We start from the raw sequence: 113,032 nt of genomic DNA, 5'->3' as shown, positions 1-113,032 counted from the left end.
CCTGCATGACATGGGCGACGACAACCTGGCCGAAACCTTCACCTACGTGGCACGTGAACTGGGCAAGCGCGGTATCGCGTTCATCTGCTCGCGGGAAAAAGAAGCCGGCGACAGCCTCGGGCCACAGCTCAAGGCCGCCTTCGGTGGCCCGTACATCGTCAACGAGCGTTTCACCAAGGACAGCGCCAACGCCTGGCTGGCCAGCGGCAAGGCCGATGCAGTAGCGTTCGGCGTGCCGTTCATTGCCAACCCAGACCTGCCTGCTCGCCTGAAAGCCGATGCACCGCTCAACGAGGCACGTCCAGAGCTGTTCTACGCCAAGGGTCCGGTCGGCTACATCGACTACCCAACGCTATAAGCCGTCAGCCAGAATGAAAAAGCCCCGGTTCGAACCGGGGTTTTTTCATTCTGGGGTTTCTTCAGCGTTTGCGCTGGCCAAAGGCGACCGCCAGGCCGCTCAGGCAAATGACCGCGATCCCGACGATGGCGTAGCTGTCCGGGGTATGGTCAAAGATCAGGTAGCCGTACATCCCGGCGAACAGAATCTGCCCATAGCTGAACGGCGCCAGCATTGCCGGCGCCGCATGCCGGAAGGCCTGGGTCAGCAGCATGTGGCCCAGCATGCCGCAGGTGCCCAGGCCAATCATGAACACAGCATGCGGCCAGCTCGGCGTGCTCCAGAAAAACGGCAGCAACGCGCTCATGATCAGGCTGTTGATGATGCCGGTGAGAAAGTTGCTGGTGGTCGGACTGTCGATGCCGGTGAGCTTGCGGGTCAGTAACTGGTAAAAGCCGAAACACAGCGCCGAGCACAGCGGCAGGACGATGGTCGGGGTAAACAGTGCCCCGCCCGGGCGGATCACGATCAGCACCCCGGCAAAACCGCCGAGCACCGCCAGCCACTGGCGGCGGGTCACGTGCTCGCCCAACAACGGTACCGACAGCGCGGTCACCAGCAACGGTGCGAGGAAGTTCACGGCAGTGGCTTCGGCCAACGGGATGTAGCGCAACCCGGTGGTGAAAAACAGACTGGTGCCGATCAGACACATCGCCCGCAAAAACTGCAGCCCGGGACGCTTGGTGCGCACCACCGCGGAAAAACCGCTGCGCGGGACAAACACCACCAGCATCAACAGGGTGTGCACCACGTAGCGCGCCCACACCACCATGACTATTGGATAAAAACCGGAGAGGTACTTGGACAGGGTGTCATGGCTGGCGAACAACAGCACAGCCAGGCAAATCAGGAGAATGCCCTTGACGGGTTGTTCGGCGGTCTTGAACAACGGGTGGCTCGCACTCATTCACACACTCGACACAATTTCCCTACAAAATACGTAGCCCGCTATGTATCAAGCAGGCGAATGTCCGTATATAAAAGCACCCCATCGCCAAAAGGCGAATGCAGTCGGGACAGTGTTCACCTTAAGTGTTGACACAGGCAGACTCAATTACGCATGTTGTCCGGCAGTCGCAGGCTGGGACTCAGGCGGAGCATTTCCAGCCCGGTGTCGACCCAGCGTTCGGCTTCCAGGTGCAGCTCAAAGCTTTCGGGGGCCAGCAGCCATTGATAAAGCATGCCATCGATGTAGGCATGGATGCTCACCGCCGCACGCTCGGTATCGAGGTTTTCCGGCAACTGTCCACGATTCACTGCATTACGCAATGCCAGCGCGATACGCATGTTGCAATCCAGACTGACCGTGCGACGTTGTTGGCGCAGATCACACATTTCATCTGTGAACTCACACTTGTGAAACAGAATCTCATTGATGCGGCGGGTCTTCGGATCCAAGGCAACTTGATGAAACAAATGAATCAGCAGCTTGCGCATGCAGCCCAGCGGATCTTCTTCGTCTGCACTTTCGCTCGCCCGCGCCATCTCATCCAACGGCTCGCGCAGACTGTCGAGCATGGCCTGGACCAGGTCGGCCTTGTTGCTGAAATGCCAATAGATAGCACCACGAGTCACCCCGGCCAGGGTGGCGATGTCCGCCAGCGTAGTGCGCGCCACGCCCCGCTCGTAAAAGGCTTGCTCAGCGGCTTCGAGTATCTGGTTGCGGGTTTCTTGCGCTTCCTCTTTAGTGCGACGAACCATGGCAGTAAAACCTCAATCAGGAATGCTTCAGCGATGCCTGAACATCTTCTGAACAAATGTGGGGATCACCTCTTACGGGCTTGGTCCCCGGCCTACAATTCACACCTTGAAACAGCTCTGGTAACCGGGTGTGTACGCGGTCAAAGGTGTTTACAAACAACCATGAACGTAAGTATATTCCTTAGCAAGCTACTTATCCACTCACCGCGACTTTTTCATCTTTCCACTTTTCTAGTGCGCATTGTGCGCGCCTGACCCGAGGATCTTCATGCAATTCAAGCCAGCTGTTACCGCTCTGGTCACTGCCGTCGCCCTGGCATCGCTGCTCAGCGGATGTAAAAAGGAAGAGGCGGCCCCTGCTGCACACGCCCCTCAGGTCGGCGTCGTTACCCTGCAAACCCAAGCCTTTACCCTGACCTCCGAACTGCCGGGCCGCACCACGGCCTACCGCATCGCGGAAGTTCGCCCACAGGTCAACGGCATCATCCTCAAGCGCCTGTTCAAAGAAGGTGCCGAGGTCAAGGAAGGCCAGCAGCTCTACCAGATCGATCCGTCGGTCTACCAGGCCACCTTGAAAAGCGCCGAAGCCAATCTGCAATCGACCAAATCGATTTCCGATCGCTACAAACAACTGGTCACCGAACAAGCCGTAAGCCGCCAGGAATACGACACTGCCCTGGCCAACCGCCTGCAATCGGAAGCCTCGCTGCAGACCGCCCAGATCAATGTGCGCTACACCAAGGTACTGGCGCCGCTGACCGGTCGTATCGGGCGCTCCAACGTCACCGAAGGTGCCCTGGTAAACAATGGCCAGGTCGACGCCATGGCCGTGATCCAGCAACTGGACCCGATCTACGTCGATGTGACGCAATCCTCGGTGGAACTGCTGGAATTGCGCCGTGAGCTGGAAAGCGGTCGCCTGCAGAAAGCCGGTGACAACGCCGCGATGGTCAAGCTGACCCTCGAGGACGGCAGTGAGTACAAGCGACAGGGCAAGCTGGAGTTCTCCGAAGTCTCGGTCGATGAAGCCACCGGTTCCGTGACCTTGCGCGCAGTATTCCCCAACCCTGATCACACCCTGCTGCCAGGCATGTTCGTTCACGCCCAACTGCAAGCCGGGGTCAACGCCGCCGCCATCCTGGCGCCGCAACAAGGCGTGACCCGTGACCTCAAGGGATCGCCAACAGCGCTGGTCGTAGGCCCTGACAACAAGGTCGAACTGCGCCAGCTCAAGGCCAGCCGCACCGTGGGCAGCCAATGGCTGATCGAAGACGGCCTCAAGGCTGGCGATCGCCTGATCACCGAAGGCCTGCAGTACGTCAAGCCCGGCGTTGAAGTCCAAGTCAGCGAAGCGACCAACGTAGCCGCGAAAAACCCGGCCCCTGCACAGGCAACAGACAAAGCTGCAGGCGGCAAAGGGGAGTAAACCATGTCGAAATTTTTTATCGACCGTCCGATTTTCGCCTGGGTAATTGCCCTGGTGATCATGCTGGTCGGGGCTCTATCGATCCTCAAGCTGCCCATCAACCAATACCCGAGCATCGCCCCACCGGCGATCGCCATCTCTGTGACCTACCCAGGTGCTTCTGCACAGACCGTGCAGGACACCGTGGTCCAGGTGATCGAGCAACAGCTCAACGGTATCGACAACCTGCGTTATGTGTCCTCGGAAAGTAACTCCGACGGCACCATGACCATTACCGCGACCTTCGAGCAAGGCACCAACTCCGACACCGCCCAGGTCCAGGTGCAGAACAAGCTGAACCTGGCCACCCCGCTGCTGCCCCAAGAAGTGCAGCAACAGGGGATCCGCGTCACCAAGGCCGTGAAGAACTTCCTGCTGGTGATCGGTGTGGTGTCGCGTGACGGCAGCATGACCAAGGACGACCTGTCCAACTACATCGTGTCCAACATGCAGGACCCGATTTCCCGGACCGCCGGCGTCGGCGACTTCCAGGTGTTCGGTGCCCAGTACGCCATGCGCATCTGGCTGGACCCGGCCAAGTTGAACAACTTCAACCTGACTCCGGTGGACGTCAAGGCCGCCGTTGCGGCACAAAACGTCCAGGTCTCGTCCGGTCAGCTCGGCGGTTTGCCTGCCCTGCCCGGCACCCAGCTGAACGCCACGATCATCGGCAAGACCCGCCTGCAGACTGCCGAGCAGTTCAAGGAAATCCTGCTCAAGGTCAACAAGGACGGCTCCCAGGTTCGCCTCAAGGATGTCGCCGATGTCGCCCTGGGTGGTGAGAACTACAGTATCAACGCCCAGTTCAACGGCGCACCGGCCTCCGGCCTTGCGGTGAAACTGGCTACCGGCGCCAACGCGCTGGATACTGCCAAAGCCTTGCGCACCACCATCGAAAGCCTCAAGCCGTTCTTCCCTGAAGGCATGGAAGTAGTCTTCCCGTACGACACCACCCCGGTGGTGACCGAATCGATCAAGGGCGTAGTACACACCCTGGTCGAAGCGATCGTGCTGGTGTTCCTGGTGATGTTCCTGTTCCTGCAAAACTTCCGCGCCACCGTCATCACCACCATGACCGTGCCGGTGGTATTGCTGGGTACATTCGGCATCCTCGCGGCGTTCGGCTTCAGCATCAACACCCTGACCATGTTCGGTATGGTCCTGGCCATCGGCTTGCTGGTGGACGATGCCATCGTCGTGGTGGAAAACGTCGAACGGGTGATGAGCGAAGAAGGCCTGTCGCCCAAGGAAGCCACCAAGAAGTCCATGGGCCAGATCCAGGGCGCACTGGTGGGTATTGCCCTGGTACTGTCGGCGGTACTGCTGCCGATGGCGTTCTTCAGCGGCTCTACCGGGGTGATCTACAAGCAGTTCTCGATCACCATCGTCTCGGCCATGGCCCTCTCGGTACTGGTCGCCCTGATCTTTACCCCGGCGCTCTGCGCCACCATGCTCAAGGCCATTCCCAAGGGCGAGCACGGCACGCCCAAGCGTGGTTTCTTTGGCTGGTTCAACCGCAATTTCGATCGCGGCGTACGCAGCTACGAGCGTGGCGTGGGCAACATCCTCACGCACAAGGCGCCGTACCTGCTGGCCTACCTGATCATCATCGTTGGCATGATCTGGCTGTTCACCCGCATCCCGACCGCATTCCTCCCGGAAGAAGACCAGGGCGTACTGTTCGCCCAGGTCCAGACCCCGGCGGGTTCCAGTGCCCAGCGCACCCAGGTGGTGGTCGATGAAATGCGTGAATACCTCCTGCGCTCCGGTAAGGATGGCGGTGAAGGTGATGCGGTTGCCTCGGTGTTCACGGTCAACGGCTTCAACTTTGCCGGCCGTGGCCAGAGCTCGGGTATGGCATTCATCATGCTCAAGCCGTGGGACGAGCGTAACGCCGACAACAGCGTGTTCAAGGTCGCAGAACGGGCCCAGCAGCACTTCTTCACGTTCCGTGATGCCATGGTGTTCGCCTTCGCCCCGCCAGCGGTACTGGAGTTGGGTAACGCCACTGGTTTCGACGTGTTCCTGCAGGACCGCGCCGGTATCGGCCACGAGAAGCTGATGGAGGCCCGCAACCAGTTCCTCGGCATGGCCGCACAGAGCAAGGTGCTGTCCCAGGTGCGTCCTAACGGCCTGAACGACGAACCGCAGTTCCAACTGGAACTCGATGACGAGAAAGCCAGTGCCTTGGGCGTAACGCTGACCGACATCAACAACACCCTGTCGATTGCCCTGGGCAGTAGCTACGTCAACGACTTCATCGACCGCGGTCGAGTGAAGAAGGTCTACATTCAGGGCGTGCCGGGTTCGCGGATGACCCCTGAAGACCTGAAGAAGTGGTACGTGCGCAACAGCCAGGGAACCATGGTGCCATTCTCGGCCTTCGCCAAGGGCACCTGGATCTACGGCTCGCCGAAGCTGGCGCGTTACAACGGCGTGGAAGCCATGGAAATCCTCGGTGCTCCGGCCCCGGGCTATTCCACCGGTGAAGCCATGGCTGAAGTCGAAGCCCTGGCCAAGAAGCTGCCGGCGGGGGTGGGTATCTCCTGGACTGGCCTGTCCTATGAGGAACGCCTGTCGGGTTCCCAGGCGCCTGCCCTGTACGCCCTGTCGTTGCTGATGGTGTTCCTGTGTCTTGCGGCGTTGTACGAAAGCTGGTCGATTCCGATCGCGGTGATGTTGGTGGTGCCGCTGGGGATCATCGGTGCCCTGCTCGCCACCAGCCTGCGCGGCCTGTCCAACGACGTGTACTTCCAGGTAGGCCTGTTGACGACCATCGGTCTGGCGGCGAAAAACGCCATTCTGATTGTCGAATTCGCCAAGGAATTGCATGAACAGGGACGCACCCTGCGCGACGCCGCGATCGAGGCCTGCCGGATGCGTCTGCGACCGATCATCATGACCTCGCTCGCGTTCGTCCTGGGTGTGGTGCCACTGGCCATTTCCACCGGCGCCGGTTCGGGCAGCCAGCACGCCATCGGTACCGGGGTGATCGGCGGTATGATCACCGCTACCGTACTGGCCGTGTTCTGGGTACCCCTGTTCTTTGTCACTGTGTCGTCCATGGGGCAGCGCAAGAATGCCAAGCCGGATGACGCCACCGAAACTCCTAAAGAGGCTGGCCAATGAGCAAGTCGCTACTCTCCCTAGCCGTCGCCGCGTTCGTGCTCGGTGGCTGCTCGCTGATACCCGATTATCAGCAGCCCGAGGCCCCTGTGGCCGGGCAGTACCCGCAAGGGCCGGCTTACTCGCCGGCCCAGGCGCCGAACCAGGCCGCCGCCGAGCAAGGCTGGAAGCAGTTTTTCCATGACCCGGCCCTGCAGCAACTGATCCAGACCGCGCTGGAAAACAACCGTGACCTGCGCGTCGCGGCGCTGAACATCGACGCCTATGCGGCCCAGTACCGCATTTCCCGCGCCGACCTGTTCCCCGCCGTTTCGGCCAATGGCAGCGGCAGCCGCCAACGCCTGCCGGCAGACGCCTCGCAGACCGGCGAATCCTCGATCAGCAGCTCCTACTCGGCGACCCTGGGCGTCAGCGCCTATGAGCTCGACCTGTTCGGGCGTATTCGCAGCCTCAACGAGCAAGCGCTGCAGAACTACTTCGCCACCGAAGAAGCGCGGCGCAGCACCCAGCTCAGCCTGGTGGCCAACGTGGCCAACGCCTACCTGACCTGGCAGGCCGACAAGGAACTGCTGAAGCTGACGCAGGACACCCTCGCCACCTTCGAAGAAAGCTACCGCCTCACCGCGCGCAGCAACGAAGTCGGCGTGGCCTCGGCGTTGGACCTGAGCCAGTCGCGTACCTCGGTGGAAAACGCCAAGGTGCAACTGGCCAAGTACACCCGCCTGGTCGCCCAGGACGAGAACAGCCTGACCCTGCTGCTGGGTACTGGCTTGCCTGCCAACCTGACCGCCGCCAAGCCATTGGCTGACGACCTGCTCAGCGAAGTGCCGGCCGGCCTGCCTTCGGACCTGCTGCAACGACGTCCGGACATCCTGGCCGCCGAGCACAACCTCAAGGCTGCCAACGCCAATATCGGCGCGGCGCGGGCTGCGTTCTTCCCGAGCATCAGCCTGACGGCCAATGCCGGCACGCTCAGCCCGGACCTGTCCGGCCTGTTCAAGGGCGGTTCGGGGACCTGGTTGTTCCAGCCCCAGATCAACCTGCCGATCTTCAACGCCGGCGCCCTGAGTGCCAGCCTGGATTACTCGAAAATCCAGAAAGACATCACCGTTGCGCAGTATGAGAAGTCGATCCAGACCGCCTTCCAGGAAGTCTCCGACGGCCTCGCCGCACGCCAGACCTTCAACCAGCAGTTGCAGGCCCAGAGTGACTTCGTCCAGGCCAACCAGGATTACTACCGCCTGGCCGAGCGTCGCTACCGCATTGGTGTCGACAGCAACCTGACCTTCCTCGACGCCCAACGTCAGTTGTTCAGCGCGCAGCAATCGCTGATCACCGATCGCCTGTCGCAACTGGTCAGCGAAGTGAACCTGTACAAGGCCCTGGGTGGCGGCTGGAACGCCCAGACCGCGAAGAATGAGCCCGTGCCAGAAGTCGCACCGAAGCTGAAGATGTTCTGATCAGCCCGATGCGCACCAGGCTGATCCCTGGGCCTCACGAAAATCCGCAATCCCCTCAAGGATTGCGGATTTTTTTATGCCTGTTGCACGGCTGGCCTCAGATCCGTGCCAGCGCCTGGGCCAGGTCGGCGCGCAGGTCTTCGACCGCTTCCACCCCAACCGACAAACGCACCAGCCCGTCGCCTATCCCCAGTTCTGCCCGAGTCGCAGGTGGAATGGTGGCGTGGGTCATGATTGCCGGATGCTCGATCAGGCTTTCCACTCCTCCCAGGCTCTCGGCCAGGGCAAAGATCTGCACCGCCTCGAGAAACCGCCGGGCACCGGCCAGGTCGCTGTTCAAGTCCAGGGCAATCATCCCGCCGAAGCCGCGCATCTGGCGCTGCGCCAATTCGTGCTGGGGGTGTGACGGCAGGCCGGGATAATAGACCCGCGCCACCTGCGGCTGGCGCTCCAGCCACTGGGCAAGGTCCAGCGCGTTGCTGCAGTGGCGCTCCATACGCAAGGCCAGGGTCTTGACCCCGCGCAAGGTGAGAAAGGCGTCGAACGGCCCGGCAATCGCGCCCACCGCGTTTTGCAGGAAACCCAGGCGCTCGGCCAGCTCAGCGTTGTGCCCAACCACCGCTATGCCGCCGATCACATCGGAATGGCCGTTGAGGTACTTGGTGGTGGAGTGCAGCACGATATCGAACCCCAGCTCCAGCGGGCGCTGCGTCCACGGGCTGGCAAAGGTGTTGTCGGCGACACTGATGATCCCCCGCGCACGGCAGATCCGCGCGATGGCGCTGAGGTCGGTCAGGCGCAGCAAGGGATTGCTCGGCGTCTCGACCATGACCATCCGCGTGTCGTCTTGCAGCGCCGCTTCGAAGGCTGCCAGATCGGTCAGGTCGACGAAACTGAAACGATGCCCGGCGCTGCGTTGGCGCACTTTGTCGAACAGGCGGAAGGTGCCCCCGTACAGGTCGTTGCCGGAGACAATGTGCGCACCGGCATCCAGCAGCTCGAGCACCGTGGAGATAGTTGCCAGCCCGGAGGCGAAGGCAAATGCCTGGGTACCGCCCTCCAGGTCGGCCACGCAGCGCTCCAGGGCAAACCGGGTGGGATTGTGCGAACGGCCGTAGTCGAAACCCTTGTGCACGCCGGGACTCTGCTGCAAATACGTGGAGTTGGCGTAGATCGGCGGCATCAGCGCTCCGGTCGTCGGGTCCGGCACTTGCCCGGCATGGATCACCCGGGTGGCGAAATCCTGGGGCGCGGCGGTTTTATCCTGATGACTCATGCAAGGGATCTCCGTAGATGATTGAGCAGGTCGACGCGGGTAATCAGGCCATGGAAGCCTGAAGCGTCGGCGATGATCGCCACCAACCCGCGGTCGAGCTCGGCCTGCAGCTCGGCCAGGCTGGCAGCGGCCGGCAAGGTATGCAGTTGCTTGGTCATGGCCGAGGCCACCGTCATGCGCAAGTGCGCAGCATCCTGATGCACCCCCAGCAACACATCCGATTCGTCGAGTACGCCCACCAGGCGCTGGCCATCGACCAGTACCGGCAACTGCGACACATCCGCCAGGCGCATGCGCTGGAAAGCGGTCAGCAGCGTGTCGTCGGGGCCGACGCTGATCACCCGGCCGTCCTCGAAACGCCTGGCGATCAGGTCCCGCAGGTCGCCGTAGCGCTTGCGCTGCAACAAGCCCTGATCGGTCATCCACTGGTCGTTGTAGACCTTGGACAAGTAGCGGGTGCCGGTATCGCAGACAAAACTGACCACTCGCTTGGGTTCGGTCTGCTCGCGGCAGTAGCGCAAGGCCGCCGCCAGCAGCGTGCCGGTGGAGGATCCGCCGAGAATGCCTTCGACGCGCAGTAACTGGCGGGCATGTTCGAAGCTTTCTTCATCGCTGATCGAATAGGCCTGGCGCACGCTGGACAGGTCGGCGATGGACGGGATGAAGTCCTCGCCGATGCCCTCCACCGCCCACGAGCCGGGGGTGCCAAGGGTACCGCTGCGGCTGTATTCGGCCATCACCGAACCAACAGGATCGGCCAGCACCATGGCCAGGTCCGGCTGTACTCGGCGGAAGAAACGGGTCAGCCCGGTCAGGGTACCGGCCGAGCCGACGCCGACGACGATGGCGTCCAGGTCATGCTGGGTCTGCGCCCAAATCTCTGGCGCGGTGCTGCACTCATGGGCCAGCGGGTTGGCGGGGTTGTTGAACTGGTCGGCAAAAAACGCCTCGGGGATTTCCTGCGCCAGCCGCGCGGCGACGTCCTGGTAATACTCCGGATGCCCCTTGCCGACATCGGAGCGGGTGATGTGCACCTCGGCCCCCATGGCCTTGAGGTGCAGCACCTTCTCGGTGGACATCTTGTCCGGCACCACCAGCACCACCCGATAACCCTTGGCGCGGCCCACCAGGGCCAGGCCCAGGCCCGTATTGCCAGCCGTGGCCTCGACGATGGTGCCACCCGGACGCAGGCGGCCATCGCGCTCGGCGGCGTCGATCATCGCCAGGCCGATGCGGTCCTTGATCGAACCACCGGGGTTCTGTGACTCAAGCTTGAGGAACAGGGTGCAGGGGCCGGTATCAAAGCGGCTGATCTGCACCAGCGGGGTATTACCAATCAGTTCAAGTACGGCAGGACGGGAGTTGTCTGGCATGTCTTCACCTCGTGGCGCGAATCCGCACTGGATGGACAACCGCTGCGACCAGGCCTGGCCCTCATGGGCAGGCCTGCCTCGCATGGACCATAGGCCCGGATCGCTGCCATCGCAAGCCTGCGCAGCTGACCGGCACCTCACACGCTTGCCCCGCCTCTTTCAACCCACCTTGGTGCGGTACAATTGCCCGGCCTGCTGAACCCTTGGAAGCGCTGGCACTCTTAGACAGGCTGCCCCTAAAGCAGTGAACGTTAAGGCGCCAACCGCAGCTCCTCCCCCGACCCCGTCCCGGCCACCTCGCCCCCATGAAAATCTTCTTCACCTTTGTCGCTGTACTCGCGCTGGCACTCGGCCTTGGCGGCTGTATCGGCCCGCCGATCGCCCTGACACCCCAGACCGAGCAACGCTTGGCAGCCTCCCCGCCGATCCGCTTCCTGCTCACTTTCGACGATGGCCCCAGCGCCTCCGGCTGGGCCAATCCGAGCCGGGCGGTACTTGAGGTGCTGGCCAACAACCCGATTCAGCCAGGCATCAAGGCGGTGTTTTTTGTCCAGACTCGCGCGCCACGGGCCGGCGGCAGTGAACGGGGGCGCAAAACCATGCTGCGTGAACACGCGGCTGGCCACATCCTGGGCTTCCACACCGCCACGCCGTGGCACAGCAATCATCGCTCTCTTGATCCGCAAGTACTCGAACAGTCGCTCACCTGGGGCACCGACGACATCACCGTGATCACCGGCGCAGCACCAAGCCTGGTGCGCCCGCCGTTCTGGAGCTACGACGCGCGCACCTTCGCCGCCTATCAACGGCATGGCCTGCAGGTGTTGTTGACTGACTTGAGCGCCAATGACGGCAAGGTGTGGGGGATCACCGCCAGTCCACGTCGACGCGCCAACCTGCTCAGGCAGCTGTCAGAAACCCGCGAGCGGATCGCCAAGGGCGAGTTGCCGACCGTTGATGGCGTGATTCCGGTGGTGGTGACGTTTCACGACCTCAATCGCTATACCGCCCGGCACATGCAGGAGTACCTGCAGATTCTGCTCGACAGTGCACGCGAGACCCACGTGCCCTTGGCGGCCAAACCGTTCTATGAAGACTCGGCCGCCTTGCAGCGCGCAGCCATGGCCCGCACCCTGCGCGATGCCAATGACCCCGCGCGATTGCCCGGGGCGTGGAACTGGATCTGGGGCCGCGACAAGCACTGAATGCGCCGCAGGTTCCAGCGCCTCAGATGGCCCGCAGGAAGTTCAGCACACAGTGGCTGAACGCATCGCCTGCCTGCACGTTGGACAGGTGCGCAGCATAGAACTCGGCATAGTGCGCACCTGCCACCCGCTGCTCGATGAAGTGTCCACCGGCCGGCGGCGTGACCGCATCTTCAGTGCCGGCGATCACCAGCGTCGGCACCTGGATCGCCGTCAGTTGCTCACGCAAATCCGCATCCCGTACCGCTGCGCAATTGGCCGCATAACCTTGTGGCGAAGTCGCGGCCAGCATGTCAGTGATCCGCTTGGTCGCCGCCGGATTGGTCGCGGCGAAATCCGCGGTGAACCAGCGCGCAATGGAGGCATCGCCCAGGGCCACCATCGCCGCCGCGCCATCGCGCAGGACCATTTCAATGCGCGGGTCCCAGATGGCCGGCTCGCCAATCTTCGCCGCGGTGTTGCACACCACCAGTGACAACAGACGCTCGCTGGCATTGATCGCCAGCCACTGGCCGATCAAGCCGCCCATCGACAAACCGCAGAAATGCGCGCGCTCGATATGCAAGGCGTCCAGCAGGGCCAGTACGTCACGGCCCAGTTGCTCGATGCTGTAAGGCCCAGGCGTCACCAGCGAACGACCATGACCACGGGTGTCGAAACGTAATACCCGAAAATGCTCGGCAAATAACGGGATCTGCCCATCCCACATGTGCAGGTCAGTGCCCAGTGAGTTGGACAGCACCAGCACCGGGGCGTGTTCGGGTCCGTCGAGTTGGTAGTGCAGTTCGCCGTCGGCCAGTTGTACAAATGCCACAGTTTTCTCCTTGAGACCGCCAGGGCCAGGTGTGCGGACAGCGCGCGCCCGATTCAGACGCGCGCTGGCCGGTCAAAGGTCGTGATGCAGATACGCTGCCTGCTTGGGCAAGCGCAGGCTGAACAGGAACGCGATGGCCATCATCACCGTCACGTACCAGTAGAACGAGTTTTCCATCCCCACCGACTTCAAGCTCAGGGCCACGTACTCCGCCGAACCACCGAAGATCGCGTTGGCCACCGCGTAGGCCAGGCCCACACCCAGGGCGCGCACTTGTGGCGGGAACATTTCGGCTTTCACCAGACCGCTGATGGAGGTGTAGAAACTCACGATCGCCAGCGCCAGGGTAATCAGCACGAAGGCCAGGAACGGGCTTGTGACTGACTTCAGGCTCAGCAGGATCGGCACTGTGCACAGCGTGCCCAGGGCACCGAACCAGAGCATCGAACTACGTCGACCGATCTTGTCGGCCAGCATGCCGAAAAGCGGTTGCATGCACATATAAAGGAACAGCGCCCCAGTCATGATGTAGCTGGCGGTCTTGGCGTGCATCCCGGCGGTGTTCACCAGGTACTTCTGCATATAGGTGGTAAAGGTGTAGAAAATCAGCGAGCCGCCGGCGGTGTAGCCCAGCACGGTGATGAAGGCGGCCTTGTGATCGCGGAACAACGCACGGATGCTCCCGGCGTCCTTGTCTTCGCGCATTTCCTTGCTGGTGGTTTCCTTGAGCGAGCGACGCAGCAGCAACGAAATCACCGCGGCAACCGCCCCCACGACAAATGGAATCCGCCAGCCCCAGGCGCGCAATTCATCCTCGGACAGGAACTGCTGCAGGATCACCACCAGCAACACCGCCAGCAGTTGCCCGCCAATCAGGGTCACGTACTGGAACGAGGCAAAGAAACCGCGCTGGCCCTTGAGCGCCACTTCACTCATATAGGTCGCGGTGGTGCCGTACTCACCACCCACCGACAGACCCTGGAACAGCCGGGCGACCAGCAGCAGGATCGGCGCCCAGACGCCAATGTCCTTGTAGGTCGGCAGACAGGCGATCAGCAGAGACCCGGCGCACATCATCAGCACCGAGATCATCATCGAATTCTTGCGTCCGTGCTTGTCGGCTACCCGGCCGAACAACCAACCACCGATGGGGCGCATCAGGAACCCGGCAGCGAACACGCCGGCGGTGTTGACCAGTTGCACCGTGGGATTGTCGGAGGGGAAGAAGGCTGGCGCGAAGTAGATCGCGCAAAACGCATACACGTAGAAGTCGAACCATTCGACCAGGTTGCCGGAGGAAGCCCCGACAATCGCAAATATTCTTTTACCCCGCTCTTCAGCGGTGTAGTGGCTTGTCATAGATGTCATGGTTTTACACTCGATGGGGACAGTGAGAGTCTAGACACACTTTGCAACACTCCTGTTCCCTGGAATCACTCATTCAGGCAATTGCGCGTCTGTGATGACGCCTTCGCGGGCAAGCCTTGCTCCTACGGGAGCAGGGCTTGCCCACGGGGTGGTCAGACCCGTTCGATCGCCAGCGCCAGGCCTTGGCCGACACCCACACACATGGTCGCCAAGGCTTTTTTACCGCCGGTTTTTTCCAGTTGATGCAGGGCCGTCAACACCAGTCGCGCCCCGCTCATGCCCAATGGATGTCCCAAGGCAATGGCGCCGCCGTTGGGGTTGACCTGCGCCGCGTCGTCAGCCAGGCCCAGTTCACGCAGCACCGCCAGGCCCTGGCTGGCGAAGGCTTCATTGAGTTCGATCACGTCGAAATCGCTGATCGCCACACCCAGACGCTCGATCAGCTTGCGCACCGCTGGCACCGGGCCGATGCCCATGACTCGAGGAGCTACGCCGGCACTGGCCATGCCGAGCACTTTGGCCCGCGCAGTCAGGCCGTGTTTCTTCACCGCTTCGGCGGACGCCAGGATCATCGCCGCCGCACCATCGTTGACGCCCGACGCGTTGCCGGCGGTGACAGTTTTGTCCGGGCCATTGACTGGCTTGAGCTTGCCCAGGGTTTCCAGGGTAGTGTCGGCCCGGGGATGCTCGTCCTGCTCTACCAGGCTTTCGCCTTTCTTGTGGGCAATACGCACCGGGACGATTTCTTCGGCGAAAAAGCCTACTGCCTGCGCCGCCGCAGTACGTTGCTGGCTGCGCAGGGCAAAGGCGTCCTGATCCGCGCGCGAAACCCCGTAGTCGTCCGCAACGTTGTCGGCGGTCTGCGGCATCGCGTCCACGCCGTACTGGGCTTTCATCAAGGGATTGATGAAGCGCCAGCCAATGGTGGTGTCTTCCAGTTTCATCCCGCGCGAGAACGCCGCGTCGGCCTTGCCCATGACAAAGGGGGCGCGGGACATCGACTCGACGCCACCGGCAATCGCCAGCTCCATTTCGCCGCTGGCAATCGCCCGGAAGGCGGTGCCAATGGCATCCATACCCGAGGCACAGAGGCGGTTGAGGGTCACCCCGGGAATGCTCTGCGGCAATCCGGCCAGCAACAAGGCCATGCGCGCGACGTTCCGGTTGTCTTCACCGGCCTGGTTGGCGCAGCCGAGGAACACCTCGTCCACCGCGCTCCAGTCAACGCCCGGGTTACGCTCGATCAAGGCCTTGATCGGCACCGCGGCCAGGTCGTCGGCACGCACGCTGGACAAGCCGCCACCAAAGCGGCCGATGGGGGTGCGAATCGCGTCGCAGATATACACCTCGCGCATCATGCTTCTCCCGGTGCCTGGCCGTGGGCGGCGGCGGTCCGTGCTTCCAGATCGCGCAGGGCCGCCAGCTCGACCGCTGTCGGCTCGGCGGTCTGCTGCACCTGCTCGGCAAAACGGATGGCCCAACCGGTCGCCGCCACCACTTGCTCGCGGGTCACTCCCGGGTGCAGCGCTGTGACCACGAACTCATGGGTGCCGGCTTCCGGCTCCATGATGCACAGGTCGGTGATGATGCCCACCGGTCCAGCCCCTGGCAGGCCGAGGCGCTGGCGCGAGTCGCCGCCTTCGCCGTGACCGACCGAGGTGATGAAGTCCAGCTTGTCGACGAACGAACGGGCCGACTGCTTGAGAATGATCAGCACGCTTTTCGCCGAACCGGCGATCTCCGGGGCGCCGCCGGCACCGGGCAAACGAACCTTGGGCTGATGGTAGTCACCGACCACCGTGGTGTTGATGTTGCCGAACCGGTCGACCTGAGCCGCCCCCAGGAAGCCGACGTCGATGCGCCCGCCTTGCAGCCAGTAACGGAAAATCTCCCCGGTCGGCACCACAGTGTCAGCGGTTTCGGCCAGTTCGCCATCACCGATGGACAGCGGCAGCACACTGGGTTTGGCGCCAATCGGACCCGATTCGTAGATCAGCACCACGTCCGGCGAAGACGTCAGGCGCGCTAGGTTGGCGGCTTTGGAGGGCAAGCCGATGCCGACGAAGCACACCGAACCGTTTTTCAGGCGGCGGGCGGCGGCCACGGTCATCATTTCATTGGTGGAGTAAGTCATTATTTGGCCTCCGAAGCACGAGCCAACTTGGCCTGGAATTCACTGAAGTCAGCGCTGCCGTGGATGTACTCATTGATCCACGCGGTGAAGGTCTCACGGTCGCGGGCAATCGGGTCCCAGGCTTGGTAGAAACGGTTATCGCGCTCGGTGTAACCGTGGGCGTAGGACGGATGCGCCCCACCCGGCACATGGCAGACCGCACTCAGGGCCCAGGTCGGCAGGACGCAGGCATTCATCGGGGCCTTGAGGTCATCGACGATTTCTTCGACAGTGACGATGCAACGCTTGGCCGCCAGCGCCGCTTCCTTCTGCACGCCGAGGATGCCCCAGAGCAACACGTTGCCCTTGCGGTCGGCCTTTTGTGCGTGGATCACCGTCACATCCGGGCGCACCGACGGCACCGCTGCCAGCACTTCGCCGGTGAAGGGGCAGGTCACGGTCTTGATCAGCGGGTTGACCTTGGGCAGGTCGGAACCGGCGTAGGCGCGCAATACGGCGAACGGCAGTCCGGAGGCGCCCGCGACGTAGGCATTGGCCAGGTCCGCGTGGCTGTGTTCTTCGATTTCCAGTGGCTGGGGCCATTGCTTCTCGACGGCATCGCGCAGACGGTGCAGCGACCCCACGCCAGGGTTACCACCCCAGGAGAAAATCAGCTTGCGTGCGCAACCGGCACCGATCAACTGGTCGTAGACCAGGTCGGGGGTCATGCGTACCAGGGTCAGGTGTTTCTTTCCCTGACGAATGATTTCATGACCCGCTGCGGTTGGAATCAGGTGAGTGAAGCCTTCGAGGGCGACCGTGTCACCATCATTCACGAATTGCTTCACTGCATCGTGCAGCGAAAGGATTTCTGCCATGGGGGTGGACTCCCGAGCTTGAGTAAACCGACGTGGAGGACGAGGCGCGATGTACGGCGCCGGATTGACTGAAGAGTAAGCCGCTAAAAAACCCCAAACAATCCGATAATCGACTAAGTGTTCGTTTATCGAACAGATTGTTATCAGCCTATCGATCCTCTCAGGACACCTGGCCTCGATATCGGTTTATCGAACAGTTCAGGCGAACAGCTGGGCGCTCAGTTCCCGGCTGGCACTCAGCAGGCCCGGGAGAAACCGCTGCTCCAGCTCGTTGCGACCGACGCGTCCGGCATGGGTACTGACGTTCAGTGCCGCCAACACCTGGCCCGAGGCGTCGTACACCGGCACGGCGATCGAGCGCAGGCCCTGCTCCAGCTCCTGGTCGACAATGCACCAGCCCTGCTGGCGAACTTCCTGCAGGCACTCGAGCAATGCTTCGGGGGTATGCAAGGTGCGACTGGTCTTGGCCTGCAGGTCGGCGTGATCGAGGTACTCACGCAATGACGCATCATCCAGCGCCGCCAGCAGGATCCGCCCCATGGACGTGCAGTAGGCCGGCAAGCGCCCGCCGACCGAGAGGTCTACCGATATCAGGCGCTGGGTCGTCGCCGAGCGCGCGATGTACAGAATGTCATTGCCTTCCAGCGTGGCCATGTTGCAGGCCTCGTGCAATTGCTCGCTCATTCGGTCCAGGTAAGGCTGGGCCGAGACCGCCAAGGGGGTCGAAGACAGGTAGGCATGGCCCAGGGTCAGCACCTTGGGCAACAGCGAATAGGTTCGCCCGTCGGTGGTGGCATAGCCAAGCTTGATCAGGGTATGCAGGCAGCGACGCACCGCTGCGCGGGGAATTTCGGTGCGGTGGCTGATCTGCGCAATGGTCAGGTGGCGCTTGCGCTCCTGAAAAGCTTGCACCACGGCCAGGCCTCGGGCCAGGGACGTCATGAAGTCCGGGTCCCCGGTAAACGCCTGGATCCGCTTGGCGGGCGAAGCAACAATCGGCGGCGCGGCTGACGTGAAGGAATTGCGCAATTGATCGTTCATTTCAGGTCGGTCCCCAGGGTTCGTCAGCTATTACAGGCTGCCCCCGAGCGTGCGCACAAGCCGTGGGCAGTCAACTTTGGGCGATTATCGAACCACCAGCCGATAATCGCAATCCACCCGCGTAGCGCCAAAGGCCTTGTCGACTGCGGGCTGCACCCTGTTAGAGAGGTGACTTTAGAGCATGTATCCTTACCAGACTTTCATACTTGTCCTTGGATAATCGAGTGAGTGCCCCCACATACAAACTTCAGCTGTATTAATGACGTCAGGAAACAAACGTCTGTTGTATGGGTTCAAAATCAACCCAGGTAACAAAACATTTTTACAAGGGGCCGGGGACATTTAACTTATTGGCGATAGGCAGCGCTCGATTGAACGCTATAATGGCCACAGTGATGTCCCCGTTTCGCCTCGACAACGGATCCCATCACCCAGGCAGCGCAAGGCTTTGGCCCCGCTACCTGCTGGCAAGCGCTAGACGCGCATTTCGAATGCCCGGCCCATGCGCTTGCAGGAAACAAGAAGACTGATGCTACATCAGTGATTCTTCTCTGGTGCTGTGGCCGCCTGCAACAACGGTGCTGTCAGTGCAGTGCGTTCGTGATTCAAGCAGCCTGTGGCTACTTGCATGATGACGCCTGCGATCAACCGACCCCGCGCAGTGCGTTTCACCAGAGTTTATTTCAACTTGATTAGGTAACACTGTGACGAAAGACGAACTGCGCGCCGAACTTGAGCGCCAGGAACAACGTTACAAGGATGTGTACGGTGGTGAAGTCACCACCTACGCCGCCCAGCCCGAACCGGAACGCAAACCGTGGCGTAAGCGCGCCAGCGTTCAGGACCAGGCATTCAGCCAGGAACTGCAAAAGATGGAAAAGGACCTCAAGGCCGAAGAGCCCTAGCGCCAACGCTTGAGTGTTGCTCAAAACTTGCCCTCAGCCGCTGGGCAGGTTGCTCCGTCACCGCGCCTGCTGAAGACAGGCGCGGGCCGCCATTGCCCGCCAATTGAGGCGAACGGCTTAAAAGCTGACCCCTCATTTCAGAAATTTCATACAGCGTTATCCCCCATTGGCCGAGGCGACGGAAACCTGATTTCTGGCGAAGCACCCAATAAAATCAAGGGGTTAAAAACCCTACGCTGCGACTGGGGCTTAGGGTCTTGTTACAAACTAAATGAATGAAACATGTTGCCGATCGGCACCTGATGCATCGATTAACCATCTTTTCTGGCATAATCGCGCCCCCTTATGACCGGGTCAGAAAACCTTCATGATCGATTTATTCAGCGGACTGGATGCTTGGGTGCTTGTGAGCCTCTTGCTCGCCCTGGCCTTTGTCCTCGCCTTCGAGTTCATCAACGGCTTTCATGACACCGCTAACGCGGTAGCCACTGTTATCTACACCAAGGCCATGCCGCCCCACCTGGCGGTGTTCTTCTCCGGTGTATTCAACTTCCTTGGCGTGTTGCTGGGCGGCGTGGGCGTGGCATATGCCATTGTCCATTTGCTGCCGGTAGAACTGTTGATCAATGTGAACACCGGCCACGGGCTGGCAATGGTGTTCTCGCTCCTCGCGGCGGCCATCACCTGGAACCTGGGCACCTGGTACTTCGGTATTCCGGCCTCCAGCTCCCACACCCTGATCGGTTCGATCCTCGGTGTCGGCCTGGCGAACGCCCTGATCAACGATATTCCACTGGTTGACGGGGTTAACTGGCAGAAGGCTATCGACATCGGCGCCTCGCTGGTGCTCTCGCCAATGGCCGGCTTCGCGGTGGCCGCCCTGGTACTGCTGGGCCTCAAATGGTGGCGCCCGCTGTCCAAGATGCACAAGACCCCGGACCAGCGCCGCAAGATCGACGACAAGAAACACCCGCCGTTCTGGAACCGCCTGGTCCTGGTGATCTCGGCGATGGCGGTGAGCTTCGTGCACGGCTCCAACGATGGCCAGAAAGGCATCGGCCTGATCATGCTGGTGTTGATCGGTATCGTCCCGGCGCAGTTCGTTCTCGACCTGAACAGCACCACCTACCAGATCGAGCGGACTCGCGATGCGACCTTGCACCTGAGCCAGTTCTATCAGCGTAACGAGGCCACCCTGGGCGAGTTCCTGGCCCTGGGCAAAAGCGTGAAGGAAGACCTGCCGGAGAAATTCCGTTGCAATCCGCAACAGACCGAACCGACCATCAGCGCGCTGCTGGGCACCCTCAAGGGTGTAGCCGACTACCACTCGCTGCCGCACGAAAGCCGCATCGAAGTACGTCGCTACCTGCTTTGCCTGGACGACACTGCGAAGAAAGTCGGCAAGCTGCCTGGCCTGGACGCCCGTGAAAAGGCCGACCTCGACAAGCTGCGCAAAGACTTGACCGCCACCACTGAATACGCGCCATTCTGGGTGATTCTGGCAGTCGCGCTGGCACTCGGCCTGGGCACCATGGTCGGCTGGAAACGCGTGGTACTGACCATCGGCGAGAAGATCGGTAAACAAGGCATGACCTACGCACAAGGCATGTCGGCCCAGATCACCGCCGCGTGCATGATCGGCATGGCCAACATCTTCAGCCTGCCGGTATCGACCACCCACGTCCTGTCCTCGGGTGTCGCCGGTACCATGGTCGCCAACAAAAGCGGCCTGCAAGGCGGAACCGTGAAGACCATCTTGCTGGCCTGGGTCCTGACCCTGCCAGCCACAGTGGCCCTGTCCGCCGGCCTGTTCTGGCTGGCCTCGAAGGCCCTGGGTAGCTGATTCAAAGCTGCACATAAAAAGGCGCGCCCTCCTGGAGGTCGCGCCTTTTTTGTTGGAAAAAACACCAAACCCTAAGCAGCCGCTACCGCAGCAACGGATATGCCCAAAAAATCCAAACCAAAAAAAAGGGCAACCGAAGTTGCCCAAAATGCCTTGCGTGCTCGTGCTCCCAGAAAGACCTAAGGCTTCTTGCGCTTATGCGAGTCTTTCCAGATAAAAAATCCAAACCCAACGAAAAACAGAACCATGAGGCTGACGGTCAGCACTCCGGCGATCACCACATTGTCGAAAAACATGACCAGCCTCCTGTGCTTGCCTCGTTGCGATGGGTCTAAGTTAACCAATCAGGCACAGGAGAAAATTGACCGGGATCAATGTCGCCCAAGACAGGGCGTAAAGGCGGGGAAATAACTGACCTGCATCAACAGATGCAGGGTGGGGTCAACGCTTTTTCGGTTTGTTCTTCGGCTTTTTCTTCGCCTTGCCCAGCGGCATGGCCTGCTCAAATGCCTGGCGCACTTCGTTCAGGCGCTTCTCATTGAGGTCATGCACACGCTTGGCGCGCTCGGTGTTGAGATCGATCAGCTTGTCGTCTTGGCTCATGGCGTGGTTTACGTCTTCCGGTTCAATACAGGCGCGGCACAGCGACCCACGTCACCCTGCCCGCTCAAGGTTGAGCAATAATGCGGCCTCTGGCCAACGAAGACCAGCCACCTGGCAACGCAACAAAAGGTCTTCGCAGTTCACACCTCTATATCGACCCACAACCCCTGGCGCGGCTGATCGTCCATCACCGCCACCACTGGCACAGTGTTATCGGCATTCAACTCGTCGCCCGGCACCGCCAGGGGTACCTGCGGATCGTCGCCAGCTTCGCGCCGGCGTTTATCGCGGGCCAACTGACGCCGCTGCTGTTCACGCAACCCCATCGCCGCTTCCTCGGGATCGCGCTGTTGCAGGTCGATCGTGCTCTCGCTGGAGCTGGGCTGCACCGGTGCCACCGGCATGATGTCCGGGCGTGGCCGTACCGGATCCTGCTGGGAGGTAATCGGCACGGCGCTCAAGGGAAGCATGGGTGGCAGCATGGTGAGGGTCTCCTGTCGGCAGGCTGTCGGCTGTTTGACCAGCGACTTGAGCCATCGGTCGCAAACTTGTGAGCCAGTTGACACTCACAATCACCAATCGGCTCGATGCGCTACCGTAAGACTAGTAGTTTTTATGAGAGTCCTTTGGCTCTGAAGGCAGCGATCCGTTAAGATAGTCGGCTTTTTCAAGGCGGGAGTCAGGCAGCATGGCGCAGCAGTATCAACCGGGGCAACGCTGGATTAGTGACAGCGAAGCAGAGCTAGGTCTAGGCACCGTTCTGGCACAGGACGGTCGCTTGCTGACCGTGCTCTACCCGGCCACTGGCGACACCCGCCAGTATGCGCTACGGAATGCGCCCCTCACCCGCGTGAGGTTTTCGCCGGGCGACACCATTACGCACTTCGAAGGCTGGAAAATGACCGTGCGCGAAGTCGACGACGTCGACGGCCTGCTGGTCTACCACGGGCTCAACGCAGAGAACGAGCCGGTCACCCTGCCCGAAACCCAACTGTCGAACTTCATCCAGTTCCGCCTGGCCAGCGACCGTCTGTTCGCCGGGCAGATCGACCCACTGGCCTGGTTCTCCCTGCGTTACCACACCCTGGAACACACCAGCCGCCAGTTGCAGTCGTCGCTCTGGGGCCTGGGTGGCGTGCGCGCACAACCTATCGCGCACCAGTTGCACATTGCCCGTGAAGTGGCTGACCGTATTGCGCCGCGGGTTCTGCTGGCGGACGAAGTGGGCCTGGGTAAAACCATCGAAGCCGGCCTGGTGATCCATCGCCAACTGCTCTCCGGTCGCGCCAACCGCGTGCTGATCCTGGTGCCGGAAAACCTCCAGCACCAATGGCTGGTGGAAATGCGCCGGCGCTTCAACCTGCAGGTCGCGCTGTTCGACGAAGAACGTTTTATCGAAAGCGATGCCAGCAACCCGTTCGAAGACACCCAGCTCGCGCTAGTAGCCCTGGAGTGGCTGGTCGACGACGAGAAAGCCCAGGATGCCCTGTTCGCCGCGGGCTGGGACCTGCTGGTGGTCGACGAAGCTCACCACCTGGTGTGGCACGAAGACCATGTCAGCCCCGAGTACTCGCTGGTCGAACAACTCGCCGAGACCATCCCTGGCGTCCTGCTGCTGACTGCCACCCCGGAACAACTGGGCCAGGACAGCCACTTCGCCCGTCTGCGCCTGCTTGATCCGAACCGTTTCCATGACCTCAAGGCCTTCCGCGCCGAGAGCGAGAACTATCGCCCGGTGGCCGAAGCCGTTCAGGAACTGATGGACCAGGGCCGTTTGTCCCCGGCCGCCCACAAGACCATCCAGGGTTTCCTCGGCGACGAGGGCGAAGCCCTGCTGACCGCGGTCAACGATGGCGACATCGAAGCCAGCGCCCGCCTGGTCCGCGAATTGCTGGATCGCCACGGCACTGGCCGCGTGCTGTTTCGCAACACCCGCGCCGCAGTGCAAGGTTTCCCTGAGCGCAAGCTGCACCCTTACCCGCTGCCGTGCCCGGACGAATACCTCGAGCTGCCGCTGGGCGATCACGCCGAGCTGTACCCGGAAGTCAGCTTCCAGGCCCAACCGGATGCCGACGAAGAACAACGCTGGTGGAAGTTCGACCCACGCGTGGAGTGGCTGATCGACCAGTTGAAGATGCTCAAGCGCACCAAGGTCCTGGTGATCTGTGCCCACGCGGAAACCGCGATGGACCTGGAAGACGCCCTGCGCGTGCGCTCCGGCATCCCGGCCACGGTGTTCCATGAAGGCATGAACATCCTCGAGCGTGACCGCGCAGCGGCCTACTTTGCCGATGAAGAGTTCGGTGCCCAGGTACTGATCTGCTCGGAAATCGGCAGTGAAGGTCGCAACTTCCAGTTCTCCCATCACCTGGTGCTGTTCGACCTGCCAGCGCACCCGGACCTGCTGGAACAGCGGATCGGTCGTCTGGACCGGATCGGCCAGAAGCATGTCATCGAGTTGCACGTGCCGTACCTGGAAACCAGCCCGCAAGAGCGCCTGTTCCAGTGGTACCACGAAGCACTGAACGCATTCCTCAACACCTGCCCGACCGGCAACGCCCTGCAGCACCAGTTCGGCCCACGCCTGCTGCCGCTGCTGGAAGAAGCCGACGACGGCGAGTGGCAAGCGCTGATCGATGAGGCCCGCGGGACTCGCGAAGCCCTGGAAGCCGAGCTGCACAGCGGCCGTGACCGCCTGCTGGAACTCAACTCCGGCGGTGCTGGCGAAGGCGATGCCCTGGTCGAAGCGATCCTTGAACAGGACGATCAGTTCGCCCTGCCGATCTATATGGAAACCCTGTTCGACGCCTTCGGCATCGACAGCGAAGACCACTCGGAAAACGCCCTGATCCTCAAACCGAGCGAAAAAATGCTCGACGCCAGCTTCCCGCTGGGCGACGACGAAGGCGTGACCATCACCTACGACCGCAACCAGGCGCTGTCTCGCGAAGACATGCAATTCATCACCTGGGAGCACCCGATGGTTCAGGGTGGCATGGACCTGGTACTGTCCGGCTCGATGGGCAACACCGCGGTCGCGCTGATCAAGAACAAGGCACTCAAGCCCGGCACCGTGTTGCTGGAACTGCTCTACGTCAGCGAAGTGGTCGCCCCACGCTCGTTGCAACTGGGCCGTTACCTGCCGCCGGCAGCCCTGCGCTGTCTGCTGGACACCAATGGCAACGACCTGTCGAGCCGGGTGTCGTTCGAGACCCTCAACGACCAGCTCGAAAGCGTGCCCCGCGCCAGCGCCAACAAGTTCATCCAGGCCCAGCGTGATCAACTGACACCGCGCATCAACGCCGGCGAAGAGAAGATCACCCCGCGCCACGCTGAACGGGTAGCCGAAGCACAACGCCGCCTGGCAGCCGACACCGATGAAGAACTGGCGCGCCTGACCGCCTTGCAAGCCGTCAACCCGACGGTGCGTGACAGCGAGCTGGTTGCCCTGCGCCACCAGCGCGAACAAGGCCTGGCCATGCTCGACAAAGCGGCCCTGCGCCTGGAGGCGATCCGGGTGCTGGTGGCGGGTTAACCCCCCGCCTTGCACCGCGATCAAAAAGGCCCGCAGCGATGCGGGCCTTTTGCTTTTCTGTGGGATCTGCCGAAGTCTGTGGTGCTTAACCCGCAGACACCGCACCAACTCCAGGCTCAACCACCGCCCCCATCCCCTCCTTCATGCGCTTGGCATCGCGGACAAAACAGCGCGCTGCCAGGAACAGGAAGACCATGGTGAGCAACAGCGCGACCGGAATCAGGTACATCGCATCGTGCAGGCCGACGGCCTTGAAGGCTTCGGTCATCTGCTCGGCACCCGCCGCTTGCATCGCCGTATGGGCGAAGTGATCGGACAGCCCGCCGACCACCACGGGCCCCAGGCCGCCCCCCAACAGATACAACCCGGCGAAGAACAGCGCCATGGCCGTCGCCCGCAAGCGCGGTTCAACCACGTCCTGGATCGCCGTGTATACGCAGGTATAGAAGTTGTAGGCAAACAACCAGCCCAGGCTGAACACCGCCACGAACACCCCGATTTCAATACGCCCGGCATGCAGCGCCCACGCCGTGCACAGGGTCGAGATAATCAGGCTGAAGCCCGCGAACAACAGCCGACCACTGGCCACCCGCTGATGAATCTTGTCGGCCACCCAGCCGCCCAGCGTCAAGCCAAACAACCCGGTAACCCCGACAATCACCCCGGTGGCCACGGCTGCATCCTGCAGCGGCAGCAGGAAATAACGCTGCAGCATCGGCACCAGGAACGAGTTGCAGGCATAGGTGGCGAAGTTGAAGCACAGGCCGGCCATCACCAGCCAGAGAAAGGTCGGAATCGCCAGGACCCGACGAATCGGCCGGTCGACCCGTTCCTGGGATATCTGCACGGTTTCCGCCGCACCGCGCTTGGGCTCTTTGATGAAGAACATGAAGACCGCCAGGATCAACCCCGGCACTGCCGCGATGAAAAAGGGTGCACGCCAGCTATCGAAGGCCTTGACCATGGCACCGATGGTGAAGAACGCCAGCAACAAGCCCAGGGGCAGTCCGAGCATGAAAATGCCCATCGCCCGCGCCCGGCGATGGGCAGGAAACAGGTCGCCGATCAGCGAGTTGGCGGCCGGAGCGTAACTGGCCTCACCGATGCCCACGCCCATGCGCACGATCAGGAAACTCCAGAAACTGCCCACCAGCCCATTGACCGCCGTCAGCCCGCTCCACACCGCCAGCCCCCAGCCCATCAGCTTGCTGCGCGAACCGGTGTCGGCCATCCGCCCCAGCGGCAGCCCGGCAATCGCATAGACGATGGTGAATGCAGTTCCGATGATCCCCAGCTGAAAGTCGCTCAGGTGCCACTCCATGCGGATCGGCTCGATGATGATGGCCGGAATGGTGCGGTCGAAGAAGTTGAACAGATTGGCCAGGAACAGCAGGAACAGAATGCGCCAGGCATTCGCCGCTTGGGTCGAGTTCTGCATGGGTCCGTCTCTTTTTATTTATTGTTATGGGCGCGCTACTGCCAACCCGGAACCTGCAATCTAGTCAGGCGCCTGCGCGCTGTCTGTAATTATTCGTAAGGCTGATGTCGGCTTATCGAAGGCCGCGACTCGCATTCCCCTAGCTATATCTCTAAACGCTATATAGCTAAGTACAAAATAATAAGAGGCAATGCGCCATCACCGCTTTCACTGCGCTGCCGGCTTCTATACTCCAGCCATTCGCCAGCGTTCATGGCGCCTGCGAGACGTTTCAACGACGGGGCATGCGATGGCCTGGCTAGGATGGCATTTCAGCAGCGAACTGCCCGCAAGCGGCGGCCAGGTCATACTCAACTGCAGCCACGACCCGGCGTTGGTGCTGCTGGCCTACCTGGTCGCCTGCGCAGCCAGTTTTGCCACTCTGGACATGGCGGAGCGGGTCGGCCATGTCGAAGATCCACGCTCGCAAAGGCGCTGGCGCTGGGTCGGAGCCGGCTGTCTGGCCGGCGGCATCTGGGCCATGCACTTCATCGGCATGCTGGCATTCCAGGCGCCGATCACCATCCACTATGACCTGTCGATTACCCTGCTCTCGCTGCTGATTGCCTTTCTCGCCGCCTTCTTGACCATGGACACCCTGAGCCATCCAGAGCCGCGTCCCTGGCAGTACGTCAGCGCCTCGATCGGTGTCGGAGTGGGGATTGCCGCCATGCATTACGTGGGCATGGCAGCCATGCGTTCCAGCGCCCAGATCTACTTCGCGCCAGGACTGTTCGCCGTATCGATCATCATCGCCATTCTCGCCAGCGCCGTAGCTTTGCTGCTCTCGCACTGCCTGCGCACTGGCAGCGGGGTGTTGCACCAACTGCTCAAGTACGCGACCAGCCTGTTGCTGGGGGGCGGCATTGTCAGCATGCACTTCACCGGCATGTGGGCCATGACGCTGGTGCTACCGGAGGGCGTGCCGGCCCCACTCGCGGTGCCCCACAACCCGCTGCAACTGGGTGTGACCATCACCGTGATCACCTTGCTGGTGATCGGCAGCAGCGTCAGCGCAGCACTGGCGGACCGCAAACTGCAACACAAGGAACGTGACCTGTGCCGGGTCAATGCCCTGCTCTGCCAGCTGGACCAAGCCAGGCAGTCGTTGCAGCAAGTGGCGCTTTACGACCCCCTGACCAACCTGATCAACCGTCGCGGCTTCAACCAGATCTTTGCCGAGAAGCTTGCGGAGAAAACCGCACAGGGTGGCAAGCTGGCGATCATGTTCCTTGATATCGATCACTTCAAGCGCATCAACGATAGCCTTGGCCATGATGCCGGGGACAGCCTATTGAAGGTAATTGCCGGGCATATCAAAAGCTCGGTCCGCAGCCATGACGACGTGGTCGCACGGTTTGGCGGCGATGAGTTCTGCGTGCTGGTCAATCTGCTGGATCGCGAGGAGGCCCAGCAAGTGGCTGAGCGCATCATGCAGAAAATGAAAGCGCCGATCGAGCTGGCCGGACGGCGCATGGTCATGACCACGAGCATTGGCATCAGCGTGTTCCCCGACGATGGCCAGCACTGCGAGGAACTGCTCAAACACGCCGACCTGGCGCTGTACCAAGCCAAGGCCAATGGGCGTAACGGTGTGCATTTTTTCAACGAGCAGTTGAAAACCCGGGCAACGGTGGCCCTGCAGCTCGAAGAAGAACTGCGCAACGCCCTGCGCGACGACAGCGGGCTGCTACTGTATTACCAGCCGATCTACGACCTGCGGACCGGCCAGGTGACCAAGCTGGAGGCCCTGATCCGCTGGCAGCATCCGCTCCACGGCGTGCTGGCACCCGACCGTTTCATCGCCATTGCCGAGGCCAACGGGCTGATTGCCGAACTCGACAACTGGGTGCTGCGCAAAGCCTGTGCAGACCTCGGCGAACTGTCCCGACACGGCTGCGACTCGCTGAAGATCGCGGTCAACTGCTCCCCGCTCAACCTGGCGCGCCCGGAGCTGGCCGACGAAATCGAGCAGGCCCTGCACTCGGCCGGGGTAGCGGCAGACAGGCTGGAGTTGGAGGTCACCGAAAACGCGCTGATGGGCAACATCACCAACACCCTGGTGCTGCTCAAGCAAATCCGTGCCCTTGGGGTTTCCCTGTCCATTGATGACTTCGGCACCGGCTACTCGTCCCTCGCCTACCTCAAGCGCCTGCCCTTGAACACGCTGAAGATCGACCGCTCGTTCATCCAGGACATCCCGGATTCAACGCAAGACATGGAAATCGTCCAGGCCATTATTGTCATGGCCCATACCCTGCAGTTGCAGGTGGTCACCGAGGGCGTCGAAACCTTCGAGCAGTACCGCTTCCTCGAACGTTTTGGCTGCGATTTCATCCAGGGTTACCTGATGAGCTGCCCAGTGCCGCTGGCTGAGCTGCGGCCGATTCTCAATGAGCTCAACCAGCGTAATCCCCTACAGCCGGTCAGCCCTTTGTCGCTGGTGCGCGATACAGATGAATCAAGGTTGCCGGGTCCTTTTCCAGGAAGCCCTGGCCACCGTGCAAGCGCATCAGCTGTGCGGCCAGGCCACTGATTGGCGTCGCCGAACCCTGCTCGCGAGAAAACTGCACGGCGCCATCCAGGTCCTTGAGCAGGGTCCGCACGTGCCACTTCACCGGTTCAAAGCGGCTTTCGGCCATCTGCGGAGCCAGTATCTGCAGCGGTTTGGAGTCGGCAAAACCGCCGCTCAAGGCGTCCGCCAACCGGCTTGCATCGACACCTGAACGCTCGGCCAGTGCCACCACTTCGGCAATCACCAGGGCATTGCAGGCCACGATCATCTGGTTGCAAGCCTTGGTCACCTGCCCCGCCCCCACCGCGCCCATGTGCGTGACTCGCTGGCCGAGGTTGAGCAGCACGGCGCGAACCCGCTCCAGATCAGCCGTCGCCCCTCCAACCATGATCGCCAGGCTCCCAGCCTCGGCACCAGGCACGCCACCGGACACCGGTGCATCGAGCCAGCCCATGGAGCAGTCGCTGGACAGTTGCGCGGCCATGCCCCGGGTGGCGGTCGGTTCCAGGCTGGAGAAATCCACCAGCAACTGTCCAGCCTTCGCGCCACTGGCCACGCCCGCCGGACCAAACACCACCTCGCGCACCACCTCGGTATTGGCCAGGCACAACATCACCAGGTCGGCGTGATCACAGAGTTCGGCCGGGCTCGCCACCTGCCGGGCACCCGCCTCGACCAGGGCAGCGCACTTTTGCGGATGACGATTCCACACCGTCAGCGGATAACCCGCAGCCAGCAGGCGACGACACATCGGCAAGCCCATCAAGCCGATGCCGGCGAACGCAAGTGAAGGTAACGATGCCATTGATATGCCTCTGCGCGATAGAAAGTCTGCGAATAGTCGCTGATTCACCGAGACTTGGGAAAGCCGCGTGCGCCACCAGCCGGAATGGTCAAACAAAGGTCAGCAAGGTACATCCAGAAACAATTAAGCAGCCATTCGGCTGCTCAATAAACTGTTCCCATTACGCGAACGTCACCCTCGATCAGGCCTGGCTGTGGCCTTTCTCTACGGCAACGTGCCATCACGCTACTCCGCTACACACTTTACCTGGCGCAGCCTTCGCACCAAACGGGTGCACTGCGTTAAACCGGCGCCCTTTCCTGGATCAGAATCCACGGTGAAACCACCACAGCCCACAGTTCTGGATCGCGCTCGAAAAGATCCAGCGCCCGCGTTTCAGACAGCTTCGCGAGCTGGTCGGCGGCCAGCCAGGCAGCCACTTTCTCGCCTTCGTCCTGCGCCACCGCCTCGGCAGCGGCGATCAAATCCAGGCCAGGATCGACCCACAATAGGGCGCCCTTGGCAAAGAACGGTTCCAGTTCCTTCCAGGTAATAGATGCAGTTTCACCAAGCAGCTTGGCATAGAGGGTGCTAGGTTCTTGAGTCATGGGTCCTGTCCGCAAATGAAATCGACGCAATCATAACGTTGGTGCTCTGGCAGAAAAACCCGGATTCAAATGCGTCATCGAACGAAAAGTACCGGAACGCCCAGGCAATGCTGCTGATTCAGCTATAAGCCGGCCAAAGCCATGGCGTTATTCTGTCTTTTTCTTTCAATAAAGCGACACCACCAGGTTTTGCCCCCAGCAGCCAGCTTTTCAAGCGAACAACCGGCGCTCTACACTGTACCGGTACAGTTGCCAGGGGCATTTCCGCGAGAGACTTAGGTCATCTACCGGTTCTGCGCCTCAGGCCGCCAGAACTATAAAAATTACAACAGTAAGAGTGGAGCACTATGAATAAGGCTACTAAGCAGATTTCCAAACTGTTTGCCGCTATGGTTCTGGCCGGGGTTGCCAGCCATTCGTTCGCAGCTGACACCATCAAGATCGGCATTGCCGGCCCTAAAACCGGCCCTGTAGCCCAATACGGCGACATGCAGTTCAGTGGCGCCAAAATGGCCATCGAACAAATCAACGCCAAAGGCGGCGTCAACGGCAAGAAACTCGAAGCCGTTGAATACGATGACGCCTGCGATCCAAAACAAGCCGTGGCCGTTGCCAACAAAGTCGTCAACGATGGCGTCAAGTTCGTGGTCGGTCACCTGTGCTCCAGCTCCACTCAACCGGCTTCGGACATCTACGAAGACGAAGGCGTGATCATGATCACCCCGGCTGCCACCAGCCCGGACATCACCGCCCGTGGTTACAAAATGGTCTTCCGTACCATCGGCCTCGACAGCGCCCAGGGCCCTGCCGCCGGTAACTACATTGCCGATCACGTAAAACCGAAAATCGTTGCCGTACTGCACGACAAACAGCAATACGGTGAAGGCATCGCCACCGCCGTCAAGCAAACCCTCGAGAAGAAAGGCGTCAAGGTTGCCGTGTTCGAAGGCATCAACGCCGGCGACAAAGACTTCTCCTCGATGATCGCCAAGCTCAAGCAAGCCAACGTCGACTTCGTCTACTACGGCGGCTACCACCCGGAGCTGGGCCTGATCCTGCGTCAATCCCAGGAAAAAGGCCTGAAAGCCAAGTTCATGGGTCCGGAAGGCGTGGGTAACGACTCCATCTCGCAGATCGCCAAGGACGCTTCCGAAGGCCTGCTGGTAACCCTGCCGAAGTCCTTCGACCAGGACCCGGCCAACGTTGCCCTGGCTGATGCATTCAAGGCCAAGAAAGAAGACCCGAGCGGCCCGTTCGTGTTCCCGGCGTACTCGGCTGTTGAAGTCATCGCCGGCGGCATCACTGCAGCCAAGAGCGAAGACGCGGCCAAGGTGGCAGAAGCCATCCACGCCGGTACTTTCAAAACCCCGACTGGCGACCTGAGCTTCGACGCCAAGGGCGACCTGAAAGACTTCAAGTTCGTGGTCTACCAGTGGCACTTCGGTAAACCTAAAACCGAAGTTTCGCCTCAGTAAGGCCTTGCCTGACTGACTGCCAACAAAGCCCACGGCGTGCCGTGGGCTTTGTTTTACGAATGTATGGGCCGCGCCTGCGTGATCCGCAAGCCTCCCCACCTGAAAATCTCAAAACCGTCATCAGCGGTTCGCTGGCAAACCTCATGCCCGAAGAGGATGCAGATCCTCGGGGCTCGAGCGGGAAAATGACTCCACCAGTGAAATGCGTATCAGGTTTTTAGGAGCGTTGTAATGCCTGACCTCTATCACTTTTTCCAACAGCTGGTTAACGGTCTGACCGTTGGCAGCACGTATGCCCTGATCGCCATCGGCTATACGATGGTTTACGGCATCATTGGAATGATCAACTTCGCCCACGGCGAGGTCTACATGATCGGCTCCTACGTGGCGTTCATCGCCATCGCCGGGCTGGCCATGATGGGACTCGACAGCGTCCCGTTGTTGATGACCGCAGCCTTCATCGCGAGCATCGTCGTTACCAGTGCCTACGGCTACAGCATCGAACGGATCGCCTACCGCCCATTGCGTGGCAGTAACCGTCTGATTCCGCTGATTTCCGCCATCGGCATGTCGATCTTCCTGCAGAACACGGTTCTGCTGGCGCAAGACTCCAAGGACAAGTCCATTCCCAACCTGATCCCGGGCAACTTCTCCATCGGGCCAGGCGGTGCATCGGAAGTAATGATTTCCTACATGCAGATCGTGGTGTTCGTGGTGACGCTGGTGGCCATGCTTGGCCTGACGATGTTCATCTCCCGTTCGCGCCTGGGTCGTGCCTGCCGCGCCTGCGCCGAAGACATCAAGATGGCCAACCTGCTGGGTATCAACACCAACAACATCATTGCCCTGACCTTCATCATCGGTGCTGCACTGGCGGCGATCGCGGCCGTCCTGCTGAGCATGCAATACGGTGTGATCAACCCGAACGCCGGCTTCCTGGTCGGGCTCAAGGCCTTCACCGCCGCGGTACTGGGCGGCATCGGCAGTATTCCGGGCGCCATGCTTGGCGGTCTGGTGCTGGGTGTGGCTGAAGCATTCGGTGCTGACATCTTCGGCGACCAGTACAAGGACGTCGTGGCATTCGGCTTGTTGGTTCTGGTGCTGTTGTTCCGTCCGACCGGCATTCTGGGCCGTCCGGAGGTTGAGAAAGTATGACTAGGAATCTTAAATCGGCGCTGTTCAGCGCCTTGCTGGTGTGGGCCGTGGCCTACCCGGTACTGGGTCTGAAACTGACCATCGTCGGCATCAACCTGGAAGTCCACAACACCAGCCCGGCCATCCTGGCGACCATCGCCCTGTGTTCGGTCCTGATGTTTTTGCGGGTCCTGTTCAGCCACCAGATCAGCGCGGCGTGGAAATCCTCGCCAAACATGCCGCTGATCCCGGCCAAGGCCAGCAACTTCCTGACCCTGCCCACCACTCAGCGCTGGATCATCCTGGCCCTGATCGTCGGCGCCCTGGTCTGGCCGTTCTTCGGCTCGCGCGGGGCGGTGGATATCGCCACCCTGATCCTGATCTATGTGATGCTCGGCCTGGGCCTGAACATCGTGGTCGGCCTGGCCGGCCTGCTCGACCTGGGTTACGTCGGCTTCTACGCCGTCGGCGCCTACAGTTATGCGCTGCTGTCGCATTACTACGGCCTGAGCTTCTGGATCTGCCTGCCTATCGCCGGGTTGATGGCGGCCACTTTCGGCTTCCTGCTCGGCTTCCCGGTACTGCGCTTGCGCGGCGACTACCTGGCGATCGTGACCCTGGGTTTTGGCGAGATCATCCGCCTGTTCCTGCGTAACCTGACCGACCTCACCGGCGGCCCGAACGGCATCAGCAACATCGAGAAGCCTACGTTCTTCGGTCTGACTTTCGAACGTAAGGCCGCCGAAGGGCTGCAGACGTTCCACGAGTACTTCGGCCTGCCGTACAACTCGATCAACAAGGTGATCTTCCTCTACCTGGTTGCCCTGTTGCTGGCCCTCGGTGCGTTGTTCGTGATCAACCGCTTGCTGCGCATGCCGATCGGCCGTGCCTGGGAAGCCCTGCGTGAAGACGAAATCGCCTGCCGTGCCCTGGGTCTCAATCCCACGGTCATCAAGCTGTCGGCCTTCACCTTGGGTGCCAGCTTTGCCGGTTTTGCCGGGAGCTTCTTTGCTGCCCGTCAGGGTCTGGTCACACCGGAGTCCTTCACCTTCATCGAGTCGGCGATCATTCTCGCCATCGTCGTATTGGGTGGCATGGGCTCGCAACTGGGGGTGATTCTTGCCGCCGTGGTGATGATCCTGCTGCCGGAAATGATGCGTGAGTTCAGCGAGTACCGCATGTTGATGTTCGGCGCCTTGATGGTGCTGATGATGATCTGGCGTCCTCAAGGCCTGCTGCCCATGCAACGTCCTCACATGGAGCTGCGAAAATGAGCCGTGAGATCCTCAAAGTCGAAAATCTGAGCATGCGCTTCGGCGGCCTGCTGGCGGTCAACGGCGTGGCCCTGACCGTCAAGGAAAAACAGGTCGTGGCCCTGATCGGTCCCAACGGCGCTGGCAAGACCACCGTGTTCAACTGCCTCACCGGTTTCTACAAGCCGAGCGGCGGCAGCATCCTGCTGGACGGCGAGCCGATCGAAGGCCTGCCCGGCCACAAGATTGCCCTCAAAGGTGTGGTGCGTACGTTCCAGAACGTGCGGTTGTTCAAGGACATGACCGCGGTCGAGAACCTCTTGATCGCGCAGCACCGTCACCTGAACACCAACTTCCTGGCCGGCCTGTTCAAGACCCCGTCGTTCCGCAAAAGCGAACGCGAGGCCATGGAGTTTGCCGAGTACTGGCTGGAGAAGGTCAACCTCAAGGAGTTCGCCAACCGTACCGCCGGCACCCTGGCCTACGGTCAGCAACGGCGCCTGGAAATCGCCCGCTGCATGATGACCCGTCCGCGGATCCTCATGCTCGACGAACCGGCCGCCGGCCTGAACCCCAAGGAAACCGAAGACCTCAAGGCGCTGATCAGCGTCCTGCGTGAAGAACACAACGTCACCGTGTTGCTGATCGAGCACGACATGAAACTGGTCATGAGCATTTCCGACCACATCGTCGTGATCAACCAGGGCACACCGCTGGCCGACGGCACGCCGGAACAGATCCGTGACAATCCTGAAGTGATCAAAGCCTACCTGGGGGAAGCGTAAATGCTGCAATTCGATAACGTTTCCACCTTCTACGGCAAGATCCAGGCCCTGCACAGCGTCAACGTGGAAATCCGCCAGGGCGAAATCGTCACCCTGATCGGTGCCAACGGCGCCGGCAAGTCGACCCTGCTGATGACCCTCTGCGGCTCGCCGCAGGCTCACAGTGGCAGCATCCGCTACCTGGGTGAAGAACTCGTGGGGCAGACCTCGGCGCAGATCATGCGCAAGAGCATTGCCGTGGTGCCGGAAGGTCGTCGGGTGTTTTCCCGCCTGACGGTGGAGGAGAACCTCGCCATGGGCGGATTCTTCACCGACAAGGGCGATTACCAGGAGCAAATGGACAAAGTCCTGGGGCTTTTCCCACGTCTGAAGGAACGCTTTGCCCAACGCGGCGGCACCATGTCTGGCGGCGAGCAGCAAATGCTCGCCATCGGCCGGGCGCTGATGAGCAAACCCAAGCTGCTGCTGCTCGACGAGCCGTCGCTGGGTCTGGCCCCGATCATCATCCAGCAGATCTTCGATATCATCGAACAACTGCGTAAGGACGGTGTGACGGTGTTCCTGGTGGAGCAGAACGCCAACCAGGCATTAAAGATCGCCGACCGCGCCTACGTTCTGGAGAACGGCCGGGTGGTCATGCAAGGCACTGGTGAAGCCCTGCTGACCGACCCCAAGGTGCGCGAAGCGTATCTGGGCGGCTAAGCCCTGGCAGTCAAGAGAAAACGGCCTTCGGGCCGTTTTTTTATGCGCCAAACAACTGATTACAGGCGGTCCAGCGCCTCCCCACTGCGCTTGAACCAACCGATCAGGTGATCGGCCAGGACCTGGGTACGCCTGGGCAAGCCACCTTGATACGGGTGCACCAGATACATCGGCATGCTGCGGGTCTGGTAGTCACGCAGCAACCAGCGCAAACGGCCGTCAGCCAATTCCGCCTGCAACAGGTAGGACGGCAGGCGCGCAATCCCGGCGCCAGCCAAGGCGGCTTTTTTCAACAAGTTGTAGTGGTTGCTGGCGAACGGCCCGGATACCCGTACCCGCAGCAATTCGTGCTGCTGGTGATACAGCCATTCTTCGCGGCCGCTGTAGTGGCTGTTGAGCAGACAGCGGTGGTCGGCCAACGCTTGGGGGGCCTGGGGCTCACCGAACTGCTCGAGGTAGGCCGGGCTGGCGCAGGTCATTTCGTGCCAGGCCAGCAGCGGCTTGGCCACCAGTCGCTCGTCATTGGCGACCTCGGAGCGGATCGCCAGGTCGAAGCCGTCGCGAGACAGGTCGCGGTAACTGTTGTTCAGCTCCAGCTCGATCTGCACCTGCGGGTACTGGCGAGAAAACTCCAGCAACAAGCCATCAAAAAACGTCTCCCCCAATGACACTGGTACGGTGATCCGCACTGGGCCGGCCATGTCGTCCTTCAGGCGCGCTAACGCCTGGCGTGCGCGCTCCACCTGCACCACCAGTGCCTGGGCCTGGGGCAGCAACGCCGCACCGGCCGCGGTCAGACTCAGCCGGCGCGTGGTGCGCTGCAGCAATACCACACTGAATCGCGCTTCCAACTGGCTGATGCGCTTGGACAGTTGGCCCTTGCTGCAGCCCAGGCGCTGCGCCGCCAACGTGAAACTACCGGCTTCGATCAGCACGGCGAATGCCGCCAGGTCATCCATTTCACTCATGGATTGTTTCCATTTGAAAACCAAAGGTTGCCTATTAGCACGCTTATCCGAGCAAAAAACCACTCTAGACTGAAACCTCGTTCACCCCTTGAGGAAACAGCACGATGAAAATTCTATTGATTGGCGCCAGCGGCACCGTGGGTTCGGCAGTCGACAAAGAGCTATCGGCACGTCACGAGATCATTCGCATCGGCCGCAGCAGTGGCGATTTCCAGGTCGACATCAGCGACAGCGCCTCGATTCGCGAGCTGTTCGGCAAGACCGGAAAGTTCGATGCCCTGGTCTGCGCCGCTGGCAACGTGACCTTCGCGCCCCTGGCCGAGATGGACGCGCAAAGTTTCGCCCTGGGCCTGCAAGACAAGTTGATGGGCCAGGTCAATCTGCTGCTGATCGGCCGTGAGTTTGCCAACGATGGCGCTTCGTTCACCTTCACCAGCGGCGTCCTCAGCCACGACCCGATTCGCAGCGGCGCATCGGCGGCACTGGTCAACGGTGCACTGGACAGTTTCGTGCGGGCCGCCGCCATCGAACTGCCCCGTGGCTTGCGCGTCAACTCGGTCAGCCCTACGGTGCTGGTAGAGGCCATGGGCAGCTATGCGCCCTACTTCCGCGGCTACAAACCGGTGGCCGGCGCCGATGTCGGGCTAGCCTATGCCAAGAGCGTGGAAGGCTTGCAGACCGGGCAGACCTTCCACGTCGGTTGATCGTGACTGTTTCATTCCAGGAGGCTAGGTACCAGCTCCCTGGCAATGGCGCGCGATATCGAGACCCGGAACAGCGCACCCACCACTGAATGTACGGTGGCCGTGTTTACCGCCCGGCCATTGATCAACAGGGTCAATGGCTGTCCGATCGACTCCGCAGTGACCTTGCGCATGCGTTCAGCAGCCTGGGGGGAAAGTGTGACACTCAAATCCACAGTCTCGGTGCTGGATCTGTCGATGTCCTTTAACAACAGTTCCATCCTGGTGAAGTCCATGGCCGATGAGAAACCGATCTCGGCAGCCTGACTGGAGGTGAATACCACCATTGCCAACAACACCGTCCAAACCTTGCAGTGCATGTGCACTCTCCTGATTCAATGGGAAAACCTGCTCGCAGGGTAGCCTATGCCCGGCGGCGTCCGCCCACAGGAACATCGCACACAATGTTGCAGAGGGCGCACCTGTATAGGCTCTGGCAACACTGGCCTTGTGATCGCTGGCCTGCCTGCGTAACGTGTCGGCACCTGCCTGGAGACCCAACGATGCGTGCTGCCCGTTCCCTGATGTTTGTCGCCCTGCTCCCGCTGTTTGCCGGTTGCCAGTTGCTCGAGAGTTCGCCCCAGGCGCCCTCCACCGCTGGCCTGACCCGCATGCAGGGCGAGCTCGGCATGGCCAACGGCAAGCTGGTGTTCAAGCCCTGCCAGGGCAACACCCTGTATGCCGTGCATGACGGCGGCAGCACCAGCGTCATGCAAGAGGCCGCCACACTGGCCGGGACCCAGCACCAGGTATTCGCCGATCTGCGTGGCCGGGTACCCTCGGCAAAAGTTACGGACGGCCAGGCGCAACTGGATGTCCAGCAACTCTATCGCCTGGAACGCTCGACGAGTGCCTGCAACAGTCCAGACTTCCAGAAACTGATCTTGCAGGCCGGCGGCAATACGCCCAACTGGAGCGTCAAGATCAGTGGCAAGGGCATGCTGGTCGAGCGCGCTGGACAACCGGCCCTGGTCCTGCCCTACCTGGAAGAACAATTGGGTGACGGGCGCTTTCACCTCAGCAGCGAAGCCAATAACCAACGCGTCGAACTGTGGATCGCTCCCCAACGCTGCGTCGACCCGAGCCGCCCCAGCGTCCAGTTCATGAGCGCCGAGTTGCGGGTTAACGATCAGGTACAACGTGGCTGCGCCTATTTTGGCGGCTCACGCAGCGACTGATGCGACGAGCTGTTGTTTTAGCCTCACTGGAAATCCCGGTTGAGGCTTATAATCTGCGGTTTGCAACGCCTTGGCGCATTGGTGCGCCCGCGAACCGGATACCGACATGTTACGAATCACCGAACTCAAGCTGCCAATCGACCATCCCGAAGAAGACCTGCGCCCTGCCATCGTGCAGCGCCTGGGCATCGCCAGTGATGACCTGCTCGATTTCACCTTGTTCAAGCGCAGCTACGATGCGCGCAAAAAGTCCTCCGAACTGTGCTTCATCTACACCATTGACCTGAGCCTGCGGGACGAGGCCAAGGTGCTGCAGGCGTTCGCCGATGACCGTAACGTCAATCCCGCCCCGGATGTCAGCTACAAGGTCGTGGGCCACGCCCCACAAGACCTGAGCGAGCGCCCGGTGGTAGTCGGTTTTGGTCCCTGCGGGATTTTCGCCGGGCTGTTGCTGGCCCAGATGGGCTTCAAGCCGATCATCCTCGAGCGTGGCACCGAAGTTCGCCAGCGCACCAAGGACACCTGGGGCCTGTGGCGCAAAAGCGTGCTCAACCCCGAGTCGAACGTGCAGTTCGGCGAAGGCGGTGCCGGTACGTTTTCCGACGGCAAGCTGTACAGCCAGATCAAGGATCCCAAGCACCACGGCCGCAAAGTCCTGCACGAGTTCGTCAAGGCCGGCGCGCCGGATGAAATCCTCTACGTCAGCAAGCCGCACATCGGTACGTTCCGCCTGACTGGCGTCGTGGAAAACATGCGTGAGCAGATTCGTGCCCTGGGTGGCGAAGTGCGCTTCCAGCAACGGGTCACCGACGTGCTGATCGAAGACGGCCAACTGACCGGCGTCAAACTGGCCAGCGGCGAGCAGATCAACTCCCGCCACGTGATCCTGGCGCTGGGCCACAGTGCCCGCGACACCTTCCGCATGCTCCACGGCCGCGGCGTGTACATGGAGGCCAAGCCGTTCTCCGTGGGTTTTCGCATCGAGCACCCGCAATCGCTGATCGACAGTGCGCGCCTGGGCAAGTACGCCGGTCACCCGAAACTCGGCGCCGCCGACTACAAACTGGTGCACCACGCCAAGAACGGTCGCTCGGTCTACAGCTTCTGCATGTGCCCAGGCGGTACGGTGGTAGCAGCTACCTCCGAGCCCAATCGTGTAGTCACCAACGGCATGAGCCAGTACTCGCGTAACGAGCGCAACGCCAACTCCGGGATTGTCGTGGGTATTACCCCGGAAGTGGACTACCCGGGTGGCCCGCTGGCTGGTATCGAGTTGCAGGAGCAACTGGAGTCCCACGCCTTTGTGCTCGGCGGCAGCAACTACGAGGCACCGGCGCAACTGGTCGGCGATTTCATTGCCGGCAAGCCGTCGACCGCGCTGGGCAGCGTCGAACCTTCCTACAAACCTGGGGTGGCCCTGGGTGACCTGGCGCTGGCATTGCCGGCCTTTGCCATCGAAGCCATCCGCGAAGCCCTGCCGGCATTCGAGAAGCAGATTCGCGGCTACTCGTTGCATGACGCGGTGCTGACCGGGATCGAAACCCGCACCTCGTCGCCCCTGCGCATCACCCGTAACGAGTCGATGCAGAGCCTGAACGTCAAGGGCCTGTTCCCGGCCGGTGAAGGCGCTGGCTACGCGGGTGGGATTCTCTCGGCCGGCGTCGATGGGATTCGCATTGCTGAAGCCGTGGCTCGGGATATCCTGGGCTTGGAAGCCTGACACACAATCACTGCAGCAACACACAACCTGTGGGAGCGAGCTTGCTCGCGATAGCGGTAGATCAATCAACATTGGTGTTGAATGTGAAACCGTATTCGCGAGCACGCTCGCTCCCACAGGGGAAAGTCGAACGCCATAAAAAGCAGGTCTACCGGCAGCTTCCACAGGTCCTCACTACCATGGAGGCCTTGAGCGTCTGATCTATCTCAGATGTTTGCGCGCAACACACTGGCCGGCAGTGCCTCACCCCGCTCGACGCTGGCCGCAACGGCCGCGATCAAGCCACTCAACTCGTAACCCTGGGCCTTCAGCCAGTCTTGATCGTAGTAGGTGGTTGCATAACGCTCGCCGCCGTCGCACAGAATGGCCACGATCGACCCACTCTCCCCCGCCGCGACCATCTGCTGGGCCGCCATCAACGCGCCAATCAGGTTAGTCCCACTGGAACCGCCGACGTTGCGACCCAAGCGTTGCGCCAGGTAATGCATGGCCGCCAGTGACAAGGCGTCCGGCACCTTGACCATCGCATCGATCACCTTCGGCAGGAACGACGCCTCGACCCGCGGCCGACCGATGCCTTCGATACGCGAACCACACTCCAGGCGCAGGCTCGCATCGCCACTCAGGTAATAGTCAAAGAACACCGAACGCTCGGCATCGGCACAGAGTACCCGGGTGGCGTGCTGCCGGTAACGCACGTAGCGCCCCAGGGTCGCGGTGGTGCCGCCGGTGCCGGGGCTGGAAATCAGCCAGCTGGGTTCCGGATGCCGCTCGAAACGCATCTGCTGAAAGATCGACTCGGCGATGTTGTTGTTGGCCCGCCAGTCGGTGGCGCGCTCGGCGTAGGTGAACTGATCGATGAAGTGCCCATCGTGCTCACGGGCCAGGCGCTCGGACTCGGCATAGATCTGCGTCGGGTCCTGCACCAGGTGGCTCTTGCCGCCGTAGAACTCGATTTGCGCGATCTTTTCCCGGGAAGTGCTGACCGGCATCACCGCAATGAACGGCAGTCCCAGCAGTCGAGCGAAGTAGGCCTCGGAGATCGCCGTCGAACCGCTGGACGCCTCGATCACCGGGGCGCCCGGCTTGAGCCAGCCATTACACAGTGCATATAGAAACAGCGAGCGGGCCAACCGATGCTTGAGGCTGCCGGTGGGATGGCTGGATTCATCCTTGAAGTACAACTCGATACCCGGCAGCCCAGCCAACGGCAACGGGATCAGGTGGGTATCGGCACTGCGCTGGAAGTCGGCTTCGATGATGCGGATGGCTTCGCGGGCCCATTGGCGGCTGTCGCTCATGGTGGGTTACTCGTGGAATCAATGACGGCGGAAGGAAACCTGAGGGTGACAACAGGCCAATTCTTAAGCTTAGGAAAAAACCTACATAACGCACAGGTACAGCTGGGGTTCAATACGTCAGCCAACTGCTAGGCTGTGTGCAGCTTGGGTTGTAACGGCATATAACAAAAAAGAATATAACTTTTGTTTTAACAACTAACCGCACAGGTTAGGGTGTGCCACCTTTTGAATCTATAGATGGAGAGCGACCTTGCCTCTGCGTAGCACTTTCACTCGTTTCTTTCAGTTGGAAGCTGCCAGCGGTCTGTTATTGATTGCCGCTGCAGTCCTGGCCCTGATCATCAACAACTCACCGCTGTCCTGGCTCTACACCGGCTTGCTGGACACCCCCGTGGTGGCCCAGATCGGCGCCTTGAAAATCGCCAAGCCGCTGTTGCTGTGGATCAACGACGGCCTGATGGCCCTGTTCTTCCTGCTGATCGGCCTTGAGGTCAAGCGTGAAGTCCTCGATGGTCACCTGTCCAAACCTTCGCAGATCGTCCTCCCAGGTGCCGCCGCCGTCGGTGGCATGCTGGTGCCAGCGCTGATCTACTGGTTCCTCAACCGCGACAACCCGCCGGCCCTGAATGGCTGGGCGATTCCGACCGCCACCGACATTGCCTTCGCCCTGGGCGTACTGGCCTTGCTGGGCAAGCGTGTACCGGTGTCGCTGAAGCTGTTCCTGATGACCCTGGCCATCATCGATGACCTGGGCGCGATCATCATCATTGCGATCTTCTACTCGGGCGCGCTCTCGACCCTGTCGTTGATGCTGGCGGGCGCATGTATTGCCGCGCTGGTGGCGATGAATCGCCTGGGGGTGGTCAAGCTGGGCCCGTACATGATCATCGGCCTGATCCTCTGGGTCTGCGTGCTCAAGAGTGGTGTCCACGCCACGCTGGCCGGGGTGACACTGGCGTTCTGCATCCCGTTGCGCACCAAAAATGCCGAGCCCTCGCCCTCTCTGAGCCTGGAACATGCACTGCATCCGTGGGTCGCCTACGGCATCCTGCCGCTGTTCGCGTTTGCCAACGCCGGCCTGTCGCTGAGCGGCGTCACCGTCGAGAGCTTCACCCACATGGTGCCGATGGGCATCGCCATCGGCCTGCTGCTGGGGAAAACCGTCGGTGTGTTCGGCCTGACCTGGCTGGCGGTTAAATCCGGTATTGCTGCCCTACCCGCCGGCGCCAACTGGGGCCAGGTCCTGGGTGTGGCGATTCTCTGCGGGATCGGCTTCACCATGAGCCTGTTCGTCGGCTCCCTGGCCTTTGAGGCGGGCAGCAGCGAATACGCCGGCATGGACCGCATGGGTATCCTCACCGGTTCGCTGTTCGCCGCCCTGATCGGCTATGCCGTGATGGTGGTAGCGAGCCGCAAGAACCCGGCACAGGCTGCCTAGCCAGCCGATTAAAAGCCAGAAAAACAAAACCCCGATCAGTTGCCTGATCGGGGTTTTGTTTTAACGGTTGGAACTTAGTGCGATACGCGGCTGGTGCCGTCGACGGTGGAGATACGTACACGCTCACCCACACGGAACACTTCGTTTTCCTGAACCTGCTGCACATAGGCACGCATGCTGCCGTCGTCTTCACGCACGGTGATTTCCACGCCCTGGGTACGGGTCAGGCCTTCTTCAGTGGCCGAACCGATCAAGCCACCCGCTACCGCACCAATGACCGCGGCAACGATACTGCCTTTGCCGCCACCAATCGCGCTGCCACCGACACCACCTACCGCCGCGCCAGCAAGGCCGCCGATAGGGGTCTTGGTGCCTTCGATTTTCACCGGACGCAGGGACTCGATGGTGCCCATGCGCACGGTCTGCACGCGACGCGCTTCGTCACGGGAGTAGGAGTCACCGGTCAGGCTGGACTGGCAACCTGTGAGCAACATCGCCATCGTGGAAAAGGTAGCAACCAGCAGAACAGACTTACGCATAACATCAACTCCAAAGGACAGGTATTCATTAAACTCCGCAGCTTGACGCCTGTCACGGCGCCGCCCGGATAAAATTGGTTTCATTCAGGCGCGGTACAGCGGCGTCTGCGAGGTCATCACACAGTAGCGGCCATTCTGAAAAATTGCGTCATCCCTAAAGGATTTCCATGGATTACTTCATCATTATCGTCACCACGGTCGCCGGCCTGTACTTCCACTGGTGGCTGTACGTGCGAATCAAGCGCTGGATGGACCGCGACCTGGCGCTGTCATTGGCGGGTAATGACGAACAGAAAAAGCAGTTCATGCTGCAGCAACTGGACCGTGCCCGGCAGCAACGCATCAAACGCCGCGACCTGGCGCAGTGGCTGGAGGCGGCCGCAGCCACCTATCCTGCCCGGTAGACTGCTCAGGGCGCTAGACGTTCACGACTCCAACTACCGTCTTGCAGACGGTAGTTCAAGCGATCGTGAAGACGACTGGCACGCCCCTGCCAGAACTCGATGCGCTCGGGCAACAGGCGATAGCCGCCCCAATGCTCCGGGCAATCGGGCTGGCTATCGCGAAAGCGCTGCTCGGTAGCCTTGAGCAATCCTTCAAGCTCAGCACGATCGGCGATCACTCGACTCTGCGGGGAAGCCCACGCCCCCAGGCGACTGCCCAATGGCCGCACCTGGTAATAGGCATCGGACTCCTGCGGCGTGACCTTGACCACCCGCCCCTCGATGCGCACCTGGCGCTCCAGGGCCGGCCAGAAGAAGGTCATGGCGGCATAGGGGTTGGCCGCCAACTGCTGGCCCTTGGCACTCTGGTAGTTGGTGAAGAAGGTAAAACCTTGCTCATCCAGGCCCTTGAGCAACAGGATCCGGCAATGCGGACGACCCTGCGCATCAACAGTGGCCACGGTCATGGCATTGGCCTCGACCGGAGGCTGTTCGGTTTTCACCGCCTCGGCAAACCACTGATGAAACAGGGCGAAGGGTTCGGCCGGGGCCTGGGCCTCGGTCAAACCATCGCGGGTGTAGTCGCGGCGCATATCAGCCAGAGCCTGGGTCACGGCGTTTTCCTTGTGCTGGGTCGATCAGTTTGCAGCAGCTTTGGCCGGCACCGGTTTTTTCGCCGGGGTCGGGGTCTTGGCTGGCTGCTTTTTAGCCGGTGCGGCTTTCTTGGCGGTGGTCTTTTTCGCCGGTACAGCTTTTTTCGCTGCCGTAGCTTTTTTATCGGCCAGGGCAACGCTGGCAGGTTTGGCGTCCTGGATCGCAACCATCTCGGCCACCGGCGGGGTCGGCGAGCTGTACTTGCTCAGCAGGGCCAGCATAGTGGTGCGCTGGGTCAGCACGATCTCGACACGTCGGTTCAAGGCGCGTCCCTGGATACTGTCATTCGCTGCACGCGGCATCAGGTCACCCATGCCACGCAACATCAGGCGATCACGCTTCATGCCGCCGAGGCTGAAGATCGAGGCCACCGAGGTCGCACGCTCCTTGCTCAGGGTCTGGGTCGCCGGGGCTGCGCCCGAAGAGTCGCCATGGCCGAGCACCAGTACCGAAGTCTTGGTGTCGGATTCCACCAGCTTGGCAATCCGAGTGAACGGGCCGAGGGTCGAAGGCAACAGCATGGCCGGGCGTTTCGGGTTGAATGCTTCATCCACCGGAACGATCACTACCAGGATGTTCTCGCGACGCTCTACCTGCAGGCGCTTGTCCTGAATAGCACTGCGCAGGCGCGGCTCGTAGTCGTCCAGCCAGGCCTGGGTGATTTTCGGGTCAGGCATCGGTACATCCTTGATGTCCGCCTTGGTCACAGCCTTGGTCTGGTCGCTGAACGGCCACCACCATTTGCTCTCGGAGTCGGCCTTGGCCGCTGCGGCGGCAGCGCTGGTCGCCGTGAGCGGCACCACAGGCGCGGTGGTTTTGCTATCGACGGCGGCTTTGGTGGTGCTCTCCTTGGAGGAGAACGGCCACCAACTGCTGCCACTGTCCTGGGCCTTGGCCACAGGAGCCGGAGTTGTCGGGGCGGTAGCAGTAGTCTTGTCGGCAGGTGCTGCCGGCGCCGCTTTGGCATCGACCTTGGCGTCCGGCTTGGCGCTGCCTTTGTCCGCAACCTTGTCGGAACCGGAACCGAATGACCACCAAGGGCCACCATCTGCGTCACTTTGTGGGGTTTGTGCACAACCGGTGATGCTGAGACACAGGGCCAAGGCTAAAAATTTGTTCGGTGACATGGGATATCCACAAAATGAGATAAAAAGCTGTGGGTCTGCGACCCGTATAAACAGATGCTGTGCAACATGAAAAGCCACAGGGTTCCATTCCATGACTTGGTGGCATCTTTTATCAGAAAAATGCCTGGCAACCACCTTTTTACAGACAATCGCCGAGAACCCGCACCAGCCTCTGCGCACGCGGGTCCATCAACACGTAAGGGCCCAGGGTATTGGTGACAAAACCGAAGGCCACATCGTGCTCGGGATCAGCAAACCCGACGGATCCCCCCGCCCCAGGATGACCAAAAGCCCGAGGGCCGAGGCCGAAGGTGGCGTTGGGTACGTCCGGCTGATCCAGCATACAACCCAGGCCAAAACGCGTCCGGGTCAGTAGTGTCTTGTCCTCGCCCAGGCTGTGCTCGCGCGTCAGTTCCTGGAGCATGTCACTTTCCAGCAGGCTGCCATCCAGCAGTCCGCTATAGAAGCCGGCCAGGCTGCGGGCATTGCCGTGGCCATTGGCCGCCGGCTGTTGCATTCGTCGCCACTCTGGCTTGTTGGTGCTGGTCATGATCGAGGGCGGATTGGTAAACGCCCGGGTGCTCATGGCTGTTGGCTCACGCAAAGTGACCTGCAACAGGCGCTGGGCGGCCGCATCGCCGACGTTGCCTTTGCCCCGTGCGATGTGCGCCACCCGATGGAACTCTGCATCGGCCAGGCCGACATGGAAATCCAGCCCCAAGGGGCGTGCCACCCGCGCGACGATCGATTCGCCCGGACCGCGGCCATCGGCCCGACGCAACAGTTCACCCACCAGCCAGCCATAGGTGATTGCCGCATAACCATGGCCTTCACCCGGCGTCCACCAAGGAGCTTCGGCCGCCAGGGCCTCCACCATGGTCTGCCAGTCATAGAGTGCTTCGGGTGCCAGCAACTCACGCAGTGCCGGCAGGCCTGCCTGGTGGCACAACAACTGGCGCAAGGTCACCGCTTCCTTGCCGGCGGCGGCGAACTCGGGCCAGTAGCGTGCGACCGGCGCATCGAGTTGCAGCTTGCCCTCGGCAACCAGTTGCAGGGCGGTCACGGCGGTAAAGGTCTTGGTGCAGGAAAACAGATTGGCGATGGTATCACTGTGCCATGCCTGACTGCCGTCCTTGTCGGCCGTGCCCGCCCACAGGTCGAGGACGGTTTCGCCACCGATCTGGATGCACAATGCCGCGCCGCGTTCCTGGGAGTTATCGAACAGTGCCGCGAAGGCTTCGCGTACTGCTTCGAATTGAAGCTCGTAATGACCCTGAATCTGCACCAACCACTCCCCGGAGAAACATCTCGAATCGTTAGCGCATTGTTCCAGCCCTTGAGGGTTTTGGGAACCCGCTCGGGCTGGGCGGTCGCTGGTTTAAAGGGGTTGTTTCAGCGATTAATGGCCATTACCCGAATGCCCACCGGTGTGGCCGCCCTGCCCCGCGCCCTGCGGCTCGTGAGCAGGCTTTTCGCCCTCGGGTTTGTCACCCGCATTGCCGGCTTTCTCGGCGGCCAGTCGGGCTTGTTCGCCCGCCTTGGCGAGCTGATCGACGGCCTGCAGATTGGCCTTGCGCACACTGTCGACAAAACCTTGAAACGGAATATCGGTGATCCCCACCAGGCCAAAATGTCCGTTTTCGCCATCCAGCAAGCGCCCGGTCACCGGTTGATCGAGGTACTGGAACCAGTGCACCCCGACAATCGACGGCTCGCTGAGCGCCTGTTTGACGAAGTTGGCATACGCCGGTCCCCGCTCCTCCTCCCTCGCCAGCTCCGTTACCCCACCCCAGAATGGGCCGCGATCCCGTGAACCGAAGTTGAACTCAGTGATCAGCACCGGCTTGTCCAGCGCCTGCAACTGGCTGAAGTCATAGCCGTCCTGGGGCTTGAGCGTGTACAGGTTGAAGCTCAGCACATCGCAATACTGTGCACAGGACGCCACCGCTTCGGGCGTACTGACGGCAAACCGGCCGCCGAGCAGCAGGTGGTTCGGCGCATGCCATTTCAACGAATCGGAAATGGTCTTGAAGTAGGTGTCGGCAAAGACCTTCTGGAAGTATTTGAAGTCGGCTTCGATTTCCGGATGCTCGGGATTGGGTACCGGCGGCACAAACCCCGGGTCTTCCATCAATTCCCAGGCTGGCAGATCAATGCCCCAGGCCTTCGACAGGCCGGCCTGATTGCGGTATTTATCGCGCAACTGCTTGAGGAAGGCGCGTTTGGCCGGCACGTCGGTGGTCATTTTCAACGTGCCATACGCCAGGGCATAACGCGCCTTGGGATCGTCACCGGGACCGGCCCAGGCCAGCTCGTTGTCCGCAAAGTAGCCGATCAACCAGGGATCATCCCGATGATCGCGTGCGGCAATGGCCACTGCACGTTCGGTGGCCATGGCAAAACGCGGGTCGAACGGGTCGGGCATGCCGCCCCACCAGTCGTTCCCGGTACTGATGCTGGTGTAATCGCCGACGATCGACAACGGCAAGGTGTAGGGCATTCGTGCGCTGTGGCCCAGAGCGGGCTCGCTCCAGTTGCCCAGGGTGTTGAAGCCCCACGCCTGCAGGCGATCCAGGGTGTGCCCGGCCCAGCGTTTTTCATCGAAGGCATAAGGTGCGCACGGCGCGACGGGCGCTTCGGCGCCGGTCTCGGCAACCTTCGCCGGGGTGCCGGCGACACAAGGCTGACCGTAGGTGCGTTGCAGGTTGGCGCCATAAAAGTCATACCAGCGACCGCCATTGAAGGCACGCCCGCGATCGACGCCATTGCCGCCGCGGTTATCGCCCTCACCGTAATGCACGGCCAGCGGCTGGTCGTTGCCCGGCAATACTTCGAACATGCCCTCGCGGCCGGCGACGTAAGTCTGGCTGGCGTCTGCAGTGACCGTGTTGACCCCCAGGGAGTAGAACGGGTGACCTTGTGGTGTCACCAGGTACCAGCGCCCGTCGCGTTTCTCGGTGCGAAAAAAGCCGCTGGCCTTGAAGGCCGGGCCCTTGTTCAAGCCGCCGTAGGCGTCCAGGGCCGAGCGCTCGCGCTGGGCCAGCCAGCCACTCAATTGCTGCTGTTCCTTGGCGGCGGCCGCCTTGAGCTGCTCGTCAGTGGCGATCTTTTCCGGCCATTTCGCCCGGCTCGACTGTCCATAGGCATCCACCAGGGAACCGTAGACCGCCTGGGTGACCGCCGCGCCGTCCTGCACACCAAAGCGCTCGATCAGGATGCTCTGGGCCACTTTCGGCTGATCCATCGACAGAGTGACCGACACTACCTGGGCAGGGTCCAACTCACCCTCGCTGCTGGCCAGCAGGATCCGCTGACCATCAACGGTCATTGGCATCGGCGGGCCGGCCTTCATGCCTTGGCTCAGGGGTGAACTTGGCTTAAGCGGCACCAACAGGGTTTGCGCCGGTCCGGCAGGCAAGTCGACGCGGCTGACCAGGGTTTTACCGTCGTTGCTCTGGATCTTGACGTAAAGCGTCACAGCCCAGTTCATCGCGCTCTGCAGGCGCAGGCTCATGCCCCCCGATTGCGACCAGTCCCAGGCCCCGGTTTGCGGGGTCAGGCGCAGGCTTGGTTGCGCCGTCGGGTTGAACGTCACACGCCGCAGCACTTCGCCCTCGGCCGTTTGCTCCGCGTTGGATTGCGGCAGACTGGCATCCTGTGTCGCCACCTGGACCACATCGGCAGGCCGGACAAAGTTGAACAGCGTCTGCTGCCCGGCGGGTGCCGCCAGCAGAGGCGCAGCGAACATCAGGGCAAAAACAGCGGGTAACGAGCGGCGAATCATATGAACCAGGTTCTCCCTAGGGCCAGTGTGAAATCGGTGATAGGAGATAGACAACGAAGTGGGCGTTTCCGCCCACCCTGTCTCAAGATATTTCGCGACGGAACGGTGGCAAGGCGTTGAGGATCGCCTTTCCGTAACGCTGCGTGACCAGGCGCCGGTCAAGCAAGGTGATGGTGCCGCGGTCTTCTTCGGTGCGCAGCAGGCGACCGCAAGCCTGGACCAGCTTGAGCGAGGCGTCCGGCACAGAGATTTCCATGAACGGGTTGCCGCCCCGCGCTTCGATCCATTCGGCCAGTGCGGCTTCCACCGGGTCATCGGGAACCGAGAACGGGATCTTGGCGATCACCACGTGCTCGCAATAGGCCCCCGGTAAGTCGACACCTTCGGCAAAACTGGCCAGGCCGAACAGCACGCTGGAGTCGCCACCATCGACCCGCGCCTTGTGCTTGTTCAGGGTTTCCTGCTTCGACAGGTTGCCTTGAATGAACACTTGCTTGCGCCAGTCGCGGTCGAGGCCGTCGAACACGTCCTGCATCTGTTTGCGCGAGGAAAACAGCACCAGGGTGCCACGCGAGCCTTCCACCAGTTCCGGCAGGTCGCGGATGATCGCCGCAGTGTGCGCCGGGGCGTCACGCGGGTCGGCACGCAGGTCGGGAACCCGCAGCACACCGGCATCGGCATGGTGAAACGGGCTCGGCACGACCGCCGTCACGGCTTTTTTCGGCAGGCCGGCACGCATACGGAAGCGGTCGAAGGTGCCGAGGGCGGTCAGGGTGGCCGAGGTCACCAAGGCACCGTAGGCGATATTCCAGAGGTTGCGCCGGAGCATTTCCGCAGCCAGGATCGGGCTGGCATTGACCTCGATATCGAACAGCGAACCGCTTTCGGCCAAGGTCAGCCAGCGCGCCATGGGCGGGTTGTCTTCCGGGTCTTCGGCGGTAAAGGCGGTCCACAATTCCCAGTTGCCCTGGGAGCGAGACAGCAGGCTGCCAAACAGCGGGTACCATTCTTCCGCCTGGTTGCTGGCGATACCAATGTTGACCTCCCCGTCCATACCTTCCTTGAGCAGCTCCGTGAGCCGGGTGAAGACATCGGTAAGGCGGGCAAAGCCCTTCTTCAGTTCGATGCCCATCTCGCGCATGTGCTCGGGAATCACCCCACCGACAAACCGATGACGCGGGCGCTCACGGCCTTCGACGTCTTCGCCGGGCTTGAAGTCGGCTACTTGCTCGCAGGCACTGAACATGAACTGCTGCTGGGTCTTGATCTCACGCGCCAACTCCGGCACTTGCTCGATCAGCTTGCCCAAGTCGCCGGGCAACGGGTGCTGGGCGAGCAACTTGGTGAGATTCTTGGCGGTGGTTTCCAGCCAGTCGGCGGTGGAGCGCAGGCGCGTGTAATGGGCGAAGTGGCCGATGGCCTTGTCCGGCAGGTGGTGGCCTTCGTCAAACACATAGATGGTGTCACGCGGGTCCGGCAGCACGGCACCGCCACCCAGGGCCAGGTCGGCGAGGACCATGTCGTGGTTAGTGACAATCACATCGACCTTGCCCATGCCTTCGCGCGCCTTGTAAAAGGCGCACTGACCAAAATTGGGGCAATGGCGGTTGGTGCACTGGCTGTGGTCGGTGGTCAGGCGCGCCCAGTCGGCATCTTCCAGGGCGGTGGACCAACTGTCGCGGTCGCCGTCCCACTTATTGCCGGCGAGTTTCTCGATCATGCTGGTGAACAGCTTCTGACTGGCCTCATCGACCTCGATCTTGAAGCCTTCTTCCTCGAACAGCTGGGCCGTGGCGGTTTGCGCGTGGCCTTCTTGCAGCAGCATGTCGAGCTTGGACAGGCACATGTAGCGACCCCGGCCCTTGGCCAGGGCAAAGCTGAAATTCAGCCCGCTGTTGCGCATCAGGTCCGGCAGGTCCTTGTAGACGATCTGCTCTTGCAGGGCGACGGTGGCGGTGGCAATCACCAGGCGCTTGCCGGCGGCCTTGGCAGTGGGAATCGCCGCCAGGCTGTAGGCCACGGTCTTGCCGGTACCGGTACCGGCTTCCACCGCGACAATCGCGGGGTCGCCACTGCGCCGGCCTTCGTCGTCGGTGTCGATGTCACCCAGGACTTTGGCAATTTCGGCGATCATCAGGCGCTGGCCGTAGCGCGGCTTAAGGCTCTTGGCTTCGAGAAAACGCGAATAAGCGCCCTGGATCGTGGTTTTGAGTTCAGTGCTGATCATGGATTGTCGGGCGCAAAAAACGCTGGATAAATTTTCAGTGGTTCGGATCGGCCGCTATCATACCCCGCTAATTAATCCCGCGCAGAACGGAGTACCCCAATGACACTTTTCGCCTTCATTTATAGCCTGCACACACTGGCAGCCCTGGTGTGGGTCGGCGGCATGTTTTTCGCCTGGATGGTCCTGCGCCCCGCTGCCGTAAAGGCCCTCGAGGGCCCGGCCCGCCTTAAATTGTGGGTGGAAGTGTTCCCGCGCTTTTTTCTCTGGGTCTGGATTGCCGTGCTGATCCTGCCGATCAGCGGCGTCGGCCTGATCCACCTGCGCTTCAACGGCTTCGAAACCGCACCACGCTACGTGCAGATCATGATGGGCCTGTACCTGGTGATGACTGCATTGTTCATTCGTATTCAAGCACTGCAACTGCCCGAGCTACGCAAGGCCGTCCTGGCCGAAGACTGGCCGACCGGCGCCGCCACCTTGGGCGGGATACGGCGCCTGGTGGGAATCAATTTGATTGTAGGATTGGTGCTGGTCGCAATTGCGGCGGCGCGCCCGACATTTTAAAGACACAGAGCCCGCCGCCCCCAGCGACCACCGCGCAACCGGCCGAGCGTTAGCTCGTCTGAAGCTTTTAATCTCGAGGCCGCTGGGGCGAGGACTGCGTCCTCGAACGCAGCCTCGCGGGCTCGGCAGCTGCTACAGGGGATTGCCGAGATTGATCATGTGGCGCAGGTCGTCATCGCGGGCAAGCCCGCTCCTACAGTAATTTGCGGTACTTGCAGATCCCGCATCCCCCGACAAAACCCCAATCACTCCCTACAGCCGCTGCAAACTAACAGCCCCAGCCGCTCCCTCTACCCCTGGCTGCCCCGCCACCCCAGGCCGCCCGCTCTTACCACCATCGGCACGATAAACCAGACACCCCTTGGCCTTGCCCCCCGCACCAGGCTTACCTCCTGCCCCCGGCACCCCTCCGGCGCCACCCTCAACCTGCACCTTGATCTGCTGCTCTGGATAATCACGTGGCAACTCCAGACGCACCAAAGCCCCTGGCGCACCAGCACGACCATCCCCCCCGTTATCCCCATCGGCACCACGGCCAGCCTCGCCCCAGGTGCAACCGGGCTCCTGACCGTTGGCCCCATCGAGCCCCACATAACCCGGGGCGCCAGCGCCACCGCGCGCATCCACCGACAACTCGGGCGCGCTCAACGACGCAATCCGCAAATTCAGGTTACGCCCGCCGCGAGCGGCCTTGAGGTAAGTACCCGGCGCACCACGGGAAGTAATCTGGCTACCACTGGCAAGCTGGGCATGCCCGACCTTCAACTGCAGGACCTGCTCACTGGGAACAATCGCAATCCGCGCCTCGCGCCCCAGGCGTAACTGACCCACGTCCAACTCAGTAACGTTCGAGGGGATCAGCAAGGTGCCATAGTCCGCAACGTCCAGACGCTCCAGCTGCAGGGTGCTGGTGGTATTGGGCAGACGCATCAGCGAATGACTTTCAACACTGACCACCTGCGCCGTGGCCAGTGGGCTTACCAGTGCGGCAAGCAAACAGAGTTTACGCATGGCGATGCTCCCCAGACGTAGGGGCAGACAGGGTCCGCAGGTGAAAAATGCCAAACAGGAGGATTTGCAGGCGATCACGCCACGGGTGAGGGCGGCCCTTGAGGTTGCGGTGCACCAGCAGCACTTCCAACAGGTGGGTCAGCAGCAACAGGCTGGCCGCCAGATTGACCAGCAGATCAATCGGGTTGATTAGCGGTTCCACAAGATTGACCAGCACCACCAGCCAGAACATCAGGGTCAAACACTTGCCCAGCCCCCAAAACACTTTCATACGCTCCCCCGTGCTTCATTATTCTTTGCGCGCACAGTAACGACTTCCACGAGGGATGCGCCAGAGGTCCGTGAAAATTCTTGCGCGCCGGGCTGTTTAGCTGCCGGATCGACGAGGATCGACCATCCGGCAGCCGTCGATCAGCGACCGATCACCAGTTCAACCCGACGGTTTTTCGCCCGCCCTTCTTCGCTGGCGTTGTCGGCCACAGGCTGGCTTTCGCCCATGCCCTGGCTGGTGAGTTTGTCCGGCGTCAACCCCTGCTCCAGCAGGAAGGCGGCGACACTGCTGGCGCGCCGTTCGGAGAGCGCCTGGTTGTAGGCGTCTGTTCCCTGGCTATCGGTATGCCCGACCACCTTGATACTCAGTACGTCGGCGTTTTTCAGTTTATCCATCAACCCCACCAATTGTTCCTGGGCCGCTGGAGTCAATTGCGCGGAATCGAAGGCGAACAACACCTCTCCCTGGTCACTCAGGGTGATCACTTCACTTTGCGGTTCGACCGGCTTGACGGTGGCCGGGTACTGGGGAATCGGACACCCCCTGTTGTCGACCGGGGTATTGGCCGGGGTATCCGGGCAATGATCGCGACGATCGAAGACCCCGTCTTCGTCCTCATCGCCATCCTGCGCGTAACAGATCAAGCCTCCCGTCAACAAACCGAGTGCCGCCCCACCTGCCGCCCAACCACCACTTTCAATCGCGCCCAGGCCACCGCCCACCAGGCCGCCGATAAGGCTGCAGATCGGCCAGGTACGTTGATTGAGGGGGGCAGTGCCGTCGCTGTGGGTGGCGCAACCTGTCAACAGGCTGCCGAACAGTAGTACCGGTATCACGGTCCGCGCACGAAGACTCATGGTGAATGCTCCTGTGTTACCGGCCCATACCGGTCACTCAGGAGTAAAGACCCGCATCCGCGACTGCACAAGCCGCGGATGCGAGAGGGACTAGCGGTTGATTTTGATTTCGGTACGACGGTTCATGGCACGCCCGTCAGCGGTTTTGTTGTCGGCCACTGGCTGGCTTTCACCGGCACCTTGTACCGACACGAAGCTGGCACGTGGCACACCTTCTTCAATCAGGTACTCAACCACCGAATGCGCACGTTTATCCGAGAGCTTCTCGTTATAGGCATCGCTGCCCACGCTGTCGGTATGCCCGGTGACGGTCAGTTGCGCTGTAGCGGCTTCCTGTTTCAGTCGGGAGGCAATGGTTTCCAGCTTGGTTTTGTCGGCTTCGGTCAACTTCGCTGAGTCGAACTGGAAGTGCACATCACGAATGACGATGGTTTCCTCTTTGACCACCACCACTTCTTCAACCACCGGCTCAGGTGGTGGGCAGCCATTGGCATCGACCTGCACGCCTTTTGGTGTGCCCGGGCACTTGTCACGACTGTCCAGCACGCCGTCGCCATCTTCATCACCGTCGCCATGCACCCAGCAATAAGCGGCTGCCAATCCACCTACGAACAGCGCGCCACCGCCGGCCCATGCCGAACTTTTCGTCGCGCCGAGACCCGCACCGACCACGCCGCCCACCGCCGCACAGGTCGGCCAGTCGGTTTTCTGCAAACCTGCGCAACCAGTCAACACACTGGTTAGCAGAACCAAGGGTAATGCTGTCCGAACTATGCTCATCGAGTTTTCTCCTGAGGGATCGGCGTACGACCGATTCAAGCAGTAAAGACCCGAGTTTTAATATCCGCCAGCAATAGGCCATCCTGGCTTCATCGCGTATTTACGGGCGATCGCAACATCCAGTGCAAACCCGCTCTAGGCCCGAGCGTTCGGGCAGGCTAGTCTTGGCAGTTCTGATTGAGGATCCTTGATGACCGCCGCTATTTCTTTGCGTACTCCCCAGCAGGCGCTCGCCGCCTTGCTCGATCGTTATGCGCCCAAGCGGCTGCTGCTGATCGGTGCCAGTGACTTTCCGGCACTGCAGGCGTTCAAGCTGGCGCACCCCGACACCATCGTTGCCCAGGTCGCACCTGGCCCACTGCCGCCGGACCTGGCTGCGCAGCGCTTCGACCTGGCCCTAGCCCTCGACTGCCTGGAGCATTTGCCCAAGCGCGACGGCCTGAACCTGCTCGGCGGGATCCGCAACCTCAACGCCAGTCGCATCGTGGTCCTCGCCGACCTGGGTGCCTGCGGCTGGCAGGACACCGACTTCTTCTCCCTGGCCCTGCAAGCCAGCGAACGTTTCCAGCGCGACGAACAAGTATTGACCCTGTTCACCTATGATCTGCTTGACTACAAACAAGTACCTGACTGGCTCAACTCACGGTTCTGGGCCAATCCAGAGAATTTCGGAAAATACTGGTGGTAACACAATGAGTACATCCATCTGCCCTTGCGGCAGCGGCACGCCACTCGATGCCTGTTGCGGGCATTACCATGCCGGGCACCCCGCGCCATGCGCCGAAGCCTTGATGCGCTCGCGCTACAGCGCCTACGTGCTAGGCCTGATCGACTACCTGGTGGCAACCACCCTACCTGCCCAGCAATCAGGCCTGGACCGCCAGTCGATCAGCGCCTGGAGCGCCCAGAGCACCTGGCTAGGCCTGGAAGTGGAAAGCTCGGAAGTATTCGGCGGCCAACCTGAACACGCCTTCGTCACCTTTACTGCGCGCTGGCATGACAGCGACGGCGAACACAGTCACCGTGAACGTTCTTCTTTCGTACAGAACGCCGGGCACTGGTACTTCATTGACCCGACCGTACCGCTCAAGGCCGGACGCAATGACGCCTGCCCGTGTGCCAGCGGGCAGAAGTTCAAGAAGTGCTGTGCCGGGTACTTCGCCTAGGGGACTGAACCTGTACAGCGGGTAAAGGGAGCCAGACCATGCTCAACCAGCGCCGCGCCCTGCACTGCATCAGCCTGCTTTTGCTGCTGAGTCTCAGTGGTTGCGTGTCCTGGTTCAGCGACGATGAGCTTGAGCCTCAGGTCCACCTGCTCAAGGTCGAGGTGGTCCGAGCCCGGCTGCTTGACCAGAAGTTCATGCTGTACTTTCGCGTCGACAATCCCAATGACTCCAGCCTGACGGTCCGTGGCCTGGAATACCGCATTCACTTGAGCCAGTTCCTGCTGACCGAGGGCGAGAGTGATCAGTGGTTCAGCGTCGACCCCAAGAGCAGTGGGTATTTCCAAGTGCCGATCCGCACGAACCTGTGGCAGCACCTGCGGGAAGTGGTCAAGTTGCTGAAAAAACCCGAGCAGCCCATCCCGTACCGCCTGGAGGGAACCCTGCAAACCGGATTATTGTTCGGCAAAGACGTGCACCTTTCGCGTTATGGCGAGATAATTCCCGGCGATTTTATTCCGGAGTAACCCTGATGACCCAGCAACCCCACGTCCATGGCCCTGACTGCAACCACGATCATGACCATCACGAACACCATGATCACGACCATGGCCATGTGCACGGCCCAAACTGCGGCCACGCTCACCAGGAACCGGTGCGTAACGCCTTGAAAGATGTTGGCCGCAACGACCCTTGCCCATGCGGCAACGGCAAGAAATTCAAGAAGTGCCACGGCGCCTGATGCGCTAGCTCCAAGGCGTGTGGGAGCAAGCCGGACGGCGCTCCCACAATTACCCGATGCGGCTCGCCATCAGGATGTCGCGGGCAGTCACCACCGTTGCGTACTCGCCCTGCAAATTACCCAGCGACATGGCATGCACCTGCTGCGCGCAATGCCACTGGCCAAAATAGTCCTGCTTGTCGAAGGTGTAGCAGGCGTCCTCCACCACCCAGGTTTCATACCCCAGGTTGCCGGCAGTTCGTGCAGTGGCCTCCACCGAGTTATTCGTCGCCACGCCAACGATAATCAACTGGCTGACTCCCCCTCGCTGTAAATCCTCTGCCAGCCCGGTTGCGCAGAACGCATCTGGCACCTGCTTCTGGATCACCGGTTCACCCGCCAAGGGCATGAACCGCTGCTGAAATTCCACGCCCGACTGTTGCGGCCAGAACACCGATTCCGGCGAGCGGGACAGGTGCTGCACGTGGATCACTGGCCACGACCTGGCGCGCCACTGCTCGAGCAACTCGGCAATGCGTTCCTCGGCCTGAGGGTTGTTGCGCGGCCCGAGCCGGGGCTGATGGATTCCTTTTTGCTGATCGATCAGGATCAAGGTGGCATTTATCTGCAGTTGCATGGCGCTATTTCCCTCTGCCAATTACCCAATACCCCCCTTCAATACCGTCATTTACGGCAGCCAAACAGGCCTATGGTCGAAAAATCCGTGATTTATCCGACAAACCCTCAAATAAGCTCGGCCCCTGCTTGCGCGGCCCTCGGTCGCTCACTAACGTAGCGCCTTTCTTGGTACGGAGCTTTGCCATGGCCTCGCCAGCCTTTACATCTTTTCTTCCCCGGTTCGGCGTTGCCGCAGCAGTCACCAGTGTGCTCAGTCTTGGCGGATGCCAGACCTGGAATGCCCAGGACACGCTACCGCCCACCTCCGGTGTGCAACCGCTCAAAGGGCTGGCGCAAAACGTCTCCGTGCGACGCAATGCCATGGGTATGCCGCTGATCGAAAGCAGCACCTTCCACGATGCCTTGTTCACCCTCGGTTATGTGCACGCCACTGATCGCATCTACCAGATGGTCAGCATGCGGTTGCTGGCCCAGGGCCGCCTGGCGCAAATGTCGGGCCCTCAGATGCTCGACGCCGACCGCTACATGCGCGCCGTGAACCTGAAGAAAAGCGCCGACGAACTCTATAAAGCCTCCTCGCCTCGCCTCAAGCGCTTCTTTGAAGTCTATGCGCGCGGGGTCAACGCTTACCTGTTCCGCTATCGCGACAAGCTGCCAGCAGACCTGGCTGCCACCGGTTACCAACCGGAGTACTGGAAACCGGAAGACTCGGCGCTGATTTTCTGCCTGCTGAACTTCAGCCAGTCAGCCAACCTGCCGCAGGAAATTTCCGCGCTGGTCATGGCGCAAACCGTCACCCAGGACAAGCTGGCATGGCTGTCGCCGTCCTATCCGGACGAAAAACTGCCGTTGGCGGAAACCGACAAACTCCAGGGCATCAAGCTCAACGGTACGATCCCAGGCCTTGCCGAAGTGGCTAACGCTGGCGAGCAACTGGGCACGTTGAACATGCTCGGCGGCACGGCATCGAACAACTGGGCGATCGCCCCACAACGCAGCCGCAGCGGTAAAAGCCTGCTGGCCAGCGACAGCCAATTGCCGCTCGGCGTGCCGTCGCTGTGGAGCTTCGTGCAGATTCGTGCCCCGAAATACCAGGCAGCCGGCGTTTCCATCGCCGGCTTGCCAATGGTCCTGGCCGGTTTCAACGGCCAAGTGGCTTGGAGCATGACGGCGGTGCTGGGCGACAACCAGGACCTGTTCCTGGAAAAACTCAAGCGCCAGGGCAACGGCCTGAGCTACGAAGTTGCGGGTAAATGGCAGCCAGTGATGGTGCGCAACGAAACCTACTTCATCAAAGGCCAGCGACCGATTCGCGAAGCCGTGTACGAAACCCGCCACGGCGCCTTGCTCAACAGCGCCCAAGGCACTGCGCTGGGTAATGGCTTCGGCCTGGCCTTGCAGCAACCCAATTTGACCGACGACAAGAGCCTGGACGCGTTCTTCGACCTGACCCGCGCGCAGAATGTGGAAAAAGCCTCGGACGCCAGCCGCGAAATCCGCGCGATTGCCCTGAACATGGTGTTTGCCGACGCTCGCAACATCGGCTGGCAGGTTACCGGCCGCTTCCCCAACCGTCGCGAAGGCGAAGGCTTGCTGCCATCCCCCGGCTGGGAAGGCCGCTACGACTGGGACGGCTACGCCGACCCGATGCTCCATCCGTATGATCAGGACCCGGTGCAAGGCTGGCTCGGCACCGCCAACCAGCGGGTGATTCCTCACGGTTACGGCATGCAGCTGTCCAATTCATGGGCCGCACCCGAGCGCGGCGAGCGCATCGCCGAACTGGCAGGGAGCGGTAAGCACGACAATCGCAGCATGATCGCCATGCAATACGACCAGACCAGCCTGTTTGCCAGCAAACTGAAAAAAATGTTCGAGTCGCCCGGCATGTCGGCACCGCTCAAAACAGCCATCGCCGCCCTGCCCGCCGCCGAGGCTGGCAAGGCACGCGAGGCCTACAGCCGCCTGATGGCCTTTGACGGCAAGCTCAGTGCGACCTCGACTGACGCGGCGATCTACGAGTTGTTCCTGCAGGCCAGCATGCAGCAGATCTTCCTCGACGAATTGGGGCCGCAGAACAGCCCGGCCTGGAAAGCTTTTGTTGCCAGCGGCAAGTTGTCCTACTCGGCGCAGGCTGACCATTTGCTCGGCCGCGAAGACAGCCCGTTCTGGGATGACGCCCGCACCCCGCAAAAGGAAGACAAGCCGGCGATCCTTGCCCGTAGCCTGGCCGCCGCCATTTCTGCTGGCGAAAGCCAGATGGGCGGTGACCGCAAAGCCTGGCAATGGGGAAAACTGCACCACTACGAATGGAAGGACGTGCGCGGCCAGACTGTGCGCGCGCCTATGTCCGCCGGTGGCGATCACACCACCCTGAACATGTCCGCCTACACCTGGGGCCAGGACTTCAACGTCACGCTGGCACCGGCGATGCGCTTTATCGTCGACTTCGCTCAGGCAGAACCGTTGCAGGCGCAGAACGGCAGTGGTCAGTCCGGTAATCCGGCCAGTCCCAGCTACCTGAACGGTATCGAACCGTGGCTCAAGGGCCAGTACCAGAGCCTGCCGATGCAGCCGCAGAACTTCGACAAGGTCTATGGCAAGACGCGCCTGACCCTGGTGCCCGGAAAGTAAACTCGCGGGGACCGGTGCCTGGGGCACACCGGCTCAGTCAGCCCAGGCTCCATGCTGGTGCAGTCAATCCTTCGCGCCCATTTTTGGGCGCGAATCTGCCCAGGACTTTTGTTGAATCATCTTTTAAAACGCTTGTTCGGGACTCTGGTTCGGAAATTGCTACTTTCATAAGGTCTTACGCTTTCCAGTAACAATAATTCTGCGCCACAAGCGCTCATATTGGTTCTTAGGGATTGAATAATGAAAAAAGCATTGCTGACCCTTTCTGCACTGGCGTTGTGCATGGCCGCGGGTTCCGCGCTGGCCAAAGAATACAAAGAGTTGCGATTTGGTGTTGACCCCTCCTACGCGCCGTTCGAATCCAAAGCAGCGGACGGCAGCCTGGTTGGCTTCGATATCGATCTGGGCAATGCGATCTGCGCCGAGCTGAAGGTCAAATGCAAATGGGTCGAAAGCGATTTCGACGGCATGATCCCTGGCCTCAAGGCCAATAAATTCGACGGTGTAATCTCTTCGATGACCGTTACCGAGGCCCGCGAGAAGGTTATCGACTTCTCCAGCGAGCTGTTCTCCGGCCCCACTTCATTCGTGTTCAAAAAAGGTTCTGGGCTGACCGCCGATACCGCATCGCTCAAGGACAAGGCTGTCGGCTACGAGCAAGGCACCATCCAGGAAGCGTATGCCAAGGCCGTGCTGGACAAGGCCGGGGTCAAGACCAAGGCCTACGCCAACCAGGACCAGGTCTACGCCGACCTGATTTCCGGGCGTCTCGACGCGTCGATCCAGGACATGCTGCAAGCCGAACTGGGCTTCTTGAAGTCGCCACAAGGCGCCGACTATGAAGTCAGCAAACCCGTTGACAGTCCACTGTTGCCAGCCAAGACCGCTGTCGGTATCTCGAAAGGTAACAAAGAGCTGAAGGCCCTTCTCGATAAAGGTATCAAAGCGTTACACGATGATGGCACCTACGCCACCATTCAAAAGAAACACTTTGGTGATCTGAATCTGTACAGCGGCAAATAATGCCCGGCGCCCATCCTCGTGATGGGCGCCTTTTTTTCGCTATCAGGTTGCTGACTTCATGTTTGAACAACTCCTACAAAACCTGGGGCTCTCAGCCTTCAGCTTGAAAGGCTTCGGCCCCCTGCTGATGCAAGGCACCTGGATGACCATCCAATTATCGGTACTGTCGCTGCTGGTGGCCGTGTTACTCGGCCTCCTGGGCGCCAGCGCCAAACTCTCAGCCTCCAGACTGCTGCGCATACCCGCGCAGTGCTACACCACGTTGATTCGTGGGGTGCCGGACCTGGTGCTGATGCTGCTGATTTTCTACAGCCTGCAAACCTGGCTGACGTCCCTGACCGACCTGTTGGAATGGGAATACATCGAGATCAACCCGTTCAGCGCCGGGGTCATCACCCTGGGCTTTATCTACGGTGCCTATTTCACCGAAACCTTCCGTGGCGCGATCCTCGCCGTGCCCCGCGGCCAGGTTGAAGCCGCCACCGCTTACGGCCTCAAGCGCGGCCAGCGTTTTCGCTACGTGGTCTTCCCGCAGATGATGCGCTTCGCCTTGCCGGGTATCGGTAACAACTGGATGGTGATGCTCAAGGCGACTGCACTGGTGTCGATCATCGGCCTGGCCGACCTGGTCAAGGCCGCCCAGGATGCCGGTAAAAGTACCTACCAGCTGTTTTACTTCCTGGTGCTGGCAGCGCTGATCTACCTGCTGATCACCAGCGCGTCGAACGTTGTCCTGCGCTGGCTGGAACGGCGTTATGCCGCAGGTGCCCGGGAGGCCGTACGATGATCGAACTTCTGCAAGAGTACTGGCGCCCGTTCCTGTACAGCGACGGCTACCACATCACCGGCCTGGCGATGACGATGTGGCTGCTCAGCGCCTCGATCTGCATCGGTTTCCTGGTGTCGATCCCGCTGTCGATTGCCCGGGTTTCACCGCATTTCTACATCCGCTGGCCGGTGCAGTTCTACACCTACCTGTTCCGTGGCACGCCGCTGTATATCCAGTTGCTGATCTGCTACACGGGGATCTACAGCCTCGCCGCGATCCGCGCGCAACCGGTGCTCGATGCGTTCTTTCGCGACGCGATGAACTGCACGATCCTGGCCTTCGCCCTGAACACCTGCGCCTACACCACGGAGATTTTCGCCGGGGCGATTCGCAGCATGAACCACGGCGAAGTCGAGGCTGCCAAGGCCTATGGCCTGACGGGCTGGAAGCTGTATGCCTACGTGATCATGCCTTCGGCCCTGCGCCGTTCGTTGCCCTACTACAGCAACGAAGTGATCCTGATGCTGCACTCCACCACCGTGGCCTTCACCGCGACCATCCCGGACATCCTGAAAGTCGCGCGGGACGCCAACTCGGCAACCTTCCTGACATTCCAGTCGTTCGGCATCGCCGCGTTGATCTACCTGGCCGTAACCTTTGCCCTGGTCGGTCTGTTCCGGGTTGCCGAACGCCGCTGGCTGGCATTTCTCGGTCCAACTCACTAGCTCTCACGTTGCAGGACACTCACGCACATGCGCCACCAGATTCATGACTTGCTTGCCCCGCTGCCGGGCACCGCACGCCAGATCCACAGCTTCCACTTTGGCCCGACACAGGCCCAGGGCAAGGTCTACATCCAGTCCTCACTGCATGCCGACGAACTGCCGGGCATGCTGGTGGCCTGGCACCTCAAGCAACGCCTGGCCCAACTCGAAGCCGAGGGCCGCCTGCTCAGCGAGATCGTGCTGGTACCGGTGGCCAACCCGATTGGCCTCGAACAGGTGTTGATGGACGTGCCCCTGGGTCGCTACGAGCTGGAAAGCGGGCAGAATTTCAACCGTTGGTTTGTCGACCTCGGCGAAACGATCGGTCACGAAATCGAAGGCCAGCTCAACCAGGATCCGCAGCACAACCTGGCACTGGTGCGCCGGACTTTGCGTCAGGCATTGCTGCGCCAAAGTGCCGCCACGCAACTGCAGTCCCAGCGCCTGGTGCTGCAGACCCTGGCCTGCGATGCCGACATGGTGCTGGACCTGCACTGTGACTTCGAAGCCGTCACCCACCTGTACACCACGCCCCAGGCCTGGCCCCAGGTCGAACCGCTGGCGCGCTACATCGGCGCCGAGGCCAGCCTGCTGGCCACTGACTCCGGCGGCCAGTCATTCGATGAGTGCTTCACCCTGGTATGGTGGCAGTTGCAAGAGCGCTTCGGCGAACACTTCCCAATACCCTCTGGCAGCTTCTCGGTGACCCTGGAATTGCGTGGCCAGGGCGACGTCAACCACCCACTGGCCAGCCTCGATTGCCAGGCCTTGATCGACTACCTGACGCACTTTGGCGCCATCGACGGCCGAATCCAACCCCTGCCGGACCTGCCCTACCCGGCCACGCCACTGGCGGCGGTGGAGCCGGTCGCGACTCCGGTCGGTGGCTTGCTGGTGTACTGCGTGCTACCGGGAGAGTACCTGCAGGCCGGGCAATTGATCGCCGAGATCATCGATCCGATCAGCGACCGGGTCACGCCGGTCCATTGCACCAACGAGGGCCTGCTGTATGCCCGCTCGACCCGCCGCATGGCCACCGCTGGCATGGTGATCGCCCACGTGGCGGGCCTTGAGGCCTATCGAACCGGCTACCTACTTTCGCCTTGAGGATGTTCACTCCATGTACAAATTGACCATCGAAGGCCTGCACAAAAGCTACGGCAGCCATGAAGTCCTCAAGGGTGTGTCGCTCAAGGCCAGGACGGGCGACGTGATCAGCTTGATCGGCGCCAGCGGCTCGGGCAAGAGTACCTTTTTGCGCTGCATCAACTTTCTCGAAACCCCCAACGACGGCGCCATGAGCCTCGATGGCCAGGCAATCCGCATGATCAAGGACCACCACGGCATGCGGGTCGCCGACGAAGCCGAGCTGCAACGCATCCGTACCCGCCTGGCCATGGTTTTCCAGCACTTCAACCTGTGGAGCCACATGACTGTGCTGGAAAACATCAGCATGGCTCCGCGCCGGGTGCTGGGGGTGAGTAAAAAAGACGCTGAGGACCGCGCGCGCCGCTACCTCGACAAGGTAGGCCTGGCTGCCCGTGTGGCGGACCAGTACCCGGCATTCCTCTCCGGCGGCCAGCAGCAGCGGGTGGCCATTGCCCGTGCACTGGCGATGGAGCCGGAAGTCATGCTGTTCGATGAACCGACCTCCGCCCTGGACCCGGAGTTGGTGGGTGAAGTGCTCAGGGTGATCCAGGGGCTGGCCGAAGAAGGCCGGACCATGATCATGGTCACCCATGAAATGAGCTTTGCGCGCAAGGTGTCCAACCAGGTGTTGTTCCTGCACCAGGGCCTGGTGGAAGAACAAGGCACGCCCGAGGATGTACTGGGCAATCCCCGAAGTGAACGGCTCAAGCAGTTCCTCAGTGGCAACCTGAAGTAGCGGTCAGTGGGAGCGCTGGCTCCCACTGCGCTCCTTTGCCCCGGCTTAAGCCTGGTACTCCAGCCTGAAGCTGCCATTTTCGATGCGGATGCCATCGGCATCCGTGCCGCTGAAGGTACCGGCAAACTGCCCATCCCCGTCAACCGTCAACGTCAGGCTGCCCAAGGGGTACAACTCCGCTTCGCCGCCGCCCGTCACATGGATGACCGAAGGTAACCCGACCTGGAGCTGGTACGTGCCGGTCTGGATATCGTCTGGCAGATACAGGTAGAAGCCTTCCCCCGCAGCGTTGACCGCCTCGAGGCTATGCACGCCTTGACGCACGTAGTACCGCAGGCCCTCGGTCATCCGAAACGCCTGCAGGCCGTTGGCGGTATGGATGTCAGCGCTGAAATGACCCGATCGAACTGAACTCATTGGAAATTCCTTTTTCACGACTATGGCTAACCGCTCGCCTCAAGCGTTGTTCAAGCCACGCAGGGGAGCACCGCCGCGATAAAAACACGGCAGACCTGACCATAGGTTTCAAAGGTGAACACAGTTGTTTCGAGGCATGAACGTCCAGTGAACAGCGGTCAACCCTCACCACAGTTCACTGGTGATGCACCAAGAGCCGGACCAATCAGGCCACTGGTGCGGGAGGTGGCTCGTCCGGCAGGGTCGGTTCGCCGGGCTCGGTGGGTTGTTCGTTGGGGGTGTCCGGGTCGGGCTGACCGGGGATGCCGCCAGCCTGGGCGACGGACGGATGGGCTAACAACGACCAGGCCAGTACACCCACCTGATTGGGCTCAAGCCTTGCCAGTTCGGCACTTACGCGTGGATCGATCTTCATTGGGCACTCCTGGGCGATGGCCCGATCCGCCTTGCGCGGATCCGGGCAGTACACTCCATAGAGTCTACGCTCGCCGAGGAATTCCCACGGTCTGTCCGGACGACTGACTCAGGTGCGCGGCAGGGTCACGCCACGTTGGCCCTGATACTTGCCACCACGGTCTTTGTAGGAGACTTCGCACTCTTCGTCGGATTCGAAGAACAACATCTGCGCCACGCCTTCGTTGGCGTAGATCTTCGCCGGCAGCGTGGTGGTGTTGGAGAATTCCAGGGTCACGTGGCCTTCCCACTCCGGTTCCAGCGGCGTGACGTTGACGATGATGCCGCAGCGCGCGTAAGTGCTCTTGCCCAGGCAGATGGTCAGGACATTGCGCGGAATGCGGAAGAACTCAACGGTACGGGCCAGGGCGAAGGAGTTCGGCGGGATGATGCAGACATCGCTCTTGACGTCGACGAAACTCTTCTCATCAAAGTTTTTCGGATCGACGGTGGCCGAGTTGATGTTGGTGAACACCTTGAACTCATCGGCGCAGCGCACATCGTAGCCATAGCTCGACACCCCGAAGGAAATCAGTCGTTCGGCGCCTTCGCCACGCATCTGGCGCTCGACGAAGGGCTCGATCATGCCGTGCTCTTGCGCCATGCGGCGAATCCACTTGTCCGATTTGATGCTCATGGCGGGTGTCCTGAATAGCGAGGTGGAAAAATTCTGTCCGGCATCTTACCGGGGCGCGCCGCCGGGTTCAAAGTCCGGTACGCATTAATCGCCGATCGCCTTTAATATCGGATACCGCGCGTCGATCACGCGCACCGTCAGTCACGAAAACAGATAAACCTTCGCAAAGACCATTGGCACGTTCCGGAAAAAGGGTTAAGGTGGCGCCACTGTGCTGCTTGTGTCACTGAGAATCTCTACACGATATGTTGAATTTCGATCCAACCATCTACAAGAATTTTTCCTGCTCTTTGCACTCAGTCTCGGCCAGGGTTCTTCCTGAGTCGCAGTTATCTTTGTTCAAGGAGTTACACCATGTCTAATCGCCAAACCGGTACCGTTAAGTGGTTCAACGATGAAAAAGGCTTCGGCTTCATCACTCCACAATCCGGTGACGACCTGTTCGTTCACTTCAAAGCTATCCAATCCGACGGCTTCAAAAGCCTGAAAGAAGGCCAACAGGTTTCTTTCATCGCTACCCGCGGTCAGAAAGGCATGCAAGCTGAAGAAGTTCAAGTTATCTAACTTGTACTGATTTAGTAAAAAAAGCCCCGCCCTCAAAAGCGGGGCTTTTTTGTGCCTGTAGATTTTGTGCCTGCTTGTGGCGCCTGCTTGCGGCGCCCAGCCAGGTGACTGGGCGTTACCAGGTCACCCCAAAGCCTGCGGTGTAACGGGTCTTGCTGAAGTCGGCATCATCGGAACCGCTGATGATATCGCGCTCGGCCTTGAGGTTGAGCGATGCCCAGTCCGTGACCTTGTAACGCAAGCCCAGCTCGGCATCGAGGGCAAAGTCGGCGACGCCCGACAGCGGCTTGCCGACTTCACCATTGGTGAAGAACTCCACCGACTTGCCGATCAGGTAACGGTTGTAATCCCACTTCATCGCCAGCGAATAGAAGTTGTCTTTGCCGCCATCCGAATATTCGTAGTCGGTGCGGTTCAGCAGTGAGCCGAGGGAGAACGCACCCAGTTCGTCATCCCAGAACTGGTAGCCAGGACCGGTACCGACCGTGCGCTGGCGGGAGAGATCCTCGACCTTGTCGCGCTTGTAGGTCAAACGCCCCTGCCAGAACCATTGATCGGTAATGAAGCGGTCAAGGGAGTACTCGGCCCGCCAGTTGTCGGTAGTCACTACCTCATCCTGGAACTCGCGGTTGTATTCACCTTCTGCGGTATGACGCCATTTGCCATGTCGGGCGGAAGTCTTGAAATCCACGTCATAGTCGTCGGTGTCATTTTCCGCCCGCTGATAATCCAGGGCGACATCGACATTGCCCTTCCACACCAGATCCTCGACCACCGGCTTAGGCTTGAGAATCTGCTGGATACTCGCCAATTCGACGGTCTTGGGGGTTTCGCCATTGGCCAAGGTGACCTTGCCCTCATCGGCCGCCTGCAGGGACTTGGCTTTTTCACCAGTGTAGGCATCCTGCTTGACCAGCAGCTCCTGGTCACTTTCCAGGGTCTTGACCTGTTTCCAGTCGATCGGGATGGCTCCGGCGTATTCGGTCTGGATCAGCAGTTTGCCGCCGTCAAAGAGTTTGATCTTGCCACTCAGGCGATCGCCATTCTTTAACCAGACGGTGTCGCCGAGTGCAGGAGCGCAGGCACTGATAGCGGCGAGGCAGAGCAGAATTCTGGACGGCATAAACAAGGACAAGCCTCAGGTTCGCGAAAAAAAGGCGGCATTATCCCTATAGAGAAAGCCTGAGCAAGGACTGACCGGGGTATTTGTGATGAGTTCACTTATCATTGCGTGATCGGCGCTTTACTCTACCAGCGGTACAGCGCCTGCCCGTCAAGGAACCCAACACGTGAGCGACTGTGAGAACCAACCTCAGGACCCGGCACAAATCCGCCGAACGGCACTCTACCTCACCCTGGCCCAAGTGCCCGAAGGCAAGGTAGTGAGTTACGGCCAACTCGCCGAACTGGCCGGCCTGGGTCGGGCTGCGCGCTGGGTCGGGCGCACCCTGAGCCAATTGCCCGGCGACAGTAAACTGCCCTGGCACCGCGTGCTCGGCGCAGGCGGACGTATCAGCCTGGCCGTTGGCACCCCCTCGGGCGACGAACAACGCGCGCGCTTGCGAGCCGAGGGCATCAGTATCCAGAACAATCGTGTTGATATTCAGCGCCATGGCTGGCGTCCGGTAGAGCACAGCGGTTAGAGTGCGCGCTTTGTTTCCGCAATTTTGAGGCAGACTCCAGCCCATGCCCCGTAAAACCTGGCGCGCCGCGCTCGCCGCTTATGCCAGCCCCTCGACGCTCGTGCTGTTGCTGCTGGGTTTCGCCGCCGGCCTGCCCTACATGCTGGTATTTTCGACGCTTTCCGTCTGGCTGCGCGAGGCCGGTGTGGCCCGCGAAACCATTGGCTATGCCAGCCTGATCGGCTTGGCCTACGCCTTCAAATGGGTGTGGTCGCCGCTGCTCGACCAATGGCGCCTGCCCTTGCTCGGCAAGCTCGGCCGTCGTCGCTCCTGGTTGGTGCTGTCCCAAGCTTTGGTGATTCTCGGCCTGATCGGCATGGGCTTCTGCGACCCGCAAAAACACCTGTCCTGGCTGATCGCGATCGCGGTGGTGGTGGCTTTCGCCTCGGCCACCCAAGATATTGCCGTCGACGCCTACCGCCTGGAAATCGCCGACGACACGCGCCAGGCTGCCCTCGCTGCCAGCTATATGTCCGGCTATCGGGTGGCCGCCCTGCTGGCAACTGCCGGCGCACTGTTCTTTGCCGAAGGTTTTGGCTCCACCGGCTTCAATTACCAGCACTCGGCCTGGACCGGCACCTACGTGCTGTTTGGCCTGTTGATGGTCCCGGCGTTGCTGACCAGCCTGTTCATGCGCGAACCGCCCGTACCCTTGCGCACCCAGCTGTCCGCCGGACGCTACAGTTTTGTCCACCAACTGGCATCGGTGTTCGTGCTGATTGTGTTGCTGGTCTCGGTACCGGCGATGTGCACCCAGCTCTACAACACTGACTTTGCCAGCGTGCTGTTCGGCGACACCAGCCTGCTCGACTTGCTGCTCGAAGACCGCGCCTTCCTGCGCGCCATTCTCTACATCACCCTCACCGGCATGTGCCTGTCGACCATGGGCCGCCGGGGCCTGGCGCCAGTTCTGACGCCAATCAACGACTTCGTCATGCGCTATCGCTGGCAGGCATTCCTGCTGCTGGGGCTGATTGCTACCTATCGGATGTCCGATACGGTGATGGGCGTCATGGCCAACGTGTTCTACATCGACCTGGGCTTCACCAAGGACCAGATCGCCGGTGTCAGCAAGATATTCGGCCTGATCATGACCCTGGTGGGTGCCGGCATGGGCGGCCTGCTGATCGTGCGCTTCGGCATCCTGCCCATACTGTTCATCGGCGGCGCGGCGTCGGCCGGCACCAATATCCTGTTCGTGATGCTCGCCGACATGGGCGCCAACCTGCAGATGCTGATTGCCACCATTTCGCTCGACAACTTCAGCTCGGGCCTTGCGACGTCGGCCTTCGTGGCCTATCTGTCGAGCCTTACCAACCTGAAGTTCTCCGCCACCCAATACGCCCTGCTGAGCTCGATCATGCTCCTGCTGCCGCGCCTGATCGGCGGTTATACCGGGGTCATGGTGGAAAAATTCGGCTATCACGACTTCTTCATCATCACCGCCCTGCTCGGCGTGCCGACGCTGATCCTGATCGCCATACACTGGTTCCAGGAAAGCCGGCGCGAAGGTCCGACCCCGACACCTGGGCCCGTGACGAACACCAGCACCCTCGAAGAATCCTGACAAACGCCCGGGGTGCGGGGCTTTCCCCGCCTCAGGGCGACACCACGGACCGCACGCCTGTACGCCAGCACATCTCGCCCGTACAATGCTCCGTCATTTCTAGTCTTCAGCAACCGACAACGGCCTACCATGCGCACCAGTCAATTTTTGCTCGCCACACAGAAAGAAACGCCTTCCGATGCGGTCGTCATCAGCCATCAGCTGATGCTGCGCGCCGGCATGATCCGCAAACTCGCCTCGGGCCTGTACACCTGGCTCCCCATGGGCCTGCGGGTAATGCGCAAGGTAGAAGCGGTCGTTCGCGAAGAAATGAACGCCGCCGGCTCTCTTGAAGTGTTGATGCCGAGCACTCAACCGGCTGAGCTGTGGCAGGAATCCGGGCGTTGGGAAGAATACGGCCCTGAGCTGCTGCGCTTCAAGGATCGCCATGGCCGCGATTTCTGCGCCGGTCCGACCCACGAAGAAGTGATCACCGATCTGATGCGCAACGAGTTGAGCAGCTATAAACAGCTGCCAATCAACCTGTTCCAGATCCAGACCAAATTCCGCGATGAAATCCGCCCACGCTTCGGTTTGATGCGCGGCCGCGAATTCATCATGAAGGACGCCTACTCCTTCCACGCCGACCAGCCTTCGCTGCAGGTCACCTATGACCGCATGCACCAGGCTTACTGCAACGTGTTCACGCGCCTGGGCCTGAAATTCCGTCCAGTCGAGGCGGACAACGGCTCGATCGGTGGCGCCGGTTCCCACGAGTTCCACGTTCTGGCCGAATCCGGCGAAGACGACATCGTCTTCAGCAACGGCTCCGACTACGCAGCCAATATCGAAAAAGCCGAAGCCGTGCCACGGGAAACCTCCCGTCCTGCGCCAAGCGAAGAGCTGCGCCTGGTGGATACACCAGAGACCAAGACCATCGCGGCACTGGTGGAAAAATTCAATCTGCCGATTGAAAAGACCATCAAGACCCTGATCGTGCACGCCGAAGAAGCCGGCAAGCTGGTTGCCCTGGTCATCCGTGGCGACCACGAACTCAACGAGATCAAGGCCGCTAACCAGCCTGGCGTTGCCAGCCCGCTGGTCATGGCCGGCGACGCCGAACTGCGTGACGCCATCGGCGCCGGCGCTGGCTCCCTGGGCCCATTGAACCTGCCGCTGCCGATCATCATCGACCGCTCGGTGGAGCTGATGAGCGACTTCGGTATCGGTGCCAACATCGACGACAAGCACTACTTCGGCGTCAACTGGGAGCGCGACCTGCCGGTTCCAACCGTGGCCGACCTGCGCAACGTCGTGGCCGGCGATCCAAGCCCGGACGGCAAAGGCACCCTGGAAATCAAGCGCGGCATCGAAGTCGGGCACATCTTCCAGCTGGGCAACAAGTACAGCAAAGCGATGAAGTGCGAAGTGCTGGGCGAGAACGGCAAGCCGGTGACCCTGGAAATGGGTTGCTACGGCATTGGCGTGTCCCGCGTGGTCGCAGCTGCCATCGAGCAGGGCAACGACGAAAAAGGCATCATCTGGAGCGACACCCTCGCGCCATTCCAGATTGCCCTGGTACCGCTGCGCTACGAAACCGAACTGGTACGCGAAGCCACCGACAAGCTCTACGCAGAACTGACTGCGGCCGGCTTCGAAGTGCTGCTGGACGATCGCGACAAGAAAACCAGCCCGGGCATCAAGTTCGCGGACATGGAGCTGATCGGCATTCCTCACCGGATCGTGGTCAGTGATCGCGGCCTCGCCGAAGGCAACCTGGAATACAAGAGCCGTACCGAGGCCGAGCCGCAAGCGCTGCCGGTCGCTGACGTACTGTCGTTCCTTCAGGCTCGCATCCGCCGCTGACACCAGATAGAGAAGTCATGTTCAAGCGAAACACCTTAAGCCTCGGTGGTGCTGCCCTGTGCAGCACCCTGCTGCTCAGCGGCTGTGCCAATCAAATGTCACAGCGCAGCGAGCACGAGGAACGTATCGAGCGCAAACTGCTCGATCACAGCCTGCAGATCGATGTCGGTGAGCCTAAGGTGCTTGAGCTGCCGCAACGCCGAGTGCGGATTCATGAACAGAAGACCTTCGAAGTCACCGAGTTCGAAGTCACCCGGCGCTACGACCGCTACACGCCTTACCAACCCTGGCGGGAGGTCTATGAGATTCCGCTGGGCGCGGTCGCAGTGGTGGCAGGCGTCGGCGCCAACGTGGTCAACGTGTTTGCCCTCGGCAACCTGCCGGACAGCGTCACCAAGGACTGGATCAGCTACGGTTTTGCCGGGCTCAACCCGTTCATGAACGTGCAGTCCCACGGTCGGGCGCAACAGAACCTGGCGGGCATTGATGAAGTCGAGCGGGAAAAACGCACGGAATACTCAAGCCTGCCCTGGAGCGAACGCCCGGTAGAGGTCAAGACCGGCAAGCAGACCTTCGAGCTCACCACCGACCGCAATGGCGTGCTGCGCTTGAACCTGCTGGACAGTCCGTTCTCCGAACATGACCTGAGCCGCATCAGCAAGCTGCAGATCTCTGTCGCAGACGCCCAGGATGACGTGCACAGCGATTCCTCGCTGGCCATCAGCGGCAATTTGCGCGGCAAGCTGCTGGAAGCCCACGAACTGATTTACGACGACCTCGAAGATGATGAAGTGAGCCAGTGGGTGCACCGGGTCAAGCGCCTGTCGGAACTGGGCCTGGAAGAAGAGGCCAGCGAATTGGAGCAGAGCCTGATCGAACTGACCCGCAACGATCCCGAGTTGCAGAGTGAGTTCCTCAAGTCGCTGACCAAGGATGCCGGGCGCCTGGTGGCGGATCCGGGCGTCAATTAGTACCGCAAATGTTCGCGGGCAAGCCCTGCCCGCGACTACTTTCTAGCGCCCGAACAGGTCCAACTGCTCGAACCCACCGCGCAAATCCTGCAATCGCACGCCAATCCCCAACAACCGCACCGGCTTGCCACCCCGATTGAACGCCTGAGTCAGCAACAGCTGATAACTGCCCAGGTCACGCCCTGCCCCAGCCTGTTCCAGGGTGGTCTGGGTAAAGTCATGGAACTTGACCTTCACGAACGGCTTGCCCGGACGGTAACTGCTGTCGATGCGCGCCATGCGTCCATTCAGGCTTTCCAGCAGCTCGGGCAGCTTGTCCAGGCAACTGACCAGGTCGGGCAGGTCGACATCGTAGGTATTCTCCACGCTCACCGATTGCCGGCGACTGTCGTTTTGCACCGCCCGCTCATCAATCCCACGAGCCAGACTCCATAAGCGCTCGCCAAAACTGCCAAATTCGCGCACCAGCGCCAGCTTGTTCCACTCGCGCAGTTGCAGGCAATCGACGATACCCAGGCGCGCCAGCTTGTCCGCCGTGACCTTACCGACGCCATGCAACTTGCTCACTGGTAACTGTGAGACAAAATCTTCGACCTGATCCGGCGTGATCACGAACAGTCCGTTGGGCTTTTTCCAGTCGCTGGCGATTTTTGCTAAAAACTTGTTTGGCGCCACCCCGGCCGACACCGTGATGTGCAACTGATTGGAGACGCGCCGGCGGATGTCCTGGGCAATCCGCGTGGCGCTGCCGGCAAAATGCCCACAGTCGGACACATCCAGGTAAGCCTCATCCAGCGACAACGGCTCGATCAGGTCGGTGTAATCGCGAAAGATCGCCTGGATCTCCTTGGATGCCTCGCGGTAAGCGTCCATGCGCGGCTTGACGATGACCAGGTCCGGACACAGCTTCAACGCATGGCGCGAAGACATTGCCGACCGTACGCCATAGGCCCGGGCTTCATAGTTGCAGGTCGCAATCACCCCCCGCCGATCCGCGGAACCACCCACCGCCAGCGGTTTACTGGCCAGCGTTGGGTCGTCACGCATCTCGATGGCTGCATAAAAGCAGTCACAGTCGACGTGAATGATTTTGCGTTGAGTCATAAAAGGCGGTGTTCGCTGAAGGAAAAAGGACAAATATCAGTCAGATCACCAGTATCTCACTGACACCTGTATATAGCACCAGTGCTTTTAATCTTCTGTTACAGCAGGCAATAGCGCCAGGATGGATTTAATTTATTAATCGAAATCAGACCTTCAATAGAGCTGAGAGCCTTACGGGGCAAGCCCTGCAGCCCTCCAGGCATCTCCCGCATAAGCGCTAAGCGCTTGAACAGGAACAGATTTTTCTCAGTTAGCGGTTGACACCCCAGCGATCCTCTGTAGAATGCCGACACACAGACGCGGGATGGAGCAGTCTGGTAGCTCGTCGGGCTCATAACCCGAAGGTCGTCGGTTCAAATCCGGCTCCCGCAACCAAACATCAAAAAAGGCTACTCGAAAGAGTGGCCTTTTTTGTGCGTGGGTGTTTTTGCCCACAACCTTTGAAGGCATAACCGAGACGCGACAAATTCTCGTTATGCTTCTGACACTTAAGTGCAGCCCCCGCGTCTTTCCAGGGCAATTTACGTTTATTTGACCCAATCCACGATTAACGGTTGACACCCCTGCGTTCCTCTGTAGAATGCCGCCACACAGACGCGGGATGGAGCAGTCTGGTAGCTCGTCGGGCTCATAACCCGAAGGTCGTCGGTTCAAATCCGGCTCCCGCAACCAAACATCAAAAAAGGCTACTCGAAAGAGTGGCCTTTTTTGTATCTGCAGAAAAAGCCCTTTCGCAACAATGGTCCGGCAAGGTACTGCGAACCTTTGCCGCCCTCCCAGATCCATCAAGCTATGCTCAATCGCAGGCGACCCTTCCAGCATTGAATCGCGCCCACGCGCCAAGGCTCAATGACAGGCGTCAGTATTTGTAACTTTTTTTTACAACAGGGATTGGTAACTTGGCTGGATACCCCCATCCTGTCGCGCACAATCCAAGAGGTGATTGATGCGCGCCAACTCGTCTGATTCACAAGACACCGTCACTGCGACCCAACCGATCAAAGCCACACGCCTGCATTGGCTGGATCTGCTCAGCAAGTACCGCCAGCCCATCGGCCTGGCCGTGACCTTGTTGCTGTTCGCGATTGCCTTGATTGCCTGTCGCCATCTATTAAGCGAACTGGATCTCTACGCCCTGCATGACTCCATCCTGCAAGTGCCACAACCGGCCTTGCTCGGCGCCCTGGGTGCAACGATCGTCGGCTTCATCATCCTGCTCGGCTATGAGTGGTCGGCATCGCGCTATGCCGGTGTAAGCCTACCGGCCCGCAGCCTGATGTTCGGCGGCTTCAGCGCATTTGCCATTGGCAACGCCATAGGCCTGTCATTGCTCTCGGGCGGCTCGGTGCGTTACCGGCTCTACGCGCGTCACGGCCTCGGGGCTTCGGAAGTCGCCCACATGACCCTGTTTGCCAGCCTGTCCCTGGGCTGCGCCCTGCCCCCGCTGGCAGCCCTGGCGACCCTGAGCAACCTGCCGGCCGCCTCTGCCGCCCTGCACTTGTCCGAGGCCCTGCTGGGCGGCATCGCGATTGCCGTGCTGCTGCTCTGTGCGGTCCTGGCGATTGGCATCTACCGGCGGCGCCTGCCCGAGCAACCCTACCCGGACAACCTGCTGGTGCGTGCCGGGCGCCGCACCCTGCGCCTGCCGGGCCGGCGCCTGACCTTCCTGCAACTGATCATCACCGCGCTCGACGTCGCCGCGGCTGCCACCGTGTTGTATCTGCTGCTGCCGGAAACCCCGCCATTCGGTGCATTCCTGCTGGTCTACCTGCTGGCCCTGGCCGCGGGCGTGCTCAGCCACGTGCCCGGTGGCGTCGGCGTGTTCGAGGCCATTCTGCTGGCGGCCTTTGCCGACAAGCTCGGCGCCGCGCCGCTGGCCGCCGCCCTGCTGCTGTATCGCCTGATCTATGTGATCCTGCCAATGCTGGTGGCCTGCCTGCTGCTGTTGATCAATGAGGCCCAACGCCTGTTCAACAGCCGTGAGGCGCTGCGCACCGCTTCCGGCCTCGCCGCGCCGGTGCTCGCGGTGCTGGTGTTCCTGTCTGGCGTGGTCCTGCTGTTTTCCGGTGCCACACCGGAGATCGACACCCGCCTGGAACACATCGGTTTTCTGATCCCCCATCGCCTGATCGACGCCTCGCACTTCGGCGCCAGCCTGATCGGCGTACTGTGCCTGTTGCTGGCCCAGGGCCTGCGCCGGCGCCTGTCGGCCGCCTGGATGCTCACCACCGTGCTGCTGCTGGCCGGTGCCTTGCTGTCGCTGCTCAAGGGCTTCGACTGGGAAGAAGCCAGCCTGCTGATCCTGACGGCCAGCCTGCTGGCGATCTTCCGCCGCTCGTTCTATCGCCCCAGTCGCCTGACCGAACTGCCCTTCTCGCCGCTGTACCTGGTGGCCAGCGTGTGCGTGTTGGCTGCGTCGATCTGGCTGCTGCTGTTCGCCTACCAGGATGTGCCCTACAGCCACCAACTATGGTGGCAGTTCACCCTGGATTCCGATGCACCGCGCGGCTTGCGTTCGCTGCTCGGTGCCGCGGTGCTGCTGGTGGTGGTGTCGCTGACCTGGCTGCTGCGCACTGCCCGCCCGGCCATTGACCTGCCCGACGCCACTGACCTGGCAAAAGCGCAGAAGATCCTGATGGCCTCGGCCCAACCGGACGGCGGCCTGGCCCTGACCGGGGACAAGGCGTTGCTGTTCCACCCCAACGGCGACGCCTTCTTGATGTATGCCCGGCGCGGCCGCAGCCTGGTTGCCCTGTACGACCCGATCGGCCAGCCGCAACAGCGTGCCGAGATGATCTGGCAGTTCCGCGACCTCTGCGACCTGCATCACGCCCGCCCGGTGTTTTATCAGGTGCGCGCAGAAAACCTGCCCTACTACATGGACATCGGCCTGACCGCCATCAAGCTCGGCGAAGAGGCGCGGGTCGACCTGCTGCGCTTTGACCTGGAAGCCAAGGGCAAGGAGATGAAGGACCTGCGCTACACCTGGAACCGCGGCACCCGTGATGGCCTGTCGTTGGAAATCCACGAGCCCGGCCAGGCGCCGATGGACGAGCTGAAAGTGATTTCCGATGCCTGGCTCACCGGCAAGAACGTGCGCGAGAAAGGCTTCTCCCTGGGCCGCTTCAGCGATGACTACCTGAAGCACTTTCGCATTGCGATCATTCGTTTTGAGGGGCGCCCGGTGGCATTTGCCAACCTGCTCGAGACCTACAGCCACGACCTGGCCAGCCTCGACCTGATGCGCGCGCACCCGGACGCCCCCAAGTTGACCATGGAATTCATGATGGTCGGCCTGATTCAGCATTATAAGAACCACGGCTATGCACGCTTCAGCCTGGGCATGGTGCCATTGTCGGGCTTGCAACCCCGGCGTGGCGCGCCACTGACCCAGCGCCTCGGCTCGATGGTGTTTCGCCGGGGCGAGCAGCTCTACAATTTCCAGGGGCTGCGCCGCTTCAAAGACAAGTTCCAGCCTGACTGGGAACCTCGTTACATGGCCGTGCCCGCCGGACTCGATCCGCTGGTGGCACTGGCCGATACCGCCGCCCTGATTGCGGGCGGCTTGACTGGATTGGTGAAACGCTGATGATTCAACGCTCCTGGCGGTATGTATTGGCCACTCTGGTGGCTCTGGCTGTGATCCTTGGCGGTGGTTACTGGTACTGGAACCGTCCAGCCCCACAACCCACCGTGGAACTGTTGACGCCGGCTGACGGCGCGCCCATGACCCGGGTCATTCCGGGCACCCAGGCGCGCGCCCAGGTGATCGTCGCGGTCAATGCAGAGCAGAAGCTCAGCGACACCCAGTTGATCACCCTCAGCCGTGGCGGCGCAGCAGAAATCGTCCAGGTGATCCTGCCCAAGGACTGCATGTTGCAAGGACGTGCCCTGCAGTCGGCGCTCAAGCAGCTCAACGGCCCAGCCACCCTGGTCAGCGGTATCGGCCCGGGCGCAGTACTGGCGTGGCGCTGGCTGGCCGAGCAGAAGGACGACAAGTCCCAGGCGGTCTCGGTCGACCTGGCCCTGGAGAAACCCGGCTGCACCCACCTGCTGCCAAAAAGCGCCGCCCACGGCCACTGGCTGGTAGCGTGGAACGATAACCCCGACGACACCAGTGCCGGTTTCGTACGGGACCAGGCCAATGCGCAAACCAGCATCAGCGACTACGACATCAACCTGCCACAGGTGCTGAACAACGAACTGCGCAAGCTGCTGATCGGTGCCGACAAGGGCAATGGCGGCCTGAACATTCCGGTGGTCGAAGTGCCTGCCGGCCAGGCCAAGGACACCGTCACCCTGTTCCTCTCCGGCGACGGCGGCTGGCGCGACCTGGACCGCGACGTGGCCGGTGAAATGGCCAAGATCGGCTACCCGGTGGTTGGCATCGACACCCTGCGCTACTACTGGCAGCACAAAAGCCCCGAGCAGAGCGCCATCGACCTCGCCGAGCTGATGCAGCACTACCGGCAGAAATGGGGCACCAAGCGCTTCATCCTCACCGGCTACTCATTTGGTGCCGACGTCCTGCCCGCCATCTACAACCGCCTGGCGGAATCGGAGCAGCAACGGGTCGACGCGATCATCCTGCTGGCCTTCGCCCGCACTGGCAGCTTCGAGATCGAAGTCGAAGGCTGGCTCGGCAACGCCGGCAAGGAAGCCGCCACCGGCCCGGAAATGGCCAAGCTGCCCGCCGCCAAAGTGGTGTGCATCTACGGCGAGGAAGAAGCGGACGAGAGCGGCTGCACCGATAAGACTGCCGTGGGCCAAGCCATGAAGCTGCCTGGCGGGCACCACTTCGACGAGAACTACCCGGCTCTGGCCCAGCGGTTGGTGGATATCATCGAGAAGCGCCAGGGCGCTGACAAGGTCGCTGAAGACTGAGTGCGCCCCCCAACAAAAAGCCCCCGCTATCGCACGATAGCGGGGGCTTTTTGTTACAACTGACCGACCTCGGCGCTGACCGGCGAACTACATCTCCACCTGCGTCCCCAACTCAATCACCCGGTTCAGCGGCAGATTGAAGAAGCGCAGGTTGCCGTTGGCGTTTTTCAACATGAAGGCGAACAACGCTTCGCGCCAGCGGGCCATGCCTTCGAGCTTGGAGGCGATCACCGTCTCGCGGCTGAGGAAGTAGGTGGTGCGCATCGGGCTGAAGTCCAGCTCATCGAGATGACACAGCTTCAGCGCCTGCGGCACGTCCGGCTCGTCGACGAAACCAAAGTGCAGGATCACCCGGAAGAACCCTTCGCCGTGCGCCTCGACCTCAAAGCGCCGCGCTGGCGGTACCCGTGGGATGTCTTCGTAGACCACGGTCAGCAGCACTACCTGCTCGTGCAGCACCTGGTTATGCAGCAGGTTGTGCAACAACGCGTGGGGCACCGCGTCCGGGCGTGCGGTGAGGAACACCGCCGTACCCTGGACCCGATGGGGTGGCTGCACACGGATGCTGCTGATGAAGATCGGCAAAGGCAGGCCGCCCTCGTCCATCCGCTCGACCAACAGTTGTTTACCGCGTTTCCAGGTGGTCATCAGGACGAACAGCGCCAGACCGGCGATTACCGGAAAGGCCCCGCCCTGGACGATTTTCGGCACGTTGGCAGCGAAATACAGACCGTCCACCAGCAAGAAGCCCAGCAACACCGGGACGGCGAGCAGTGGAGGCCATTTCCACAGCAACAGCATGACCGCCGACACCAGGATGGTGGTCATCAGCATGGTGCCCGTCACCGCCACCCCGTACGCCGAGGCCAACGCCCCGGAGGATTCAAAACCGAGTACCAGCAGGATCACCCCGACCATCAGCGACCAGTTCACCGCGCCAATGTAGATCTGGCCCTGTTCGGCACTGGAGGTGTGCTGGATGTGCATGCGCGGAATGTAGCCGAGCTGGATCGCCTGGCGGGTCAGGGAGAACGCCCCGGAAATCACCGCCTGGGAGGCAATCACCGTGGCCAGGGTCGACAGGCCGACCAACGGAATCAAGGCCCAGCTTGGCGCCAGCAGATAGAAGGGGTTGCGGGCCGCGCTCGGATCGCCGAGCAGCAATGCGCCCTGACCGAAGTAATTCAGCACCAGCGCCGGCAGTACCAGGATGAACCAGGCGCGGGCAATCGGCTTGCGGCCGAAGTGGCCCATGTCGGCGTACAGCGCTTCAGCACCGGTCAATGCCAGCACCACCGCACCGAGGATTGCCACGCCCATGCCCGGGTGGACAATGAAGAAGCGCACACCCCAGACCGGGTTCATCGCCTGCAGCACTTCCGGATGTTGCAGGATGCCGTAGACACCCAGCGCGCCCAGCACCAGAAACCAGGTGACCATGATCGGCCCGAACAGAATGCCGATACGCGCAGTGCCATGGCGTTGGATCAGGAATAGCGCCACCAGCACCACCAGCGACAGCGGCACCACCCAGTGGTCAATGCCGTCGAATGCCAGTCCCAGGCCTTCAATCGCCGAGAGCACGGAAATCGCCGGGGTAATCATGCTGTCGCCATAAAACAGCGCTGCGCCGATCAGCCCGCAGACCACCAGCAAGGTGCGCAATCGGGCATGTCCGGCCGCCGCTCGCCGCGCCAGCGCGGTCAAGGCCATGATCCCGCCTTCGCCCTGGTTGTCGGCACGTAGCACAAACATCATGTACTTGATCGACACCACCCAGATCAACGACCAGAAGATCAGCGCCAGAATCCCCAGGACGCCGTCATGGTTGACCGGTACGCCATAGTTCCCGGAGAAGACCTCCTTGAGGGTGTACAGCGGGCTCGTGCCGATATCGCCGTAAACCACCCCAACTGCCGCCACCAGCATGCCGATCGGCTTGGCCGCCGAATGCTCGGAACCTGCCGCCTGACTACTTGCCTGCCCCATCCACCACCCCTACTACCCAGACCCGGACTGCCTTGGAAAAGCACGACGCTTTATCGTGCAGCATGCGCTGTTTTACTTTCCGTTACAGACGTTTTGTTGACTGTAAGAAATCGGCAAAGCCCAACGGCGCGAAGCATAGCGCAGCACTCGTCGTATTTCCCTGCATAAAGCTGGTCAAGTGGGCCGACCATCGCTAGAATTGCGCACTTTTTGATCAGAGGCGCTGTAAGCGCCCGTCTGTCGCCTTGCCGTTTCCGGCTGGAGGCGTCACAAATACCGAGGTTAGACATGTCCACCACTCCTGCGTCGGCCAACCCCAAGGTTGGCTTCGTATCCCTGGGTTGCCCAAAAGCGCTGGTCGACTCCGAGCGCATCCTTACCCAACTGCGTATGGAAGGCTATGACGTCGTGTCCACCTATCAGGACGCGGACGTCGTGGTGGTCAACACCTGTGGCTTCATCGACTCGGCCAAGGCCGAATCCCTGGAAGTGATCGGCGAAGCCATCAAGGAAAACGGCAAGGTCATCGTGACCGGCTGCATGGGCGTCGAAGAAGGCAATATCCGCAACGTGCACCCAAGCGTGCTGGCCGTCACCGGCCCGCAACAGTACGAGCAAGTGGTCAATGCCGTGCACCAGGTCGTGCCGCCGCGCCAGGATCACAACCCGCTGATCGACCTGGTGCCGCCACAAGGCATCAAGCTGACCCCGCGCCACTACGCCTACCTGAAGATTTCCGAAGGCTGCAACCACAGCTGCAGCTTCTGCATCATCCCGTCGATGCGCGGCAAGCTGGTCAGCCGCCCGGTGGGCGATGTGCTGGACGAAGCCCAGCGCCTGGTCAAGTCCGGCGTCAAGGAACTGCTGGTTATCTCCCAGGACACCAGCGCCTACGGCGTTGACGTCAAGTACCGCACCGGGTTCTGGAACGGCGCGCCGGTGAAAACCCGCATGACCGAACTCTGCGAAGCCCTCAGCACCCTCGGTGTCTGGGTGCGCCTGCACTACGTTTACCCGTACCCGCACGTCGACGAGCTGATCCCGCTGATGGCCGCGGGCAAGATCCTGCCGTACCTGGACATCCCGTTCCAGCACGCCAGCCCGAAAGTCCTCAAGTCGATGAAACGCCCGGCCTTCGAAGACAAGACCCTGGCGCGCATCAAGAACTGGCGCGAAATCTGCCCGGACCTGATCATCCGCTCGACCTTCATCGTCGGCTTCCCTGGCGAAACCGAAGAAGACTTCCAGTACCTGTTGAACTGGCTGACCGAAGCGCAACTCGACCGCGTGGGCTGCTTCCAGTACTCGCCGGTAGAAGGCGCACCGGCCAACGATCTGGACCTGGAAGTAGTCCCGGACGACGTCAAGCAGGACCGTTGGGAGCGTTTCATGGCGCACCAACAGGCCATCAGTTCGGCACGCCTGCAAATGCGTATCGGCCGGGAAATCGAAGTGCTGGTCGATGAAGTCGACGAGCAAGGCGCGGTCGGCCGCTGCTTCTTCGATGCCCCGGAAATCGACGGCAACGTATTTATCGACAACGGCAGCAACCTCAAGCCAGGCGATAAAGTCTGGTGCAAGGTGACTGATGCCGACGAGTACGACCTGTGGGCTGAACAGATCTAAGACAGGGCATCCCCTACGGATTGCTCTGACTCCAAAAAGCCCCGCTCTTTTTCATGAGATGCGGGGCTTTTTTACGGCTATCGTTTGCTTATCCACTAAAAAGAGGCAGGCGGGCATGCGTCAGCATTCGGTCATCCACACACCGACACTCAGCGATTATCAGGAACTGACCCAGGTCTGGGAGGCATCAGTGCGTGCGACCCACGATTTTCTGCCAGACAGCTACATCGAGTTGCTGCGCAACCTGGTGCTCACCCGCTACCTCGACGCGGTGATGCTGATCTGCACCCGCGACAAACAGCAGCACATCAGCGGCTTCGCCGGGGTTGCCGCCGGCAAGATCGAAATGCTCTTCATCGCCCCCCAGCATCGTGGCGAAGGCCTGGGTAAACAGTTGTTGCAGTACGCCATGCAACACCTGAATGCCGATGAACTGGACGTCAACGAGCAGAATCCGCAGGCCCTGGGCTTCTACTACAAGCAAGGGTTTGAAGTGATCGGACGCTCGGCAGTCGACGGCATGGGCCAGCCCTATCCGTTGCTGCACATGCGTTTGAAGCAGTCCAGGCCGCAAGCCCTGCGCGGCTAAAAGCCACACAAGGCAAATGGACCCGCGATTAACCGGCGCGAGGCAGGTACAATGCCTGCCCCCTTTTTGTTACGGCCCTGTCATGACTGACCCGATTCGTCTTTCCAAACGCCTCATCGAACTCGTCGGCTGTTCCCGTCGGGAGGCTGAGCTGTTCATTGAAGGCGGCTGGGTCACCGTGGACGGCGAAGTCATCGACGAGCCGCAGTTCAAGGTCGATAACCAGAAAGTCGCGCTCGACCCTGAGGCCAAGGCCACTGCGCCGGAGCCGGTGACCATCCTGCTGCATGCTCCTGCGGGCATGGACGTGGAGAGCGCCCAGCAATTGATCAGCGCCGACACCCTGAGCGAAGAGCACCGTTTCAGCAAGCGCCCGCTCAAGGGGCATTTCCTGCGCCTGACCGTCAGTGCCGACCTGCAGGCCAACGCCAGCGGCCTGCTGGTGTTCACCCAGGACTGGAAGATCCTGCGCAAGCTCACGGCCGACGCGAGCAAGATCGAGCAAGAGTATGTGGTCGAAGTCGAAGGCGACATGGTCGCCCACGGCCTCAACCGCCTGAACCACGGCCTGACCTACAAGGGCAAGGAATTGCCAGCGGTCAAAGCCAGCTGGCAGAACGAAAACCGCCTGCGCTTCGCGATGAAGAACCCGCAACCGGGAATCATCGCCCTGCTCTGCCAGGCGGTCGGCCTCAAGGTCATTGCCATCCGCCGCATCCGTATCGGCGGAGTTTCCATCGGCAAGGTTCCGCTGGGCCAATGGCGCTATCTGTCCGCCAAAGAGAAATTCTGAGGCTGCCACTCATTTCGGTGTCGCCGGTACCGGCAACGCCCACAGCTGAATGATCAGGACTGCACACATGATTCATAACGACGTACTGCGCAGCGTGCGCTACATGCTCGACATCAGCGACAACAAGGTCGTCGAGATCATCAAACTCGGCGGCATGGACGTCACCAAGGAAGACCTCGTTACCTACCTCAAGAAAGACGAGGAAGAAGGTTTCGTGTTCTGCCCCGACGACGTCATGGCGCATTTCCTCGATGGCCTGGTGATCTTCAAGCGGGGCAAGGACGAAAGCCGTCCGCCACAGCCGATCGAAACGCCGGTGACCAACAACATCATCCTGAAGAAACTGCGCGTGGCCTTCGAACTGAAGGAAGACGACATGCACGCCATCCTCAAGGCCTCCGAGTTCCCGGTGTCCAAGCCGGAGCTGAGCGCACTGTTTCGCAAGTTCGGCCACACCAACTACCGCCCGTGTGGCGACCAGTTGCTGCGCAACTTCCTCAAGGGCCTGACCCTGCGCGTCCGTCCGCAGTAAGAGCCGGCCAGCCGGCGATGGCGCCCTTCTAAACGCCATCGCCCGCAGCTCGACCCGCCCGTATGGCGGCACATTCCCGGTAAAAATAGTGGCTCCGCTTCCCGCGGCTGACGACTAGGGTGTAGTGACCCTCAGTTATCAGGATTCGCCATGCACCCCTACTTCTCCCTGCAAGGCCGCACCGCTCTGGTGACCGGCGGCACCCGTGGTATCGGCAAAATGATCGCCAAAGCCTTCGTCGAAGCAGGAGCGACGGTGTATGTCTGCGCGCGCGACGCCGAGGCCTGCCAACAGACAGCCGATGAACTGGGCGCCCTGGGGCACTGCCACGCGATCGCGGCCAACCTCGCCACAGAAGAAGGCGTCGCCCAATTGGCCAGTCGTCTCGGCGAACACGTGAGCCACCTGGACATCCTGGTGAACAATGCCGGCACCACCTGGGGAGCGCCGCTGGAGAGCTACCCAGTCAAGGGCTGGGAAAAAGTCATGCAGTTGAACGTGACCTCGGTATTCAACTGCATCCAGCAATTCCTGCCGCTGTTGCGCAAGGCCGGTTCGGCCGCCAATCCGGCCCGGATCATCAACATCGGCTCGGTCGCCGGGATTTCCTCCTTCGGTGAACAGGCCTACGCCTACGGCCCGAGCAAGGCAGCCCTGCACCAACTGTCGCGGATTCTCGCCAGGGAGTTGGTCAGCCAGCACATCAACGTCAACGTGATTGCCCCGGGACGCTTCCCGAGCAAGATGACCCAGCACATCGGTAATGATGAACTGGCACTGGCCGAGGATACGGCGTTGATCCCGATGAAGCGCTGGGGCCGCGTGGAAGAGATGGCGGCGCTGGCGATCAGTCTGGCGAGCACTGCTGGAGCGTATATGACCGGGAACATTATTCCGCTGGATGGCGGATTCAGTCTCTGAAATCGGCGGTGAGGCCATCGCGGGCAAGCCACGCTCCCACAGGGTTCTCGAGCGCACACAAAACCTGTGGGAGCGGCTTGCTCGCGAAGAGGCCGGTACAGGCACAACTGAATCCAGACTGATCGGGGTATCATGCCCGCCTCTATCCCGCCTCGACCGCAAACCATGACCTACAGCGTTTCCCCCATCGGTTTTGTGCACTCCTGCTTCAAGGAGAAGTTCGCCATTCCCCGCCAACCCCAACTGGCCCCGGCCGCGCGGGGCATCCTGGAGCTGGTGGCACCGTTCGACCAGGGTGATGCGGTACAGGGCCTGGAGCAGGTCAGTCACGTCTGGCTGCTGTTCCTGTTTCACCAGGCCCTGGAAGACAAGCCACGGCTCAAGGTGCGCCCACCGCGCCTGGGCGGCAACAAATCCATGGGCGTGTTTGCCACGCGCGCAACCCACCGTCCCAATGGCATCGGGCAGTCAGTGGTGAAACTGGACAAGGTCGAGGCGAATCGCCTTTGGATTTCGGGCATCGACCTGCTCGATGGCACGCCGGTTCTGGACATCAAACCCTACGTCCCCTACGCCGACATCATCGACACCGCCTCCAACAGCATCGCCAGTGCCGCGCCGCAGCTGATTCCCGTGCAGTGGACGGACGCAGCGCTGCAACAGGCTCACGCGCACGCTCAGCGCCTTGCAGAGCCGCTGGTGGAGCTGATCGAGCAATGCTTGGCACAAGACCCACGCCCGGCCTACCAAATTCCTACATCCGCGCGGGAATATGGCGCGCAGTTTTGGGATCTGGATGTGCGATGGCATTACCCCGAGGCCGGCCTGATTCGCGTCCTCGAAGTCATTCCCGCGAACGCCTGATCACCAGAAACAACTGTGGGAGCGAGCAGGCTCGCGATTTCAGTGTGAAAGCCAACATTGATGTCGACTGGCACTCCCCTATCGCGAGCAGGCTCGCTCCCACAGGTAAAACACAGCAGTTGCGCGCCTGCTTACTTCTCGACGAACGCACGCTCGATCAGGTAGTCACCCGGCTCACGCATACGCGGCGACACTTTCAGGCCGAAGCTGTTGAGCACTTCGCTGGTCTCGTCGAGCATGCTCGGGCTGCCGCACAACATGGCGCGGTCGTCCTGCGGGTTGATCGGGGGCAGGCCGATGTCGCTGAACAGCTTGCCGCTGCGCATCAGGTCGGTCAGACGGCCTTCGTTTTCGAATGGCTCGCGGGTCACGGTCGGGTAGTAGATCAACTTGTCACGCAGGGCTTCGCCGAAGAACTCGTTCTGCGGCAGGTGCTCGGTGATGAACTCGCGGTAAGCGACTTCGTTGACGTAACGCACGCCGTGGCACAGGATTACTTTTTCGAAACGCTCGTAGGTTTCCGGATCCTGGATCACGCTCATGAAAGGCGCCAGGCCGGTACCAGTACTGAGCAGGTACAGATGTTTGCCAGGTTTGAGGTCGTCCAGCACCAGCGTGCCCGTAGGCTTCTTGCTGATGATGATCTCGTCGCCTTCCTTGAGGTGCTGCAACTGGGAAGTCAGCGGGCCATCAGGCACCTTGATGCTGAAGAACTCCAGATGCTCTTCCCAGTTTGGGCTGGCAATCGAGTAAGCACGCATAAGCGGGCGGCCGTTGGGCTGTTGCAGGCCGATCATCACGAACTGACCGTTCTCGAAGCGCAGGCCCGGATCGCGGGTGCACTTGAAGCTGAACAGAGTGTCGTTCCAGTGGTGAACACTGAGGACACGCTCGTGGTTCATGTTGCTCATGTACGTGGGACTCCTGGAGATTTTGCCTGCGCCGCTGTGCGCAATTGCATCGCATTCTAATGGCAGCGACAATATCTGTTAAATGGATTATTAAGATAAGGGTTATCGGTTATATAGATATGCGATTTACTCTACGTCAACTTCAAGTCTTCGTCGCCGTTGCCCAGCAGGAAAGCGTATCCCGTGCTGCGGGTCTGCTCAACCTCTCGCAATCGGCGGCCAGCACCTCGATCACCGAGCTGGAGCGCCAGTGCAGCTGCCAATTGTTCGATCGCGCCGGCAAACGGCTGAGCCTCAACGCCCTGGGTAAACAGCTGTTGCCGCAAGCGGTGGCCCTGCTCGACCAGGCCAAGGAAATCGAGGACCTGCTCAACGGCAAGTCCGGTTTTGGTTCCCTGGCGGTCGGCGCCACACTGACCATCGGCAATTACCTGGCGACCTTGCTGATCGGTAGCTTCATGCAGCGCCACCCCGAGAGCCAGGTGAAGCTGCACGTCCAGAACACTGCCAATATCGTGCAACAGGTCGCGCACTATGAAATTGATCTGGGTCTAATCGAAGGCGACTGCAGCCATCCGGACATCGAAGTGCAGAGCTGGGTCGAAGATGAGCTGGTGGTGTTCTGCGCGCCCCAGCATCCGCTGGCACAACGCGGCACTGCCAGCATGGAGGAGCTTAGCCATGAGGCGTGGATTCTTCGCGAGCAGGGTTCCGGGACTCGCCTGACCTTCGATCAGGCCATGCGTCATCATCGCAGCGCGTTGAACATCCGCCTGGAGTTGGAACACACCGAAGCGATCAAACGTGCGGTCGAGTCTGGCCTGGGCATTGGCTGCATTTCCCGCCTGGCCCTGCGCGACGCCTTCCGACGCGGCAGCCTGGTGGCGGTGGAAACCCCGGATCTGGACCTTGCGCGGCAGTTCTACTTCATCTGGCACAAACAGAAATACCAGACCTCAGCCATGCGCGAATTCCTCGAACTGTGCCGCGCCTTCACCGCCGGGGTTCAGCGCAGCGACGAGATCGTGCTGCCGAGCATCGCCTGAGGGGTCAGATCAGGATCACCGCCCACACCAGGGCAATCATGCTCAAAGCCACGAACTGCGCGGCGCTGCCCATGTCCTTGGCGTTTTTCGACAGCGGGTGCAGGTCGAGGGAGATGCGGTCGATGGCCGCTTCTACTGCGGAGTTGAGCAACTCCACGATCAGCGCCAGCAGACAGACGGCAATCAGCACCGCCTGTTCGACGCGGCTGACATTCAGAATGAAGGTCAGCGGAATCAGAATCACGTTGAGCAACACCAGTTGCCGAAAAGCCGCTTCGCCGGTGAAAGCGGCGCGCAGGCCGTCCAGGGAGTAGCCCGAAGCGTTGAGGATGCGTTTGAGGCCGGTCTGGCCTTTGAAAGGTGACATATGAGTAGGCAACTGAAAAAAGGAGTGGGAAAGCTAGATCAACAAAAGTCAAAAAAGCGTGAATGAGCCGGCTTCACTGCGGCGAAATTGACTCAAGTTGTTGCAGGAGCAGCGCCGCCTGAGTCCGGGTGCGCACCCCCAGCTTGCGGAAAATCGCCGTCACGTGGGCCTTGATGGTCGCCTCCGACACACTCAGTTCGTAGGCAATCTGCTTGTTCAGCAAACCTTCGCAGACCATGGTCAGCACGCGGAACTGCTGCGGGGTCAAACTCGCCAGGCCCTCGCTCGCGGCCTTGGCTTCCGGCGAGACACTGACCGCCTCGAACGCTTGCGGTGGCCAGAACACGTCGCCATCCAGCACCGCACGCACCGCCTGCTGGATCACTTCCAGCGAGCTGGATTTGGGAATGAAGCCGCTGGCCCCGAACTCCCGGGACTTGACCATGATCGACGCTTCTTCCTGTGCCGAGACCATCACCACCGGAATCTGCGGGTACTGGCCGCGCAACAGCACCAGCCCGGAGAATCCGTATGCACCCGGCATGTTCAGGTCCAGTAGCACCAGGTCCCAGTCGGCCTTCTCGGTCAGACGGGTTTCCAGCTCGGCAATGCTTGCCACTTCCACCAGGCGCACGTCCGGGCCCAGCCCCAGTGTGACAGCCTGGTGCAGTGCGCTACGAAAGAGAGGGTGGTCATCGGCAATCAGGATTTCGTATGTGGCCATTGTTCAAATGATCCTGTTTTTTATGGCAGGCCTGATGCATTCAAGCCTCACCAAAACAACTCAAGGTAGCACCAGCAGGTGCAACCAACAGGGTACGTTCAACGCCAAGAGCCCATAAAACCGGCGTTTCAATCTTCGGCCGCACCCTAATCGGCGCCAAGGATGCCCAGCGAAGCCGGGGTGGTCAAGCCGCATCCTTTACGGCATCTTAGCTGGCTAACTAATAAGAGTGCCATCATGCAGACCAAAGCCCTGCGTGCCGATGTCCTGATGTTGATCACCGCGATGATTTGGGGATCAGGATTTGTCGCACAAACCTCCGGCATGGATCACATCGGTCCTTTCCTCTATTCCGGCCTGCGCTTCGCGCTTGGTTCGTTGTGTCTGCTACCGCTGGTCCTGCGTGGCTCCCGTCAGAACAGCCACCACGAGCCCTTCCTGACCCGTGGCTTGTTGATCGGTGGCGGCCTGATGGGCCTCGCCCTAGCCCTGGGGATCAACCTGCAACAGGTCGGCCTCTTGTTCACCAGCGTGACCAACGCCGGTTTCATCACCGGGCTCTACGTCATCGTCGTGCCACTGCTGGGGCTGTTGATTGGCCACAAGACCGGGCTCGGCACCTGGTTCGGGGCGATTCTGGCGGTGGTCGGAATGTTCCTCCTCAGCGTCGGCGATCAGTTCCAGGTTGCGTCCGGCGACTGGTTGCAATTGATCGGCGCCTTTGTCTGGGGTGGACACGTGGTGCTGGTGGGCGTTTTCGCTAGCCGCCACGACCCGATTCGCCTGGCATTCCTGCAGTTCACTACCTGCGCGGTGGTCAGCCTGGTCCTGGCCCTGTGCCTGGAGACCTTCGAGCTCAACGCAATCATCGCCGCCGGCCCAGCCATCCTCTATGGTGGCCTGATTGCGGTCGGCATCGGCTACACCTTGCAGGTGATCGCCCAGAAAGACGCAATCGCCTCCCATGCCGCGATCATTTTTTCCCTGGAGGCGGTGTTTGCCGCCATTGCCGGGGCCTGGCTACTGGGTGAAGAACTGAGCCCGCGCGGCTATGTCGGCTGTGGGTTAATGCTGGCCGGGATGCTGGCAGCCCAGCTCTGGCCAAAAAGCCCAGCGCTGACCCGCAGTACAACCTAGAGGTAGGGCTTGAGGCGGGCGTGGACTGCGTCGAGCGGATCGATCGCCTGCTGAAACTTCGCCGACAAGTAATGGGTGCTGAAGACGTCCAGGTAGGCGTCCAGCACTTCGCTGGCGGCTAGGTCGTCGGCCAGTTCCAGGCAGAGCGCGGCCACTTCGGCGGTGCAGAAGTGATCATCGCGCTTGGAGCGGCGCAACTTGTAGCGCGACAGTTGCTCGGGCTGCAGGCTCAACACCGGCAAATGCTCGAGATAAGGGCTCTTGCGGAACATCTTGCGCGCCTCGCTCCAGGTCGCGTCCAGCAGAATGAACAGCGGGCGCTTGCCCGGCTCCAGCCGGACCTCGCTCACCACCCGCTGCGGGGCGACAAACTCCCCCGGAAACACGATGTACGGCTGCCACTGGGGATCGGCGATCAAGGCCAGCAAACCCGGCTCGACTTCGGTACGCGACCAGGGAAACGCACTGGTCTGCTCGATCACGTCGGCAATCAGCCAGCCGGTATTGCTCGGTTTCATCGGCTCGACATCATGCATCACCAGGCACATGGCCGATTTGGCGGCAACGGTCGGCCGCCAGGCACACATGCAATGGCTGGGGATCACCCGGCAGCCGGCGCACCGCTCAGCTCGCGAACCCCGCGCAACAAAGGGGCGGACGGCACGGGCCAGGCGCTGGGCGCGCAAACGGGAAACGGCGTGGCTCATGGCAGGTTTCGATGGCAAGGGGATTGAATCGACACAAAAAGCGCTCGGCAGGGCAATAAAGTGCCAGCAGTTTACCAGAGCAGCCCGCGCAAGCCTGTACCACCCGCCGCCCGCACCCTATAATTTGCCGCCACTGAACGCTCAGCCCTGTGACGGGTCGAAGCACCAGTCACTGAATCAGGAGAGTTTCATGCTGCGCCTAATCGTCCCCACCGCCGCCCTTGTGCTGGCTTTGCCTTTCTGCGCCCAGGCCGCGTCCCTGAAAGACTTGAACCTGAGCAAGATGCTGGAGAAGGTGGCCGCGGAAAGTAACGTTGGCCTGCCTCGCGAAGTCAGTGACAACATTCTGGACCAGGGCTACACGGTCGAAGGCAAGGAGCTGGTTGATCACCTCAGCGTGCAATCGGTGTACGCCGAAGAAATGCGCGCCAACCCGAAAGCCGTCTACCTGCAACTGGGTGCCAGCGTTTGCCGCAACCCCAACTACCGCAAGTTGATGGCCCAGGGCGCGATCTTGCGTTACGAATTCACCGAGAACAAAACCAACCGCCCGGTGGCCTCGGCCCGATTCCAGGAATCGGACTGCCCGGCAGAGCCTGCGAAAAAGAACAAGTAACTAGCCCGAACCTGCGCGCCGCTGCTCTTCATCGGCGCGCAATTCCGCCACCAGCGCCTGCAAATAAGGCGAGCGCTGTTCCCTGCCCTCCAGCCGCCGTCGACATTCCTCCTCCAGGCTTACCTGATGGTCCTCGGCTGCCGACTTGAGCATCTGATACAGCTGCGTATCGATCTCCAGTATCACCAGAGTCATAACCCGCCTCCGTGCCTAAGAATCGCCACTACTTGCGCGATGACTCCCCACAGCTCCTGGTGCCTTGCGTCTTGCCCGGGACGCACGACAAATGTGTTTCGTGTCTGTATTTCAGTAAATCAGAGCGTAGCGCCTAAGGTGGAGCTTCAGACAAGCGGTGAAAGTCGATCACCTATCGCCAACAAGCTATTGCCAGCACAGACTTTTCAGGACCATGATCAAGTCAGTGCAACTGACGCCGAGCGTCTAGATTTAACCTGTCGATGTTCAATGCTCACGGCAGAAAAGGGGCTGCCATCCAGAGCGGTGTCTTGCGAACATTTCTTTCATCCAAGGGATAAACAGAGCCCGTCTGGATGACTCGACGGCCGTCCGCGGCGGGTCGGGTTGGCTGCAATGCCCAGGCGACACAAGGTGTGTCGCGGCCCCGACGAATCTTTCGGTCGGGCCGAAGGTTCTGTGTAGAAGGAGAAGTTGAATGCCTTACCAACCGAATGACCTTCTGATACGTCATTTTCAGAACAACGGTGTCGATCTCACGAGCAAGATCGAAGAACAACTCAACCTGGTTTCCCCCAACAGCCCGAACATTCCGATCTACCGCGACATGATGCTGACTGTCCTGCGCATGGCCCAGGACGACCACAACCGCTGGAATGCCAAGATCACCCTACAAGCCTTGCGCGAACTGGAGCACGCTTTCCGTGTGCTGGAACAGTTCAAGGGACGCCGCAAGGTCACCGTGTTCGGCTCAGCGCGTACTCCGGTGGAGCACCCGCTGTATGCACTGGCCCGTGAACTGGGGGAAAAACTCGCGCAATCGGACCTGATGGTGATCACCGGAGCCGGTGGCGGGATCATGGCCGCCGCTCACGAAGGCGCCGGCCGTGATCACAGCCTTGGGTTCAACATCACCCTGCCCTTCGAACAGCATGCCAACCCCACCGTCGGTGGCACTGCCAACTTGCTGCCCTTCCACTTTTTCTTCACCCGCAAACTGTTCTTCGTCAAGGAAGCCGACGCGCTGGTGCTGTGCCCGGGCGGCTTCGGCACACTGGACGAAGCCCTGGAAGTACTGACCCTGATCCAGACCGGCAAAAGCCCACTGGTGCCCGTGGTGCTACTGGATGCACCGGGCGGCAAGTTCTGGGAAAGCGCATTGGAGTTTATCCGCAATCAATTGGAGGCCAATCGCTACATCCTGCCCAACGACCTGAAGCTGGTGCGTCTGGTGGATAACGCCGAGGAAGCCGTGGCGCAAATCAATCAGTTCTACAGCAACTTCCACTCCAGCCGCTGGCTAAAAAACCAGTTTGTGATCCGCATGAATCACGCGCTCACCGAGCAGGCGCTGGCACACCTGCAAGTGGCGTTCGCCGATCTGTGCCTCAGCGATCACTTTCACCAGCATGCCTACAGTGGCGAGGAGCATGACGAAGCGCAGTTCAGCCACTTGGCGCGTCTGGCGTTCACCTTCAATGCCCGGGATCATGGGCGCCTGCGTGAGCTGGTGGACTACCTCAACCTGCCGGAAAACTGGGTCACCTCCCAGCCCGCAACTGCCCAACGCCAACGGGACCCCATCAAAGTGACGTGAATAAAAAGCCCGACTATTTCTAGTCGGGCTTTTTTAGTCGTCCATTGCTCGGCCGCTGAACAACCGGCCGATCATCTCCATGGAGTAACCGCGATAAGCGAGGAAGCGCCCTTGCTTGGCACGCTCGCGGGCATCGATTGGTAAATGCCCGGCAAATTTACGGCGCCAGGTGTCTTCCAGTTGTGCCTGCCAGCTGATTCCACACTCGCGCAAGGCGAGTTCGATATCAGCGCGCTGCAATCCGCGCTGGCTCAACTCTTCACGAATGCGCAAAGGGCCGTAGCCTGAACGGGCCCGGTAGGAAACGAAACTTTCGAGGTAACGGGATTCGGACAGCAACCCCTCTTCCGTCAGACGGTCGAGGGCAGTGTCGATCATTTCATCGGGGGCGCCGCGCTGACGCAGTTTACGCGTCAGCTCGACTCGACCGTGCTCGCGTCGCGCTAGCAGGTCCATTGCGGTTCGCCGCACCGCGACGAGGGTATCGAGTACGGCGGTCATGGGATCAATCAGATATCAGCGTCGGCCAGGTCATCTTCAGTCTCTTTGACCGGCGCGGCGTTGAGGTCCACCGGCGTCAGCAGCTTGTCGCGAATCTGCTTCTCGAGCTTGGCTGCAATGTCCGGGTTGTCCTGCAGGAACTTGGCCGAGTTGGCCTTGCCCTGACCGATCTTGCTGCCGTTGTAGGCATACCAGGCACCGGACTTCTCAACAAAACCGTGCAACACACCCAGGTCGATCATCTCGCCATTGAGGTAGATGCCCTTGCCGTAAAGAATCTGGAACTCGGCCTGACGGAACGGTGCTGCCACCTTGTTCTTGACGACTTTGACGCGGGTTTCGCTGCCGACCACTTCGTCGCCTTCTTTCACCGCGCCAGTACGGCGGATGTCCAGGCGAACCGAGGCGTAGAACTTCAGCGCGTTACCACCGGTGGTGGTTTCCGGGCTGCCGAACATCACGCCGATTTTCATCCGGATCTGGTTGATGAAGATCACCAAGCAGTTGGCGTTCTTGATGTTACCGGTGATTTTACGCAGCGCCTGGGACATCAGACGGGCTTGCAGGCCCACGTGCATGTCGCCCATCTCGCCTTCGATTTCCGCCTTGGGTACCAGCGCAGCCACGGAGTCGACGATGATCACGTCAACCGCGTTGGAACGCACCAGCATGTCGGTGATTTCCAGGGCTTGCTCGCCGGTGTCCGGCTGGGAAACCAGCAGGTCGTCGACGTTGACCCCCAGTTTGCCGGCGTATTCCGGGTCCAGGGCGTGCTCGGCATCGACGAACGCGCAGGTCGCACCGGCTTTTTGCGCTTGGGCGATGACCGACAGGGTCAGGGTGGTTTTACCGGAAGATTCAGGACCGTAGATTTCAACGATACGGCCTTTTGGCAGGCCGCCAATGCCGAGTGCGATGTCCAGACCCAGAGAGCCAGTGGAGATAGCCGGGATCGCCTGACGGTCCTGATCGCCCATACGCATTACGGCACCCTTGCCGAATTGACGTTCGATCTGACCCAGGGCCGCAGCCAAGGCTTTCTTCTTGTTGTCGTCCATTAAAGTCCTCACGTAATCAATAAGGCCTGACGGCCAACACCTGTATAAGTAGACAGTATTATTCCACAGCGATTGTGGATCGCCTACCCCTGATTTGAGATTTCTCCGGCGGCATGTTGCAGCAAGCCCTCTAGCGCGGCCTTCACCGTTTGTCGGCGGACCTCATCGCGGTTACCGGGGAAGTGCCGGCACTCGCTAAACACGGCCTCGCCCACCCCCCAGGCCAGCCAGACAGTCCCCACCGGCTTGGCCGGCGAGCCGCCGTCAGGTCCGGCGATCCCGCTGACCGCCACGGCAAGCCGCGCATGGCTGTTGCGCTGCGCGCCGCGAACCATGGCCTCCACGACCTCGCGACTCACCGCACCGACCTGCTCGAACAATTCGCCCGGCACCTTCAGTTGCTGGGTTTTCTGGCGATTGGAATACGTGACATACCCCGCCTCGAACCAGGCCGAACTGCCGGCAATCCGGGTGATCGCCTCGGCGATACCGCCCCCGGTGCAGGATTCGGCCGTGCTGACGTGGGCATTGAGCACCTGTAGACGCCGGCCCAGTTCCGCGGCCAACTGAGTGATTTCATTCACGACTCTCTCCTTATCAGACGGGCGTGAGCACTACCCTACATGAGCAGGTTGCGCTTGCAAGGCGCTGGGGAAATCAAAATATGAGTGGCGCCGTGCCCGCGCACTACCGCTGATCCTCCGGGGCCTGGTCTTCCACTACGCCGATGCGCCTGGCCGCCCAGCGCTGATACAAGCCAATGGCGAAATCCGCACCGGCCATCGCCGTCAGGCAGCCGAATGCGGCAGCTGTCCAGGCCGAGATGTTGGCGGCATATAACAGCATCACCACCGAGACACCGCAGATCATGCTCGACCCAGAGCGCAGGCTCAGGCGCCGGACCAATGACCAGCCGCGCTCACCCTCCTTGTCCGCACGCCACATTTCACCAGACAAGCCACCCAGCAGCGTGAGTGCAATGACCAGCCAGACAGGGATCTCCAGCAAGGCTTGCTGTTCGATTGTCATTTGATTGCTCCCGAGTGACGAGTCAAAACATTATGCACTGATGCATATATAGTCAATCGGAAACCCATCACACTCAGCGAATATTCATGCATAAATGCATCAAAACAATTCACCTCCCCCCCAAAAAAAACTCCAGGCGCAAAAAAACCCGCCAGAGGACGGGTTGGGATTGGCACAAGAGACAATCAGCGAGCGTACATACCCCACCAGAACACATGCCCCAGGATTACGATCTGCCCGGTCTGGATATCCTGGAAGCCATAGTCCTCATCCGGATGCTCATCGCGATTGAAGCTGCGCAGGCGAATCCCGGTGGGCAGTCGATACAGCTGTTTCACGCGCAACTGGCCGTTGTGGTTGATCGCGTAGAGATCGCCGTCGACGATATCGCCGATCCCGCATTTGCCGGCATTCACCCCTACCGTGGCGCCATCACGCAGCACCGGCAACATGCTGTTGCCGCGCACGGTCACGCATTTGGCCTGATCGAATTGCACGCCGTTGTGGCGCAGGCTGCGCTTGCCAAAACGCAGGCTGGCGCGCTCGCTTTCTTCGATCACGAATCTTCCTGATCCAGCAGCCAATTCAACCTCGCGCAGAAAGGGTACCGAGACCTCGTCGTCTTCGATGGGAGTGTCGTCATCCCACAGGCTGATGTCCTTGAGCTCCGAGTGCGCGGGATCTCGTGCAGGCGGGTAACCCGGCGCGACATCGACACGGCCACGCAACTGGTCGGTGCTCACACGAAAATACTCGGCGATCTTCGAGATGTGTTTATCCGCCGGATCGGCGATCTTGCCGCCGAGTATCCGCGAGAGGGTGGATTGCGGCACGCCGGTACGCCGGTGAAGCTCCGTAGGGGAGATCCCGTGTTGATCGAGCAGCGCCCTGAGGACGGTAGAAACATTGCGTTTTTGCATACTTTGCATAATGCGGATTCTTTTTCGGGATGACAAATGCTGTTTCGCATAAATTGCCCTTCAGATTCGCAAAACACCCCCACTTGGCGTTCATCCCTGGGTCGTGCGGAGCCGCCCATGGTAACCTTGCGCCCATCGCGCAAAGGCCTGGGCAACGCCCTCCTTTACCCACCCCTTTGAATGAATCCGCCTGATTACCCGATGAATAAAGCACTTTCCGACCTGTCCTCCCACACCCCGATGATGCAGCAGTACTGGCGCCTGAAGAACCAGCACCCGGACCAGTTGATGTTCTATCGCATGGGTGACTTCTACGAGATCTTCTACGAAGACGCGAAGAAAGCCGCCAAGCTGCTGGACATCACCCTGACGGCGCGTGGGCAGTCGGCCGGCCAGGCGATTCCGATGTGTGGGATTCCTTACCATGCCGCCGAAGGTTACCTCGCCAAGCTGGTCAAGCTGGGCGAATCAGTAGTGATCTGTGAGCAGGTGGGTGATCCGGCGACCAGCAAAGGGCCGGTGGATCGCCAGGTGGTGCGCATCATCACCCCCGGCACCGTCAGCGACGAGGCGTTGCTGGACGAACGGCGCGACAACCTGATCGCTGCTGTGCTGGGTGACGAGCGCCTGTTCGGCCTGGCCGTACTGGACATCACCAGCGGCAACTTCACGGTGCTGGAAATCAAAGGCTGGGAAAACCTGCTGGCCGAGCTGGAACGGGTCAACCCGGTGGAACTGATGATCCCGGATGACTGGCCAAAAGACCTGCCGGCGGAAAAACGTCGTGGCGTTCGTCGTCGCGCGCCGTGGGATTTTGAGCGAGATTCGGCGTTCAAGAGCCTGTGCCAGCAATTTTCCACCCAGGACCTCAAGGGTTTTGGCTGCGAGAACCTGACCCTGGCTATCGGCGCTGCCGGTTGCCTCCTGAGCTATGCCAAGGAAACCCAGCGTACCGCCCTGCCGCACTTGCGCAGCCTGCGGCATGAACGCCTGGACGACACCGTGGTGCTGGACGGCGCGAGCCGACGCAACCTGGAACTGGACACCAACCTGGCCGGTGGCCGCGATAACACCCTGCAATCGGTGGTCGATCGTTGCCAGACTGCCATGGGCAGCCGCCTGCTGACCCGCTGGCTGAACCGCCCGTTGCGCGACCTGCAGGTGCTACAGGCGCGGCAGAGTTCGATTACCTGCCTGCTGGATGGCTATCGCTTCGAGAAACTGCAACCGCAGCTCAAGGAGATCGGCGACATAGAGCGAATCCTGGCGCGGATCGGCCTGCGCAACGCTCGTCCGCGCGACCTGGCACGCCTGCGTGACGCCCTCGGCGCCCTGCCGCAACTGCAAGTGGCGATGAGCGAACTGGAAGCGCCGCACCTGAACCAACTGGCCGTGACCACCAGCACCTATCCCGAACTGGCGGCGCTGCTGGAAAAAGCCATCATTGACAACCCGCCCGCAGTGATCCGCGACGGTGGGGTGTTGAAAACCGGGTACGACACCGAGCTCGACGAGCTGCAATCGCTGAGCGAGAACGCCGGCCAGTTCCTCATCGACCTGGAAGCCCGGGAAAAGGCGCGCACCGGCCTGTCCCACCTGAAGGTCGGTTACAACCGGATTCACGGCTACTTCATCGAACTGCCGAGCAAGCAGGCCGAACAGGCCCCCGCCGACTACATTCGGCGGCAGACGCTCAAGGGCGCCGAGCGTTTCATTACGCCGGAACTCAAGGCATTCGAAGACAAGGCACTGTCGGCCAAGAGCCGAGCGCTGGCTCGCGAGAAAATGCTTTATGAAGCCCTGCTCGAGGACTTGATCAGCCAATTGCCACCCTTGCAGGACACTGCAGCGGCACTGGCCGAGCTGGATGTGCTGAGCAACCTGGCCGAACGCGCGTTGAACCTTGATCTGAACTGCCCGCGTTTCGTCAGCGAGCCGTGCATGCGCATCAGTCAGGGCCGCCACCCAGTGGTCGAGCAAGTGCTGAGCACCCCGTTCGTGGCCAACGACCTGAGCCTGGACGACAACACCCGGATGCTGGTGATCACCGGGCCGAACATGGGCGGTAAATCCACCTATATGCGCCAGACTGCACTGATCGTGTTGCTGGCGCACATCGGCAGCTTCGTGCCGGCGGCCAGCTGTGAGTTGTCGCTGGTGGACCGGATCTTCACCCGGATCGGCTCCAGTGACGACCTTGCAGGCGGGCGCTCGACCTTTATGGTGGAAATGAGCGAAACCGCGAACATTCTGCACAATGCCACCGAACGCAGCCTGGTGCTGATGGACGAAGTGGGCCGTGGCACCAGCACCTTCGACGGCTTGTCCCTGGCCTGGGCAGCGGCCGAGCGCCTGGCCCAACTGCGCGCCTACACGCTGTTCGCTACCCACTACTTCGAGTTGACGGTGCTGCCGGAAGCCCAGCCATTGGTGGCCAACGTGCATCTCAACGCCACCGAACACAACGAGCGCATCGTTTTCCTCCACCACGTGCTGCCTGGCCCCGCCAGCCAGAGCTACGGCCTGGCGGTGGCACAACTGGCGGGCGTGCCCACAGAGGTCATCCTGCGCGCCCGAGAGCACTTGAGCCGCCTGGAAACCACCAGCCTGCCCCATGAAGTCCCGGCTCCAGCCAAAGGCAAACCGGCAGCGCCGCAGCAGAGCGACATGTTCGCCAGCCTGCCCCACCCGGTGCTGGATGAACTGGCAAAACTCGATCTGGATGACCTGACACCACGTCGTGCACTCGAAATGCTCTATACACTGAAGACACGGATCTAACGCTGTTGCCTGCAAGCTGTTAGAATCTCGCGCGGTTTGGGGTGCTGCAGGCTATTAGCCTGGTCTGCAGGCAAGCGCTCCCAAACCTGGCGACCCCACCGTGAAGGGGCGCAGCACGCCGCCTGAGGAGAGAATTAGAAATGACCTTCGTCGTCACCGACAACTGCATCAAGTGCAAGTACACCGACTGCGTAGAAGTCTGTCCGGTGGACTGCTTTTACGAAGGCCCGAACTTCCTGGTGATTCACCCGGATGAGTGCATCGACTGCGCCCTGTGCGAGCCGGAATGCCCTGCTGTGGCCATCTTCTCCGAGGACGAAGTTCCGGACGAGATGCAAGAATTCATTCAGCTGAACGTTGAACTGGCCGAAATCTGGCCCAACATCACTGAGAAGAAAGATTCGCTGCCAGACGCAGCGGAATTTGATGGCGTCAAAGGCAAGATCAAAGACCTGGTTCGCTGATCTTCGCTGCACGCTCAAAAAAGGCCCTTCGCGGGCCTTTTTGCATTTTGGAGCGCGGTACTTTTCAGCTGGCAAAAAAAAGGGGCGGTATGACCCGCCCACATTTTTTCCCTAGTCCCTGTGTTCCTTTTCATCGTCCTGATGAATCACGTCCTTGCGATGTTCCTTGACCATCATCCTTGATGGCTGTGTCTATCCGTCGACACAGGGCTGATATTAAAGGCTTCGCCAGCAATCACAATCACCGCTTAGGCTTAAACAGTAGGTGTAGAAGTGCCTGCGCTAATAATTAATTACTTATAAAACAAGATGTTAAAAAATGTATTACTGAGCAACAGCATTCATCCAGCAAGCATAAAAACCGAACACTTACGAAAGAGTAAGCCACGGCTTACAGCAACCCGGGAAAGCACCCGGGATACTCTCCCTGCTAAACACGTGGTGAAATCGCGGGCACAAAAAACCCCGAGATGCCGGGGTTTTTGCTGATCGAGTACTGGGGTTCCTGCTACTGGAACAAAGACTCGCTCGACAATCCATTTTTCTCGAGAATTTCACGCAGACGTTTCAGTCCTTCAACCTGGATCTGCCGGACCCGTTCGCGGGTCAGTCCGATTTCCAGGCCAACGTCTTCCAGCGTGCTGCTCTCATGGCCGCGCAAGCCGAAGCGGCGAATCACCACCTCTCGTTGCTTGTCGGTCAATTCGCACAGCCACTGATCGATACTCTGTGACAGGTCATCATCCTGAAGCAGCTCACAGGGATCGGTAGGGCGGTCGTCAGTCAGGGTGTCCAGCAGGGTTTTATCCGAATCCGGACCCAACGAGACGTCGACCGAAGAAACCCGCTCGTTCAGGCCGAGCATGCGCTTGACCTCTCCCACCGGTTTTTCCAGCAGGTTGGCGATTTCTTCGGGTGAGGGTTCATGATCGAGCTTTTGTGTCAGCTCTCGGGCGGCCCGCAAGTAGACATTCAGCTCTTTGACCACATGAATCGGCAACCGGATGGTCCGGGTTTGATTCATGATCGCGCGCTCGATGGTCTGACGAATCCACCAGGTTGCGTAGGTCGAAAAGCGGAAGCCACGCTCCGGATCAAACTTTTCCACTGCCCGGATCAGCCCAAGGTTGCCCTCTTCGATCAGGTCGAGCAATGACAGCCCACGATTGACGTAGCGTCGGGCGATTTTCACCACCAGTCGCAAGTTGCTTTCAATCATGCGTTTACGCCCGGCCGGATCTCCACTTTGCGACAGGCGCGCAAAATGAACTTCTTCTTCCGGGGACAACAGGGGGGAAAAGCCGATTTCATTGAGATACAACTGGGTAGCATCTAGCGCCCGTGTGTAATCAATGTACTTGTGTTGCTTGAGTGAGGCGGAGTGTTTGGATTTTGCGCGAACTGAAGGTGTAGCAGACCCCTCATTCGACGTCTGATCCGATGCGACGTCGGTCTCCATCAGGAGAACCTCATCGTCGATGTCAAACTCCGGCACTTCTTTACTGAGAGCCATTGTTATAGTCCTTTGGTGAGTTCGACCTCAAGCTCAAGCGGCGCCTTTATCCTTGGCAACGCTGGAGCCTGTTCCTCTACGTGAAGGAACAGGCTGGTAACAAATCAACGACGTGGCAGGAATTGCAGCGGATCTACTGGCTTACCTTGTCGGCGAATCTCAAAATGCAGTTTCACCCGGTCCGTACCCGTTGACCCCATTTCGGCAATTGTCTGCCCAACCTTGACCTGCTGCCCCTCCCGAACCAACAGCCTGCGGTTGTGACCGTAGGCACTGACGTAGGTATCGCTGTGTTTGATAATGACCAATTCACCGTAGCCCCGCAAGCCACTCCCGGCGTAAACGACAGTCCCATCAGACGCAGCTAAAACAGGCTGTCCCAAATCTCCGGCGATATCAATTCCTTTATTCAAACTACCGTTTGAAGAGAATTTTCCAATAAGAATGCCATTAGATGGCCAACCCCATCCTGTGGGAGCGGGCCCCGCTGGAGGCAATGGCGCCGGCGCGGGCTTGCTGGCAGTAGACGGTGCAGCAGTGGCCGTACTGGTGCCGGTCGCCGAAGCCGGACGGCGAGTAACCGTGAATTTTCCGGAAGACGAAGAGTTGGTGGTGGAGGACGTTACGACCGGGGTCGGCGTTGACCCCGAGCGCCCATCGAAGCGAATCGTCTGACCCGGATGTATCGTATAAGGCGTAGGAATGTTGTTGCGCGCGGCGAGGGCTTTGTAGTCCCAGCCGTAGCGGAAAGCGATTGAAAACAAGGTATCGCCGCGACGGACTACGTACTGGCCGGTGGTAACGGCAGGACGCTGGGCGGCCGTGCTGTTGCGATCGACAACCCGCACGTCACTCGACTTGGTGCTGGAGCAACCGACCAGCAATGAGCTCAAGACAAGGCCAGTCACCAGGCACTGAAAGCTTTTTGTACCAATACGCTGCGCAATGACTTTGAGACTCACCCGCCGCTCCCTTTCTGGTGGCTGAAAATAGTAGATGCCTGGTTCAGGCATGAAGTGTCGCAAGTATAACTGGCCGCTGGCGCATTACCGTCGGCAAAACGAAATCGATACAAGCCTGCGTTTACCGGCTGTAGTACAACGACGTTGAAGCCATCCTTGCCGCTGTAAGACCAAGGTAATCGAAGAGAATTCAGCGCCGTTGAACAAATGCTCAGGCCAATGGCCCGTTAAGCAACGGGACGAAGCGCACCGAGCCCAGGACACGCCTGGAAAACCCCTGTTCCTCGCGGATGATCAGCAACAATTGTTGAACCTCGCCTGACCCAACCGGAATCACCAGACGCCCTCCTGGCGCCAACTGATCCAGCAATGCCTGGGGCACATCGGTCGCCACCGCCGTGACGATAATGCCGTTATAAGGTGCCAGTGCCGGCCAGCCTTCCCAACCATCGCCCCAGCGAAACACCACGTTGCGCAGGTTCAATTCCACCAGGCGCTCTTTGGCCCGATCCTGCAGGACCTTGATCCGCTCGACCGAAAACACCCGCTCCACCAGTTGCGACAATACGGCCGTCTGATAGCCGGAACCGGTACCGATCTCCATGACCTTGTCCAACGGCCCCGCCTCTAAAAGCAGCTCGCTCATGCGTGCCACCATATAAGGCTGGGAAATGGTCTGGTTGTGGCCAATCGGCAAGGCCGTGTCTTCGTAGGCACGGTGGGCCAGCGCTTCATCGACAAACAGATGGCGCGGCGTACGGCGGATCACTTCCAGGACCTGGGCGTTGCTCACGCCTTCTTCATAAAGTCGCTGGATCAAGCGTTCACGGGTCCGCTGGGAAGTCATCCCGATCCCGCGGCGCAGCATATCGTCTTGCTCGCGAGCCATCAGCGCAGCCCCTCCAGCCAGCCATCGAGACTGGCAAAGGCATCATTGAAGGTGCGATCGAGCTGCAGCGGGGTGATGGAGACATACCCCTGCATGACGGCATGGAAATCCGTACCCGGCCCACCATCTTCCGCATCGCCGGCCGCAGCAATCCAGTAGCCGGACTTGCCGCGTGGGTCGACCACCTTGGTCGGTGCCGCAGCGCGTGCCCGGTGTCCCAGGCGGGTCAGTTGAATGCCCCGGATGTGGTCCAGCGGCAGGTTCGGAATGTTCACGTTCAACACCGTGCGCGGCGGCAGATTCAGCTCGGCATGAGCTTCCACCAGTTTGCGCGCAAAGTAGGCGGCTGTCGGCAAATTATCCACCTGCCGCGAGACCAGGGAAAACGCAAAGGACGGCTTGGCGAGGAAGCGCCCTTCGAGTGCCGCCGCCACCGTACCGGAATACAGCACGTCGTCCCCCAGGTTGGCACCCAGGTTGATCCCGGAAACCACCATGTCCGGCTCGCGCTCGAGCAAGCCGTTGAGGCCCAGGTGCACACAATCGGTCGGCGTGCCATTCAGGCTGATAAAGCCGTTGGCCAGGGTTCGCGGGTGCAGCGGACGGTCCAGCGTCAGCGAACTGCTGGCGCCGCTCTTGTCCTGGTCCGGGGCGATAACCACGCACTCGGTGTAATCCGCCAGCGCAGCATAAAGCGCGGCGAGACCGGGTGCGGTTACCCCGTCGTCGTTAGAAATCAGAATACGCATGGGCTGTCCGTCTGCCCCACCGGCACCAGATCAACGAGTTCACGCACCAATACGGTGGCGAAGCATCCGGCCGGCAGGACGAATTCCAGTTGCAGAATGTCCAGCGAAGGATAATGCCACGTCAACCCGCCAATGGGCAGCCGCAGGATGCGTCGTTCATGGCTCATTCCGGCGTTTACCAGCCAATCGCGCAGGTCCGCTTCGTTCGTGGCGATCCGTTGCTCCAGCTCATGAGTCGCACCAGCGGCAGGTGAATCGCCCTCGCCCCATTGCGGCCCGGTCGGATGCAGGTCGAGGATCGCCAGGCGCGGGTCACTGCACTCCGCTTCGCCAGCCGGGAAAAAGCTGCGGCTGTCGGTGAAGGCCAGTAAGTCGCCAACCTGAGCGCGCTGCCAACTACCGTCGGCAACACGCGCCGCCAGCACCTGATTGAACAGAAAGCTACGGGCGGTGGACAGCAACCGCGAACGCACATTGCGCTGCTCCGGCAAGGCCTTGCGTGCCGCCCAGGCACGCGCGTCCACCACGTTGCCACCGTCATGGCCGAAACGTTGTGCACCGAAGTAATTGGGAATGCCCTGCTTGGCGATCAGTTGCAGACGCGCTTCGAGCGCCTCTTTGTCACCGGTGAACTGGGTCAGGCGCAAGGTAAAACCGTTGGCCGAATGCGCGCCCCTTTGCAGCTTGCGCTTGTGCCGGGCGGTCTTGAGAATTTTCAGGGTGTCGTTTTCAGCCGCCGACAAATCCGGATCGGCCTTGCCCGGTAATTGCACGCTGAACCACTGTCGGGTCAGCGCTTGACGATCCTTCAGGCCGGCATAGCTGACGGTGCGCAAGGGCACGCCGGCGGCCTTGGCGATGCGCCGTGCCGCTTCCTCGGTGTTCAGGCCGCGTTTTTCCACCCAGATCCACAGGTGCTCACCATCGCCAGTCAGCGGAATATCGAGCACTTCATCGACCTGGAAATCTTCCGCGATGGCTTTCAGTACGGCGCTGCCGAGGGGTTCGCCGTAGGCACGCGGGCCGAGCAATTGCGCTTCGTTCATGGGCGCAGCAACAAGGCAACGGAATGCACGGCAATGCCTTCTTCGCGACCGACAAAGCCGAGTTTTTCGGTGGTGGTAGCTTTCACGTTCACTTGATCCAGTTCAACTTGAAGATCGGCGGCAATCAGCGCGCGCATCGCTTCGATATGGGGAGCCATTTTCGGCGCCTGGGCGACGATGGTGTTGTCGACGTTGCCGACTTTCCAACCCTTGGCGTGAATCAGCGCAACGACATGACGCAACAGCACACGGCTGTCAGCACCCTTGAACTGGGGGTCGGTATCGGGGAAGTGTTTACCGATATCGCCCAGTGCCGCAGCACCCAGCAGAGCATCGCTCAACGCGTGCAACAATACGTCGCCGTCGGAGTGGGCGAGCAGCCCGAAGCTGTGTGCAATCCGCACGCCGCCCAGAGTGATGAAATCGCCTTCAGCAAAACGGTGCACATCGTAGCCGTGGCCAATACGCATAAAAAAACGCCCTGATTGAGTCAGGGCGTGATTCTACCTGCTTTAGGCGCCTAGGGCGTGCGCGTGATGCCGTAAGTGGTCATCGATGAAGCTGGCGATGAAGAAATAGCTGTGGTCGTAGCCCGGTTGCAGGCGCAAGGTCAGCGGATGGCCGGCGAGTTTGGCTGCCTGCTGCAAGGCTTCAGGCTTGAGTTGGGTGGCGAGGAAATCGTCCCGATCACCCTGGTCGACCAGCAGTGGCAGTTGTTCGCTGGCTTCGCTGATCAGCACCGTAGCATCCCACTCTCGCCACTTCGAACGCTCTTCACCCAGATAGCGCGAAAAGGCCTTCTGACCCCACGGGCAATCCATTGGGTTGTTGATCGGCGCGAACGCCGAGACCGACTGGTAGCGCCCCGGGTTACGCAGTGCGCACACCAGTGCACCGTGGCCACCCATGGAGTGACCGCTGACGCCGCGTTTGTCCGAGGCAGGGAAATGCGCCTCGACCAATGCCGGTAATTCCTGCACCACGTAGTCGTGCATCCGATAGTGTTTGGCCCAGGGTTGCTGGGTGGCATTCACGTAAAACCCGGCCCCCAGGCCAAAGTCCCAGGCACCCTCAGGGTCCCCCGGCACATCGGCACCACGCGGACTGGTGTCCGGTGCCACGATGATCAAGCCAAGCTCGGCCGCCAGGCGCATGGCACCGGCCTTGTGCATGAAGTTCTCATCGGTGCAGGTCAGGCCCGACAACCAATACAGCACCGGCAACTTGCCACCCTGCTCCGCCTGGGGTGGCAGGTACACGGCAAACACCATGTCGCAACCCAGCACTTGGGAGTGATGTCTGTAGCGTTTGTGCCAGCCACCGAAGCTCTTCTGGCATGAGATGTTTTCCAGACTCATGGGAGTACTCCCAGCTTCAAGCCGCAAGCTGTGAACCGCAAGAGAGGGACACCCGCTTGCCGCTTACAGCTTGGCGCTTGGCGCTGCGCTTAAAAGTGGATGACGGTGCGGATGCTCTTGCCTTCATGCATCAGGTCAAAAGCCTTGTTGATGTCTTCCAGGCCCATGGTGTGGGTGATGAAAGTGTCCAGTGGAATCTCGCCGGTCTGGGCCATTTCCACATAGCTTGGCAATTCGCTGCGACCGCGCACCCCACCAAAGGCCGACCCGCGCCATACGCGCCCGGTGACCAACTGGAACGGACGGGTGGCGATTTCCTGGCCAGCGCCGGCCACGCCGATGATCACCGACTCGCCCCAGCCTTTGTGGCAGCATTCCAGTGCCGCACGCATCAGTTGGACATTGCCGATGCACTCAAAGGAAAAGTCCACGCCGCCATCGGTCATGTCGACAATGACCTCCTGGATCGGACGGTCGAAATCTTTCGGATTCACACAATCGGTGGCGCCCAACTGCTTGGCGATCTCGAACTTGCCCGGGTTGATGTCGATCGCAATGATGCGCGCGGCCTTGGCCTTGACCGCACCGATCACGGCCGACAGGCCGATGCCGCCCAGGCCAAAGATGGCCACGGTATCGCCCGGCTTGACCTTGGCAGTGTTGAGCACCGCACCAATCCCGGTGGTCACGCCGCAGCCCAGCAGGCAGACCTTTTCCAGCGGCGCCTCTTTAGGAATCTTGGCCACGGAAATTTCCGGCAGCACGGTGTACTCGGAGAAAGTCGAGGTCCCCATGTAGTGGAAAATCGGCTGGCCTTTGTAGGAGAAGCGAGTAGTGCCGTCCGGCATCAGGCCCTTGCCCTGGGTCGCACGGATCGCCTGGCAGAGGTTGGTCTTGCCCGACTTGCAGAATTTGCACTGGCCGCATTCCGGGGTGTAGAGCGGAATCACATGATCGCCCACGGCCACCGAGGTCACGCCCTCGCCAATGGCTTCGACAACCGCGCCACCTTCGTGACCGAGGATCGACGGGAAGATGCCTTCCGGATCGGCACCCGACAAGGTGTAGGCGTCGGTGTGGCAAACGCCGGAGGCGACCACGCGCAACAGCACTTCACCGGCCTTGGGCATGGCGACATCGACCTCAACGATCTCCAGGGGTTTCTTGGCCTCGAAGGCAACGGCAGCGCGCGACTTGATCATCCTGACTCTCCAGCGAATTAAAACGAGACCGGGAGTGTAATACACGGCCATCCGATGAATAATCGAGACAAATGCAAAATATTATTGCCATACAGGGATAATCAGAATGTCCGAGAACCGCTGGGAAGGCATCGACGAGTTCGTCGCCGTCGCCGAATGCAGCCAGTTCACCGCCGCCGCTGAACGCCTGGGAGTCTCTTCCTCCCACGTCAGTCGACAAATCGTACGCCTGGAAGAACGCCTGCAAACCCGCCTGCTCTACCGCAGCACGCGCCGGGTGACCCTCACCGAGGCTGGACAAACCTTCCTGCAACATTGCCAACGGCTGCAGGACGGACGCGAAGAGGCCTTGCGCGCCGTCGGCGACCTGACCAGCGAACCCAAGGGCATGCTGCGCATGACCTGTGCCGTGGCGTACGGCGAGCGCTTCATCGTGCCGCTGGTGACCGGCTTCATGGGGCTTTACCCGCAGCTGCGGGTCGACATCGAACTGAGTAACCGCCCCTTGGACCTGGTCCACGAAGGCCTCGACCTGGCCATTCGCCTTGGCCGCCTGCAGGACTCGCGCCTGGTGGCCACCCGCCTGGCACCACGGCGCATGTACCTGTGCGCCTCCCCCTCCTACCTCGAGCGTTATGGACGCCCCCATAGCCTGTCGGAACTGAGCCGGCACAACTGCCTCATCGGCAGTTCGGACCTTTGGCAACTGGAACAGAACGGCCGCGAGTTTTCCCAGCGAGTCCAAGGCAACTGGCGCTGCAACAGCGGGCAAGCCGTCCTGGATGCCGCGCTCCAGGGCGTTGGCCTGTGCCAACTCCCGGACTACTACGTGCTGGAACACCTGACCAGTGGCGCCCTGGTGTCGCTACTCGACGCCCACCAGCCACCGAACACCGCGGTCTGGGCGTTGTACCCACAGCAACGACATCTGTCGCCGAAGGTGCGCAAATTGGTCGATTTTCTTAAGGAAGGGTTGGCAAAACGGCCGGAGTACAGCAGCTAGCCTGCTGCCGATACCCATTACTCAACGGGATGAGGACTGAATCTTCGAGCGCTGCCTCCGGCAGCCCCGACACCTACAGCCCCCCGCGCTGCCCCCAACGCAACCGCAACCACTCAAGATCCTCAGGCCGCGTCACCTTGAGGTTATCCGCCCGCCCTTCGATCAAGCGCGGCGCCTGCCCCGACCACTCCATCGCCGAAGCCTCGTCAGTGATCGTGACATCCGCCACCAGACTATCGGCCAACGCCCGATGCAGGGCCCCCAGGCGAAACATCTGCGGCGTATACGCCTGCCAGATCAAACTCCGGTCAACGGTCTCAAGCACCCGGCCGTGTTTGTCCGCCCGCTTGAGGGTGTCACGCGCCGGCACGGCCAGCAGCCCACCCACCGGATCATCCGCCAGCTCCGACAGCAGCTTGTCGAGATCATCACGAGTCAGGTTCGGCCGTGCCGCATCATGGACCAACACCCAATCCTCATCGCCAGCCCCCTGCGCATGCAGGTGCAACAAGGCATTGAGTACCGACCCCGAACGCTCTTCGCCACCGTCCACCCGCTGAATGCGCGGGTCGGCAGCGCAGGCCAGGTTCGGCCAATAAGGATCATCGATCGCCAGACTGACCACCAACCCCTTCAAGGCCGGGTGATCAAGGAAACAGCCAAGGCTGTGTTCAAGAATTGTGCGTCCGCCCAATTGCAGATACTGCTTGGGACGGTCGGCTGCCATACGGGCACCGACACCCGCGGCAGGAATCACGGCCCAGAAGGCCGGCAAGCTATTCATCATTGAGCCAGCTGGTAAAGGGTTTCACCGTCCTTGACCATGCCCAACTCATGGCGAGCCCGCTCTTCAACGGTCTCCATGCCTTTTTTCAGCTCCATCACTTCGGCGTCCATCACCCGGTTGCGCTCCAGCAGCGTCTGGTTTTCAGCCTGCTGATCGGCAATTTGCTGAGTCAGGTCGGCCACCTGTGCCAGGCTGCCGTTTCCCACCCACAGGCGGTACTGCAACCCCCCCAGGAGCAAGAGCAAGACAAGAAACAACCAATAGGGACTGCGCATCGAATATCAGGTATCCACTGAAAAAAAACAGCCATGCCAACACTTTGAAGCGTCTGATAGCACGAAGCCTGGAAGAACCAGGCTCGTACTCTAAGGCATCAGACTAGTGGCAAAAAACCCGCTAATGCGATTTTTTCGACACAATCCGGTGTCTTTTTACTCCACCAAGCTTAGCCGCGGAATTCGCTGCGGCCGTTGTACTTGGCTTTGCCACCCAATTGCTCTTCGATACGCAGCAGTTGGTTGTACTTGGAAACGCGGTCGGAACGGCACAGCGAACCGGTCTTGATCTGGCCTGCCGAAGTGCCCACAGCCAGGTCGGCAATGGTCGAATCTTCGGTTTCGCCGGAGCGGTGCGAGATCACGGCAGTGTAGCCAGCGGCCTTGGCCATCTGGATCGCTTCCAGGGTCTCGGTCAGGGTGCCGATCTGGTTGAACTTGATCAGGATCGAGTTGGCGATCTTTTTATCGATGCCTTCTTTCAGGATCTTGGTGTTGGTCACGAACAGGTCGTCGCCCACCAGTTGGGTCTTCTCGCCGATCTTGTCGGTGAGGATCTTCCAGCCAGCCCAGTCGGACTCGTCCAAGCCGTCTTCGATCGAGATGATCGGATAACGCTCGGTCAGGCCTTTGAGGTAGTCAGCGAAACCTTCAGCGGTGAACACCTGGCCTTCGCCGGACAGGTTGTACTTGCCGTCTTCGTAGAATTCGCTCGCCGCGCAGTCCAGTGCCAGGGTCACATCGGTGCCCAGGGTGTAACCGGCGTTGGCTACGGCTTCGGAGATGACTTTCAAAGCGTCTTCGTTGGAAGCCAGGTTTGGCGCGAAACCACCTTCGTCACCCACTGCAGTGCTCAGGCCACGGGCCTTCAGTACAGCCTTGAGGTGATGGAAAATCTCGGTGCCCATGCGCAGGCCTTCCGAGAAAGACTTGGCGCCAACCGGCTGCACCATGAATTCCTGGATGTCGACGTTGTTATCAGCGTGCTCGCCACCGTTGATGATGTTCATCATCGGCACCGGCATCGAGTAGACACCCGGGGTACCGTTCAGGTTAGCGATGTGGGCGTACAGCGGCAGATCCTGATCGTGGGCTGCTGCCTTGGCCGCAGCCAGGGAGACGGCGAGGATCGCGTTGGCGCCCAGGCTGCCTTTGTTCTCGGTACCGTCGAGCTCGATCATGATGCGGTCGAGGGCTTTCTGGTCAACCGGGTCTTTACCCAGCAGCGCGGTGCGAATCGGGCCATTGATGTTGGCTACGGCCTTGAGCACACCTTTGCCCAGGTAACGGCTCTTGTCGCCATCACGCAGCTCGAGCGCTTCACGCGAGCCAGTGGAAGCACCGGACGGCGCGCAAGCGCTGCCGATGATGCCGTTATCGAGAAGCACGTCCGCTTCGACGGTGGGGTTGCCACGGGAGTCGAGAACTTCACGACCTTTGATGTCGACGATTTTTGCCATTGTTGTAAACACTCCAAAGTTGACGAAAACGCTGTATACCGATCGATTTATAACTTGTGGGTCACATTACTGTTTGTCGACGCTGACAATCCAGCGCCAACAAGACGCAGAAACCCAGGTAACGCGGCTTCTGCGTTGGAAAACTTTCAGCCAATCATCCAGCAACGGCCAGCGGCGTAATCGCGGCAACCCACGGGCCTTGGCAGCCCATGGGTCACATCGCGAATTCACGCCTTGGCGCGTCAGGCTTTTTTCTGGTGCTGAGTCAATGCTGCCTTGACGAAACCGCTGAACAGCGGGTGGCCGTCACGCGGAGTCGAGGTGAACTCCGGGTGGAACTGGCAAGCGACGAACCATGGATGATCCGGTGCTTCAACCACTTCAACCAGGGCGCCATCGCCGGAACGACCGGAGATTTTCAGGCCGGCTTCGATCAGCTGTGGCAGCAGATTGTTGTTCACTTCATAGCGATGACGATGACGCTCGACGATCACGTCCTTGGCATAGCAATCGTGAACCAGCGAGCCGGCTTCCAGCAGGCAGTCCTGGGCACCCAGACGCATGGTGCCGCCCAGATCGGAGGACTCGGTGCGGGTTTCAACAGCGCCGGTGGCATCTTCCCACTCGGTGATCAGGCCCACGACCGGGTGACCGCTGGCGCGATCGAACTCGGTGGAGTTGGCGTCTTTCCAGCCCAGCACGTTACGGGCGAACTCGATGACCGCCACTTGCATGCCCAGGCAGATACCCAGGTACGGCACTTTGTTTTCGCGAGCGTACTGCACGGCGGTGATCTTGCCTTCCACGCCACGCAGGCCAAAACCGCCTGGTACCAGGATCGCATCGACACCTTCGAGCAGCGCAGTGCCCTGGTTCTCGATGTCTTCGGAGTCGATGTAGCGCAAGTTGACCTTGGTCCGGTTGCTGATGCCGGCGTGGCTCATCGCTTCGATCAGCGACTTGTACGCGTCCAGCAACTCCATGTACTTGCCGACCATGGCGATGGTGACTTCGTGTTCCGGGTTCAGCTTGGCATCGACCACCGCTTCCCACTCGGACAGGTCGGCGCTATCGCATTGCAGGCCAAAACGCTCGACGACAAAATCATCCAGGCCCTGGGAGTGCAGGATGCCCGGGATCTTGTAGATGGTGTCGGCGTCTTCCAGGGCAATCACCGCACGTTCTTCAACGTTGGTGAACTGCGCGATCTTGCGACGCGAAGACAGGTCGATCGGGTGATCGGAACGGCAGACCAGCA

General features: G+C 60.8%; 108 protein-coding genes and 2 tRNA genes (2 of these 110 cut by a window edge). 52 read left to right on the top strand and 58 right to left on the bottom strand.

Features of this window, described 5'->3' with window-relative positions:
• Positions 1–358 carry the final stretch of an alkene reductase gene (locus CKW24_RS08640; RefSeq protein ID WP_095167039.1) on the top strand. Its footprint begins 692 nt before the window's first position, so 358 of the gene's 1,050 nt are visible here — the last part of the coding sequence; the start codon falls outside the window, past its left edge; the stop codon is at positions 356–358.
• A gap of 61 nt (positions 359–419) precedes the next feature.
• Here CKW24_RS08640 and CKW24_RS08635 read toward each other — a convergent pair whose 3' ends face one another.
• Together CKW24_RS08635 and emhR are read right to left on the bottom strand one after the other, a co-directional pair.
• Positions 420–1,304 (bottom strand): DMT family transporter, encoded by an 885-nt coding sequence (locus CKW24_RS08635; protein WP_095167037.1) that lies wholly within the window; start codon positions 1,302–1,304, stop codon positions 420–422.
• Positions 1,305–1,447: 143 nt separating this feature from the next.
• On the bottom strand, positions 1,448–2,098 hold the full coding sequence (gene emhR / locus CKW24_RS08630) for an efflux system transcriptional repressor EmhR (RefSeq protein ID WP_095167034.1): 651 nt from the start codon (positions 2,096–2,098) through the stop codon (positions 1,448–1,450).
• 268 nt (positions 2,099–2,366) lie between these two features.
• Here emhR and emhA point away from each other — a divergent pair, with 268 nt between their 5' ends.
• From emhA to adeC, 3 genes are read left to right on the top strand one after another with little or no spacing between them, the layout of a single operon-like run.
• Entirely contained in the window at positions 2,367–3,524 is a 1,158-nt protein-coding gene (gene emhA, locus CKW24_RS08625) for an efflux RND transporter periplasmic adaptor subunit EmhA (protein ID WP_095167032.1), read from the top strand.
• A gap of 3 nt (positions 3,525–3,527) precedes the next feature.
• Positions 3,528–6,692, top strand: a complete 3,165-nt coding sequence (gene emhB, locus CKW24_RS08620) for an efflux RND transporter permease subunit EmhB (RefSeq protein ID WP_095167030.1) — start codon at positions 3,528–3,530, stop codon at positions 6,690–6,692.
• Positions 6,689–8,149 (top strand): AdeC/AdeK/OprM family multidrug efflux complex outer membrane factor, encoded by a 1,461-nt coding sequence (gene adeC / locus CKW24_RS08615; protein ID WP_095167028.1) that lies wholly within the window; start codon positions 6,689–6,691, stop codon positions 8,147–8,149. The genes emhB and adeC overlap by 4 nt, the downstream gene beginning before the upstream one ends.
• A 97-nt stretch (positions 8,150–8,246) precedes the next feature.
• Here the strand turns inward: adeC and CKW24_RS08610 are convergent, their stop codons facing one another.
• Together CKW24_RS08610 and CKW24_RS08605 are read right to left on the bottom strand one after the other, a co-directional pair.
• The gene (locus CKW24_RS08610) at positions 8,247–9,425 is read right to left on the bottom strand and encodes a PLP-dependent aspartate aminotransferase family protein (RefSeq protein ID WP_095167026.1); all 1,179 of its coding nucleotides are present in this window, start codon (positions 9,423–9,425) and stop codon (positions 8,247–8,249) included.
• The gene (locus CKW24_RS08605) at positions 9,422–10,798 is read right to left on the bottom strand and encodes a pyridoxal-phosphate dependent enzyme (protein WP_095167024.1); all 1,377 of its coding nucleotides are present in this window, start codon (positions 10,796–10,798) and stop codon (positions 9,422–9,424) included. Before CKW24_RS08605 ends, CKW24_RS08610 begins: the two co-directional genes overlap by 4 nt.
• A gap of 305 nt (positions 10,799–11,103) precedes the next feature.
• Between CKW24_RS08605 and CKW24_RS08600 the strand changes: the two genes are divergently transcribed.
• Positions 11,104–12,003, top strand: coding sequence for a polysaccharide deacetylase family protein (locus tag CKW24_RS08600; RefSeq protein WP_095167021.1), 900 nt, complete (start codon positions 11,104–11,106; stop codon positions 12,001–12,003).
• Positions 12,004–12,025: 22 nt separating this feature from the next.
• Here the strand turns inward: CKW24_RS08600 and pcaD are convergent, their stop codons facing one another.
• The 6 genes from pcaD to pcaR all read right to left on the bottom strand — a co-directional run bounded on the left by pcaD (position 12,026) and on the right by pcaR (position 18,217).
• Positions 12,026–12,817: a 3-oxoadipate enol-lactonase gene (pcaD, locus tag CKW24_RS08595; RefSeq protein WP_095167019.1), complete on the bottom strand. Its 792-nt coding sequence runs from the start codon at positions 12,815–12,817 to the stop codon at positions 12,026–12,028.
• 72 nt (positions 12,818–12,889) lie between these two features.
• Entirely contained in the window at positions 12,890–14,185 is a 1,296-nt protein-coding gene (locus CKW24_RS08590) for an MFS family transporter (protein ID WP_095167017.1), read from the bottom strand.
• 152 nt (positions 14,186–14,337) lie between these two features.
• Positions 14,338–15,543: a 3-oxoadipyl-CoA thiolase gene (gene pcaF / locus CKW24_RS08585; protein ID WP_174244566.1), complete on the bottom strand. Its 1,206-nt coding sequence runs from the start codon at positions 15,541–15,543 to the stop codon at positions 14,338–14,340.
• Complete coding sequence (locus CKW24_RS08580; RefSeq protein ID WP_174244611.1) at positions 15,540–16,322, bottom strand: CoA-transferase subunit beta; 783 nt, start codon at positions 16,320–16,322, stop codon at positions 15,540–15,542. The genes pcaF and CKW24_RS08580 overlap by 4 nt, the downstream gene beginning before the upstream one ends.
• Positions 16,319–17,176: a CoA transferase subunit A gene (locus CKW24_RS08575; RefSeq protein ID WP_095167011.1), complete on the bottom strand. Its 858-nt coding sequence runs from the start codon at positions 17,174–17,176 to the stop codon at positions 16,319–16,321. The genes CKW24_RS08580 and CKW24_RS08575 overlap by 4 nt, the downstream gene beginning before the upstream one ends.
• Positions 17,177–17,374: 198 nt before the next feature.
• Entirely contained in the window at positions 17,375–18,217 is an 843-nt protein-coding gene (gene pcaR / locus CKW24_RS08570) for a pca regulon transcriptional regulator PcaR (protein ID WP_095167009.1), read from the bottom strand.
• A 704-nt stretch (positions 18,218–18,921) separates the two neighbouring features.
• On the opposite strand from pcaR, the gene CKW24_RS08565 reads away from it, so the two are divergent.
• Positions 18,922–19,122 carry a hypothetical protein gene (locus CKW24_RS08565; protein ID WP_095167007.1) on the top strand — a complete coding sequence of 67 codons (201 nt, stop codon included), beginning with the start codon at positions 18,922–18,924 and terminating at the stop codon, positions 19,120–19,122.
• Between the two features lie 367 nt (positions 19,123–19,489).
• Entirely contained in the window at positions 19,490–20,965 is a 1,476-nt protein-coding gene (locus CKW24_RS08560; protein WP_095167005.1) for an inorganic phosphate transporter, read from the top strand.
• Positions 20,966–21,144: 179 nt separating this feature from the next.
• Here the strand turns inward: CKW24_RS08560 and ccoM are convergent, their stop codons facing one another.
• From ccoM to CKW24_RS08550, 3 genes are all read right to left on the bottom strand, one after another.
• Positions 21,145–21,261, bottom strand: a complete 117-nt coding sequence (ccoM, locus tag CKW24_RS28585; RefSeq protein WP_305886485.1) for a cytochrome c oxidase subunit CcoM — start codon at positions 21,259–21,261, stop codon at positions 21,145–21,147.
• Positions 21,262–21,406: 145 nt separating this feature from the next.
• A complete protein-coding gene (locus CKW24_RS28235) occupies positions 21,407–21,568 on the bottom strand; it encodes a hypothetical protein (RefSeq protein WP_007906621.1) in 162 nt (53 codons plus the stop codon).
• A 140-nt stretch (positions 21,569–21,708) separates the two neighbouring features.
• The gene (locus CKW24_RS08550) at positions 21,709–22,050 is read right to left on the bottom strand and encodes an aspartate-semialdehyde dehydrogenase (protein ID WP_095167003.1); all 342 of its coding nucleotides are present in this window, start codon (positions 22,048–22,050) and stop codon (positions 21,709–21,711) included.
• A 206-nt stretch (positions 22,051–22,256) separates the two neighbouring features.
• Here CKW24_RS08550 and rapA point away from each other — a divergent pair, with 206 nt between their 5' ends.
• Complete coding sequence (gene rapA / locus CKW24_RS08545) at positions 22,257–25,103, top strand: RNA polymerase-associated protein RapA (RefSeq protein ID WP_095167001.1); 2,847 nt, start codon at positions 22,257–22,259, stop codon at positions 25,101–25,103.
• 85 nt (positions 25,104–25,188) lie between these two features.
• Here rapA and CKW24_RS08540 read toward each other — a convergent pair whose 3' ends face one another.
• On the bottom strand, positions 25,189–26,541 hold the full coding sequence (locus tag CKW24_RS08540; RefSeq protein WP_095166999.1) for an MFS transporter: 1,353 nt from the start codon (positions 26,539–26,541) through the stop codon (positions 25,189–25,191).
• 289 nt (positions 26,542–26,830) lie between these two features.
• Here CKW24_RS08540 and CKW24_RS08535 point away from each other — a divergent pair, with 289 nt between their 5' ends.
• Positions 26,831–29,116: a bifunctional diguanylate cyclase/phosphodiesterase gene (locus tag CKW24_RS08535; RefSeq protein WP_095166997.1), complete on the top strand. Its 2,286-nt coding sequence runs from the start codon at positions 26,831–26,833 to the stop codon at positions 29,114–29,116.
• On the opposite strand, the gene CKW24_RS08530 is transcribed toward CKW24_RS08535, so the two are convergent.
• Together CKW24_RS08530 and CKW24_RS08525 are read right to left on the bottom strand one after the other, a co-directional pair.
• Entirely contained in the window at positions 29,007–29,900 is an 894-nt protein-coding gene (locus tag CKW24_RS08530) for an NAD(P)-dependent oxidoreductase (protein ID WP_095166994.1), read from the bottom strand. The two genes, CKW24_RS08535 and CKW24_RS08530, sit on opposite strands and share 110 nt — an antisense overlap.
• 281 nt (positions 29,901–30,181) lie before the next feature.
• The gene (locus CKW24_RS08525; RefSeq protein ID WP_095166992.1) at positions 30,182–30,487 is read right to left on the bottom strand and encodes a DUF2288 domain-containing protein; all 306 of its coding nucleotides are present in this window, start codon (positions 30,485–30,487) and stop codon (positions 30,182–30,184) included.
• Between the two features lie 347 nt (positions 30,488–30,834).
• Here CKW24_RS08525 and CKW24_RS08520 point away from each other — a divergent pair, with 347 nt between their 5' ends.
• The 5 genes from CKW24_RS08520 (at position 30,835) to CKW24_RS08500 (ending at position 35,836) form a co-directional block, all read left to right on the top strand.
• On the top strand, positions 30,835–31,962 hold the full coding sequence (locus tag CKW24_RS08520; RefSeq protein ID WP_095166990.1) for a branched-chain amino acid ABC transporter substrate-binding protein: 1,128 nt from the start codon (positions 30,835–30,837) through the stop codon (positions 31,960–31,962).
• Between the two features lie 231 nt (positions 31,963–32,193).
• Positions 32,194–33,117: a high-affinity branched-chain amino acid ABC transporter permease LivH gene (gene livH, locus CKW24_RS08515; protein ID WP_095166988.1), complete on the top strand. Its 924-nt coding sequence runs from the start codon at positions 32,194–32,196 to the stop codon at positions 33,115–33,117.
• Positions 33,114–34,370, top strand: coding sequence for a high-affinity branched-chain amino acid ABC transporter permease LivM (locus tag CKW24_RS08510; RefSeq protein WP_095166986.1), 1,257 nt, complete (start codon positions 33,114–33,116; stop codon positions 34,368–34,370). The genes livH and CKW24_RS08510 overlap by 4 nt, the downstream gene beginning before the upstream one ends.
• Positions 34,367–35,134 (top strand): high-affinity branched-chain amino acid ABC transporter ATP-binding protein LivG, encoded by a 768-nt coding sequence (gene livG / locus CKW24_RS08505; protein WP_095166984.1) that lies wholly within the window; start codon positions 34,367–34,369, stop codon positions 35,132–35,134. Before CKW24_RS08510 ends, livG begins: the two co-directional genes overlap by 4 nt.
• Positions 35,135–35,836: an ABC transporter ATP-binding protein gene (locus CKW24_RS08500; protein WP_095166982.1), complete on the top strand. Its 702-nt coding sequence runs from the start codon at positions 35,135–35,137 to the stop codon at positions 35,834–35,836. It abuts the gene before it with no gap.
• Positions 35,837–35,895: 59 nt separating this feature from the next.
• Here the strand turns inward: CKW24_RS08500 and CKW24_RS08495 are convergent, their stop codons facing one another.
• On the bottom strand, positions 35,896–36,804 hold the full coding sequence (locus tag CKW24_RS08495) for a LysR family transcriptional regulator (RefSeq protein ID WP_095166980.1): 909 nt from the start codon (positions 36,802–36,804) through the stop codon (positions 35,896–35,898).
• A 104-nt stretch (positions 36,805–36,908) separates the two neighbouring features.
• Between CKW24_RS08495 and CKW24_RS08490 the strand changes: the two genes are divergently transcribed.
• A complete protein-coding gene (locus CKW24_RS08490; RefSeq protein ID WP_095166978.1) occupies positions 36,909–37,508 on the top strand; it encodes a short chain dehydrogenase in 600 nt (199 codons plus the stop codon).
• Between the two features lie 11 nt (positions 37,509–37,519).
• Here CKW24_RS08490 and CKW24_RS08485 read toward each other — a convergent pair whose 3' ends face one another.
• Complete coding sequence (locus CKW24_RS08485; RefSeq protein WP_095166976.1) at positions 37,520–37,867, bottom strand: hypothetical protein; 348 nt, start codon at positions 37,865–37,867, stop codon at positions 37,520–37,522.
• Positions 37,868–38,050: 183 nt separating this feature from the next.
• On the opposite strand from CKW24_RS08485, the gene CKW24_RS08480 reads away from it, so the two are divergent.
• A complete protein-coding gene (locus CKW24_RS08480) occupies positions 38,051–38,725 on the top strand; it encodes a hypothetical protein (protein WP_095166974.1) in 675 nt (224 codons plus the stop codon).
• Positions 38,726–38,831: 106 nt separating this feature from the next.
• A complete protein-coding gene (locus CKW24_RS08475) occupies positions 38,832–40,445 on the top strand; it encodes an NAD(P)/FAD-dependent oxidoreductase (RefSeq protein WP_095166972.1) in 1,614 nt (537 codons plus the stop codon).
• Between the two features lie 206 nt (positions 40,446–40,651).
• On the opposite strand, the gene CKW24_RS08470 is transcribed toward CKW24_RS08475, so the two are convergent.
• Positions 40,652–41,746 carry a PLP-dependent cysteine synthase family protein gene (locus tag CKW24_RS08470; RefSeq protein WP_095166970.1) on the bottom strand — a complete coding sequence of 365 codons (1,095 nt, stop codon included), beginning with the start codon at positions 41,744–41,746 and terminating at the stop codon, positions 40,652–40,654.
• Positions 41,747–41,996: 250 nt separating this feature from the next.
• Here CKW24_RS08470 and nhaA point away from each other — a divergent pair, with 250 nt between their 5' ends.
• Positions 41,997–43,184 carry a Na+/H+ antiporter NhaA gene (gene nhaA / locus CKW24_RS08465; RefSeq protein ID WP_095166968.1) on the top strand — a complete coding sequence of 396 codons (1,188 nt, stop codon included), beginning with the start codon at positions 41,997–41,999 and terminating at the stop codon, positions 43,182–43,184.
• A 74-nt stretch (positions 43,185–43,258) separates the two neighbouring features.
• On the opposite strand, the gene CKW24_RS08460 is transcribed toward nhaA, so the two are convergent.
• Complete coding sequence (locus tag CKW24_RS08460) at positions 43,259–43,723, bottom strand: glycine zipper 2TM domain-containing protein (RefSeq protein ID WP_095166966.1); 465 nt, start codon at positions 43,721–43,723, stop codon at positions 43,259–43,261.
• A 167-nt stretch (positions 43,724–43,890) separates the two neighbouring features.
• Here CKW24_RS08460 and CKW24_RS08455 point away from each other — a divergent pair, with 167 nt between their 5' ends.
• Entirely contained in the window at positions 43,891–44,127 is a 237-nt protein-coding gene (locus CKW24_RS08455; protein ID WP_095166964.1) for a hypothetical protein, read from the top strand.
• A gap of 5 nt (positions 44,128–44,132) precedes the next feature.
• Here CKW24_RS08455 and pdxH read toward each other — a convergent pair whose 3' ends face one another.
• The 5 genes from pdxH to dinG all read right to left on the bottom strand — a co-directional run bounded on the left by pdxH (position 44,133) and on the right by dinG (position 51,958).
• Positions 44,133–44,780 carry a pyridoxamine 5'-phosphate oxidase gene (gene pdxH, locus CKW24_RS08450; protein WP_095166962.1) on the bottom strand — a complete coding sequence of 216 codons (648 nt, stop codon included), beginning with the start codon at positions 44,778–44,780 and terminating at the stop codon, positions 44,133–44,135.
• Positions 44,781–44,804: 24 nt separating this feature from the next.
• Positions 44,805–45,947 carry an OmpA family protein gene (locus tag CKW24_RS08445; RefSeq protein WP_095166961.1) on the bottom strand — a complete coding sequence of 381 codons (1,143 nt, stop codon included), beginning with the start codon at positions 45,945–45,947 and terminating at the stop codon, positions 44,805–44,807.
• A gap of 139 nt (positions 45,948–46,086) precedes the next feature.
• The gene (locus CKW24_RS08440) at positions 46,087–47,232 is read right to left on the bottom strand and encodes a serine hydrolase domain-containing protein (protein ID WP_095167145.1); all 1,146 of its coding nucleotides are present in this window, start codon (positions 47,230–47,232) and stop codon (positions 46,087–46,089) included.
• A 114-nt stretch (positions 47,233–47,346) separates the two neighbouring features.
• Positions 47,347–49,731: a beta-galactosidase gene (locus tag CKW24_RS08435; protein WP_095166959.1), complete on the bottom strand. Its 2,385-nt coding sequence runs from the start codon at positions 49,729–49,731 to the stop codon at positions 47,347–47,349.
• Positions 49,732–49,813: 82 nt separating this feature from the next.
• The gene (gene dinG / locus CKW24_RS08430) at positions 49,814–51,958 is read right to left on the bottom strand and encodes an ATP-dependent DNA helicase DinG (protein WP_095166957.1); all 2,145 of its coding nucleotides are present in this window, start codon (positions 51,956–51,958) and stop codon (positions 49,814–49,816) included.
• A 99-nt stretch (positions 51,959–52,057) separates the two neighbouring features.
• Between dinG and CKW24_RS08425 the strand changes: the two genes are divergently transcribed.
• The gene (locus CKW24_RS08425) at positions 52,058–52,522 is read left to right on the top strand and encodes a CopD family protein (protein WP_095166955.1); all 465 of its coding nucleotides are present in this window, start codon (positions 52,058–52,060) and stop codon (positions 52,520–52,522) included.
• Between the two features lie 252 nt (positions 52,523–52,774).
• Here CKW24_RS08425 and CKW24_RS08420 read toward each other — a convergent pair whose 3' ends face one another.
• From CKW24_RS08420 to CKW24_RS08405, 4 genes are all read right to left on the bottom strand, one after another.
• A complete protein-coding gene (locus CKW24_RS08420; RefSeq protein WP_095166953.1) occupies positions 52,775–53,533 on the bottom strand; it encodes a hypothetical protein in 759 nt (252 codons plus the stop codon).
• On the bottom strand, positions 53,526–53,804 hold the full coding sequence (locus CKW24_RS08415; RefSeq protein ID WP_095166951.1) for a DUF1145 domain-containing protein: 279 nt from the start codon (positions 53,802–53,804) through the stop codon (positions 53,526–53,528). Before CKW24_RS08415 ends, CKW24_RS08420 begins: the two co-directional genes overlap by 8 nt.
• Positions 53,805–53,944: 140 nt before the next feature.
• On the bottom strand, positions 53,945–54,661 hold the full coding sequence (locus tag CKW24_RS08410; protein WP_095166949.1) for an OmpA family protein: 717 nt from the start codon (positions 54,659–54,661) through the stop codon (positions 53,945–53,947).
• Between the two features lie 90 nt (positions 54,662–54,751).
• Positions 54,752–55,441 (bottom strand): OmpA family protein, encoded by a 690-nt coding sequence (locus tag CKW24_RS08405; RefSeq protein WP_095166947.1) that lies wholly within the window; start codon positions 55,439–55,441, stop codon positions 54,752–54,754.
• Between the two features lie 190 nt (positions 55,442–55,631).
• Between CKW24_RS08405 and CKW24_RS08400 the strand changes: the two genes are divergently transcribed.
• From CKW24_RS08400 to CKW24_RS08385, 4 genes are read left to right on the top strand one after another with little or no spacing between them, the layout of a single operon-like run.
• On the top strand, positions 55,632–56,129 hold the full coding sequence (locus tag CKW24_RS08400; protein ID WP_095166945.1) for a DUF6231 family protein: 498 nt from the start codon (positions 55,632–55,634) through the stop codon (positions 56,127–56,129).
• Positions 56,130–56,133: 4 nt separating this feature from the next.
• The gene (locus CKW24_RS08395) at positions 56,134–56,607 is read left to right on the top strand and encodes a YchJ family protein (RefSeq protein ID WP_095166943.1); all 474 of its coding nucleotides are present in this window, start codon (positions 56,134–56,136) and stop codon (positions 56,605–56,607) included.
• A gap of 38 nt (positions 56,608–56,645) precedes the next feature.
• Entirely contained in the window at positions 56,646–57,131 is a 486-nt protein-coding gene (locus CKW24_RS08390; protein ID WP_095166941.1) for an LEA type 2 family protein, read from the top strand.
• 5 nt (positions 57,132–57,136) lie between these two features.
• Entirely contained in the window at positions 57,137–57,346 is a 210-nt protein-coding gene (locus CKW24_RS08385; protein ID WP_064676164.1) for an SEC-C metal-binding domain-containing protein, read from the top strand.
• Between the two features lie 49 nt (positions 57,347–57,395).
• On the opposite strand, the gene CKW24_RS08380 is transcribed toward CKW24_RS08385, so the two are convergent.
• Positions 57,396–57,962 carry a cysteine hydrolase family protein gene (locus CKW24_RS08380; RefSeq protein ID WP_095166939.1) on the bottom strand — a complete coding sequence of 189 codons (567 nt, stop codon included), beginning with the start codon at positions 57,960–57,962 and terminating at the stop codon, positions 57,396–57,398.
• Positions 57,963–58,147: 185 nt separating this feature from the next.
• On the opposite strand from CKW24_RS08380, the gene CKW24_RS08375 reads away from it, so the two are divergent.
• From CKW24_RS08375 to CKW24_RS08350, 6 genes are all read left to right on the top strand, one after another.
• On the top strand, positions 58,148–60,598 hold the full coding sequence (locus CKW24_RS08375; RefSeq protein WP_095166937.1) for a penicillin acylase family protein: 2,451 nt from the start codon (positions 58,148–58,150) through the stop codon (positions 60,596–60,598).
• A 240-nt stretch (positions 60,599–60,838) separates the two neighbouring features.
• On the top strand, positions 60,839–61,621 hold the full coding sequence (locus CKW24_RS08370) for a transporter substrate-binding domain-containing protein (RefSeq protein WP_095166935.1): 783 nt from the start codon (positions 60,839–60,841) through the stop codon (positions 61,619–61,621).
• A 58-nt stretch (positions 61,622–61,679) separates the two neighbouring features.
• Positions 61,680–62,408, top strand: coding sequence for an ABC transporter permease (locus CKW24_RS08365; RefSeq protein ID WP_095166933.1), 729 nt, complete (start codon positions 61,680–61,682; stop codon positions 62,406–62,408).
• Positions 62,405–63,115, top strand: a complete 711-nt coding sequence (locus CKW24_RS08360) for an ABC transporter permease (protein WP_095166931.1) — start codon at positions 62,405–62,407, stop codon at positions 63,113–63,115. The genes CKW24_RS08365 and CKW24_RS08360 overlap by 4 nt, the downstream gene beginning before the upstream one ends.
• A gap of 27 nt (positions 63,116–63,142) precedes the next feature.
• Positions 63,143–64,261 carry a succinylglutamate desuccinylase/aspartoacylase family protein gene (locus CKW24_RS08355; protein WP_095166929.1) on the top strand — a complete coding sequence of 373 codons (1,119 nt, stop codon included), beginning with the start codon at positions 63,143–63,145 and terminating at the stop codon, positions 64,259–64,261.
• A 13-nt stretch (positions 64,262–64,274) separates the two neighbouring features.
• On the top strand, positions 64,275–65,039 hold the full coding sequence (locus CKW24_RS08350) for an ABC transporter ATP-binding protein (protein WP_095166927.1): 765 nt from the start codon (positions 64,275–64,277) through the stop codon (positions 65,037–65,039).
• Positions 65,040–65,084: 45 nt separating this feature from the next.
• On the opposite strand, the gene CKW24_RS08345 is transcribed toward CKW24_RS08350, so the two are convergent.
• The 3 genes from CKW24_RS08345 to dcd all read right to left on the bottom strand — a co-directional run bounded on the left by CKW24_RS08345 (position 65,085) and on the right by dcd (position 66,546).
• Positions 65,085–65,456, bottom strand: coding sequence for a hypothetical protein (locus tag CKW24_RS08345; RefSeq protein ID WP_095166925.1), 372 nt, complete (start codon positions 65,454–65,456; stop codon positions 65,085–65,087).
• A gap of 205 nt (positions 65,457–65,661) precedes the next feature.
• A complete protein-coding gene (locus CKW24_RS08340; RefSeq protein ID WP_095166923.1) occupies positions 65,662–65,871 on the bottom strand; it encodes a hypothetical protein in 210 nt (69 codons plus the stop codon).
• A 108-nt stretch (positions 65,872–65,979) separates the two neighbouring features.
• On the bottom strand, positions 65,980–66,546 hold the full coding sequence (dcd, locus tag CKW24_RS08335) for a dCTP deaminase (RefSeq protein WP_003219273.1): 567 nt from the start codon (positions 66,544–66,546) through the stop codon (positions 65,980–65,982).
• Positions 66,547–66,900: 354 nt separating this feature from the next.
• On the opposite strand from dcd, the gene CKW24_RS08330 reads away from it, so the two are divergent.
• Positions 66,901–67,110 (top strand): cold-shock protein, encoded by a 210-nt coding sequence (locus CKW24_RS08330; protein WP_002554837.1) that lies wholly within the window; start codon positions 66,901–66,903, stop codon positions 67,108–67,110.
• Between the two features lie 115 nt (positions 67,111–67,225).
• Here CKW24_RS08330 and CKW24_RS08325 read toward each other — a convergent pair whose 3' ends face one another.
• On the bottom strand, positions 67,226–68,233 hold the full coding sequence (locus tag CKW24_RS08325; protein WP_095166921.1) for a DUF481 domain-containing protein: 1,008 nt from the start codon (positions 68,231–68,233) through the stop codon (positions 67,226–67,228).
• 166 nt (positions 68,234–68,399) lie between these two features.
• Here CKW24_RS08325 and CKW24_RS08320 point away from each other — a divergent pair, with 166 nt between their 5' ends.
• The 4 genes from CKW24_RS08320 to CKW24_RS08305 all read left to right on the top strand — a co-directional run bounded on the left by CKW24_RS08320 (position 68,400) and on the right by CKW24_RS08305 (position 73,175).
• On the top strand, positions 68,400–68,753 hold the full coding sequence (locus tag CKW24_RS08320) for an MGMT family protein (protein ID WP_095166919.1): 354 nt from the start codon (positions 68,400–68,402) through the stop codon (positions 68,751–68,753).
• A gap of 43 nt (positions 68,754–68,796) precedes the next feature.
• Positions 68,797–70,359, top strand: a complete 1,563-nt coding sequence (locus tag CKW24_RS08315; RefSeq protein ID WP_095166917.1) for an AmpG family muropeptide MFS transporter — start codon at positions 68,797–68,799, stop codon at positions 70,357–70,359.
• A 129-nt stretch (positions 70,360–70,488) separates the two neighbouring features.
• Positions 70,489–72,204 carry a proline--tRNA ligase gene (locus CKW24_RS08310; protein WP_095166915.1) on the top strand — a complete coding sequence of 572 codons (1,716 nt, stop codon included), beginning with the start codon at positions 70,489–70,491 and terminating at the stop codon, positions 72,202–72,204.
• A gap of 17 nt (positions 72,205–72,221) precedes the next feature.
• Positions 72,222–73,175, top strand: a complete 954-nt coding sequence (locus CKW24_RS08305; protein WP_095166902.1) for a hypothetical protein — start codon at positions 72,222–72,224, stop codon at positions 73,173–73,175.
• Between the two features lie 42 nt (positions 73,176–73,217).
• Here the strand turns inward: CKW24_RS08305 and dinB are convergent, their stop codons facing one another.
• Positions 73,218–74,279, bottom strand: coding sequence for a DNA polymerase IV (dinB, locus tag CKW24_RS08300; protein WP_095166900.1), 1,062 nt, complete (start codon positions 74,277–74,279; stop codon positions 73,218–73,220).
• Positions 74,280–74,577: 298 nt separating this feature from the next.
• Between dinB and CKW24_RS08295 the strand changes: the two genes are divergently transcribed.
• The 4 genes from CKW24_RS08295 to CKW24_RS08280 all read left to right on the top strand — a co-directional run bounded on the left by CKW24_RS08295 (position 74,578) and on the right by CKW24_RS08280 (position 79,163).
• A tRNA-Met gene (locus tag CKW24_RS08295) sits at positions 74,578–74,654 on the top strand.
• A 220-nt stretch (positions 74,655–74,874) separates the two neighbouring features.
• A tRNA-Met gene (locus CKW24_RS08290) sits at positions 74,875–74,951 on the top strand.
• Positions 74,952–75,225: 274 nt separating this feature from the next.
• A complete protein-coding gene (gene mprF / locus CKW24_RS08285) occupies positions 75,226–77,868 on the top strand; it encodes a bifunctional lysylphosphatidylglycerol flippase/synthetase MprF (protein ID WP_095166898.1) in 2,643 nt (880 codons plus the stop codon).
• Positions 77,868–79,163 carry a virulence factor family protein gene (locus CKW24_RS08280; protein WP_095166896.1) on the top strand — a complete coding sequence of 432 codons (1,296 nt, stop codon included), beginning with the start codon at positions 77,868–77,870 and terminating at the stop codon, positions 79,161–79,163. The genes mprF and CKW24_RS08280 overlap by 1 nt, the downstream gene beginning before the upstream one ends.
• An 87-nt stretch (positions 79,164–79,250) precedes the next feature.
• On the opposite strand, the gene CKW24_RS08275 is transcribed toward CKW24_RS08280, so the two are convergent.
• Positions 79,251–81,152 (bottom strand): potassium transporter Kup, encoded by a 1,902-nt coding sequence (locus CKW24_RS08275; protein WP_095166894.1) that lies wholly within the window; start codon positions 81,150–81,152, stop codon positions 79,251–79,253.
• Between the two features lie 288 nt (positions 81,153–81,440).
• Here CKW24_RS08275 and rimO point away from each other — a divergent pair, with 288 nt between their 5' ends.
• The 6 genes from rimO to tsaA all read left to right on the top strand — a co-directional run bounded on the left by rimO (position 81,441) and on the right by tsaA (position 86,477).
• Complete coding sequence (rimO, locus tag CKW24_RS08265) at positions 81,441–82,778, top strand: 30S ribosomal protein S12 methylthiotransferase RimO (protein ID WP_095166890.1); 1,338 nt, start codon at positions 81,441–81,443, stop codon at positions 82,776–82,778.
• A gap of 115 nt (positions 82,779–82,893) precedes the next feature.
• Entirely contained in the window at positions 82,894–83,367 is a 474-nt protein-coding gene (locus tag CKW24_RS08260) for a GNAT family N-acetyltransferase (RefSeq protein ID WP_095166887.1), read from the top strand.
• An 82-nt stretch (positions 83,368–83,449) separates the two neighbouring features.
• Positions 83,450–84,160 carry an rRNA pseudouridine synthase gene (locus CKW24_RS08255; protein WP_095166885.1) on the top strand — a complete coding sequence of 237 codons (711 nt, stop codon included), beginning with the start codon at positions 83,450–83,452 and terminating at the stop codon, positions 84,158–84,160.
• A 67-nt stretch (positions 84,161–84,227) separates the two neighbouring features.
• Positions 84,228–84,692, top strand: coding sequence for a DUF1456 family protein (locus CKW24_RS08250; protein ID WP_095166883.1), 465 nt, complete (start codon positions 84,228–84,230; stop codon positions 84,690–84,692).
• Between the two features lie 150 nt (positions 84,693–84,842).
• On the top strand, positions 84,843–85,613 hold the full coding sequence (locus tag CKW24_RS08245) for an SDR family oxidoreductase (protein WP_095166881.1): 771 nt from the start codon (positions 84,843–84,845) through the stop codon (positions 85,611–85,613).
• Between the two features lie 165 nt (positions 85,614–85,778).
• Positions 85,779–86,477, top strand: a complete 699-nt coding sequence (tsaA, locus tag CKW24_RS08240) for a tRNA (N6-threonylcarbamoyladenosine(37)-N6)-methyltransferase TrmO (protein WP_095166880.1) — start codon at positions 85,779–85,781, stop codon at positions 86,475–86,477.
• A 131-nt stretch (positions 86,478–86,608) separates the two neighbouring features.
• Here the strand turns inward: tsaA and fpr are convergent, their stop codons facing one another.
• Complete coding sequence (gene fpr, locus CKW24_RS08235) at positions 86,609–87,388, bottom strand: ferredoxin-NADP reductase (RefSeq protein ID WP_003443014.1); 780 nt, start codon at positions 87,386–87,388, stop codon at positions 86,609–86,611.
• Between the two features lie 119 nt (positions 87,389–87,507).
• On the opposite strand from fpr, the gene CKW24_RS08230 reads away from it, so the two are divergent.
• On the top strand, positions 87,508–88,434 hold the full coding sequence (locus tag CKW24_RS08230; protein ID WP_095166878.1) for a LysR family transcriptional regulator: 927 nt from the start codon (positions 87,508–87,510) through the stop codon (positions 88,432–88,434).
• Positions 88,435–88,438: 4 nt separating this feature from the next.
• Here CKW24_RS08230 and CKW24_RS08225 read toward each other — a convergent pair whose 3' ends face one another.
• Both CKW24_RS08225 and erdR read right to left on the bottom strand, forming a co-directional pair.
• The gene (locus tag CKW24_RS08225) at positions 88,439–88,801 is read right to left on the bottom strand and encodes a diacylglycerol kinase (protein WP_095166877.1); all 363 of its coding nucleotides are present in this window, start codon (positions 88,799–88,801) and stop codon (positions 88,439–88,441) included.
• A 73-nt stretch (positions 88,802–88,874) separates the two neighbouring features.
• On the bottom strand, positions 88,875–89,525 hold the full coding sequence (gene erdR / locus CKW24_RS08220) for a response regulator transcription factor ErdR (RefSeq protein ID WP_095166875.1): 651 nt from the start codon (positions 89,523–89,525) through the stop codon (positions 88,875–88,877).
• Between the two features lie 237 nt (positions 89,526–89,762).
• On the opposite strand from erdR, the gene CKW24_RS08215 reads away from it, so the two are divergent.
• Positions 89,763–90,662: a DMT family transporter gene (locus tag CKW24_RS08215; RefSeq protein ID WP_095166873.1), complete on the top strand. Its 900-nt coding sequence runs from the start codon at positions 89,763–89,765 to the stop codon at positions 90,660–90,662.
• Here the strand turns inward: CKW24_RS08215 and CKW24_RS08210 are convergent.
• Positions 90,659–91,369 (bottom strand): tRNA-uridine aminocarboxypropyltransferase, encoded by a 711-nt coding sequence (locus CKW24_RS08210; RefSeq protein ID WP_095166871.1) that lies wholly within the window; start codon positions 91,367–91,369, stop codon positions 90,659–90,661. The genes CKW24_RS08215 and CKW24_RS08210 overlap by 4 nt on opposite strands.
• Positions 91,370–91,559: 190 nt before the next feature.
• Between CKW24_RS08210 and CKW24_RS08205 the strand changes: the two genes are divergently transcribed.
• Entirely contained in the window at positions 91,560–91,985 is a 426-nt protein-coding gene (locus CKW24_RS08205) for a PA3611 family quorum-sensing-regulated virulence factor (protein WP_095166869.1), read from the top strand.
• On the opposite strand, the gene CKW24_RS08200 is transcribed toward CKW24_RS08205, so the two are convergent.
• Complete coding sequence (locus tag CKW24_RS08200) at positions 91,986–92,180, bottom strand: hypothetical protein (RefSeq protein WP_095166855.1); 195 nt, start codon at positions 92,178–92,180, stop codon at positions 91,986–91,988. It abuts the gene before it with no gap.
• 478 nt (positions 92,181–92,658) lie between these two features.
• On the opposite strand from CKW24_RS08200, the gene CKW24_RS08195 reads away from it, so the two are divergent.
• Positions 92,659–93,777: a TIGR00730 family Rossman fold protein gene (locus CKW24_RS08195; protein WP_095166853.1), complete on the top strand. Its 1,119-nt coding sequence runs from the start codon at positions 92,659–92,661 to the stop codon at positions 93,775–93,777.
• 33 nt (positions 93,778–93,810) lie between these two features.
• Here the strand turns inward: CKW24_RS08195 and recX are convergent, their stop codons facing one another.
• From recX to CKW24_RS08170, 5 genes are all read right to left on the bottom strand, one after another.
• Positions 93,811–94,278, bottom strand: coding sequence for a recombination regulator RecX (recX, locus tag CKW24_RS08190; RefSeq protein WP_095166851.1), 468 nt, complete (start codon positions 94,276–94,278; stop codon positions 93,811–93,813).
• Between the two features lie 8 nt (positions 94,279–94,286).
• The gene (gene recA / locus CKW24_RS08185; protein ID WP_095166849.1) at positions 94,287–95,336 is read right to left on the bottom strand and encodes a recombinase RecA; all 1,050 of its coding nucleotides are present in this window, start codon (positions 95,334–95,336) and stop codon (positions 94,287–94,289) included.
• 83 nt (positions 95,337–95,419) lie between these two features.
• A complete protein-coding gene (locus tag CKW24_RS08180) occupies positions 95,420–95,920 on the bottom strand; it encodes a CinA family protein (RefSeq protein WP_095166847.1) in 501 nt (166 codons plus the stop codon).
• A 103-nt stretch (positions 95,921–96,023) separates the two neighbouring features.
• Complete coding sequence (locus tag CKW24_RS08175) at positions 96,024–96,365, bottom strand: phage holin family protein (RefSeq protein ID WP_095166845.1); 342 nt, start codon at positions 96,363–96,365, stop codon at positions 96,024–96,026.
• Between the two features lie 185 nt (positions 96,366–96,550).
• On the bottom strand, positions 96,551–97,285 hold the full coding sequence (locus CKW24_RS08170; protein ID WP_095167143.1) for a S24 family peptidase: 735 nt from the start codon (positions 97,283–97,285) through the stop codon (positions 96,551–96,553).
• A gap of 201 nt (positions 97,286–97,486) precedes the next feature.
• Between CKW24_RS08170 and mutS the strand changes: the two genes are divergently transcribed.
• Entirely contained in the window at positions 97,487–100,066 is a 2,580-nt protein-coding gene (gene mutS / locus CKW24_RS08165) for a DNA mismatch repair protein MutS (RefSeq protein WP_095166843.1), read from the top strand.
• Between the two features lie 140 nt (positions 100,067–100,206).
• A complete protein-coding gene (fdxA, locus tag CKW24_RS08160; protein WP_095166841.1) occupies positions 100,207–100,530 on the top strand; it encodes a ferredoxin FdxA in 324 nt (107 codons plus the stop codon).
• 508 nt (positions 100,531–101,038) lie between these two features.
• Here the strand turns inward: fdxA and rpoS are convergent.
• The 8 genes from rpoS to CKW24_RS08120 all read right to left on the bottom strand — a co-directional run bounded on the left by rpoS (position 101,039) and on the right by CKW24_RS08120 (position 108,249).
• Positions 101,039–102,043: an RNA polymerase sigma factor RpoS gene (gene rpoS, locus CKW24_RS08155; RefSeq protein WP_095166839.1), complete on the bottom strand. Its 1,005-nt coding sequence runs from the start codon at positions 102,041–102,043 to the stop codon at positions 101,039–101,041.
• A gap of 104 nt (positions 102,044–102,147) precedes the next feature.
• Positions 102,148–103,005, bottom strand: a complete 858-nt coding sequence (locus CKW24_RS08150) for a peptidoglycan DD-metalloendopeptidase family protein (RefSeq protein ID WP_095166837.1) — start codon at positions 103,003–103,005, stop codon at positions 102,148–102,150.
• A 211-nt stretch (positions 103,006–103,216) separates the two neighbouring features.
• Positions 103,217–103,852 (bottom strand): protein-L-isoaspartate(D-aspartate) O-methyltransferase, encoded by a 636-nt coding sequence (locus CKW24_RS08145; RefSeq protein WP_174244610.1) that lies wholly within the window; start codon positions 103,850–103,852, stop codon positions 103,217–103,219.
• Positions 103,853–103,893: 41 nt separating this feature from the next.
• Positions 103,894–104,643 carry a 5'/3'-nucleotidase SurE gene (gene surE / locus CKW24_RS08140; protein WP_095166834.1) on the bottom strand — a complete coding sequence of 250 codons (750 nt, stop codon included), beginning with the start codon at positions 104,641–104,643 and terminating at the stop codon, positions 103,894–103,896.
• On the bottom strand, positions 104,631–105,689 hold the full coding sequence (truD, locus tag CKW24_RS08135; protein ID WP_095166832.1) for a tRNA pseudouridine(13) synthase TruD: 1,059 nt from the start codon (positions 105,687–105,689) through the stop codon (positions 104,631–104,633). Before truD ends, surE begins: the two co-directional genes overlap by 13 nt.
• Entirely contained in the window at positions 105,686–106,159 is a 474-nt protein-coding gene (gene ispF / locus CKW24_RS08130; protein WP_095166830.1) for a 2-C-methyl-D-erythritol 2,4-cyclodiphosphate synthase, read from the bottom strand. Before ispF ends, truD begins: the two co-directional genes overlap by 4 nt.
• 42 nt (positions 106,160–106,201) lie before the next feature.
• Positions 106,202–107,047: an S-formylglutathione hydrolase gene (gene fghA, locus CKW24_RS08125; RefSeq protein ID WP_095166828.1), complete on the bottom strand. Its 846-nt coding sequence runs from the start codon at positions 107,045–107,047 to the stop codon at positions 106,202–106,204.
• 89 nt (positions 107,048–107,136) lie between these two features.
• Positions 107,137–108,249 carry an S-(hydroxymethyl)glutathione dehydrogenase/class III alcohol dehydrogenase gene (locus CKW24_RS08120; protein ID WP_095166826.1) on the bottom strand — a complete coding sequence of 371 codons (1,113 nt, stop codon included), beginning with the start codon at positions 108,247–108,249 and terminating at the stop codon, positions 107,137–107,139.
• Between the two features lie 106 nt (positions 108,250–108,355).
• Here CKW24_RS08120 and CKW24_RS08115 point away from each other — a divergent pair, with 106 nt between their 5' ends.
• The gene (locus CKW24_RS08115) at positions 108,356–109,252 is read left to right on the top strand and encodes a LysR substrate-binding domain-containing protein (protein ID WP_095166824.1); all 897 of its coding nucleotides are present in this window, start codon (positions 108,356–108,358) and stop codon (positions 109,250–109,252) included.
• A gap of 73 nt (positions 109,253–109,325) precedes the next feature.
• On the opposite strand, the gene ispD is transcribed toward CKW24_RS08115, so the two are convergent.
• The 4 genes from ispD to CKW24_RS08095 all read right to left on the bottom strand — a co-directional run.
• On the bottom strand, positions 109,326–110,039 hold the full coding sequence (gene ispD / locus CKW24_RS08110; protein ID WP_095166822.1) for a 2-C-methyl-D-erythritol 4-phosphate cytidylyltransferase: 714 nt from the start codon (positions 110,037–110,039) through the stop codon (positions 109,326–109,328).
• Positions 110,036–110,314 carry a cell division protein FtsB gene (gene ftsB, locus CKW24_RS08105; protein WP_027619031.1) on the bottom strand — a complete coding sequence of 93 codons (279 nt, stop codon included), beginning with the start codon at positions 110,312–110,314 and terminating at the stop codon, positions 110,036–110,038. The genes ispD and ftsB overlap by 4 nt, the downstream gene beginning before the upstream one ends.
• Before the next feature lie 170 nt (positions 110,315–110,484).
• Positions 110,485–111,774, bottom strand: a complete 1,290-nt coding sequence (gene eno, locus CKW24_RS08100) for a phosphopyruvate hydratase (protein ID WP_095166820.1) — start codon at positions 111,772–111,774, stop codon at positions 110,485–110,487.
• A gap of 242 nt (positions 111,775–112,016) precedes the next feature.
• Positions 112,017–113,032 carry the 3' portion of a CTP synthase gene (locus CKW24_RS08095; protein ID WP_095166818.1) on the bottom strand. 616 nt of this gene lie beyond the right edge of the window, so 1,016 of the gene's 1,632 nt are visible here — the last part of the coding sequence; its start codon lies off the right edge, out of view; the stop codon is at positions 112,017–112,019.

Source organism: Pseudomonas sp. Irchel 3H3 (genome assembly GCF_900187635.1).
Lineage (GTDB): Bacteria > Pseudomonadota > Gammaproteobacteria > Pseudomonadales > Pseudomonadaceae > Aquipseudomonas.
This window is presented reverse-complemented; position numbering and strand designations above follow the sequence as displayed.

Excerpts from the sequence above, each read along its gene's own strand:
- CKW24_RS08635 (WP_095167037.1), bottom strand. The coding sequence starts at position 1,304 with ATGAGTGCGAGCCACCCGTTGTTCAAGACCGCCGAACAACCCGTCAAG.
- emhR (WP_095167034.1), bottom strand. The coding sequence starts at position 2,098 with ATGGTTCGTCGCACTAAAGAGGAAGCGCAAGAAACCCGCAACCAGATA.
- emhA (WP_095167032.1), top strand. The coding sequence starts at position 2,367 with ATGCAATTCAAGCCAGCTGTTACCGCTCTGGTCACTGCCGTCGCCCTG.
- emhB (WP_095167030.1), top strand. The coding sequence starts at position 3,528 with ATGTCGAAATTTTTTATCGACCGTCCGATTTTCGCCTGGGTAATTGCC.
- adeC (WP_095167028.1), top strand. The coding sequence starts at position 6,689 with ATGAGCAAGTCGCTACTCTCCCTAGCCGTCGCCGCGTTCGTGCTCGGT.
- CKW24_RS08610 (WP_095167026.1), bottom strand. The coding sequence starts at position 9,425 with ATGAGTCATCAGGATAAAACCGCCGCGCCCCAGGATTTCGCCACCCGG.
- CKW24_RS08605 (WP_095167024.1), bottom strand. The coding sequence starts at position 10,798 with ATGCCAGACAACTCCCGTCCTGCCGTACTTGAACTGATTGGTAATACC.
- CKW24_RS08600 (WP_095167021.1), top strand. The coding sequence starts at position 11,104 with ATGAAAATCTTCTTCACCTTTGTCGCTGTACTCGCGCTGGCACTCGGC.
- CKW24_RS08590 (WP_095167017.1), bottom strand. The coding sequence starts at position 14,185 with ATGACATCTATGACAAGCCACTACACCGCTGAAGAGCGGGGTAAAAGA.
- pcaF (WP_174244566.1), bottom strand. The coding sequence starts at position 15,543 with ATGATGCGCGAGGTGTATATCTGCGACGCGATTCGCACCCCCATCGGC.
- CKW24_RS08575 (WP_095167011.1), bottom strand. The coding sequence starts at position 17,176 with ATGGCAGAAATCCTTTCGCTGCACGATGCAGTGAAGCAATTCGTGAAT.
- pcaR (WP_095167009.1), bottom strand. The coding sequence starts at position 18,217 with ATGAACGATCAATTGCGCAATTCCTTCACGTCAGCCGCGCCGCCGATT.
- CKW24_RS08560 (WP_095167005.1), top strand. The coding sequence starts at position 19,490 with ATGATCGATTTATTCAGCGGACTGGATGCTTGGGTGCTTGTGAGCCTC.
- ccoM (WP_305886485.1), bottom strand. The coding sequence starts at position 21,261 with ATGTTTTTCGACAATGTGGTGATCGCCGGAGTGCTGACCGTCAGCCTC.
- CKW24_RS28235 (WP_007906621.1), bottom strand. The coding sequence starts at position 21,568 with ATGAGCCAAGACGACAAGCTGATCGATCTCAACACCGAGCGCGCCAAG.
- CKW24_RS08550 (WP_095167003.1), bottom strand. The coding sequence starts at position 22,050 with ATGCTGCCACCCATGCTTCCCTTGAGCGCCGTGCCGATTACCTCCCAG.
- rapA (WP_095167001.1), top strand. The coding sequence starts at position 22,257 with ATGGCGCAGCAGTATCAACCGGGGCAACGCTGGATTAGTGACAGCGAA.
- CKW24_RS08540 (WP_095166999.1), bottom strand. The coding sequence starts at position 26,541 with ATGCAGAACTCGACCCAAGCGGCGAATGCCTGGCGCATTCTGTTCCTG.
- CKW24_RS08535 (WP_095166997.1), top strand. The coding sequence starts at position 26,831 with ATGGCCTGGCTAGGATGGCATTTCAGCAGCGAACTGCCCGCAAGCGGC.
- CKW24_RS08530 (WP_095166994.1), bottom strand. The coding sequence starts at position 29,900 with ATGGCATCGTTACCTTCACTTGCGTTCGCCGGCATCGGCTTGATGGGC.
- CKW24_RS08525 (WP_095166992.1), bottom strand. The coding sequence starts at position 30,487 with ATGACTCAAGAACCTAGCACCCTCTATGCCAAGCTGCTTGGTGAAACT.
- CKW24_RS08520 (WP_095166990.1), top strand. The coding sequence starts at position 30,835 with ATGAATAAGGCTACTAAGCAGATTTCCAAACTGTTTGCCGCTATGGTT.
- livH (WP_095166988.1), top strand. The coding sequence starts at position 32,194 with ATGCCTGACCTCTATCACTTTTTCCAACAGCTGGTTAACGGTCTGACC.
- CKW24_RS08510 (WP_095166986.1), top strand. The coding sequence starts at position 33,114 with ATGACTAGGAATCTTAAATCGGCGCTGTTCAGCGCCTTGCTGGTGTGG.
- livG (WP_095166984.1), top strand. The coding sequence starts at position 34,367 with ATGAGCCGTGAGATCCTCAAAGTCGAAAATCTGAGCATGCGCTTCGGC.
- CKW24_RS08500 (WP_095166982.1), top strand. The coding sequence starts at position 35,135 with ATGCTGCAATTCGATAACGTTTCCACCTTCTACGGCAAGATCCAGGCC.
- CKW24_RS08495 (WP_095166980.1), bottom strand. The coding sequence starts at position 36,804 with ATGAGTGAAATGGATGACCTGGCGGCATTCGCCGTGCTGATCGAAGCC.
- CKW24_RS08490 (WP_095166978.1), top strand. The coding sequence starts at position 36,909 with ATGAAAATTCTATTGATTGGCGCCAGCGGCACCGTGGGTTCGGCAGTC.
- CKW24_RS08485 (WP_095166976.1), bottom strand. The coding sequence starts at position 37,867 with ATGCACTGCAAGGTTTGGACGGTGTTGTTGGCAATGGTGGTATTCACC.
- CKW24_RS08480 (WP_095166974.1), top strand. The coding sequence starts at position 38,051 with ATGCGTGCTGCCCGTTCCCTGATGTTTGTCGCCCTGCTCCCGCTGTTT.
- CKW24_RS08475 (WP_095166972.1), top strand. The coding sequence starts at position 38,832 with ATGTTACGAATCACCGAACTCAAGCTGCCAATCGACCATCCCGAAGAA.
- CKW24_RS08470 (WP_095166970.1), bottom strand. The coding sequence starts at position 41,746 with ATGAGCGACAGCCGCCAATGGGCCCGCGAAGCCATCCGCATCATCGAA.
- CKW24_RS08460 (WP_095166966.1), bottom strand. The coding sequence starts at position 43,723 with ATGCGTAAGTCTGTTCTGCTGGTTGCTACCTTTTCCACGATGGCGATG.
- CKW24_RS08455 (WP_095166964.1), top strand. The coding sequence starts at position 43,891 with ATGGATTACTTCATCATTATCGTCACCACGGTCGCCGGCCTGTACTTC.
- CKW24_RS08445 (WP_095166961.1), bottom strand. The coding sequence starts at position 45,947 with ATGTCACCGAACAAATTTTTAGCCTTGGCCCTGTGTCTCAGCATCACC.
- CKW24_RS08435 (WP_095166959.1), bottom strand. The coding sequence starts at position 49,731 with ATGATTCGCCGCTCGTTACCCGCTGTTTTTGCCCTGATGTTCGCTGCG.
- dinG (WP_095166957.1), bottom strand. The coding sequence starts at position 51,958 with ATGATCAGCACTGAACTCAAAACCACGATCCAGGGCGCTTATTCGCGT.
- CKW24_RS08425 (WP_095166955.1), top strand. The coding sequence starts at position 52,058 with ATGACACTTTTCGCCTTCATTTATAGCCTGCACACACTGGCAGCCCTG.
- CKW24_RS08420 (WP_095166953.1), bottom strand. The coding sequence starts at position 53,533 with ATGCGTAAACTCTGTTTGCTTGCCGCACTGGTAAGCCCACTGGCCACG.
- CKW24_RS08415 (WP_095166951.1), bottom strand. The coding sequence starts at position 53,804 with ATGAAAGTGTTTTGGGGGCTGGGCAAGTGTTTGACCCTGATGTTCTGG.
- CKW24_RS08410 (WP_095166949.1), bottom strand. The coding sequence starts at position 54,661 with ATGAGTCTTCGTGCGCGGACCGTGATACCGGTACTACTGTTCGGCAGC.
- CKW24_RS08405 (WP_095166947.1), bottom strand. The coding sequence starts at position 55,441 with ATGAGCATAGTTCGGACAGCATTACCCTTGGTTCTGCTAACCAGTGTG.
- CKW24_RS08400 (WP_095166945.1), top strand. The coding sequence starts at position 55,632 with ATGACCGCCGCTATTTCTTTGCGTACTCCCCAGCAGGCGCTCGCCGCC.
- CKW24_RS08395 (WP_095166943.1), top strand. The coding sequence starts at position 56,134 with ATGAGTACATCCATCTGCCCTTGCGGCAGCGGCACGCCACTCGATGCC.
- CKW24_RS08390 (WP_095166941.1), top strand. The coding sequence starts at position 56,646 with ATGCTCAACCAGCGCCGCGCCCTGCACTGCATCAGCCTGCTTTTGCTG.
- CKW24_RS08385 (WP_064676164.1), top strand. The coding sequence starts at position 57,137 with ATGACCCAGCAACCCCACGTCCATGGCCCTGACTGCAACCACGATCAT.
- CKW24_RS08380 (WP_095166939.1), bottom strand. The coding sequence starts at position 57,962 with ATGCAACTGCAGATAAATGCCACCTTGATCCTGATCGATCAGCAAAAA.
- CKW24_RS08375 (WP_095166937.1), top strand. The coding sequence starts at position 58,148 with ATGGCCTCGCCAGCCTTTACATCTTTTCTTCCCCGGTTCGGCGTTGCC.
- CKW24_RS08370 (WP_095166935.1), top strand. The coding sequence starts at position 60,839 with ATGAAAAAAGCATTGCTGACCCTTTCTGCACTGGCGTTGTGCATGGCC.
- CKW24_RS08365 (WP_095166933.1), top strand. The coding sequence starts at position 61,680 with ATGTTTGAACAACTCCTACAAAACCTGGGGCTCTCAGCCTTCAGCTTG.
- CKW24_RS08360 (WP_095166931.1), top strand. The coding sequence starts at position 62,405 with ATGATCGAACTTCTGCAAGAGTACTGGCGCCCGTTCCTGTACAGCGAC.
- CKW24_RS08355 (WP_095166929.1), top strand. The coding sequence starts at position 63,143 with ATGCGCCACCAGATTCATGACTTGCTTGCCCCGCTGCCGGGCACCGCA.
- CKW24_RS08350 (WP_095166927.1), top strand. The coding sequence starts at position 64,275 with ATGTACAAATTGACCATCGAAGGCCTGCACAAAAGCTACGGCAGCCAT.
- CKW24_RS08345 (WP_095166925.1), bottom strand. The coding sequence starts at position 65,456 with ATGAGTTCAGTTCGATCGGGTCATTTCAGCGCTGACATCCATACCGCC.
- CKW24_RS08340 (WP_095166923.1), bottom strand. The coding sequence starts at position 65,871 with ATGAAGATCGATCCACGCGTAAGTGCCGAACTGGCAAGGCTTGAGCCC.
- dcd (WP_003219273.1), bottom strand. The coding sequence starts at position 66,546 with ATGAGCATCAAATCGGACAAGTGGATTCGCCGCATGGCGCAAGAGCAC.
- CKW24_RS08330 (WP_002554837.1), top strand. The coding sequence starts at position 66,901 with ATGTCTAATCGCCAAACCGGTACCGTTAAGTGGTTCAACGATGAAAAA.
- CKW24_RS08325 (WP_095166921.1), bottom strand. The coding sequence starts at position 68,233 with ATGCCGTCCAGAATTCTGCTCTGCCTCGCCGCTATCAGTGCCTGCGCT.
- CKW24_RS08315 (WP_095166917.1), top strand. The coding sequence starts at position 68,797 with ATGCCCCGTAAAACCTGGCGCGCCGCGCTCGCCGCTTATGCCAGCCCC.
- CKW24_RS08310 (WP_095166915.1), top strand. The coding sequence starts at position 70,489 with ATGCGCACCAGTCAATTTTTGCTCGCCACACAGAAAGAAACGCCTTCC.
- CKW24_RS08305 (WP_095166902.1), top strand. The coding sequence starts at position 72,222 with ATGTTCAAGCGAAACACCTTAAGCCTCGGTGGTGCTGCCCTGTGCAGC.
- dinB (WP_095166900.1), bottom strand. The coding sequence starts at position 74,279 with ATGACTCAACGCAAAATCATTCACGTCGACTGTGACTGCTTTTATGCA.
- mprF (WP_095166898.1), top strand. The coding sequence starts at position 75,226 with ATGCGCGCCAACTCGTCTGATTCACAAGACACCGTCACTGCGACCCAA.
- CKW24_RS08280 (WP_095166896.1), top strand. The coding sequence starts at position 77,868 with ATGATTCAACGCTCCTGGCGGTATGTATTGGCCACTCTGGTGGCTCTG.
- CKW24_RS08275 (WP_095166894.1), bottom strand. The coding sequence starts at position 81,152 with ATGGGGCAGGCAAGTAGTCAGGCGGCAGGTTCCGAGCATTCGGCGGCC.
- rimO (WP_095166890.1), top strand. The coding sequence starts at position 81,441 with ATGTCCACCACTCCTGCGTCGGCCAACCCCAAGGTTGGCTTCGTATCC.
- CKW24_RS08260 (WP_095166887.1), top strand. The coding sequence starts at position 82,894 with ATGCGTCAGCATTCGGTCATCCACACACCGACACTCAGCGATTATCAG.
- CKW24_RS08255 (WP_095166885.1), top strand. The coding sequence starts at position 83,450 with ATGACTGACCCGATTCGTCTTTCCAAACGCCTCATCGAACTCGTCGGC.
- CKW24_RS08250 (WP_095166883.1), top strand. The coding sequence starts at position 84,228 with ATGATTCATAACGACGTACTGCGCAGCGTGCGCTACATGCTCGACATC.
- CKW24_RS08245 (WP_095166881.1), top strand. The coding sequence starts at position 84,843 with ATGCACCCCTACTTCTCCCTGCAAGGCCGCACCGCTCTGGTGACCGGC.
- tsaA (WP_095166880.1), top strand. The coding sequence starts at position 85,779 with ATGACCTACAGCGTTTCCCCCATCGGTTTTGTGCACTCCTGCTTCAAG.
- fpr (WP_003443014.1), bottom strand. The coding sequence starts at position 87,388 with ATGAGCAACATGAACCACGAGCGTGTCCTCAGTGTTCACCACTGGAAC.
- CKW24_RS08230 (WP_095166878.1), top strand. The coding sequence starts at position 87,508 with ATGCGATTTACTCTACGTCAACTTCAAGTCTTCGTCGCCGTTGCCCAG.
- CKW24_RS08225 (WP_095166877.1), bottom strand. The coding sequence starts at position 88,801 with ATGTCACCTTTCAAAGGCCAGACCGGCCTCAAACGCATCCTCAACGCT.
- erdR (WP_095166875.1), bottom strand. The coding sequence starts at position 89,525 with ATGGCCACATACGAAATCCTGATTGCCGATGACCACCCTCTCTTTCGT.
- CKW24_RS08215 (WP_095166873.1), top strand. The coding sequence starts at position 89,763 with ATGCAGACCAAAGCCCTGCGTGCCGATGTCCTGATGTTGATCACCGCG.
- CKW24_RS08210 (WP_095166871.1), bottom strand. The coding sequence starts at position 91,369 with ATGAGCCACGCCGTTTCCCGTTTGCGCGCCCAGCGCCTGGCCCGTGCC.
- CKW24_RS08205 (WP_095166869.1), top strand. The coding sequence starts at position 91,560 with ATGCTGCGCCTAATCGTCCCCACCGCCGCCCTTGTGCTGGCTTTGCCT.
- CKW24_RS08200 (WP_095166855.1), bottom strand. The coding sequence starts at position 92,180 with ATGACTCTGGTGATACTGGAGATCGATACGCAGCTGTATCAGATGCTC.
- CKW24_RS08195 (WP_095166853.1), top strand. The coding sequence starts at position 92,659 with ATGCCTTACCAACCGAATGACCTTCTGATACGTCATTTTCAGAACAAC.
- recX (WP_095166851.1), bottom strand. The coding sequence starts at position 94,278 with ATGACCGCCGTACTCGATACCCTCGTCGCGGTGCGGCGAACCGCAATG.
- recA (WP_095166849.1), bottom strand. The coding sequence starts at position 95,336 with ATGGACGACAACAAGAAGAAAGCCTTGGCTGCGGCCCTGGGTCAGATC.
- CKW24_RS08175 (WP_095166845.1), bottom strand. The coding sequence starts at position 96,365 with ATGACAATCGAACAGCAAGCCTTGCTGGAGATCCCTGTCTGGCTGGTC.
- CKW24_RS08170 (WP_095167143.1), bottom strand. The coding sequence starts at position 97,285 with ATGCAAAAACGCAATGTTTCTACCGTCCTCAGGGCGCTGCTCGATCAA.
- mutS (WP_095166843.1), top strand. The coding sequence starts at position 97,487 with ATGAATAAAGCACTTTCCGACCTGTCCTCCCACACCCCGATGATGCAG.
- fdxA (WP_095166841.1), top strand. The coding sequence starts at position 100,207 with ATGACCTTCGTCGTCACCGACAACTGCATCAAGTGCAAGTACACCGAC.
- rpoS (WP_095166839.1), bottom strand. The coding sequence starts at position 102,043 with ATGGCTCTCAGTAAAGAAGTGCCGGAGTTTGACATCGACGATGAGGTT.
- CKW24_RS08145 (WP_174244610.1), bottom strand. The coding sequence starts at position 103,852 with ATGACTTCCCAGCGGACCCGTGAACGCTTGATCCAGCGACTTTATGAA.
- surE (WP_095166834.1), bottom strand. The coding sequence starts at position 104,643 with ATGCGTATTCTGATTTCTAACGACGACGGGGTAACCGCACCCGGTCTC.
- truD (WP_095166832.1), bottom strand. The coding sequence starts at position 105,689 with ATGAACGAAGCGCAATTGCTCGGCCCGCGTGCCTACGGCGAACCCCTC.
- ispF (WP_095166830.1), bottom strand. The coding sequence starts at position 106,159 with ATGCGTATTGGCCACGGCTACGATGTGCACCGTTTTGCTGAAGGCGAT.
- fghA (WP_095166828.1), bottom strand. The coding sequence starts at position 107,047 with ATGAGTCTGGAAAACATCTCATGCCAGAAGAGCTTCGGTGGCTGGCAC.
- CKW24_RS08120 (WP_095166826.1), bottom strand. The coding sequence starts at position 108,249 with ATGATCAAGTCGCGCGCTGCCGTTGCCTTCGAGGCCAAGAAACCCCTG.
- CKW24_RS08115 (WP_095166824.1), top strand. The coding sequence starts at position 108,356 with ATGTCCGAGAACCGCTGGGAAGGCATCGACGAGTTCGTCGCCGTCGCC.
- ispD (WP_095166822.1), bottom strand. The coding sequence starts at position 110,039 with ATGATGAATAGCTTGCCGGCCTTCTGGGCCGTGATTCCTGCCGCGGGT.
- ftsB (WP_027619031.1), bottom strand. The coding sequence starts at position 110,314 with ATGCGCAGTCCCTATTGGTTGTTTCTTGTCTTGCTCTTGCTCCTGGGG.
- eno (WP_095166820.1), bottom strand. The coding sequence starts at position 111,774 with ATGGCAAAAATCGTCGACATCAAAGGTCGTGAAGTTCTCGACTCCCGT.